Here is a 98164-nt window from a genome sequence, read left to right on the forward strand (position 1 = left end):
ATAGGAACCGTCGATATGTAGCATCTTAAATATCCAGAATCACTTGTGCCCTCCAACCCGAATCTGTTTTTTCGAGTTGAAACTGATGGAGCGTGACAGCTTTGACATCCACTCGCTGATGATGGCGATCGCGATCTAATCTTTCTCCTTGAGTCATGGTTGATAAATGATAGATAGATTCCTTTTGGGCAATCTCAACCTGTTGCGCTCGGAGTAATAACAACTCACTGTCTTTGTAATAAACAAACTCCTGTAAGAAGTTAAACAGGAGTAAATCCAGTTCATCATTTTCTAGTTGAAATGTGCGGGTTTCAGTGAGTGCGATCGCTTCGAGATTATCAATCATTGTGTTGATCACAGCATCTCCTGCGGATTTAAACACCTCCTCTAAATCGTCTCCCCAGGCATGGAAGGCAATGTCAGCCGTAGCGATATCTTCAAGGAATTCGTAGGGCATGGCACTTACTTCTGCTCACAAGATTGGAGGCGATCGCAAATTTCAGGTTTTTGTTGGGTGACGTGTTTGCCGATGAAAACAAGTTCTGTGGAGGAGGGTTCAAAGAGTTCTAAGTCCCAACGTCCAGCAACAAAATTGAACAGGTGAGTGCCTTCAGGAAATTGCACAAACCCCTTGGCTCGATAGATATTAGAACTGAGAGAATCGGCAAATTCAGTAAAACAGGTGCGATCGTAAACTGCCTGTGAGGTGTAACTGAAGGACTCAAACTCAGGTTGATGGTGATGATGGGGTGATGGCTGTAAGCGATCTCGACCAATCCCGAATAACAAATCAGGGTCGATCTGACAGCGAATCGTGGAAATGATCGAGGCAATTTCATTCAGACTCTGAAGCTTGTCTGTAATCGTTGCCAATTCCTGTTCAGAAACGAGATCCACCTTGTTGAGCAGCAAGATATCTGCGGATTCAATCTGGATGCGACTAGTATGTCCCACTTGAGGATACTTCACCAATCCATCCGCATCAATCACAGTGATAACGCCATCTAACCGGACTTGGGGCAAACTTTCTTGAATATCAAACACCAGGGCATCAGGTTCTGCCACCCCAGTTGTTTCGACGACAAGATAGTCTGGATTCACCGTTGCGATAATTTCATCCACCGCCGCTTCAAACTCACCCAGCAGCGAACAACAGACACAGCCGCCGCCCAGATCTGCCATCTCTACATTCTTGCCTTGCAGAATTTTAGTGTCGATCGCAATTTCGCCAAACTCATTCATCAGAATGGCAATCTTGCGCGGCACCACCGTCAGAATATGCCGCAGCAGTGTGGTCTTGCCGCTACCCAGCGGCCCTGTAAGAACAGTCAGTGGTGTACGTCCTGGCATACCTCACCCCTTCACATTGCCGATCGGTGTTAGCCTGACCACCCGCCGACTGATGCCTGCCAACTCTGCCGCTTCAATCACCTCATCGACATCTTTGTAAGCGCCTCCCGCTTCCTCTGCTAATCCTGCATTGGAGGTACTGCGAACATAGATGCCCTTTTGCTGCATTTCTTTCTGAAGCTGCTGCCCCTGCCAGGTTTTGCGGGCTTTTGTGCGGCTCATTGTGCGTCCGCTGCCGTGGGCGGTGCTAAAAAAGGTTTGATCGCCTGTCGCGACGCCTGTAAGCAAGTATGATCCCGTTTCCATGCTGCCGCCAATGATCACGGGCTGACCGGTTTCTTGATAACGGTAGGGCAGATCACTCATGCCGGGACCAAAGGCGCGGGTGGCACCCTTGCGATGAACAAGCAGCGATCGCTCCTTACCATCCACGATATGTTTCTCTAACTTAGCGGTGTTGTGCGACACGTCGTAAACCATGTGCATTCCCAGATCTTCGGGCGATCGCTCAAACACTTGCGAAAACACCTCACGGATGCGGTGCAAAATCACTTGTCGATTGACAAACGACATATTGATGCCACATTTCATCGCCGAAAAGTATGCTTGTCCTTCGGGGGAATTAAAGGGGGCACAGGCTAATTCACGATCGAGAATTTTGATGCCATACTTGCTGTCCATCACCTTGAGAAAGCTTTGTAGATAATCCGTTGCGACCTGATGCCCAAACCCACGGCTACCACAGTGAAACATCACCACCACCTGATCGGGACGGGTGATCCCCATCGCTTTGGCTAGATTCTTATCAAAAATATTTTCCCGTTTAGCAACCTGAATTTCTAAGTAATGATTACCCGAACCCAGCGTACCAATTTGATGAACGCCGCGATCGATCGCCTTTTCACTAATCTTTTTGGCATCGGCTCCCTTTAAACAGCCTTGCTCTTCGATTAACTCCAAATCCTCTTCCCAGCCATAGCCATTATGAATGCACCATTGAGCTCCCTGCTCTGCCACCTTACGGAACTCATTACGGGAAAGTTTCACAAATCCAGTGCTGCCAACGCCTGCCGGAACCCGCTCATACAGCTTATCCACCAATTGTTTAATGTGCGGTTTGACCTCTTTGTAATCTAGATTGGTCGTCACTAGACGCATTCCACAGTTAATGTCAAATCCAATGCCACCAGGAGAAATGACGCCGCCCTGATCTACATCCATCGCTGCTACACCGCCGATCGGGAAGCCATAGCCAAAGTGTCCGTCGGGCATACACAAGGCATATTTGGTGATGCCGGGCAAAGTTGCGACATTGGTAATTTGGTCATAAACCGCATCATCCAATTCTCGAATCAATTTTTCAGTACCATAAATCCGCGCAGGTACCCGCATTCCATCCTTGTAAGAGACTGGAACCTCCCAAATGACATCCGAAATTTTGTTTAAGACATCGATAGGAGCCATGACTTTACCTCGTGAACTGCGCGAAGGATGTCTTCGACTTATGATTCATAGGGAACTGCGTCCAGTTTCTAAAGACACGGCAAAAAGAACCTCCCTCTATGGGTTTATCCATTGAGCGATTGTCACGAGTAGAGTTCGCACGGTTTCAGTAAGGTGTGACTGGGAGAATATTGACTTCTGCCACCACGGTTTCTAACCGGGTTACTGCACAGGGTTCAGCCCCTTGACAACCGCTGACACGCACTTGCCTATACTCCAAGCTGGCTCGTTGGTTCAGAAAGCGGTCTTGCTCCGCGCAAACATCAAAGGTGGCTCCGACATTCTCATATCGATCGCCTTCATCATCCACAATAGTGAGATAACACAGCACATCGTCACTCGCTACACTTTCAACTGTACCGACGGTTGGGTGCTCCTCTGAATGAGGGGTTTGAGCAGCAGCAGGAACAACAGAAGGGCCAAGAATTAAGGCGAAGAGTAAGGAAACACCGAGATTTAGACGTTGCATGGTTACGATGACCTCATTAAGTTGAATACGGTTGAAAAGGTAGATGCGATCGCACAACATAAACGAACTTACCAGCCAAGCAGACGACTAACCAGAAGGCAGTGAAGCCCACACGGCAACTAGCAAAGCCAATACCAGCAGATAAGCGAGTGGTACGAGGCTGACTTTGAAGGCGATCGCTGTTCTCCGAATTTTAGCCATCACCAGAGTCATGACAAGAGATACAAAATAAACCAATGGGTAACTGATAGACCCAATCAGGACGCTCTTAGCAACTACCGTCAATAGTGGTTCATTGTCCGTCCAAGGAGCGGCAAGGCTAATTGATACACCGATAAATACACCTGGATATATCAATAATGGCAACCCTCCAGCAATTAGGGAAAGCGCTATTCTGAAACGAACTGCTCTGCTACTTCGTAGCCGGTAATTTGAAATTCTTTGAGACATAGATGCAACCTACTGTTCCGAGTGTATAGGTAAGGCTCCGGGTAGACCAATTGCTACTTGTGTTTGGATAAACTCACTGTATGAAATTGGCTCTGGCTTGTCGTCCACTCAGAGTTGGCACTTTTATTAAACAAGTGATCAATCGTGAATCCATCTTGCAACGGGTTCTGAATGCCAACTTTAGTTGGCATTCAGAACCCACCATAAGCACAAGTTGCAAACTGACAATACTCTTCTTCAACACTTAATGCAGTGGCATTGCACAAATTGAGAATGATGCGGAAATTCCTAATATGCAAATCGCCCACTGTAGGGGCACGGCATTGCCGTGCCCCTACGAAAATCATTCGTTAAATGGCAACCCCTAATGCAGTTGCCACCAATTATATCGATCTCGGCAGAATCCGGAGGATTAAGGTGAAGTTGATTAGTATTAATCGCTACATTGAATAACCAATGATCTAAGCTCCTACTTATCGTATAGCTACTCGTTTAAAGGAGGTTACCGGAAAAGTTTTGTTGTCCGCTAATCTTTCGGGCGCGATCGCCTCTTGAATATTAAGAAGGTGAAGTATTATTGCTTCCACACCCGCTCTAAAACGTGTCATCTATCGTAGGGATAGAAATAATCAGTATGCTGTTAAATTCATCATACTCAAGAGCCCGCCTGATTACCCTTTTTATACTTAACATGAATAAAAGCCGAATCTAGCTCTCTACTCCTATCCTAAGCACAAAAAAGAGAATGAGTATTACGATCGCTGGCTACGAGTTGCTCGAAGTTTTATATGAAGGAGCTACCACCTACGTTTATCGAGCTAGGACGGCGTCTAAAAGCGATCTGGAATCAAATTCTGTCATTATCAAAACCCTAAAAGCCGAGTATCCGACCCTTGATCAATTGACTCGGTTGAGACACGAATATCAGATTCTTCAAGACTTAGATATCGCGGGAATTGCTAAACCATTAGGCTTAGAAAACTACCGCAATGGACTAGCCTTGATTCTGTCCGATTTTGACGGAGAATTGCTGGCTAAACTGATTGATTCGCAGTTCTCCGACGGGATTGTCGCTACGCGACAGGTCAAGATAAACAATTTTTTACAAATTGCAATTCATTTAGCTTCAATTCTGGTGCAGCTTCATCAGCAGAACGTTATTCACAAAGATATCAAGCCCCAGAATATTCTCTTTAATGAAGAAACGGGCGAAGTCAGGCTGATTGATTTCGGTATTGCGACCCGTCTATCTAGAGAAAATTTAACGATTACTAACGTTAATGTTCTCGAAGGCACGCTTTCATACATGTCTCCCGAACAGACGGGGAGAATGAACCGTTCAATTGATTACCGCACTGATTTTTATTCATTAGGCGTTACTTTTTATGAGATGTTGACGGGGCAGTTGCCATTTCAGGCGACCGATGCCCTGGAAATCATTCATTGCCACATTGCTAAAACACCGGTTTCGCCTCATTTGGTCAATTCAGACATTCCAGAGGTAGTGTCTGACATTGTGATGAAGTTACTCGCCAAGACGGCAGAAGACCGTTACCAAAGTGCACTAGGACTCAAGGCTGACTTAGAGACGTGTCTAGAAATGCTGCAATCTTCTGGGGCGATCGCTCCTCTCCAAATAGGAGAGTTTGACCTATTTAGCCAATTTTCGATTCCAGAGAAGCTATATGGGCGCGATCGCGAAGTTAGTTTGTTAATGGATACCTTCGCTCGCGTCAGTGCTGGTAAAACTGAAGCCATATTGGTGAAGGGTTACTCTGGGATCGGTAAAACATCGTTAGTCAATGAGATCCGTAAACCCATTGTTGGAGCGAGAGGATACTTCATCCCTGGTAAATTTGACCAGTTTCAACGCAATATTCCTTACTCTGCAATTATCACTGCCTTTCAATCATTAGTGAAACAACTTTTAACTGAAAGTGAAACCCGACTCACGCAGTGGCGAACCAAACTTTTAGCGGCTCTGGGCAACAATGCCCAAGTCATTATTGATGTTGTTCCAGATGTAGAGTTAATTATTGGCAAGCAACCTGCTGCTCCCAACCTGGCACCGACGGAAGCACAGAACCGATTTAATCTCGTTTTTCAAAACTTCATCCGAGTCTTTTGTTCAGCAGAACATCCTTTAGTCCTGTTTTTAGACGATTTGCAGTGGGCTGATTCCGCCACGCTAAAGCTGCTGGATGTGATCTTGATGGACGTAGAAACAGGCTATTTATGCTTAATTGGAGCCTATCGAGATAATGAGGTCAATCCAAGCCATCCTTTAGTCATGGCTTTAAACGCTCTACGATCTAAAGCCGTTGTCATTCATGAAATCAATTTAGCGCCCTTAGCCCTCGTAGATATTAGTAATCTTATTGCTGACACGCTGCATAATGATGATTCTGTTCAACCATTGGCTGAACTAATCATCCGCAAAACATCAGGTAACCCATTCTTTGTCAATCAGTTTCTCAAAACGCTACATCAAGAAAACCTTTTGACTTTTGAAACTCCAGCTAGTGGAGACAAGGCTTATTGGCAATGGGATATTACACAGATTGAAGCGATCGACATTACAGACAATGTCATTGAATTGATGATTCAGAAGTTACGAAAACTACCTGAATCAACTCAGCACATCTTGCAGTTAGCGGCCTGTGTGGGCAGCGCGTTTGACTTGCAGACGCTTTCCACAATTCATGGGCGATCGCCAGTCCATACTTATCAAGATCTTTTGCCAGCGATTGAAGAAGGTTTAGTCTTACCTATCTCTGAGCTAACCCTTACACAAAATTTGACTGATACGCATCCAGTCAACCTAGAATCTAGATTTCTGCATGACCGAGTGCAACAGGCAGCATACGCCTTGATTGGCAATAGTTCTAAACAAGCGACTCACTTGCAAATTGGTCGTTTGCTTCGACAAAACATGTCACCCGAAACATTATCAGAAAAGATATTTGAGATTGTCGATCATCTCAACTTAGGAATCGAGCTCATTACAGATACAGCAGAACGAACCGAAGTCGCCCAACTTAATTTAATAGCTGGACAGAAAGCCAAAGCAGCAATGGCTTGTGCGGTGGCTACAGAATATTTACAAACAGGGATGAACTTCCTCGCAGAAGATAGCTGGACTCATCAGTACGAACTTACGTTAGCCCTGCATACCGAAGCGGCAGAGTCAGCCCATTTAAGTGGTGACTTTAAAGCAATGCAGAGATTCATCGACCCCGTACAAAATCATGGTAACAGCCTATTAGACAAATTAAAGGTTTATGAAATCCAGATTCAAACTCATGTACTGCAAAACAAGCTGCTAGATGCAGTGAATACAGCATTACAGGCCCTAAAGCTATTGGGGGTAAATTTTCCCGAACAGCCAACTCCATCTGATATTGGGCAAGCACTTTCAGAAACTGCGGCAATTTTGAACGGCAAGCGAATTGAGGATTTAGTTGATCTACCTCAAATGAGCGACCCCTATCAATTGGCAGCTATTAGACTTTTAGCGAGTATCTTTGCTCCTGCTTATATTGCGGCTCCTACCCTGTTGCCGTTGACGCTATGTAAACAGGTAGATTTATCCGTTCAATATGGCAATGCTTCCGTTTCTCCGATGGCTTATGCCAATTATGGACTTCTGCTGTGCGGAGTTGTGGGAGATATTGATTCGGGCTATCAGTTTGGACAACTCGCGTTAAATCTGCTGTTAACATTAAACGCTCAAGAAATTATCACCAAAACAACCGTCATCGTTAATATATTTATTCGTCCCTGGAAAGAGCATCTGAGACAAACCTTAGAGCCTTTGCTATCAGCCTACTCTAGCGGAATGGAGACAGGAGATTTAGAATTTGGGGCTTTTGGACTGTTAGTGTATTCCTATTTTTCTTACTACAGCGGCAAAGAACTGAATGCCCTTGAAAAAGAGATGGCAGTCAATAGAGAGGCAATTGATAAAATCAAGCAAAAAACAGCGCTTAATTATCATGAGATTTATTGGCAGTCTGCCTTAAATTTGTTAGGAAAAAGCGAAAATCCTTGCTGTCTTCAGGGTGAAGCGTTTGACGAGCAGATCAGATTGCCACTACACGAGCAAGCAAACGACAAAGCAGCGATCGCCTACATTTATTTGAACAAACTTCTACTCTGCTATTGGTTTGAAAATTACTCAGAAGCAATTGAACATGCTGCAACTGAAGAGAAGTATTTGGATGCAGTGGTCGCGACCCCTCACATTCCTCTCTTCCATTTCTATGATTCTTTAGCAAAACTAGCGGTTTACTCTGATGCTTCACAGTCAGAGCAACAAGGCATTCTGGATAGCGTCAAAGCCAATCAAGAAAAAATGCAAAGATGGGCACATTTTGCGCCAATGAACCATCTTCATAAATTTCATCTCGTTGAGGCAGAAAGGCATCGAGTTTTAGGCGAAGAAGTAGAAGCAATGGAACGGTATGACCAAGCCATTGCTCTTGCTAAAGAAAACGAATATGTGAACGAAGAAGCACTGGCTTATGAACTGGCTGCTAAATTTTATCTAAGCTGGGGAAAAGAAGCGATCGCCCAACTCTACCTGCAAAAAGCACATTACGCGTATCAGGTATGGGGCGCTCAACGCAAGGTTGAGCATTTAGAAGAGAAGTATCCCCAACTACTAGACAGAACAACCTATAGTAGAAGCAATACAGATCATCAAACAACTGTCTCTACTCACAATCATTCTGAAACTGGCACTAGCTTAGATTTAACAACCGTGATGAAAGCCGCTCAGGCATTTTCGGGTGAAATCGTTTTAAGCAAGCTGCTAAACAAGTTGATGCAAATTGTGCTTGAAAATGCAGGAGCAGAAACTGGAATATTAATTCTGGAAAAAGCTGAAAGACTTTTCATCGAAGCAACGGGACATGTTAATCAGAATGAGATTGTTATACAGCAATCTATTGCTGTAGAAATGAATCGATCCTTGCCGCAATCAATCATCAACTATGTCCGGCAAACCCAGGAAAATGTTGTTTTAAAGGATGCGACCCGTGAGGGAATTTTCACGACAGACGACTACGTTCTGAATCACCAACCCAGATCTATTCTATGTGTGCCAATTGTGCATCAAGGCAAGCTGATTGGCATTCTTTATTTGGAAAATAATTTAACAACGGGTGCTTTCACGGCAGAGCGAGTAGAAGTTTTACAGCTTCTATCGTCACAAGCTGCTATTTCAATCGAGAATGCCCGTCTCTATCAAGATTTAGCTGCCGCCAATGCTGATTTAAAGCGATCGCACGAACAGTTAGCCGATTATAGCAAAACCCTAGAAGCAAAAGTAAAAGAGCGAACCGTCCAGCTTCAGCACGAAGTGCGCGATCGCCAACGCGCCGAAGAAATTGCTCAGTCTGCCAATCGAGCCAAGAGCGAATTTCTGGCAAACATGAGCCACGAATTGCGTACCCCACTTAACGGCATTTTGGGATACACCCAGATTTGCCAAAAAGACCGAGCCTTATCGGAACAGCAAAAGAATCGCATTTCAATCATCCATCATTGTGGAGAACACCTACTCACGCTGATTAACGATGTTTTAGATCTTTCTAAAATTGAAGCCCGCAGAATGGAACTGTATCCGAGAGAGTTTCATCTCGCTGACTTCCTGCAAAGCATTGTAGAAATTTGTAGAATTAAAGCTGAACAAAAAGGAATTTCCATAACTTATCAATCGCGCTCTCCCCTGCCCAAGGTCATTCGAGCGGATGACAAACGCCTACGTCAAGTTCTGCTAAATCTGCTGGGCAATGCTGTCAAATTCACCGAAGCGGGAGCGATCGCCTTCACAGTGGGGTATCACGAGCAAAAAATTCGCTTTCAAGTCGAGGACTCCGGCATTGGCATTGCCTCCAACCATCTAAGTGAGATTTTTAAGCCGTTCCAACAGGTAGGCGAAGACAGCCGTAAAACAGAAGGCACAGGGTTAGGGTTAGCCATCAGCGGTCAACTGGTTGAGATGATGGGCGGAACGCTTCAGGTCAAGAGTACCTTGGGAGTAGGCAGTACCTTCTGGTTTGATCTAGACCTGCCGACCGCTGATGCATTGATGGAGGCTGCTCATGCTTCAAAGCGCACAATTATTGGAGTCAAAGGTGACAAGCCCAAGATTTTAATCGTAGATGACAAACCCACCAACCGCTCTGTCCTGATTAATCTCTTAGAACCCATCGGGTTTGACGTGCTAGATGCTGTGGATGGACAAGACGGACTCAACAAAGCACAGGCCTTTCAGCCCCATGTCATCCTGATTGACTTAGTCATGCCCAAGTTAGACGGTTTTGAGGCAACCCGTCGACTCAGAGCCATGCCAGCCCTGAAAGACGTTATTGTGATCGCAGTCTCAGCCAGCGTTTTTGAATTCGATCACCAACAGAGCCTCCAGGTCGGCTGCAACGACTTTCTGGCAAAACCGATTCAAGAAGATAATTTGCTTCAGAAATTGCAAGAACACCTGAAACTGGAATGGATTTACGAGAATGAGAGTGAAGTCGGGGAATCCTCGAAGAATGTAGACAACCAGGACAGCCAGGTGAGTTTCCCAACTTCTGACCTCTCAATCCCGCCCGCAGAAGAAATCGCTATTTTTCTAGACCTAGCAATGCGAGGAGATTTGCGAGCCATCGCTAAACGAGCTACGCAGCTAGAGGAGGCAAACCAGCAGTGGAGTCCTTTTGCCGCTCACCTACGACAGCTTGCCAAGGGCTTTAAAGGACGGCAGATTCTGGAATTTTTACAGCAATTTTAAGAGGTTTTCATGGCTACAGGGACTGCGGAAGAAGGTGTGATTTTGATTGTGGATGATACCCCCACGAATCTAGATGTGCTGCTCGATTTACTAGAGGCTGCTGGGTTCAAAGTGGTGGTGGCTGAAGATGGGGAACGAGCGATCGCCCTGGCAGAATACGCCCCACCCGATTTGATTTTGCTAGACATCCTCATGCCCGGTATAGACGGGTTTGAAACCTGCCGTCGGCTCAAAAGCAAGCCAGCTACTCAAGAGATTCCGATTATTTTTCTGACTGCTGTTAGCGATAACGACGACAAGGTCAAAGGCTTAAATCTTGGAGCAGTTGATTACATCACCAAACCGCTCAACCATGAAGAGGTTTTAGCGCGAGTCAACACTCACGTTCGACTGCAAAATCTAGCCAAGCGGCTAACAGAGCAGAATGAGCGGCTAGAAAAGGAAATCCAACAGCGTCAGCAGCTAGAAGCAGAACGCGAGCAAGCATTTAAAGCACTACAGCGCAGTGAAGCTCGATTTAGACATTTAATCGAATCCAACGTGATTGGGGTGATTTTTAGCATGGCTGATGGCAGGATTACAGATGCCAATGACGCCTTCCTCCAAATCATTGGATACAGTCGCGCTGACCTACAGGCTGGAAAGATCAATTGGCAGACCCTTACGCCTCCAGAATATGATTATCTCAATCAGGCAGCAATAGCAGAACTAGCCAGTTCTGGAGCGTTTAGTGCCTTTGAGAAGGAATATTTCCGCAAGGATGGACACCGCATTCCTGTGATGATTGGTGGGGCTTTGCTTGATGAATCTGAAGAGGCGATCGTCAGCTTTGTGCTTGATTTGACACAGTACAAGCAAGCAGAAGACAAGATCCGGGAACAGGCAGCTCTACTCAACATCACAACAGATGCCATTCTGGTACGAGACTTAAACAACAAAATTAAGTATTGGAATAAGGGAGCAGAGCAAGTCTACGAATGGAAGGCTGAAGAGGTCATCAACCAGGACGCAAATCGGCTCTTGTATCGGTTAGACTCGCTTGACCAACTTGAAACGGCTCAAAGAGGCTTAATGGAGTGCGGTACCTGGCAAGGCGAATTGCATCAGGTGAATAAACAGGGCAAAGAAATCATCGTCGCTAGCCGTTGGACATTAATGCGCGATGCCCAGGGGCAACCCAAATCTGTTTTGACGGTTAATACAGACATCACTGAGAAGAAACAGCTCGAGAGCCAATTCCTGCGAACGCAACGGCTCGAAAGTTTGGGTACGCTTGCAGGTGGTATTGCTCATGATCTCAACAACATTCTGACGCCCATTTTAAGTACGGCACAGCTGTTGCAGTTGAAGTTTCCCAATGCCGACGAGCAAAGTAAGCATTTGCTTAAAATCGTTGAAACCAACACCAAACGTGGGGCAGCTCTGGTCAAGCAAGTGCTTCAGTTTGCTCGCGGTGTCGAGGGCAAACGGACGATCGTGCAGGTCAAGCACCTAGTCCACGAGATTGAGCAGATTGCTGAAAAGACATTTCCTAAATCTATTGAGTTGTCGACTAATGTGGAGCCAGAGCTTTGGTTAGTGTCTGGAGACGCGACCCACCTACATCAGGTGCTGATGAATCTAGTCGTCAATGCGCGTGATGCGATGCCTCACGGCGGCACACTCACCATTTCTGCTAAAAACCTGTTTATAGATGAACACTACGCCCGCATGAATCTTGACGCATCCGTTGGTTCTTATATTGGGCTAAGCGTCAAAGATACCGGAACCGGAATGTCAACCGAAATCGTAGACAGAATTTTTGAACCGTTTTTCACCACGAAAGAGATTGGGAAAGGGACAGGGCTAGGACTTTCTACGGTAAGAGGTATTGTCAAAAGCCATGGAGGATTCATTGAGGTATTGAGCAAAGTGGGCGAAGGCACTGAATTTAAGGTGTTTTTACCAGCCGTCGAAGCTTCCGTTTCTCCCCGAGTAGAGCCCGCTGCCTCATCCAATGGGAATGCAGAATGGATTCTCGTGGTAGACGATGAAACAGCAGTTTTAGAAACAATCAAAGTTTCGCTAGAAGCCTACAACTACCATGTGCTAACAGCCAATGATGGGATTGAAGCAATTGCACTTTGCGCTCAATACAAACACAGAATTGCTGTTGCGTTGGTCGATATGATGATGCCCTCTATGGATGGCATCACAACCATTCAAACTCTCCTAAAAATTGATCCGCAGATCAAGGCGATCGCCATCAGTGGATTTGTGTCTAACGGTAAGTTGAGAGAGGCTAGCGGAATCAAAGGTTTTGTTGTGAAGCCCTACACCATTCAAGAGCTGCTGCAAACCTTGCAGGCTGTATTAGAACAGCCCGTTCAACCAGGATTTCAACCCAATATCAATATCAATTCCCTCTAAGGCTATTTCTCAACGATTTCCCAAAGGTGCGTAACCTCAGCTTTAGCGTAGATAGACATCAGTTCAAATCCTTGTTGGGTCTGGAGCGTTTCACGAAATCTGTAAGACGCATCAAACAAGAAGCGCTCTCCCGGATAAGCAGGAATTTGAGGAATCTCAGGTGGGAAAACCAGCAACATGGGAGTATCTGGCTGTAAATAGCGGCTGGTTGCAAGCAGCGCGATGGGGTCAGCATCACTAATAAGCAAAGGTCGGTTGGACCCATTGAGAATGTCGGCGACTGGCAGATAATGTCCGCTGCGATCGCGGCTTTTTGTCCACCAAACGTCTGCCTGCGCACTGAGGGAATTGCCAATCACACCCAATGTAATAAGGATTGCCAAAAATGCTTTTGCAATTCTGCGTTGGCGCACCTTCTCACCATTCAGCTGGGTTGCGATCAGATAGGAAACGGCTAGCTGAACTCCTAAACAGCATGGAGTTGCATATCGCATCAGAGTAGAGCGTCGACCTCCCAGAATGACGTCTGGTAAGAGCAAGGTGAGCGCAGTCACTCCAGTTAAGCTAATCACAAATAGCCAAACTGACCTGGGTGTTTTGCGGCAAAGAAAGTAAAGTGAATAGACTGTCAAAACCACAAACAGGATATTCAACGAACCTTGTTCATGGTCAAGAAAAATCCGGTTGAAATTGAGAAACCACTTGTCTATCAGCGACGAAAAAGTTAAGCTCCGGCGGGTACCTGCCGTGATGTCGTGAATCTTGAAAAACCCTGAAATGACAACAATTAACCAGGGCGTAAAAGACAAAATTCCAGCCCCTGAAGCGAGCAGGTAAGATTTAAATGCTTGATCGCGGAAATTTTTGCTTAGCAGAACGTAAATGCCGTGACTCACGCTCACCAACACAGCTAAGAGGTGAGCATAAAGACCCAATCCAATGGTGATTGCATATACCCCCCAGTTTACGGCTTTCCCAAGCCGAATTGCTTTGAGCAGGGCTGCACTAGATAGCAGAATTGTGACGGTCCAGAGGCTATATTCTCTCGCTTCCTGAGAATACAGCACGTGGAAGGGGGAGATGGCAATGACTGCCATTGCGATTAACCCAACCTGAGCAGAACCAAACAGTTCCAGGCAAAGCCAGTAGGCGCAGGGAAGTGCCAAAACGCCAATTACCGCAGTCAGGCTTCTCATGGCAGCAACTGAACTACCAAACCAGCTTGCCCACAGCCGCGCCATCAGATAGTAGAGGGGTGGATGCTCGGCGTTTCCAGCGAGGGCGGTTAGGGTATCGCCTAGGTCTTTTGCGGGGCTGGGCCGCTGGAATTGCTGAAGCTGCTCAGCGGTAATAATCTCACCGTCAAATGCTTTTTGAACCAGTTCTGTCTCGGTGTGACCAAAGATTCGCAAAGAGGTGAGCGTTTCGTCATGCCAGTAGACTTTGCGGTCGAGGTTAACAAAGCGAAAAAAGATGCCGAGAACCAGCACAATCGCGATGAAGGCGTGTAACCCGGTTAAATGTTTCCTCAAACGCCATATTGATTTGCTGTTCATACTCAAAGCGGTTTCTCAGCAGGTTCGATCTTTCACAGAAGCTTACAATATTTCAGGCTGATTCAGTTGCAGGGGTGGACGATGGTTCGCCCTACAATCGGATGTGATCAACCTGTACCTTCCTTATCGCTGCTATTCTAATGGCTCGTCTACATCACTTGTTTATGTCTGAAACGGCTCATAAATCTGGGTCTCAGCTAAAGTTTTGGTTTGGCTTTAGTTTAGCTTTCGCGGCAATTTATGGCATTTTGGGGCTTCAGCAGGCGTTTGGCAGTGAGTATGTGGTGCAGGATGATGCTCGTCAACATGTTTTTTGGATGCAGCGGTTCATGGATGCAGGGCTGTTTCCAGGAGACTTGATTGCTGATTATTTTCAGTCTGCTGTACCCGTTGGCTACACCAGTTTGTATCGACTGGGAGCTTTGCTGGGCATTGACCCGATGATTTTTAATAAGCTGCTGCCGATCGCCCTCAGTCTAATCACGACGGGCTTTGTGTTTGGCATCAGTCTGCAGATTTTGCCGATTCCGGTGACGGGTTTTCTAACGACGCTGCTGCTGAATCAAAACGTGTGGATGAAGGACGATCTGTCCTCTGCGACCCCTAGAGCCTTTCTGTATCCGCTATTTGCAGCCTTTCTGTATTTTCTGCTGCGGCGATCGCTCCTCCCGATGCTGGGGGCGATCGCCCTTCAGGGATTGTTTTACCCGCAATGTGTCCTAATCTCAGCCGGAATTCTCTGTCTCCAACCGCTCCAGTGGAACCAGGGGAAGCCAGGCTTTTCTAAGGTTCGGTCAGACTATGGATTTTGTCTAGCAGGTCTGGCTGTAGCGGTACTGGTGCTATTGCCATTTGCGCTGCAATCGTCAGAATTTGGCCCGACGATTACACCTGCTGAGGCGCGAGAATTGGCTGACTTTGGTGAGGATGGGCGATCGCGCTTTTTCATCAAAGATCCGTTTGAGTTTTGGCTGGTGGCAGAGCGCAGCGGTATTTTTCCGGCGCTGTGGGTGCCCCGATTGATGCTGAGCGGTTTACTATTGCCGCTCATCTGGCGCTTTCCCAATCGCTTTCCGCTGCTGCGGCAGGTGACCAGTCAGGGGAAGCTACTGCCGCAGATCATTTTGGCATCAGTGGGTTTGTTTTTCATCGCGCATCTGTTGCTGTTTAAGCTTCAGCTACCCAGCCGCTATACTCAGCACAGCTTTCGCTTTGTCATGGCAATTGCAGCGGCGATCGCTATTACGGCAATTCTGGATGCTCTATTTCAGTGGGCAAATCGACCAGGCGATCGGGTTGCCAACAAAAAACTTCTAGCCGTGGGGCTTACTGCCCTGCTGAGCGGCGGACTGATTTTTTACCCCAGCCTGGTCGAAGAATTTCCTCAGCCTAACTACAAAGTCGGTGAAATTCCAGCCCTATATGAGTTTTTTCAGCAGCAGCCCAAAGATACGCTGATTGCTTCCTTGTCTAATGAAATTAACAACATTCCCTCCTTCGCTCAGCGATCGATTTTAGTCGGTCGGGAATATGCCATTCCCTATCAGCTTGGCTACTATCGCAAGTTTCGAGAGCGTGTTGTTGATTTAATTCGAGCGCAATACAGCTCCGATTTATCCGCTGTGAAGGCGTTTATTCAGCAATATGGAATTGACTTTTGGGTGCTGGAGCAAGATTCACTCACCACCGAATATGTCGTAGACGAACGCTGGGTCAGGCAGCACGAGGAAGTTGCGGCAGAAGTAGTCACCGCGATGCAGCAAGGCAACGTCCCTGCACTGAGCCGCGCATTAGAACAGTGTTCTGCCTTCGAAGTTGAAAATTTGATCGTGTTACAAGCTGACTGCCTTTTAGGATTGTCAGACTGAACTCACAGCCGTTTCCCCTTGGATAAACCACAAATCCCTGTAGGGGGCGTTCGCGAACGCCCCCTATGCTATGGACCCATCGGAAAATGGCTGTAATATTGCTTCTATACCTAGCTATATTCCGCCAAAGGTTTTGTCTGCAAAAGTTCCTGGCTCAGTGCCTGATGAATTTGCCCATTGGTTGCCAGAATTCGTCCTGAATTAATCACAAAAGGGCTTTCATCGTAAGCAGTCACCTGACCGCCCGCCTCTTCTACCAAGATGACTCCAGCAGCCATATCCCAGGGTGATAGTCCCCGTTCCCAGTAGCCATCTAATCGCCCACAGGCAATATACGCCAAGTCAATGGAGGCAGACCCACCGCGCCGTACTCCCTGAGTTAAATGGGTCAGGCGGCAGAACTCAGCATAGTTATTGTCAGGGGTTTCGCGGCGATCGTAAGCAAAGCCTGTCACTAGCAGGCTTTTACCTAACTCTGCAGTTTTTGAGACAGAAATAGGGCGGCGGTTGCGGGTTGCTCCTAGTCCTTTTGCAGCCCGAAACAAATCCTGGTGAAATGGATCAAAAATCGCGCCAACTTGTGGAACTCCATCAATCAGCAAACCGACCGAAACGGAGCAAAAGGGATATTGGTGGGCATAGTTGGTGGTGCCATCCAGCGGGTCGATCGCCCACAGATACTCACTTGTCACTTCTCCCAGTTGCCCTGACTCTTCCGCCAAAATGGGATGGTCGGGCAGATGCCGCTGCAACACTTCCAAAACAGCTACCTCTGACGCTTTGTCTGCCTCAGTCACCAGATCTCCGGGTCGTCCTTTTTCCTGAATTTCCTCCAGTTTCCCCCAGTAAGACTGCAAGACTGCTCCTCCTGCAAGTGCCGCTTCGGTTGCAATATCGAGCAGGGTTTGGAGTTTGGCGGGGGAGTGGGGCATGGGATTGGGGGTTAGAGGTTGGAGAGGAGGAAAGATATTAACTGGGGCAGGAGATGGTTTCGTCCGGCGATCGCTGTTGTCGAAATTCACAGGGTAATTGTCGCATTGGCTGCTGCGGATTCCAAATGCCAACACCTAAGAGTCGCGCTTTTTCTTGAGCACGGGTGAGGCGATCGCCATATTTGGGGTGGGGCGGCCCGACTGCTAGCGCCAAACCGTCCTCAACTAACTGCTGGTTGACTAGTAGGTCATTCAGCCAGACATAGCCCCAAATTCGGTCATAGCTGTCTCGCGTTGCTACATCTGCCTCTAGCAAAACCGTCTGTCCCTCTACCAGTTCTGCCAATCGTTCTCTCGCCTCAGTTCCCCAAGGTTCCTGCTCTGGATGAGGCGCATCAATTCCTATCAGTCGAACTTCCTGATTGAGAACCGTTTGTCCGGTCGGGTCTAAAACCTCAATAGTTTGTCCACTAACGGCTCGCGACACCTGCACTGCTGTGCCTTGAGGCTTAATAGATGCTTGACAGCCCATGAGCAACAGACAGCAAAGAAGCAGGAGAAATTCCCTAATCTTCATCCAACGGTAAACCTGCCCGAACCCGTCCTTTGCCAAAATAGCGACCAAACTGAAGCTCATACACCTCGTCTTCATTTTGAGTCTCTACCTCCAGATCCGAGCGAGGATAGCTGACACATAACAGCGCATAGCCAGAATCCTTCAGCTTGGGAGAAAGCCCCATTGCTTCAGGCTGGTGAATTTCACCAGAGAGTACTCGCACCGCACAGGCTGTGCAAGCTCCATTGCGGCACGAAAAAGGCAATTGCACGCCCTGCTCCTCAGCAGTTTGCAAAATATAGCAATCTTCAGGAACCTGTACCGTGTGATAGGTTTCTGTCTGGCTATTGTGAATCCGGACAGTATAAGAGCGAATCATGGATCTCGATAACCAGAAAAACACACAACCTCTGTATGATAAAGCGCTCTGGGGCCAACAAAGCATCACTTTAAGAGCTACCGTTCACACACGAGGTCTAATATAAGACTGGGTTTGCTATTTTTAATAAAGCCTAAAGTCGTAAAATCAGACGTTTTGGATCAGCTATTGAACGACTCAACCGATCAACCCGCTCAAGCCAAGCGTCGCTGTGTCCTGGTTTGCCAGCACCGCTCTTGCCTGCGAAGTGGCTCGGCTGATGTGTTGGCTGCCTTTCAAGCTGCTGCAACTCCTGGCGTATTTGTCAGCGCTAGCGATTGCATGGGGCAGTGCGGTTCTGGTCCAACGGTGAAGGTTGCTCCTGACAACACGTGGTATTGCCGGGTTAAGCCCACTGATGTACCTGTGATTATTGAGCAGCACTTGCAGTCGGACAAACCTGTAGAAGCATTGCTGCATCCCCGGTTTCATCCTCGGATGGATGCTTTCTCATCCCAAGACTAAAAAAGCAGGGGCGGAATGCACCCCTGCTTCAAATTTAATAAAACTTATATTCTAAACTTCGCCGTGTGCCTCATCGTTCTTGCTGGGTGACGAGTTGTAGAGTGCATCAAGCTGCTCACGCGCATCTTCGACCGTGAAGGAGCGCATCACTAAGAATGGCTCATTCACAATGTTTCCAGCCTCATCCAACAGTTCTGGGTGGGGCACAGAACGCACTCGCCCATATCCTACTTGAGGCTGACCCGTTGAGTTGGGTGAAAATCGACCTTGCGGAGCATAAGAACGCTGAGACTCAATGCCAAGCGTCATTAAATTGCGAATCAAATTGCCAACCGCTAGAAACGCCAAAACTGTAAAGGCAAGAATGTAAATTAGATGTAACATAACCGCTCTCCTTTAGACCGACTGCTCACCGGGACAAAATACTCTTACTAAAACGCGCTCTTGGTAGTTACAGAACCTGAAGCCATGCAGACGACTAAATCGACTGCAACAAAAGTACCTATCTAACTTGTAGGGTATTCAGCTAATCTAAGCATCCATATTTTCTCAGATTTTTCGCCTCAACCATAGGCTTAGGAACTTAATCAACCGGATTTTCTAAGCGAAATTGAATGGCAACCTGCCAGCACTCCGTAACCAACTGATGCCAAGGCATTAATACCGAAGTTTCTACCCCAACCTGGTTGTCGGTTGCTCTCATCAACATTTGAGCAGTGCTAACCTGCTGCTGGGCTTGTTTGACTCGCTCTAACAGGTCTGCCTGCTTCTCGTCACCCAAAAAGTTGATGGTTTGGGATTCGAGTAAAGTGCGCGATCGCCCAAACCAATACTGAAAATCTTCCAGCAGAGGCTCCAACAAAGTCTTGAGCAGCTCAGGCTCAGGCACATTGAAATTAGAAGAGTTAAACATTGATTCAGATATAAAATTCTAGCTTAACTAAAATCTTAACTTAATTTACGTTTCGTAACAATTATTAGAAGGAATTAGGGGCTAGGGGCTGGGGCCTAGGGTTAAGAATAAGGATCAGCTTCTGCTCGCTAACTTTTCATCCTTCATCCTTCCTCGTCCCCCGTGTAAGATAGAGGCTGTAGAATACTCAACCCTATGACCCATGCGAACTAGCACAGCTTTAACCCCAAACCGAACTACGGAATTGCTGAACGACTCATTCTTTGACCGATTTTGTCCATTTGTAGTCTCTATCAACCGATCACCAGACAATGCCTAACCTAGAATCATCTCTTTCCCAACAGCCTGAACCGCTTCAACAGCAGTCAGAAAAGCAGCCAGAGAAAGTCTACCTGCCGCGCACCAGCGAATCTGAGCATTTAAGAAAAATTCGTCACACCGCTTCACATGTGATGGCGATGGCCGTACAAAAGCTATTTCCCAAGGCGCAGGTAACTATTGGACCCTGGATCGAAAACGGTTTTTATTACGACTTTGACAGTCCTGAACCGTTTACCGAGAAAGACTTAAAGGCAATTAAGAAGGAGATGACTAAGATCATCAACCGAAAGCTGCCCGTGACGCGGGAAGAAATCAGCCGGGAAGAAGCTGAACGCCGCATCAAGGAAATTAATGAGCCTTACAAATTAGAAATCCTGGAAGGGCTAGAAGCCCCGATTACGATTTACCATCTGGGTGACCAGTGGTGGGATTTGTGTGCTGGACCGCACCTGGAAAGCACGGTTGAACTGAATCCTGATGCGATCGCCTTGGAAAGCGTAGCAGGTGCCTACTGGCGCGGCGACGAAACCAAAGCGCAGCTTCAGCGTATCTACGGCACTGCTTGGGAAACGCCAGAGCAGTTAGCTGAATATAAGCGCCGCAAAGAAGAAGCCCTTAAGCGCGACCACCGCAAGCTGGGCAAAGAACTAGGGCTATTTATCTTTGCTGATCCAGTTGGGCCGGGTTTGCCGCTGTGGACTCCTAAGGGAACGGTATTGCGATCGACGCTAGAAGATTTCCTTAAGCAAGAGCAAGTCAAGCGCGGCTATCTGCCTGTCGTTACACCGCATATTGGACGGGTTGACCTGTTCAAAATTTCGGGACACTGGCAGAACTACAAAGAAGACATGTTCCCGATGATGGCGGAAGATGACGACGCCCGTCAGGCAGAGCAGGGATTTGCGCTAAAGCCAATGAACTGCCCCTTCCACATTCAGATCTATAAGAGTGAATTGCGCTCTTACCGAGAACTGCCCATGCGGCTGGCAGAGTTTGGCACGGTCTACCGCTACGAGCAATCGGGCGAACTGGGCGGACTGACCCGCGTTCGAGGCTTTACGGTAGATGACTCTCACCTCTTTGTCACGCCCGAACAGCTGGATGAGGAATTCCTCAGCGTTGTGGACTTAACCCTATCGGTGTTTAAGAATCTGCAGCTGAAAAACTTCAGAGCCAGACTTAGCTTCCGTGACCCTGCGCTAGATAAATATATTGGCTCTGATGAAGCCTGGGACAAGGCAGAATCTGCCATTCGCCGTGCAGTAGAAACGCTAGGCATGGATCACTTTGAAGGCATCGGGGAAGCAGCTTTCTACGGGCCAAAACTCGACTTTATCTTCCAGGATGCGCTCGATCGCGAGTGGCAGTTGGGTACGGCGCAGGTTGATTACAACTTACCCGAACGGTTTGACCTAGAGTATGTGGCGGAGGACAGTAGCCGCAAGCGCCCTGTGATGATTCACCGCGCTCCGTTTGGCTCTCTCGAACGGTTAGTTGGCATTCTCATTGAGGAGTATGCAGGTGACTTCCCGCTGTGGCTATCTCCGGTTCAGGTACGTCTGTTGCCCGTGGGTGAAGAGCAGTTGCCTTTCGCTAAAGAAGTTGCAGCTAAGATGCGATCGCTCAACATCCGCGTCGAAGTGGATAACAGTGGCGATCGCCTCGGCAAACAAATCCGCAATGCTGAGAAGGAAAAGATTCCGGTCATGGCCGTCATTGGCGCAAAGGAAGTGGAAGCCAATTCTCTCAGCGTCCGTATTCGTGAAGCCGGAAAGGAAACGCAGGATCTCGGCGCAATTCCAGTTGAGCAAGTGATTGAGCGGGTGAAAGGGGCGATCGCTAACTACAGCCACTTCTAACCAAACTTGATAGGGTGCGTCGTGACGCACCCTACTTCTTAGTGCCTATGGGTATTAGGTGTTCCTGAACTGTGGCGCTACGAGAATGGCAGGTTAAAGGTTAGCGTTCTTCAAGCTGGTAAATACAGTGAATCTGAGACCAGTCCGACCTTCCCTAATTCGCCTATTGTTGAAACCATTCCTCAGTTCATAGAACAGAGCAAAAGTAAGGGTACAAGCCCTGCTTTAAGGGCATTTCGGTAGTGGGTAAAGGATAAAATTTGCTAGAAAGAGGAAATCTCTCCATCTGGGGCGGTTGTCTGGGGTGAATTCTATTGGCTCAAGATCTATCTTGAAAGAGCTGATGAATTGGATTTTGTGTTTTGAGTTTGAAGATTGCCACGCCACAAGAGCAAGACCGTGAGGCGCTCAACCGCCTTCTCAACATTCAGACGATCTATTATGAACCCGCTGTTTTAGAAGTTCCGCGAGGGCAGGAGATTTTTGCTCAATATCCCGATACGCAGCGAATTGAGGTCGAGTCACACTGGCAGATTCCTGAACTACATGGCAACGAGGGAGCCGTAGAAGACTGGAACCGGATCAAGCGAAGTGTCTTAATTCTGGGTGTGAAAAAGTCACTTCAGGCACGTCCTAACTCTCGCAGTTCTGACTTTATTGCACCTTCCCATGCAAATGGCTGTGCGATGGCTTGTTCATACTGCTACGTGGCCCGGCGCAAGGGCTTTGCTAATCCTATTACTACATTTGTCAACATCGAGCAGATTCAGCGATATCTTCAGCGTCATACAGCTAAGCAGGGTAACAAGCCTGAGCCAAATCAGGTCGATCCGCAGTATTGGGTTTATGAGATTGGTGAGAATAGCGATTGCTCGGTGGATGCAGCCATTTGTGACAACGTGAAGGATATCATTCAGCTTTTTCGCACCATTCCAAATGCAAAAGCAACGTTTGCCACAAAGCGTGTTAATCGTGAGTTGCTTGACTATGGCCCACAGGGCAAGACTCGCATTCGGTTTAGCTTAATGCCTCAGTCAAAAGCGCAGATTGTGGACATTCGCACTTCTAGTATTGGCGATCGCATCTCCGCCATCAACGACTTTGTCGAAGCGGGTTATGAAGTTCACATTAACCTTGCACCGGTGATCTACACCGATACTTGGCTGACTGACTACGAGGAGCTGTTGCAGCAGATCGACGACACGCTGTCCCCTCAAGCAAAAGCCCAACTGAAAGCAGAAATCATTTTCCTGACTCATAACGATAAACTGCACGAGGTTAACATGGGCTGGCATCCGCAAGGAGAGACCTTACTCTGGCAACCTGATTTGCAGGAACAGAAGCATTCTCAGACGGGTGGCAAGAATGTCCGCTATAAGCGCGGCTTTAAAGGAACTCTCGTGGATGCCCTTACTCAGTTAATGCAGGAGCGCTTACCCTATTGCACCATTCGCTACGCGTTTTAGATGAGAGGATTAGAGTAGGTCTGTGGGCATCCAAGAAACCACCCTTAAAACCTGCTCCTTGTATCTCTCGGAGATAGTTGTTATTGGTCTAAATTGCTATCTATCGTGCTATCAATTCCCCCTGACTGCAAGAACTCACGCCAAGTCGTATCGATACTCAGATCATCAGGTTGGCTGCGCTTTAACTCAAATAGGAGAGTAAGGGCATCGTACCAAATGCCATCCTCTTGATATAGTGCAATACGCCGGGCAGGGGGAGATTGCTCAATTTGACTCAGACGGACTGGGTTTAGCTCGATACGTTGAATGCTGCCTGTAACAAACTGATCTTCGATACGATTGTCTGGGTTGCAAATGATAGCAAATGACCATGTATAGAGACTGCCAATTTCTAAAGGAGCAACCTGATCGGGAAGGGAAATGCTGATTAAAGTAGGAGTATCCGTCAGGGGGACTGTTGTTCGATAAATGCCTCGTCCGTCTCGGCTGCGAAGGCTAAACTCTGCGTTCTCGGCACTGGTGCTGGGCACGTATACCAGAAACGTAGGGTGCTCTGCCAGGCTTAAACCCGGTGTAGTCGTTGGGCTAAGAGCAGTCAATAAGGGATCGGTTGTTGCCGCGATCGCATCTTGGGGGCAGGTGGATGCACTGCGCCGTCCTCCTGCGGCTGAGCTACCTGGATTGTTAGGCGGGGGTGGGGGTAAGGTTTGCTTGAGCGTCTGCTGAACAGCCGTTGCTTGGGGGGCGATCGCCAGTTCTAAAATCAAGACAACTGCAATAGAGATGTGGCACAGCAAAGATTGGATGTAAATCATGACGTTGTTATAAACAGTTTTCTAGAAGGGCAAAACTTAAGTATCAGGGAAACAGTGGATTGGGGTTACTCCTTTCAGTGTTGCCACGTGAACAAGTGGCTGGTTGATTGGAGGAGTTCTGCACGACTGGCTCAGGAGTGATAGCCATCAGGAGAACCTCTCCAGTGGAAGTAGTTTGCCATCCCGTAGCTTCGGTGAGTGGGATATTGGGGACGTGGAGAGGGTTTGCGACAAATTCCCCACGTCCCCGTGTCTCTATGTCTCCCCGTCCTTCCCCCTCATCCCTTTGCTGAGTTACTGTTAACCTGCGTCTATCCTGCCAACCTGCGTCATCGTCTAGTTGCTGTTCGAGGTTGGGGGGCAAACCCCCTCGACCACTAATGACGAATGAATTGCCCTCGTCTGCGGGACAGCCTTGAGCAATTAACTGAGATGAGTCTACTAAGTCAGTGGGAAGTTCAACTAAACCGGGTGTGGGATCAGTTCCGGTGAGGGTGAGGGCAATCGTTCCATCTAGAGCGGCATTTGCGCCTGTAGCGGTGATGTCACTTAAAGGGGTAGGAGCAAGACGCGGCTGGATACCCAAAATACCAGATGCGTTGATGCTGATATTGCCACCCCGAAAATTCTCCGAATTGGCGCTGATATTGCTATCCTCGTTGGGCACAGCAATTAGAAATTGAGTATTGATTGCGATATTGCCGCCAGGAATGTTACTTCCAGTGGCGTTGGTTGTGATGTTGCCACCGTTGCGTAGGAGAATGAGGGGCGATCGCAAGTTGATATTACCCCCACCACCAGCCGTGTCCGCCCGAATACGTCCTTGATTATTGAGAAAGATCTGACCTGCATCTACAAACAGGGAACCTGCCCGTCCCCGACCTGAACTACTCACCGTCACTTCTGCTTGATCTTGAATGTTCAGCGTTCCGGTTTGCAGGTTTAAGTTACCGCCTGCTCCCCTGCCGCTGGTTTCGGCTGAGATGATGGAGCCATTACCTGTTAACGTGATAGACTCTGGAGCCGTAATGGTCAGCGCTCCACCTCGACCGCCACCAGAGGTGGAAGCAGAAATTTGTGCTCCTTCCTGTAACTGCACTGTTATGCTCTGCCCGTCCCCCTGGGGCTGAATCCTCAAGTTGCCTGCATTCGCATCGGTGGTTGTCTGAGCGAACAGTCCACTTGATGCACCAGAGAGCCGCAGATTAGATGAGTTTACTGTGATGTCTCCGGCATCCCCTTGTCCTGCAGTGCTGCTGACCAGACGACCGCCATTCAGCAATGAGAGAAAGCCAGTGGTAAGGGCGATCGCCCCGCCTGCACCACTAGAGTTAACTGCAGTATTGGTAAACAGTCCACTAGCCGCACTCACCGGATCGACCGTAGTTCTGCCAAACCGAGCTAGTCGAGCGTCAAAGGTAGAGTCACTGCCTGCGATGTGGAGGCGATCGCCCGCATTCACAGTGATGCTTCCCGCTTGACCGCTACTAAAAGCAGTGGTGAGTAGTTGTCCGCCCCCGGTTAAATCAATAGTTTCAGCATTCACAATAATTTCACCCCCTCTTTGGGCGCTGGAAGAGCGGGCACTCAAGACGGCTCCCTCCTCTACCCGCAAGGTATCAGTATCGATACGAATGGACCCGCCCCGCCCCGTTGACGTGTTCTCTGTATTGGTGAGCAAGCCGCTGGAAAATCCAAAGGAACTGGTGCCGGAGAGCATCACTGCATCAGTTGCCCGAACTCGAATATTGCCTGCATCCCCTCGTCCAGACGTACTGGCAGCCAATCGCCCACCCGCTTCAACGGTTAGTTCGCCCGTCGCTATCCGAATACTTCCTCCGCGCCCGATCGAGTTTGGTTCTGTATTGGCATATAGCCCACTGGCTGGACCTGCACTAATCGCATCAATCTCATCATCAGGTTGAGGAACACGACTGGTGTAGTTTGCATCTGTTCCAGAAATGGCTACCCGCTCTCTAGCGTTAATTGAGATATTTCCGGCTCGCCCCTGACCTAACGTAGTCGTCGCCAATTGTGCTCCATTGATCAATGAAACTGAGTCTGCTGTGATCTCGATTTGCCCTCCGATTCCGATGGCTCCAGCGTCTACACGAGTGTTAATCGCACTGGCGGATACGCGATTTGCTCCATCCAGAAGAACGGTATCACGAGCATCAACCGTTACATTCCCAGCATCACCGCGTCCCCTAGTGCTGGTAGACAGTTGAGCACCATTGAGCAGAGTGAGCGATCGCGCAGCAATACCAATATCACCGCCTCTACCAGTGGCATCTCGATCCAGTGTGCTGACAGCATCTCCACCATTAAAGGAAACGGTATCCCTTGCCTGAATTCGGATGTTTCCAGCCCTGCCTTGTCCCTCAGCATTGGTAATAATCCTTCCCCGATCAGAAACGGAAAGTGAGCCTGTGGTGATGATGACATCTCCTCCGTTGCCCGTTGATCCTTCCGTTGCTGAGGTGAATATTCCACTGCGGTTGGTAGTCTGAACGGGGGCTGTACCACGAATCTGTATAGCGTTACGAGCCTCGATAGTGACGCGACCTGAGTTACCCGTTCCACCAACATTTGCAGTATTGATTGCCCCTCCATTGGTCAGAAACAGTGAGCCAGTTGTGATATTTACCGCCCCTCCCTGCCCCACCGCTCCTGGCTCCACTCGTGTAAAAATAGTGCTTGCAATGGTGCCATCGGAAGACTCACCATCCAGGGAAACGCGATCGCGCGCATTGATGGTAATGTTGCTGGCATTCCCCTGTCCAGAAGTTCCAGCAACCATTTGAGCCCCATTGGTGAGAGTGAGTGCCCCCGTCGTGATATTGATACCGCCAGCATTACCGATAGCAGTTGAGCCCACCGTGTTGGATATCTGTCCACCCTCCATCAAGACGGTGTCGCGAGCATTGATATTGACACTGCCACTATCCCCTTGCCCTAGCGTAGATAACAGCATCCTAGCGTTTTCTGTAAAAGCAAGTGACTCCGTAGTAATGTTAATGTCACCACCGTTGCCAATACCCGTTGGTTCCACATAATTGAATACAGCACTGTCCTCTGAAAGAACGGTATCACGGGCATTGATATTAAGATTGCCAACGTCTCCTCTCCCTGCTGTGAATAGAATGAGTTGAGCGTTCTCGGTAAGAGCAAGAGACCCTGTGTTGATATTGATGTTGCCACCGTTGCCGGTGCCCGTTGGTTCTACGGTATTGTATACAAAACTGTTGTTGAACAAGACGCGATCGCGAGCGTTGATGAAGATATCACTTGCATCCGTTTGCTGAGAGGTATTGGAAATTAAAAGTGTACCGTCGAACAAGATTGTTCCCGCTGAGATTGTTATATTTCCCGTATTGCCACTACTGCCAGGTTCGGCTGTGCTGAGTAACCTATTTCCCAGAATCGTGATGCGATCGCCCGCTGTGAGATAGATGCTGCCGGTATTTCCCTGTCCAGCCAAGATGTTGGTTACGGGAGTGTTGGAAATTGTGATCGAGCCAGTTGCATTTAGCTCAAGATCCCCAGTTGGAGCATTGGGAGATCCTGTATCTCTTAGAACTCCAACTCGAAGTGACCCTCCAAAAACCTCAATGTTTTGGGCAAGGATTCTGATACTGCTACCACTGTCTCCTTCGACACTAACATCAGGACTACCATTTCTTAAGAAAACATCCGCTCTGGTTACTTCATCGGGTATATTTAATCGCCAATTCTCGCGCACCGTGGATAACCCAACAATTCCCACCTCACCAACACTTCCTAATTCGACATGGCTTCCTGGGCTAATCAGCCGCCCGCTATCTAGTTGAATTTCTCCTCCAACTAGCAATAGATTCTGTCTAGGAAGAACTTGTAAACCCTGCTCGTTAAAGATGGATTGGTTAACAATAGGCTGTGGAGTGGGTTGGTTGAAGAAGAGCGCATTGGGATTAATGCTGAGCAATTGATTGGGCAGGGGTTGAGCTATATCGCTGCTGAACACTTCCCCATTGGGAAAGCCGATCGCATCCGCAGTCGTAGCAACGAATGAGCCACCAATATTAAGTGCCGCATTCGGCCCAAACAGAATGCCATTGGGATTGAGCAAAAATAGGTTAGCAGTCCCATTCGCTCGAATCACGCCATCAATCTCTGAGACTGACCCACCCGTAATGCGGCTGAAAATGTTTTGGATACCGGCAGCATTATTAAAGAAGGCAGAACCGTCAGTAGGCACCGAAAACTGGCTAAAACTGTGGAATAGATTTCCCCCTCGCCTTGCTCCACCATCAATCTGAAAATTGGGGTTGCCTGTAACTTGCGATCGCTCCCCCGTAGGCAGAGTAACATCAGGAATGACCTCTGCAACACTGGGTTGCACCCAACCTAATACTGCTACAGCACTGGTCAGCAAAACCCATATATTCAGATGCCACTTACTCATCCAGTTTCGTCCCCAGAATTGAATAATTTGGTATAGACAGTCTTGTTGCATAAGTGCGATCGCGCTATCCGTGGCTAATCCTCTCCTAAACGCCATACAGTTATCCCGATTCAGCCATTATTTTCTGGCTGACTTGCCTTCAGTCAATATTTAACGGATAGGGACTCCACAGCTCCTTCTCAAATTTCCGTTTTTTATTATCGTATTTATTTTTCAACATTTCTTCATTTCTTACCACTTAAGTTCATTAAGTTGACTCTTAAGTTAAGCTGACATTGGGTTTATTGCTCAATTAAATTCGATTTAGGCTACCTATATCTTAATAAAGCGTTATAACTCTATAAGTCGGAGTATCTATATTGTGCTAATACCCCATTTGTTTGAAATGACTCTGATACCACTTAGAGCCCAATTTGAGGTAGTAGTGTAGCGATCGCTACAAAACTTCTCACCATTAGAAGAGTGGTTGAGAATGTGCTATCTATGCTGTTACGAGTGTTATGGCGCAAAAACTGTTTAAGGACAAACGATCTGTATCGTTTGGATACTCGAAACGTAATTCCAAAGAGTGCTTAAATAAACTTGGCTGAGAGACTCTACTTCCTTAAGGGCGTTGCTGAATGCGGGTATGATTCACGGGTCTCAATCTCCTCTGTAGGGCATGGCAATGCCATGCCCCTACGAAATTCATACATCAGATCAGCAAACCTCCTTGAGCAATTCCACTAACTCGTCCCTTGCGGACCATATTCATTGCTTCAATCCCACTGGAAGTTCTTCTCGCGCTATTAAACGACTTGAATCCCATCATCGCTTCACAACACGGTTAATGATTCAATGATCTTGCTCAACGAGGTTATTCAAATATTTGCTTTGCTTCAATTCGGTCTTATTTCCAATCGTCTCATCTTCCTTAAGAGTCTCGTTGCCGTTGAGTAAGCAGTATCCTCGTCCACCGTAATCACCCGTGGAGGCTAGGTGTGCTGTGCTTGGGCGATCGGCAAAAAGCCAATCGAAAAAACCAGCGTGGACAAACCAGGATTAAAACACCTTGTATGGATAACCTCCTGAATTGATAGCCTTGACTGGTTTTATAGAACTACAGCCGTTTTCACTCGTATAAACCACAGACCGCTATAGGGGCAGTTCACGAACCGCCCCTACGCTAGGCTTACCCATCCGAAAATGGCTGTAAGTTTTGGTAACTTCCATAAATTAGCTACAAAAAATTAGCTACAAAACAACAGTGAAACCTTTTTTATTTCAAGTAGTGTTCTAGATGTTCCACAAGATGTTTCTTTAAAACGATCACCATTTGCTACTCCTTGCCACGATTGGGTGAGGAGTCTCAGGAGTTGGACGTGCTTGAGGTACAAACAGCGTTTCAGGGAAAAAGGAATGACCAGAAATTTCAATACTCTGATTTCACCTTCACTATCTGAACCAGTTACCTTCAATAGTTAGTAGTGTTGCAAAATGGTAGTTCTGTCGCAAAAAAATTGACTACTCTATATCAAGGACAAAAGTTTGTTAGAATCCCGCATCGGTTTCCTAAGCATAGTGTCCCTAAAAATTCTTGCGACAGAACCGGAACAAGCACTTTAACAGTACGGCTCCAGAGGAGCCTAGCTCACCAAGCTCACCTCTCCTGTATCAAGGTCGTAGTAGGCTCCAACCACCTTAAGCTTGCCTTGTTCTACTGCGTTGGCAATGACTGAAGAGGTTTGTAGCCGTTGCACCTGAAGTCGAACATTCTCCTTGATCGCATTCGTTAGTCGATCGCCTGATTGTCCTTCAGATGCTGCAACGGCAGGTCGGATGGCATACACGAGGGACTCAATCACACCAGGAAGTTCTGTACCAGCTTCTAGAGCAGCTTGGACTGCACCACAGCGTTCATGTCCTAAGACGAGGAGTAATGGTGCTCCCAGCACACCAACGGCAAACTCTTCACTCGCAATGTCCTCTGTAATGGCAATATTGCCTGCAACCCGTACCACAAAGAGGTCGCCAATGCCCTGATCAAAAACGATTTCTGGAACAACCCGCGAATCCGCACAACCGAGAATCGCAACAAAGGGAGCCTGTCCAGTTGCCACCTGCGCAATGCGAACGCTGTCTTGATTCGGATTCAGCCGTCTATTTGTCACAAAGCGCTGGTTGCCTTCCATCAACTTGGCTATTGCTTCATCGGGAGTCAAAGTGGATGAAGCCGTATACGGAGCACTGCCCGAAGCTTGAGCCACTTGAGTTCGATCGGCTCGGTTTTGAACGGTACGAGCCAACGCTCCAGACCCTAACCAAGCAGTGAGCGAAGTTGCACCCACGAAGGCACTGCCCAATTGCAAAATGTTTCTTCTTGAAACCAAAGATTTATCTGAATTCTGCTTCATATTCTCCCCTCTCTGCGTAGATCTCCATCACAATTCGATCGCCCCGCAAAACAAGCTCAGCCGCTCAAGATGGTAGAAGCTTGCTGTACTAATGAGTGCGATCGAGGTTGATTGAGTTTCGAAACAGCTTACCATAGATTAATATCAATTCTCGCGAAATGAACCATTGAGTTTAATCGATGGTTTTCATTAGTGCAACACGGCCCGATCGCACCGTCACTGTTTTTTATTCCTGCTTAAATGAGTAGAAGAGACGCATTGTGCCATTGATAAAACCCAATCCCGCACAAAGGCTCAACCAAAGCATGACATCCAACATCGCTCGGAACAGTTTGTCGTAGCCAAAGATGCGATCGCTCACCATCCCTAACAGCCAGGGCATTATCAGCAGTACTATCGCTGGGAAAAACATTTATCCGATGCCCAAAATGAGTTGCCATTTAGGCATCGTGTGGGTCTTTCGTCTCCACTGGGAAAGGTGAAGCAAGCTGCGAATCGCAAACGCCATACCGATGACCGTGACAATTGCAACACTGATACCCCAAGAATTAATGCTGAAACCACCTGAAGGAAACGTTCCATCAGTGAGCAATTGAATCAATCCCGTTTTGATTTGCGGCAGGGCGAAGGCGATCAGTGACAAAGCACTGATGTTATAGAGCAGAGCGATACCATATTTTTCGTTCGGCAACACAACAGCATCAGTATAGAAAGTAGACAGAATGCCATTATGCTGAAGAACTTGCCTGCCATTTTCTGTTGTGGCAAACCATCCCATTGCATAAGAACTGTCAAGCTGTTGTGGCTCTTCCCAACTTTTGGTGAAAATGGATGCGATCGCAAACTTGAGTGATGTGGATTTTAGATTTAAGGCTACCTCAAGAACCTCGATCACCAAAAATTGGGAAGAGCCGCTGTTGTGGAGGCGTATGCATAAGGGACATGCTGCTTGGAGTTAGCAGTTGTGTGTTCTGAAACTGCCCCTCGTGACTTTGCAGAATGAGATACTTTGCCATGTCCTCAGCAGTAGAAATAATGCCCGCATTGCCACCTAAGTAGGCTGATAGCTCTGGATATGCAAACAGGACAGCAAACGTCATCAGATGTCCCGATGCCAAACGTTTGGCTTGTTGCTGTGCTTCAGCCATTGTCGTTGCATGGAAGGTCTGTAACATTTGAAGCGGCGCAAAGATGTGCGATCGCAAATAGTCTGAGAAGGGTTGACCGCTGACCACTTCCACCACTCTCGCCAAAACATCATAGTTAGGATTGAAATAGTGAAACTCAGTTCCGGGAGCTGCAACTGGATGGGCTTTGTGCAAACTGTTTACTCGTTCTGCATTGGTTGTGGGTTGAGGTTGCAGTGACTCCGGAAAGCCACGATCAGACAATCCACTGGTCTGATTTAGCAACTAGGGAAGTGAGTTTTAAGGTGAGTGAAGGTCGGAGAGAAGATAACACTACCATCACTTGCTCTCACGGTAATGCTGCGTAGCTTCGTGTGGGGCAATTCCAGGAGACGATCTGCTAAACCCATCTCCTCCATAATTTCCATTGCGGAGGGTTGGAGGGTATCTCCTCGAAAGTCGCGATCGAAATCCCGATGGGCTTCCAAAAGCGTTACGGCAATGCCTTGACGAGCTAGAAGTAATGATAGAACTGCGCCTGCTGGGTCACCTCCGATAATGCAGCAGTCTACTTCCTGTACATCTGCTATTTCATGAGTCTGGGAAACTGGCTCAGTTTGAGGTGAACTGGAATGGATTGACATCGCGAACCTCCTCGGGATGTTTTGCTCCCTCTTCTACAAAGCTCAATTAACAGAGCCTTGGCGAAGGAAATAAATGCTCCCACGATTCTCTTGTAAGCTGCCACTCAATCTGATTCCATCCTCGCACATTCATCCAATCAGGACTGGGTTGTATACCAATCTCAACGAATCCGTAACGTTTTGCTAGTCGGGATACCCTCAGGTTAGCGCTCACAGAAATACCGATGATTTCTTTTAGCCCCAAATCGCGAAACCCAAAGTCAATTAACGCCTTACCGATCTCAATCGCGTAGGCATAACGTCCCCAAAATTGAGGTGCCAGTTCAATTCCCAGTTCTGCTTGTTCGGAGCCATAGCCATTCTGTCGCAAACCGCCGCAGCCAACTAACTCTAGAGTCCGGTGATCGACGATCGCTAACTGGTAATTGCGTCGAGGAATTTCGGTTGCCCACTGTCTGAACCGTTGAAACAGTTCTTGAATAAACTCTGGTGTCGATTCTTCTGCTGAACAAAATTCGGCATATCGAGGCTCAGCATGATAGGCAAGAAATGCAGGCTCATCCTCTTGAACAAAATCACGCAGAATAAATCTCTTGGTAATAATCTCCATGAGCAGTACTCTGCCCTCTTATTGCTCAGTGTAGTTACTCGGTGTAGTAACTTATGTTTACGTTTCTCCATCAGGGCTAGAAAGAAAGCCCGTCTCATTCAGCAACTGTTGTAGTTTTTTGTGAGGTAACTCTGTGTCTTTTTTAGGATTGCTCCACATTGTAGAAAAGAAGTTTTGCATCAACACGACAATGCTGTGATATTTAACAACGCTATCCACATAAAACTGATCTAGATTCAGATCCTCATCCACATGAATCTGTTTGATGTTGTTGAGTAGTATGGCTCCCACTTGGTAAGGTTGTAGACCCTCGTTTATGCCATATTTCTCCATTATCTTGCGTTTGCTATTGTCTGAGCATGAATCAAATGCCCAGCGAATTGGATGTCCTAAATTTCGCAGGACTTCCCCGTAATCATAAAAAGTGTTTTGCTCAAAGAAATTTTCTTCCTCTTCCGTCAGTGCAAAACTCTTGTCCAAAGCTAGACCAAAATCGGTTAAATAAGTTTGTTCGCCATCAGTGAGAACATTGCGAAAATGTGCGTCGAAATGGATGATGCCCTTCGTTCTCAAGAAAGCGATCGCCCTCCACAAGTCATTGAGAGATTGCCGAAGCTTGCTAGGGTTTTCTTGCAACCATGTTTCTAGCACATGAGGAACGTACTCTAGAAATAGAACCAATTCATGCTGAGCATTTGACCTATCTAACACATATTTCTTGACGTTGATATGATTGCCCCAGTGCTCTACATCAATCTCTAAATCTGCACGCTCTCCAGTGGAAGAAACAATTCGATAATGGTACATTAACGGAAATGTTGCGTGAGCGTCACTGCTGGAGGCGATCGCACCTTCTAATACCCAATGAGTTGTTTTGAGATGAGTCACAAGTTCACGGAAAACCCCTAACCCAGTAGAACCAAAGCCATAGTTATAAGTGGGCGGAAGATCATAAAGATTTTTAGTAGAAAAAAGGTTGTTATATTCAAGATCTGTAACTGGAACCCGTTTCACGAAGACTTTAGATTGTTCAAAGATAATGATGTGATTCATCCCCCAACCTGTGCTTGATTCATTTGATGCACTTTGGTCAAGCAAAGAACGTAGTTCTCTATCACCTAACTGGGTAAGTTTTGAACTAATCTCGAAATATTTCTGTCTTCTAAGTTCTAAAGAGTTTCTAGGCACGTCCTAAACGCCTCATGTAGGTCGAGCAATAGTTCTATCCGTAGTGTAGCGACCAATCGGGTTCAAAGACCTTTCCATCATTGCTCAAACTGTGCCATTCTTGCATTCAAACACAGCATCTTTGAAGAGGTTCATTCAACATCTGTGTAAAGTGCGATCGTCTCCTTAGCTGCTTGCACAATGCGATCGCGCAATTCTAAAGGTTCAATAACTTCCATCTGTGCACCAAACCCCAATACATAAGCACAAGCCGCTTTCTCAATGTCAAATCGTAATGAGACAGGAATCCAACCATCGGCATCAGGTGCATCAATCATTTCGATGCGAGCAAAGTATCCGGCGTAGCGCAACCAGGACATTGCTTCTGGCGCGACCCGCACCGTCACGCCATAGTACGGTAGATTCGCTTTGAACTCTACCATTGATCGCTGCCAATAGTCAGCTAAGTCGAACCCAATTGGACGAACACAGTGAGCATCCATCAGTACAGCATTCTGCACTCGTGAAATACGGTAAGAACGCACGTCTCCCTCTACGCCTGCCACTAAGTACCAAACACTGCCTTTGGCAACCAGTCCCAAAGGGTTAACCAATCGTTCAACCCGCTTACCATTGCTACGCTCATAGCTCAAAAAGACTTGCTGCTCTTGCCAAATTGCGGCTTGCAGAACCGGAAATGCTGACATCTCTTCGTTCCAATGATGCCATCCGGTTGGGTCAACATGAATGCGCTGACTCACCACTTCTGCCTGCTGACGATTAGCAGCAGGCAATGCTGCCAGAAGTTTGAGTAGTGCGGCTTCAAACGCCTGGTTCCAACCTAAATCTGCTAGCACATGAGTCGGTTTTGGCAAAAATAGTGCTTGAATTTCTGCCAGGTTGAGTCCGGTCAGGGTGGTTTGATAGTCCTCCAGTAAGCCCCATCCGCCGCCCTTACCGCGTTCTGCCACCACCGGAACCCCTGAACTGCTGAGGGCATCCATATCGCGGTGAATAGTGCGCTCAGATACTTCCAGCCGCTCTGCCAACTCTCGTGTGGTTAACCGAGAATAAACCTGCAACAACATCAGAATGGAGAGGAGTCGATCGGCACGCATAACGATTTTTAGAACCCTCGCAACTTCCTCTACACTACTGCTGAAATATGACAAAGGGTGTCAGGAAGTCGCCTTTATGCTGTTAGCTAGAACGCTTTTGAGAGGTCATGATGCAGCCATTAAAAGATAAGATTGCGATCGTTGCAGGAGGTACGCGCGGTGCAGGACGGGGCATTGCGACAGAACTGGGTGCAGCCGGAGCAACGGTTTATGTGACTGGACGCACAACTCGTACACAACAGTCAGACTACAACCGCCCAGAAACCATTGAAGAAACCGCAGAGCTAGTGACTCAGGCGGGTGGACAAGGGATTGCAGTTCAAGTGGATCATCTAGATCTAGAGCAGGTGCGATCGCTCGTAACTCGTGTTGAACGAGAGCAAGGACAGTTAGACATTCTGATCAACGATATCGGAGCAGAACATTTCGCAGAATTTGATAAGCCCGTCTGGGAGGTTGATTTGGAGCGGGGCCTACGTTTGTTACGATTGGCGATCGATACTCATCTGATTACCAGTCACTTTGCCCTGCCGCTACTGATTCAAAAGCCCGGAGGATTAGTGGTTGAACTCACTGATGGAACGGCAGATTACAATAATCAGCACTATCGGCAAGCACTAATGTATGATCTTGCCAAGAATTCAATCATTCGGATGGCGTGGGGACTAGCACAGGAGCTTAAACCCCATCACTGCACGGCAGTGTGCCTGACTCCAGGCTGGTTACGATCAGAGATGATGCTAGATCATTTTGGCGTGAGTGAAGCCAATTGGCAGGATGCTACAGCAAAGGAACCACATTTCATCATTGCCGAAACCCCCCGCTATGTGGGACGTGCCGTTGCCCATCTTGCTGGTGATCCAGAGGTGGCTCGTTGGAATGGTAAGTCTCTTTCCAGTGGGCAACTCGCAAAAGTTTATGGTTTTACGGATCTGGATGGTTCTCAACCGGATGCTTGGCGTTATATCCAGGAGGTGACAGAGATGGGTAAACCTGCTGATGCGACTGGATACAGGTAAGGTTAACCATTTAATTTGGAGCAATTAAAGAGACTTTAACCAGACTTGAAATGCAGTTCGTGCCCTACATACAACTTCCCTTGATCACCTCTGCAAAACACAGTTATTTCACTATATACTTCCGTTTAAATTGCTCATGCAAGTTTTGGGTTGCGGTCTCACCAAATGACGCTTTGGCAAGCGCAAAACTAGAAAAGTCTTTTGCTCGCCACTCATTTTGTGGAACCTCTTCAATGTAGTAAAAATAATCCCAGAGGATGGCTTCCCAGCTTGTGCAGCGAAGCAATTTGCCGCCAAGACTTCCCGTAGGCCCTAACGTGCGGTGTGTCGTTGTATCGCCTCAATCATGATGAACCAATCATCACGATGCAGCTCATGTCCTGTCGCAGGCAACGTGAGTAATTCAGCGTTAGGAATCTCTGCTTTTAATGCCAAAGCATGAGCATAGGGCAGCACAGGATCTTCTGTACCGTGAATAATCAGTGTTGGAGCAGCGATCGCGGCGAGACGGTTCAGCCATTTCTCTCCTCCCTGAAGCAGAGCATGGTTAAAAGCGGTTGTTGGATTGGGTGTGCGATCAAAATCAGCACTCACCAATTCACGTATAGCTGATTCATCAAAGGGATGGGCTGAGCCGGAGAGCAACCGCCATGCCTCAACCTGGTATTCAATCACTGCCTCACGGTTCGTCCAATCGAGTTCACTGGCTTTTGCATGATAGCTGAGGACAGACGGATCATTTCCAGGCATGGTGGAGTCTGCCTCAGCCAACCGTTCTGAGGCAATTAAGGTTAAACTTTTGATGCGTTGAGGATGCTTAAGCGCCATGAGTTGACTGAGATAGCCTCCCAGTGACATCCCAACTAAATGAGCACTCTGAAGACCATAGCCATCGAGTACCCCAAACGCATCATCTGCCAGATCTTCAACGGAATAGTTGATCTGTCCTGGCTCGTAGCTGGTTGAGCATCCAGTATCTCGGTGATCATAACGAATCACATATCGTCCCACAGCAGCCAACTGACGGCAGAATGCTTCCGGCCACCAGATCGCTGAAGCCGTTGCTCCCATGATTAACAAAATTGGAGTATCGTCCGGAGAACCAAACGATTCTGAAAAAAGGTGAACTCCGTTGATGCTAATTTGTTTGCTTTTCATACGTTGCCTTATTCAGTTCGGTTTTGTAACTCCAGTTCATTGAACGGGTGCTGCATATTTAGTTCGCTGTGACTGGCGATCGCTTCTAAATTCGCAATCGTTCTTCAAGGAATTACATGATGAACACTGCAAAGTTCAAGCTATGTCTCCATCGGAACTCCAGTTAATGTCTATTGTCATGGTTCCAATGGTTCAAAGGGCTTGGCATCTGAGAAATCATAGATTTCGACCGCTTCTTCACGCCGAATCATCCGTTTTCCCAAGCGAGGAAACTCAGCAATCTCAACATCCAGGTTCTCTCCTCCTGCCAGATACACGAGGTCTTGAGTCCCTGTATTCCTGAGATGGTGAGCCACTGAAGGGGTAGGAAATCCCATAAAATCTCCAGCACTCACCTCAAATTCTGACCCATCAATTTCTGCGACACCATCACCCGATAGGACATAAATCCATTCTTCTTCCCGATGATGGGAATGATAGATAAATGATTCTTTGCCGGGAGGTACTTTAATGAAGTTCACTCCTGTGCGCTGTAGCCCAACCGTTTTGCCTAACTGCATTCCTGCCAGCTCGGAGTTTGGGTTCCAGGGATGTGAGAAGTTTTGCAAATTTTCAACAATTTGTTTGGATTGGAGAAGCAAAGGGTGTTGATCTGTCATGCTAACTTTTCTCCGAAAACTGATTAGTACAGCTCACTCATAAGTTGGTATGCCCTACCGTACTCCAACGTTGGTTTGTGTGCTGACGAGATGAATGCGATCGCACTCAGTCGCAGGATGAAGCCGCAACTCCCCTAGCTTGCCATTTCAGTGAGCGAATCCCTGGAGCGGGAAAGCGAGTTAAGGAAATACGATATCCGTTGGCACGTTGCTCTAGCAGTTTTGCCCCAATATGACTAAGCTCAACAGGCAGTATCAACTCAGGTGGAGACGCATAGGGCTGTGGATAAAACACATCTGTCTCGCCAACTCCTAGTACAGCTGATAAATCACCTGATTGCATGAGTAATGCATCATCACCTTCTGCACAAATGATACCCACCTGGCGACTTTGCAAAGTTGCCATTTCAATTTTCAATCTTGCTACTTCAGCCTCTGACTCAGCGAGTCTAGCCTCCAGGGACTTCAGTTCTGCATCACTTGTAGAAGCATTGCACGAGGCTAGACTGGCGAAACAAGCAGTAGCAAGAAATACCTGGTGCCAAGAAAGGTTAAACATTGTTTCACACTCTCAATTGAGCAGATTGAGGCGATCGCTTTTCAGGTCGTGGATTTGCTTTAATTTATCTAAATAAAATGATTCACGTAAGGAAATTTGCTCAACATCATTTTTTCCATACTACGCCCATTCTTACAACTTTTCTAGAGTAGAGAAATTGTCTAAATCTGGCTATCTGCTTCCTGCCATACTATCAAAATCTTGCGACCAGCTTTCAAAAGCCAGAGTGAGCCGCGCAAAAGTGACTACAATCGAAACAAGACTTTTCATGTACACAACCAGATTTATAGAATGAGACATCAACAATCATCTAGTAGCTTTGTATGAACCGTGCTGTATCTTTATTAATGGCTGTGTGTATTAGTTTCATTGCAGGGTTACTCATTTGCATAGGAACCTATTGGTTTGTCCGAGCTTACTTATTTCCACCAGCGACTCTCGAAGTTCGTGGAGTTTTGAGGTTTCAATCACAACCCAGTGCTCCAAGTGCCACTGGTAATCCTCCCAATGGCTATTTTGTTGAATCGACTGCAATTGATCGATTTTATCTAGAGGGCGATCTGATTAAGACTTATGTTGGTTCTCTGGTTTTGGTTAAAGGAACGATTTCGACCGTGTGTGGTCCTGATACTTATCCTTGCTACCCAAATCTCCTAGTAAAATCTGTAATTCAAGTTTCAGGGTCAGGCTAATGATCGAGAGGATCAAGACTCATCAGGTCTAAAACATCTTTTAACACTCCACTAATAAAAAGGCGATCGCACTAACTCAAGTTTGACAATCAAGTGAACTTAAGTTCACCTTGTTCCAATACTTTAGATTGCCTGATTAGCAATCGTTCTGTTACTTAAAGTGCAAACTCTAAGTTGACGACGGATTTGGACTTGTTTCCTATAGTGAATACTACAAACTGCTATCCAAGATTGAAGAGAAGCGATTTCACAGTGCCTCTAGTACAGGAATTTATTTTTCTTCAGAGGTTTAGAATGAGCCACGATATTTTTACTGAAACAATTAGCGATCGCAACCAATTAAGTGTACCTCCCTCAGAACAAGATCATCTTCAGGGATCGCTCAAGGCCAAAGTTGTACTTGTTGAATACGGAGATTATCAGTGTCCTCAATGTGGAAAACTTCATGCTTTAATTCAGACCATCCAAAACCATCTCAATGCAGCCTGTTCTCAACAAAATAATCTCTGCTATATATTCAGGCATTTTCCTCAGCCCCAAATTCATCCATACGCTCAAAAGGCAGCGGCAGCAGCAGAAGCAGCGGCAGCACAAGAGCAATTCTGGCAGATGCACAAAGTTTTACTGCAGCATCAGCTAGCTTTGAGCGATGGTCATCTAGCGGAGTATGCTCACAATTTAGGGCTTGATGTGACTCAGTTTGTTCGTGACATTGTTAGAAAAGTGTATGCTGATTCCATCAGTCGAGATGTCACGAGTGGAAAGCACAGTGGCGTGCTCAGCACTCCGGCTCTGTTTATTAATGGTGTTCGTTATAGAAACGCTCTAGAACTTGAACCGCTATTGGCTGCGATCGCCAAATCTAACAATTCTCCATGACAAGCTATTCGCGTTTTAATTGTTGATGACCACTCCATTGTTCGGTGAGAAATTATGACCCAACATCAAGATAAATTCAATCAGAAGCATCCCAGTCAGAATATTGAAGGAAAAGAAGAATCTCGTTATGAAGACGAAGCATCCATCGGTGGAGTCATGGATGAGGCACAACTTAGCAACGAAGAGCTTGCCGGTATTTCTGGTGGCTTAAAAAATTCGAGCGACTTACTTCAGCAAGAAATTTCACACGATGTCCTTGGCGAGGAAACCAAGTCATTTGAACCTGAGCCAACTTTTCCAAAGCCATCTCATCTAGAAGACTTGTCATAAGCATCGTCGATTCCAGACTTAAGGAGTAATTCATGACGACCTATCGCACGGTTGCGATCGATGGTTTAGATATTTTTTACCGCGAAGCAGGTTCTCGTGATAATCCAACAATTCTGCTGTTGCACGGATTTCCGGCTTCATCACATATGTTTCGCAATCTGATCCCTACGCTTGCTGATCAGTTTCATTTAGTTGCCCCCGATTATCCGGGCTTCGGCAACAGTTCGATGCCAACTGTAGATGAGTTTGATTACACATTTGATCATCTGGCTGAGATCATCGATAAATTTCTCGATGCGATCGCCGTCCAGAAATATAGTCTTTATGTGATGGATTATGGTGCTCCCGTTGGCTACCGCATTGCAGTTAAACATCCAGAGCAGGTAGAAGCATTAATTGTTCAGAACGGGAATGCCTACGAGGAAGGATTTGGCAAGTTCACGGACCCGATTAAGGAATACTGGCGAAACCCTTCTCCTGAAAATACTGACAAGATGAAACAATCTTTCACCTTGGAAACAACAAAGTGGCAGTATACCAACGGTGTTAGTAATCCAGAAGCAATCAGTCCTGACACCTGGACGATGGATCAATTCTTTCTCGATCGTCCAGGAAATGAAGAGATTCAGCTAGCACTGTTTTATGACTACAGAACGAATCCACCGCTCTATCCACAATGGCAGGAGTATTTCCGCAATCATCAACCTCCTACCTTGATTGTTTGGGGTCAGAACGACGACATCTTTCCTGCCGAAGGCGCTTATCCCTACCAGCGTGACCTGAAAGACGTTGAGTTTCATCTGCTTAATACCGGACACTTTGCGTTGGAAGAGGAAGGAGAGGCAATCGCCAATTACATACGTCAATTTCTCACATCACGACTGCAATCCATTCCTGCCTAACAAAATCGCACAAATAGCTATCCCGACCACTACATCATCTGCGGTTGATGTAGTGGCAGTGATTCAGCGTGAACAATCGCTCGTGCAATCCTTGGGATAGTTTTTATGCAGAAGGACGACAGGTCATGACTCCTTCCCTCTGAGTATCAGCATTAGGGTTACTGCCCATTGCCCGAACTGTAATCGTAGGTTCATAGCCAGGGTAACAACGGATCAAAACAGTATCTGCAGATTGGGTCACGTACAGCACATAAACAGGTCTACCTCCTAGTACAGCAGGAACTAGGTCGGGGGGTGCCGGAGCGGTTGCAACAAGTGTTGATTGATTCAGAGCATCTATATCCGGCGTTTCAGATAAAACAGACCGTGCTTGAACAGACTGCAAACTGATCAGGACTAATGCCACGAGAGTAGCTAGTGCAGCAAAGAATTTAGCGGATAGTTTGAACATGACTTTAAAGTATGGGTGTAGCGTTATATGACTTTAATTTAAGGAACAAATTTTAATCTGTCGTCAACTCAAAGTCCTGATTTGAAGCAACAGAATGATTACCTACTGGGCAAACTGAGGTACTGCCGTTGCATCAAACTTAAGTTCACGTAACATTTCTATAGGCTAAGCGATATTCACTGTCCTGCTAACGTTTGAGCCTGCTCTAGCAATTGTTCAGCGTTCTCTGCCCATTCTGGCTGTTCCTGAGTGGTAAACAGATCTTTGGCATATTGCAAAACTCGCTCGGCACTAGCGTATTGCCGCTGCTGAATAAATACCAGTCCGGCTCCGTAATATGCATTGGGGTAATTAGAGTTGGCTTCGGCGGCTCGACGAAATGATTCTAGTGCGTCGTCCAGATTACCTTGAGCAAACTGAATCGAGCCTAGGTTGTAGTGTGCTTCTGGATAGCTGGGACTGATCCGAATTGCCTGACTAAAGGCAGTAGCAGCTTGTTCAAACTGTTCTTGTTGAAGGTGAACCAAGCCTAAGTGATAGTGTGGCTCTGGTGCAGAGGGGCTGAGTTCGGTAGCACGTTGAAAGGCAGCGATCGCCCTACCCCAATCTTGTTGTTGTTCTCGCACCAGTCCCAAATTGTAATGGGCTAAACCTAAGTTTGGATCAAGGGCGATCGCCCGCTCCAAATAATCGTCTGCCTGGTCAAAGTTGTTTCCTTCTAGCAGTGCTGCTCCTAAATTGGCAAAAGCCAGGGCAAATCTTGGTTCTGCCTGAGTTGCTTGATAAAAGGCATTGGCCGCATCCTGAAGCTGTCCTTGCTGGCGCAAAGCTAATCCCAGGTTGTAGTGGGCGGGTGCAAGTCCAGGATTCAGTTCAGTGGCTTGACGGAAGGCGGCGATCGCCTCATTCATTTGCCCTTGCTGCACAAACTGCAAGCCTTGATTCAGCCGATCTTCTGCCGTTTGTGAAACTGTCTGTGCCTGAGCAACGGAAATCGCACTTAAACCAATCGGAGCAAACAGCACTGGAATCAAAGACAAACTAACGAGTAAAGATCTTGCAACCATGCCAACCACACTCCTGGGCGATCGCCGCTATTGTACTGCGTTCATCGTTCTAATCGAACTGTCATCGAACTGTTGAAGTCTGACCTGACAAAACCAATCCCTTATTATTGAGTCAGTGAACTGTTGCGATCGCCCATACCATGTCTGCCCCAGCCACCGAAACAATTGAAACCGTCCTGGAGGAAGCGGTAGACGGCATCGTCCTTCCCCCCAGTGACCTCTACAGCGACGAACCCCCTTTGGAAACACATCTCCACTTGCAGCAAATGCTGCTGCTGCTTAAGTGCCTGGATTGGCTATGGCGCGATCGCAACGATTACTTCGCCACGGGCAACCTCACAATTTATTACAGCTCTCGTCGGCTCAAGTCAGAAGATTTTCGTGGTCCAGACTTTTTTGTAGTGCTGGGTACGGAATGCAAGCCGCGCAAAAGCTGGATGGTGTGGGAAGAGGAAGGAAAATATCCAAACGTAATCGTTGAATTGCTCTCAAATTCCACCGCCAAAACCGACCGAGGGTTAAAAAAACAAATTTACCAAGACACCTTTCGCACGCCCGATTACTTCTGGTTTGACCCCGATTCGCTGGAGTTCAAGGGTTTTCATTTGGTGGATGGCACCTATCATGACCTTCAGCCAAATGAGCAAGGGCAGTTGTGGAGCCAGCAGCTAAATCTTTACTTGGGCCTTCACAACCATCAACTGCGGTTCTTTACTCCAGAAGGACAACTGATTCCCACTCCAGAAGAGTCTGCCCAAGCGGCTGAGGCAATGGCGACAGCGGAACGACAGCGGGCAGAGGCAGAACGGCAGCGGGCAGAAGTAGAACGGCAGCGGAATGAAAAACTAGCAGCAAAGCTACGAGAGCTAGGCATTGATCCCGATACAGAGGTCTAGAACTCCTTTGAGGATGACTCCGATCCCGCAAAAAATTCTAGGTTTTGTTTAATTCTCAATCTTAAGCAAAGTACACTAGAAGGAATTTAGTGGCGGTGAAGTGGGACGTACAGAATGTCTTTAAAGATTGAGCAGGGACTATTTAACTCAGACTTCATTGACTACCATGCGATTTTGGGAGTTCCCGTTGACGCAAATCCGAAAGAAATCCGGAAGCGCTACCTCAAAATTGCTCGACGGCTCCATCCAGATAGTTTCGCGACAGAAGATCAGACAGAGCGCGATCGCGCCAGTGAATTGCTTTCAAAGCTGGTCAACCCCGCCTACGAAAAAATCTCTCAGGAGAAAAGCTACAGCGAATACTGTGTTGTGCTGCGGCTCAAAGGACAGCAGGCGCTCAAGCAGCAAGATACAGTCGTGTTGATGAACGAAGCCTCTCGCACTCTAGCTTCAACCAACGACCTGGAAAACTACTACAAATCGACTCTAAAAGAGTTGGCAGAGCAGCAGTATAAATTGCTCAACCAAACTCTAGAACTAACAGGGCGGATCAGCGAACTCAACCTGGTCTACCTGATGCGTAAAGAAGCGCGCGGAGAACCTGCAAACCATCAGCCCGTTCAGTCTGATTCTAAAAAAGGCTCGACGCAAAAAGCCCCATCCGCTCCAACAACGCCTAAACCCCCACCTACCAAAGAGGCGATCGTAACAGCCTATTTGCGTCGAGCTAAGGAATTTGAGGCAAAGCAAGATTTTCCCAGGACAATCCTTGAACTGCGTGAAGCGATTCAAATTGACCCTCGCAATAGCAGCTGCCATAGCCGCTTGGGAGCAGTCTACCTGAAGACGAATCAAGCGACGATGGCAAAAATTTACTTTAATCAAGCATTAAGCCTCAACCCCCAAGACCCAATTGCGCTGGAGGGTAAACGTCAACTTGAGGAGGCAGGCGGTCAGTCTGCCAAATCTCAGCAGACGAGTGCGAAGAGCAGCAAAGCCAGTAAGCCGAGTGGCGGGCTGTTTGGATTGTTTGGCGGAAAGAAGAAGTAACAAAGAAGTAGCAATGTATCAACCTCCCTCTGGAGCCAGAGATCTGTTTCCTCTGGATGTAGCTCAAAAACGCTGGATCGAAAACCGTTTGCAGCAGGTTTTTCAACGCTGGGGCTACCACCGCATCATCACCTCTACCCTGGAACGGGTAGATACGCTGATGGCAGGTGGGGCTGTTCAGCAGTCTACAGTCATTCAATTGCAAGAACTTGAGGATGAAACGCTAGGGCTGCGTCCAGAGTTGACCGCTTCGATCGCCCGTGCAGCAGTGACTCGTATGGCGGGCGTGAGCCATCCCCAACGGCTCTATTACAATGCCAATGTGTTTCGGCGGGCACAGCGGGGCAGCCACAACCGCCAGCAGGAATTTTACCAGGCAGGGGTGGAGTTGTTGGGCAGTGGCGGCATAGTGGCCGATGCTGAAGTGGTGCTGCTGTTGATGGATTGCCTTAGCACGTTGGGACTAAAAGATTGGCATTTGGTTTTGGGAGAGGCTGGGCTAACGCGATCGCTCCTTTCCCCTTTCCCCGAAGACCTGCGTGACCGGGTAAGACGGGCGATCGCCCACCTCGATCGAATCACCCTAGAAACTTTGCCCCTATCTACCGAGTTGCGCGATCGAGCGCTGCTGCTGCTAGACCTGCGCGGTCGTCCGGCAGATGTGCTGCAACGAGTTTCCAGTCTGGACTTGGATGAAACCCAGCGGGCTACTGTGAATGCCCTAAAGTCGCTGATGGAAGTGTTGCAAGCCAGCTTTGAGGCTGAAGGGGAGGCAATTGCCCCCTCCCTAATTCTGGATTTAAGCTTAATTCAAACCTTTGACTACTACACGGGCATCGTCTTCGAAGTCGTAGGAGATGCCAATACAGGGCGGCGAGTGCTAGGACAGGGCGGTCGCTATGACCAGCTTTTGGGCATCTATCACCCACAAGCAGAAACCTATCCCGGTGTCGGATTTGTCTTTAACCTGGAAGAGTTGCACCAAACGTTGCTGCCTACAGGTCAACTGCCCCATAACACTCCAGCGACCAACTGGTTAGTTGTTCCATCTAGCCCACAGGACTGTGCAGTTGCCTTTGCTTATGCCCAGAAAATTCGCGAATCAGCCAACCTGGTCAGGGTAGAAGTTGACCTGGATCAGCGGGACAGCCAGGATGCGGTGCGCGACTATGCCCGTCATCGCGGCATTAGTCAGATTGCCTGGATCAATGCTGACGGTGTGCCTGAGATTGAAACCCTGTCTTCTGTAGGATAAATCTCACCCATAAATCACCTCTTGAGACGTGAATGGTAGCGCGGTTCCATCGTGCTACCATTCACGCAAAAAATCTAATGAGCCTTTGCCTGTAAAAGTAGATATGGTTGCAGTCGTGTCTACACCTGTTAGGCTAGAAAAAGCTGAATCAGGCTCATCCTGCTGATTCTTCAAGAGAGAACACTGAGAGAGAACACTGTGCCGCATACGATTCTGACCAATACCTGTGAGGGCATTGCTGATTGTGTTGATGCCTGCCCGGTTGCTTGCATCCATGAAGGGCCAGGCAAAAACGAAAAAGGGACAGACTGGTACTGGATCGACTTTGCTACCTGCATCGACTGCGGCATTTGCCTGCAAGTCTGCCCGGTAGAGGGGGCGATCGTGCCGGAAGAAAGACCCGATCTGCAAAACACGCCTGAGTAAGGTAAAAGATCTAACCGATCTGACCATTAAAGCGGGATTGCAGCTAGCTGCAATCCCGCTTTAATGGCTTATACCAGTTCTCCAAAGTAAGGGGATAGATGGTGTAAAGCTTGTAGAGGGTTCAACGGTAGGATATGGCAGTGGAAATACAAGCTAGAGATTAAAGAGAGCTCAAGCAACTGCTACGAGGGGGAAAAATGGCATCTGGTAAAGAACAAATTCAACTGTTGTACTTGCTGAAGATTAAGCAAGCCACATCATCCTGTTATTTTAATCCCCTCATTGTCTTGAGAACTGCTCTGCACTGGCTGAAAACTTGACTCAACCGTGATACCAAGCTGTTGAGCTTTGCTGCAAATCGCGTCAATGAGTCTAATAACAGCTTAAATTACTGCTTCCTCCACAGAAGTTTATTGCTTTCATCCTCTGCAACACAACCAAACTGAGTCCGTGGAGGAGTCATAGTGAAAGGGTTAGGCGATCGCTAAATCTGGCTCCTTGCGGATAAAAACAGCTGGTTGTTGTAAGTCATCAGACATATAAGCAACTGCCATATCCTGGGAGTTATACGCCCAGCCGATCTGCCCGTCTCGGTCGAGCAAAATGCAGCCTGCTTCTCCCGGAACCCGCTGTTTTAGTACCTCAATTGCTTTCTCCGCCGCTTCTTGGGGATGGCAGGCGACGATTCCGTCCATACTTGCAGCATTACCTGACAGAAAATCAACCGCCGTCTTCGCTAATACGACTGGAATGATCGACTCACCGTCGCCTGTCGTGGAGCAAGCACCCCGACCATCGGCATATAAGCCACAACCAACCAACGCTGTATCCCCAACGCGACCCTGATTTTGATCCGTCACTCCGCCTGTCGAAGTGCCAGCGACCAGTCTGCCATTAACATCTAGCGCTACACAGCCAACAGTGTTAGGACGATCTACAACTTCTGCCTCTTCTTCCCACTCCTGTTTTTGCTCCTCACTGACTAAATCCTCTTTAGCACACAGTTCCAATCCATGCTCCAGAGCAAAGCGTTCCCCGCTACGGGCTACTAGCAGTCGAGGCTTATCTTCCATGACTTTGCGGGCCACGGAGATTGGATGACGGACTCCTTGCACTGCGGCTACAGATCCCCATCCGAAATTCGTACTCTCCATGATTGCAGCATCAACCTCTACCTCTCCTTCACTGTTAAGGGTCGAGCCAAACCCTGCATTAAAGGTCTGGTCAGATTCGAGCACTCGAATGGCCGCCTCAACTGCATCTATGGCATCCCCGCCTCGTTGCAGAATTTCCCAGCCTGCCTGGACAGCTGCCAAACAACCGTCTTTATTGGGTTGTTCTTTACCTTTGGAGATAGTTTTTGCTCCACCATGCACAATAATTGCTACAGTCATGTTCTTTTACCAATCGGGTGTTCGGTTAATCAAAAAATTCTCAGTCCAGTTCAGACCGTGTTACCGTCACAAGCACAGTGACTAGCTTGCACGCAGATAGAATAAATCTCATTTAGCCTCTACCGCTGAAGGTGGGTGTCGCTAAAAGTGTTAGTGCAGCTACTCCTAACGCAGCGATCGCTTCTTGCTGCCACAATCGGTTTTGCGCCTCTTTGAGCAAACTGGAGCGCTGTTTCTCGTCCGATGCCGTTGGAGGCAAAGATGACAACCACCTGCTGGTCTATAGGCTTCAGATTCATATTGCTATTCCAAAAGTTCTTGCGGCGATTAGCCTGGAAGCGATGTCGTATTTTATGAATAACAGCGTAATGGCTGCCTTTTCGGTCAGACTCTACCGCAGGGACAAGTCCAGCTTCTCTGTGGATAGAATTGTGAGTTAAGTAAAGTGGTGTTTCGTAAACGAAGGCACTAATCCTAAACTTAGGTTTCAGCTTTCACAGGCAAATTGCCTGAGCAAATCCATCCTAATGAGTTCTCCGTTCGTGCAGCCCGTAGTGCCCCGCTGCCAACATTGAACTAGTTTTGAAGATGGCGATCGCCCTTTGTATACTCCAGCACAAGTAAAAGTAACATTAGCTGTCGTGTAGTTACTATTCTTAAAGTAGTATAAACCACTTTTTTAAGGACGAATGCAATAGCCATTACACAATATATTTACAATAAATCTTCCTAGAGCAGTTGCCAGAGTAGGAACATAAAGCGAAGCTTCAGATTATCCATGAAACTTTAAAGATAAACTTCTTGTGTCACAACCTGAACAGACCATTTTAGTGACTGGAGGGGCAGGATACATTGGCTCCCATGCGGTACGAGCGCTACAAAGAGCAGGCTATCGAGTGATTGTGTTAGACAACCTCTCTGCGGGTCATCGAGAGCTAATAGAGCCATTGCAAGTTGAGTTGATTGTGGGAGATGTGAGCGATCGCCCCTTCCTTGACGACCTGTTTGCAACCCACTCGATTGCAGCAGTGATGCACTTTGCTGCCTACATCGCAGTGGGTGAGTCAGTAACAGACCCAGCGAAGTATTATCACAACAACGTCGTTGGCACGCTGACCTTACTAGAAGCAATGGTGGCGGCATCGGTCAAAACTTTTGTGTTTTCCTCCACCTGTGCCCTGTACGGTGTACCAAAATTTGTTCCCATTACAGAAGAACACCCGCAAGATCCAATTAGCCCCTATGCCACGACGAAGTGGATGGTAGAGCGAATTCTGGCAGATTTTGACGCAGCATATGGTTTAAAGTCAGTGCGATTTCGCTATTTCAACGCGGCAGGAGCTGACCCCGAAGGGTTACTTGGGGAAGACCATTCTCCTGAAACTCATCTAATTCCGCTGGTGCTGTTAGCCGCTCTGGGAAAACTTCCCGCCATTAAGATTTTTGGTACGGATTACCCAACTGAAGACGGTACCTGTATCCGAGATTACATTCATGTTGCTGATTTGGCACAGGCGCACGTTTTAGGACTGAAGTATTTGCTGGACGGCGGGGATAGCGATGTGTTTAACCTGGGCAACGGCAGCGGGTTTTCAGTCAGGCAAGTGATCGAGGCAGCCCAACAGGTTACTGGGAAGGAAATTAAGACCGTGGAGAGCGATCGCCGCCCTGGAGACCCGTCCATTCTAGTAGGCAGCAGTGAAAAAGCTAGAAATATTTTGGGCTGGCAGCCGCAATATGCAAACCTAAACAAGATTTTGGCCCATGCGTGGCAGTGGCACACCCATCGGCACGGGCAATCTTGAATGGAAAACCCATTTTCCCAACCTGGCATTACTTTTGGGAATGCCAAGACAGATGGTGTTGAGCGCCGGGGCTGGTTTGTAGGGCACTTTGTCAACGCTGCTAACCTACGCTCAACCGAAATTCTGGAAGTAAAGTGGGGCATTCACGCAGCAGGAGACAGTCGATCGGAGTGGAGCGTTAACCAGGTCGCAACGACGCTATCCATCCTGATCAAAGGACGCTTTCGCCTGCAATTTCCTGAGCAGGAGTGTCTATTGGCTGAGGAGGGCGATTACGTCATCTGGTCAGCAGGAGTGCCTCATACCTGGATTGCCGAACTGGCTTCTACGGTTGTTACAGTTCGCTACCCCTCGCTAGAAGGAGATAGCATAGAGAAAGCAGAGTAGAAGCAAGTTTGCCAAGATGACCAGGCCTTGTCAAGATGATGTATGGCCTTTATCTACTGACTCAAGCGAGGGAGCTGTTCCTTTGACATCTCCAGCTAAGTCTGCTAACAAAGGTTAAATCATAAATCAATAAGGGCACCCTTTCTTGAGCAGCTAGGGTTGAACTTTAATGAAAACATTCGGTAAGTGCCTCGAAGACCGCTATCCTTGCCCCATTGGGACTGACGACGTTCTACAAACGCCTCTACAGGGGTATCCGCGCCCACAGCTGCAGCGATTGCACTGGCTTTCTCTCAACGGGCAGTGGAAGTTTATGTTTGATGATGAAGGGCAGTACACCAAGCCCGACCAGATATCCAGTTGGAGTCATACTATCGAGGTTCCCTTTGCACCGGAATCTACCCAAAGTGGGATTGATGATCATGGCTTCCACCCCAACTGCTGGTACGAGCGAGAATTTCTCTTGCCAGCTAAAGAAGGACGAGTACTGTTGCATTTCGGTGCAGTAGACTACCAAACACGGGTTTGGGTCAACGGTCAGTTCATGGCAGAACACGTAGGCGGACACACCCCGTTTAGCATGGACATCACGCCTGTCCTGAATGCTGATGGAGTGCAACGGGTTACCGTTTGGGCACAGGACGACCCTCACGATTTAGCAAAACCGCGCGGCAAGCAAGATTGGCAGCTTCAACCCCATAGCATCTGGTATCCACGCACTAGCGGCATTTGGCAAACCGTCTGGGTGGAACAGGTGCCAGAAACCTATATCGACCGTCTGCGCTGGACTCCCCATTTTGAGCGCTGGGAAATTGGCTTTGAAGCCTTTGTCACTGGGGAAGAGCAGGGCGACCTTCAGGTTAAAGTGCGGCTAACCGTAGGGCAACAGCTTCTTGTCAATGACACCTATGCTGTACTCAATGGAGAAATTCATCGCCGCATCGCCCTGTCTGACCCCGGTATTGACGATTACCGGAATGAATTGCTCTGGAGCCCTGAGAAGCCAACCCTCATCCATGCTGAGATTCAGCTTTGGCAGGACGGGCAGCTTTTAGATCAGGTGCAGTCCTACACCGCTATGCGAACTGTGGGAATTCAGCGCGATCGCTTCATGCTCAACGGACATCCCTACTACCTGCGTTTGGTGCTAGACCAGGGTTACTGGGAAGAAACACTCATGACCCCTCCCTCCGACGAAGCCCTGCGGAGAGATGTAGAGCTAGTGAAGCAAATGGGCTTCAATGGTGTCAGAAAGCACCAGAAAATCGAAGATCCTCGCTTTTTGTATTGGGCAGATGTGCTGGGGCTACTCGTCTGGGAGGAAATGCCCAGTGCTTATCGCTTTACCCCTAAAGCCGTTGAGCGCATGACCCGAGAATGGGCAGAAGTGATCGAGCGAGATGCCAGTCACCCCTGCATTGTCGTTTGGGTGCCGTTTAATGAGTCGTGGGGTGTGCCTGACCTGACTGCGACTCCCGCCCACCGCAACTACGTTCAAGCGCTTTACCACCTGACCAAGACGCTTGACCCGACTCGCCCTGTGATCGGTAACGATGGTTGGGAAAGTACAGCCACCGATATTTTGGCAATCCACGATTACGACAGTCATCCGCAACGGTTAGCAAATCGTTATGGTCCTGAAGTTAAGCTGTCTGACCTGTTCGATCGCCAGCGTCCGGGCGGGCGTATTCTCACCTTAGATGGCTACCCTCACCAGGGACAGCCGATTATGCTCACTGAGTTTGGTGGTATTGCCTACACACCCCCGGATGAGGCTCACAAAACCTGGGGCTATGCCCGATCTGACAATGCTTCTGAGTTTTATCAGCAGTACGCAGACTTGTTGAGAGTAATAAATCAGGTTGAGATCTTTAGCGGTTTCTGCTATACCCAGCTGACCGATACTTTCCAGGAAGCAAACGGGCTGCTCTACGCTGATCGCACTCCTAAGTTCGCATTAGAGGCGATCGCCGCTGCCACTCATGGTAGAGGCTTCAGCCCTGATGTCGTATCAGGGCAGTGGACACCCCCCTCCGAACAGCCTCAACTCGTGGCCCACTGCGGACCTAACGGTTGTTGAAGTTCGGGAGGAACAAGAAACAAAAACAACTGCGCCCACTCCAGTTCCTCTCCTGCGGGAGAAGGACTGGGATGGGCGGAATTAGGACACCCTACTGGCTAGACCTACTGGCTAGACTAAGGATTTATCAGACCGTAATAAATCGCTGCGATAAAGAGAAGCGATGCCAGAAAAAGTCCTACAACAACCCTAAAACCTAGTGAATAAGCAGAAGCTTTGTTAACGTTTCCCCGATCCACTTGGACCTGTTCTAATGGTATGGTTGATGTTCCTAAAACGTGTATTTGAGCGGAATAATCACGGTCGAGAGCTTCGCTCGTAGATTTTTTTGTTCTCTCTTTTGAATAACTCATTGTTCGCTTGCCACTTTAACCCGTGGTGGGATATGAAGAGTTCGCTTGAAAAGAAACAAGCGCCCAATCCAAAAGATCTCCGGGTTGGGCACTTATCAATGGTTAACGATGAGGAGTTAGCGACTTAAGCAAATCTACTGGCGGTTGAGGCTATCAGGAAGGCTGCATAAGTGAGAATGTAGCCAACCGTAAAGTGAATTAGACCGATCAACCATCCCTGAACAATGGACAGAGCAACAGGCTTATCCTTCCAGCGAACCAAGTTCGCCAAAGGCGTGCGTTCATGGGCCCAAACAAGAGTTTCAATTAACTCTTGCCAGTAACCTCTCCAGGTAATCAGGAACATGAAACCCGTCGCCCAAACTAAGTGTCCAAATAGGAACATCCAATCCCATACCGCAATGTTGTTCATGCCGTAGGAGTTGTAGCCATTGATGATTGGCGCAGAATAGAGCCACAGATAATCCCGTAGCCAGCCCATCAAGTAGGTCGAACTTTCATTGAACTGAGCAACGTTGCCCGACCAAATGCCCAGGTGTTTCCAGTGGAAGTAAAAAGTAACCCAGCCCAACGTATTCAGCATCCAGAACATCGCCAGGTAGAAAGATTGCTGCCACGCAGAAGACTGACAGGTGCCGCCCCGTCCAGGACCATCGCAGGGGAAGGAGAAGCCAAAGTCCTTTTTGTCAGGAAATAGCTTGGTTCCACGTGCATCCAGGGCACCCTTCACACAGATCAAGGTGGTGGTGTGCAGACCGAGGGCGATCGCGTGGTGAACCAGAAAATCGCCAGGTCCAATGGTTAGGAAAAGAGAATTGGTACCACTGTTGATACCTCCTAGCCAACCAGGTAGCCAGACGTTGCCGTGATTTGGCCAAGCTGTAAAAGCGAGGCTGTCGGGGTTAGACAGAAGTGTGTCAAAGCCATACAGTGCTTTACCATGAGCAGCTTGAATGAACTGAGCAAACACAGGCTCAATCAAGATTTGCTTCTCAGGCGTACCAAAGGCAACCACCACGTCATTGTGAACATACAATGCCAGCGTATGGAAGCCCAGGAACAGCGATACCCAACTTAGGTGAGAAATGATTGCCTCTTTATGCTCCAGGACGCGAGCTAGCACGTTGCCTTGGTTCTGAACGGGGTCATAGTCCCGCACCCAGAAGATCGCACCATGAGCAAACGCACCAATCATTAGGAAGCCCGCAATGTACTGATGATGAGTATAAAGCGCTGCCTGAGTGGTGAAATCCCTGCCCATGAAAGCATAGGGTGGCATGGAGTACATGTGCTGAGCCACCAGAGAGGTGACAACGCCCAAAGCTGCTAGGTGAATGCCTAGCTGGAAGTGCAGGGAGTTGTTGTAGGTATCGTACAAACCCTGGTGAGGCAAGTTAAACTGCCCTTCAGTTTTGATGCCGAAGAAGTTCTTGGCGTTCAACATCTCCTTGATGTTGTGACCAATCCCAAAGTTGGTGCGGTACATATGTCCCGCAATGATGAAGATCACGGCGATCGCTAAGTGGTGATGCGCCATGTCCGTCAACCACAGAGACTGAGTCTGAGGATGGAAACCACCCAAGAAGGTCAGAATTGCATCTCCAGCACCTTGAGAGGTGCTGAAAAGGTGATCAGGGGTGTCAGGATTCTGAGCATACACGCCCCAATTGCCCGTAAAGAATGGTTTTAGACCAGCGGGGTGAGGTGGGGTCGTCAGGAAGTTATTCCAGCCTACATGCTGTCCGCGAGACTCGGGGATGGCAACGTGGATCAAGTGACCTGCCCAAGCCAAGGAGCTAACCCCAAACAAACCAGCCAAGTGGTGGTTGAGTCGGGACTCAGCATTCTTAAACCAGGACAAGCTAGGACGGAACTTGGGCTGAAGGTGAAGCCAGCCAGCAAACAGAAAAACTGCTGCCAGTAACAACAGAAAAACTGCACCCATGTACAGTTCTCCATCGGTTCTCATGCCGATGGTGTACCACCAGTGGTAAACGCCCGAGTAGGCAATGTTAACCGGGCCAGAAGCACCACCTTGTGTGAAAGCATCAACGGCGGGTTGACCAAAGTGAGGGTCCCAGATCGCATGGGCGATCGGTTTAGTGTTCAGCGGATCTTTAATCCACTGCTCAAAGTTGCCTTGCCAGGCGACGTGGAAGAGGCTGCCAGATGTCCAGAGGAAGATGATTGCCACGTGACCGAAGTGCGAGGCAAAAATCTTTTGGTAAAGATTTTCCTCGGTCATTCCGTCATGGCTTTCAAAGTCATGGGCAGTGGCAATCCCGTACCAGATCCGCCGTGTAGTCGGATCTTGGGCCAAGTCCTGGCTAAATTTTGGGAATTTAGTTGCCATATATGTTGCCTATTTCATCCTTTAAGCTATGGCGCATTATTTCTTGAGTTGAACCACCGTATCTTGTGGCTAAACGTCCACTGAAGTGAGTTATTAAGTTATCTCTCAGACAAGCTCCAAACGCTGCTGCTAAGGGAACTAAACGGCTAGCGTTCTGCAACTATGTTTCGATTAGCCGATCTCAACGGTTATACCTTTCCTTCTATAACCACAGAAGGAGAGCTATTTAGCTAATTACTCTACCGACTACCGCTTTATCTCAGGTCTGACTTAGGAAGGAGTATTGCATTACATGATTTTGTGATAGCAAACACTATCTATGTTTTTCTAAGAAACGTAAATTTTGTTGAATTCCTGTTTCTTAAACAAACAAATTGTGGGTCCCGTCCAAGCGGTGTGCAATGCTTGCCCTGGCAATATTTAATGACGTTTCTTTAAAAGAGGTTACAGATGGAAGGGCACCCCGCGGCGCGGGGTGCCCTTCCATCTGTAACCCTAGTTTTTGGAATTGGTATAGTGCCAAGTTGGAGATCCAGTATGAAGTTGAAACAGGCTGTTGTTTACTGCGTTGGTTAATAGCGTTAGCACCACAATTCCTTAGCTATTTCTATTACCCATGCTTATCATCTGCGGTGTCCAGGTAGGTCCGTTGCAACACGGACCTTCTGGTGTCCAGACCAGTTTATCCAGGCACAGTCGACGGGCAGTTCGGTTTGTATCCCAAGCGTGGTAGACGATGTATTCAGTCTGGCGATCGGGAGCTAGCACAATGGAGTTGTGTCCTGGACCTAAAACTCGGTGAGCAACGGTTCGTAACACTCGCGGACCTGCCTCATTGCCTGCGTCAGAGTAAGGCCCCATCACTTGGTCGGCAACACCATAATCCACTCCATAGTTTTCTGTTTCCCAGCGTCCACCACTATAGAAGCAGTAATAGCGCCCCTCATGCCTGCGAACCGATGCACCTTCTAGGGTATGCCAATCATAGGTGCCGCCGTACATCGGGCGATTTTCCAGAAACCGCTGCCAATCCTGGTGAGCGCGTAGGACGACTTTTGCCTCTCCTGCTAGCTTGGTCATGCTTTCTAGGCGGTCTACCATTAGTGCAGTTCCGGCTCGTGCATCTCCTTCCGTATCTAGGAAATCACAGGCATAAAATAGATACCATTGCCCGTCGTCATCTTGAAACGGATGGGGGTCGATCGCAAAGGGATAAGGCTCTGCTTCCAGGAGTGGCTTGCCGATATCTTTGTAGGGACCAAGGGGGCGATCGCTAGTTGCTACCCGCAACTGGTGATTTTTGTCCTCATGCCCGACAGAGTAGTAAAGATAAAAGGTGCCATCCCAGTAGGCAACCTCGGGTGCCCAAAAGTTATTGCCAAGGGAAGCATCGGGTCGCAGCATAGCTCGTCCGGCGGACTGCCAGTCCACCAAATTGTGAGAGCGTAGAAGTGGAAAGACGCGCTGTTCGCCAGCTTCATCTACTTCTCCTTCGGCTTCGGCTTCCCCCGTGCCGATCGCGTAATAAACCCCTTGATACTCCCAAACAAACGGGTCAGCAAAGTAGCTGGGATAAACTGGATTGGTGTAAGCGAGTGTAGTAGACTCTATTGGCGTGGATTGTGACATTGTTACTTTCCTTGAAGCTACCGAGTGCAGGAGTACTAAAACTGTAAGTAAAATGCGGCAATAATTTCGCTAAACAGAATTGCACTGATATCAACCAGTGCGCTTATTCCTTATCATAGAAGGCGCAATTTACCGCTCGGTACACTTTGTAACATCAAGGTTGGTGCTAACACTTCGAAAAGTGAATGCGAAACAGAGTAAAGCAAACGTGGGGGTGGGCAATGCCCACCCCCACGCTTGCTTTACTCTAGTCGGTTCTTAATACTTAAAATTGATGTAACTTTCAGCTTTTTCTGGCAATTGATCTACCACTTCACAGCGGAGTAATTGCTGGGTTTGCTCTGGTAAGCTCTCGTAATAGTCTTGCGTTACGGTCAAATCAACCTTGGGAGTATGTAACCAGTGCATCACGTAACCCATCACAACCATTGGACGAGGTTGTTCCGTTTGGTTAGGTGAGCCTCGGTGTAGTGCCAAGGGCGATCGAATCATCACGTCTCCTGGCTTTAAGTAGAAAGACTCCAACGGAATTTCGCCAGCCGTGACTTTGACTAACCCTTCTTCACGGGGAAGAACATGAGTACCACGGGCCATTTGAAAAGGACCATTGTCTGCAGTTACTTCAACGAGCGGAAAATTTACCGCCACTGCATATAAAGGTGTAACAACTTGATCAGAGAAAAGCGGGCGAAAATCCCGATGAATTTCTTGATAATCTGAGCCTTTTGTTGGAATATCAACCCCCAACTGAACCAGGCGATATTCCTGATGAAAAACTCGATTTAGCACAGCCAAAATTACCGGATTGGCAAACACCTCCGTATTTGCAAAGGGGGCAACCCAGGGCAGGGTTAAATAGTAGCGAGCTTGCTCACGCGGGGCTAATCCGCCTGGTTGGTTTTGGCGCTGCTCAAAGAGTTGGTTGAAGGCTTCTGCCCACTCTTTAATCAGTTGCGGATCGAAAAGTTGACGAATAATGCAGATTCCATCTCGATTCAGGTCTTCGGCAAGCTGATTGAAATCTGCTGTTGTGAATTTAGTAACACCTGTAGCTTGAATCATTTCACTATTTGCTGAACTCGGGCATTAAATCTAGATGCTGCCCTTGGGGGCAGACTGAATAGAGAAGTAGCGCTCTATACACTTTCAATTATTCCCCTGGATAGAAGCAATGGGGCGATCGCCAACCAAATTGTAAAAAAAGTTTGAAATACCTCTCCCAATGGGGTGAACCGTTAGGAAATTTAGACAAGAAATTGTTGGATTAAATCATAAAAAGTGTGTTTATTATCACGAGTCCTTGTTACAAAGAACCCGTCTTTAAGGGAATGTGTGAAACAGCTTGAAACGTAAAGCTTGATATATCCTCTATTTGTGTCTAGAGATGCATTCTCAGGAGTTGTCCAAGCCGGATGGTCGAACGTTGACTTTGTACAGTCGTACTCCGATTGCGACAGACATTCAGGCTCCCAGTCCAAGTAATGAACCTGTGCAGGCAAACCCCCATTTGCGTTGGCATCCGCTGCGGGGTGAGTGGGTTGCCTATGCCAGTCATCGACAGGGGCGCACGTTTATGCCGCCCCCGGAGTACAATCCGCTGGCTCCAACTCACAATCCTCAATTTCCGACTGAGCTTCCCCAAGGCAAATATGATGTGGCGGTGTTTGAAAACCGTTTTCCATCAATGACTCCAGCGGCTCACGATGCACCTCCTGAAATTGTCGAAACCTTGCCTTCTAACGGAGCCTGTGAAGTGGTGGTCTTTACTCAAGACCCCCAAGCTTATCTCGGTTCTCTAGAGCTGGATCATTTGGAACTGCTATTGGAGGTGTGGGGCGATCGCACCCGTCACTTAGGAAACATCTCTCAAATTCAGTACGTGCTGCCCTTCGAGAATAAAGGGGTAGAAGTCGGCGTGACGCTACACCATCCGCACGGACAAATTTATGCATATCCGTTTGTGCCACCTGTTCCTGCGCGGATGCAGTCCTGCCAGCAAACCTATTACGACCAGCACCAGCAGGGACTGTTACAAGACCTGATTCAACAGGAAATTAAGGACAATCAGCGAATTTTATATCGAGATGAGTGGGCGATCGCCTTTGTGCCGGTGTGTGCTCGCTACCCCTATGAGGTTTGGATTGCTCCCATTCAACCCGTGCCAGGTTTTTTAGAACTCACTTCAGAGCAGCGTGGGGGATTGGCTAGAGCCATAAAAACGGTCACCTTGAAATATGACGGACTGTGGAATCGTCCTTTCCCCTATTTGATGGCGTGGTTTCAGGCTCCTACCGATGGTCAACCCCATCCAGAATGGCATCTCCACGCTGAGTTTTACCCTCCTTACCGCACCTCAGAACGGCTGAAATATCTAGCAGGAACGGAGCTAGCAGCCGGAATGTTTGCCAACGATGCGCTACCCGAGGAGAAAGCAAAGGAATTACAGGCTGTAAATGTCAATTTGGAGGAATTACACACTGTATAAGAGGGCGTTTGGAAAGTAGCAAATTCCGTAGGTTGGGTGAAGCGAATGCGGAACCCAACAGAGGCAAAATGCGAGCAGGCGTAGGTTGGGTAAAGCGAAGGTAGAGCTACGAGACTAGGCACATGTTGGGTTCCGCTTTGCTTCACCCAACCTACATCAGAGAGTTTGTTAGTCAAACAACTTTTATCATTTTTATTCATTTACATTCACGTTAAACCAATGATTTCTGCCTCAGTTCAAAACTCGTCATTTAACACTCACTATGCCGCCGAAATTGCTCGCAAACTAGAGCTGATGCGGGCGGCTCTAAGCGATGGAGTGACAGGGCTACGACTGCGCGGCACAGATTGGTTTTCTTGGGCAACTGCCGGAGCAACACACACTGTTTTGCTTGCAGCGGAAACTGGAGCCGCAGAAATTTTAGTAACGTCTGAGGATGCCTGGTTATTGACCGATGAAATTGAAGCCCAGCGGTTTATAGATGAGGAACTTTCAGGACGAGATGAGTCTGCTGGAGGCTATAAACTCTTTGCTCACCCCTGGGCTGATTCAACCGCACGAGACACTTTTGTGCAAGAGGTGGCTGGTGGCGGAAAGATTCTGAGTGATAAACCCTCTGCGTCATCAGATTTCACTGAGCTTCCGATTCCGGAATCACTAGTCACCCACAAGCGAGTCATGATGCCTAGCGAACTGGAGCGATATCGACTAGTTGGGCGGTTAGCCAGTGAAGCGATGACAGAAGTATTACTTGAAGCGCAACCAGACTGGACAGAATATCAGCTTGCCGGAGCCGGAGCAAGAGCAATGTGGGCAAGGGGACTACATCCCGCGCTAACCCTAGCAGCAGGGGAGAAACGATTACCTCTCTATCGCCATCCTGTCCCTAAGCATGAGGCACTTGGGCAAGTCGCCATGCTGGTCTTTTGTGCGCGGGGCTATGGCTTGGTTGCTAGTCTGACCCGCTTTGTTTACTTTGGTGGATTGTCATCGGAGCAGGCAAAGTTACATCAGCAGGTGCGAGAAGTAGAAGCAGCGACACTGGATGCGTCTAAACCAGATGTGTCTTTGCGGGAAGTGTATGAGGCGATCGCCCAGTCCTATACCCAGCAAGGCTATCCTCACGCCATTCAGGAACATCATCAGGGCGGCACCGCAGGCTATCTGGCACGAGAAGTGATTGCAACGCCTACCAGCACCGATTCCTTAGCCGAAAACATGGTTCTAGCGTGGAATCCTAGCCTGCCTGGAGCAAAAGTTGAAGATACCTTTGTGCTTTCCAATGGCGGTTTGGAAAATCTCACCCTTGACCCTAACTGGCAAAGCATTGATGTGAATGGACGTGCTAGACCCTTACCTCTGGAAAGGTGAGAAATTCACGAGGACGGGCGGTCTGCCTACCTCACACTCAAAACAGGCAGGTTGTGACTTATGGACTTTCAACAGATCTTTAATGCAGCACCCACAGTCCAGTCCAGCGCTCCGGGACGAGTAAACCTGCTGGGCGAACACACTGATTACAATGATGGCTTTGTTTTACCGACGGCGATTCCTCAGGAAACAACCGTTTATTTAGGGCTTAGCCCAAACAATCAACACCACCTTTATTCTGCGGAACTGGAAGAATGGGTTGACATTACCGATTCAAACCTGGACTCCTCCCTAAAGCCGCAAGGATTTGCCAGTTACGTAGTTGGCTGCATTCGCATGTTGGAACAAGTAGGACACTCGATTCCACCTGTGAACATATTCATCACTTCGGCTGTGCCCATTGGTTCTGGGCTGTCGAGCAGCGCCGCACTAGAAGTTGCGACCTTACGAGGATTGCGATCGCTCCTCCACCTCGACTTAGACGATGTAAAAATCGCTCAACTAGGACAGCAGGCAGAAATTCAGTATGCCGGGGTTAACTGCGGCATTATGGATCAAATGGCATCCAGTTTGGCAGATCCTCAACACCTGCTGTTTTTGGATACTCGAACGCTCGAACGCCAAAAGATTCCGCTTCCTCAAGATACAGAAGTTGTTGTAATCGATAGCGGCATTCCTCGGAAACTAGCAACTAGCGGGTACAACCAACGTCGAGCAGAATGTGAAGAAGCAGCCCGGCTATTGCAGGTCAAAGCACTCAGAGATGTAACTGACCCAAAAGTCGTAGAGATATTACCCGAACCTTTGCGACGACGGGCACGTCATGTGGTAACCGAAGACAATCGGGTGTTGGAAGCGCGTCAAGGCGTTTCAGCAGAACGGTTTGGTGAATTGATGAATGATTCTCACGCTAGCCTCCGAGATGATTACGAAGTATCCGTAACCGGACTCGATCAGCTTGTAGAACTTCTACAAAAAACACCTGATGTACTGGGGGCACGCTTAACTGGAGCCGGATTTGGTGGTGCATGTGTGGCTCTGGTAACTGCTGGGAAAGGAGAGGCGATCGCCGACGAAGTCCTCGAAAATTACAACAATTTAGGCTATTCAGGACATATTCTGGTTCCAGAACTGAATAACACTCAACAAGAAACAGTAACTTAAGTTGAACCATACAAGATCTTATGCTCATAGGGCTTCACTGCTTGAGCGTAGTAATTCTCGTGAAACCCTATTACATCCTACCTTTGCAAGTTTTGTTTCTTACTAAGCTCAGCGATATGCCTCTCCAATCACAGACATTGCTTCTGTATGAATGGGGAAAAGAGTGCTTTCAATGTCGTCCGCTGTTGCATTCACATCATCTCGTATGATCGAAGACTCTGCTAATGATTGGTATCGATTATCCCGTTCTTGCTCAGTTTCGATGTAATATGGATCTAACTCTATTAACACATTCGCATTAAACTGCTGTTGGTAAGCCTCATTAACTGCTGCTCTGGTTTGTCTCGCTTGTCCTAGCACTGTTAAGTAAGACATATTCATACAACTGCCGTCGGGTAGGATCACATAGCTATTCCCACAAACCTCTTGAGCAATTGCATTACTGGGGATCATTAAACTGGTAAGACCAATAGCTAGTAACAGCCGTTTCATACAAAAACTCCACTGAATGTACATTCGTAGAGTTCCCTTGTTATTTGTTATTGCAACATTGAGTTATTCCAGATTGCAAGTTTGTTAGGGAAGAGAGAAAAGTTGATACGTTTAATCTATGCCCACTCCCGAAAGAAGCTAAAGTTCTTCCAGTCAGCGGCTGTGCGTTGCTCGATTGCAGTCATTTCTTCACTTGTTAAGGGTTGAAATGTTTGAGCTACAGTAACGTTGTGTTCTAGCTGCTGCACGGTTTCTGCGGCAATGATGCAGCAGTGTACTCCTGATTGAGACAGAGCATATCCCATTGCCTGGCGCATTCCATCTACAGCTTCCGTTTCGATTAGGCGACCATAGGCAGGAACCTTCATTGCAATCAACCCTGTGTTGTGTTGCTGAGCAGTAGGCAAGACTTCTGTGATAAACGAGCTAGCAGTATGTTTATCAGCAGCATTAACCGGAATCAAGGCCGTATCAAACGGATAACGACGTAACCCCTCAGCAATGATGGCTGGGTTGTAGTGCCCTGTGATGCCAATGAAACGAATGATTCCTTGCTGGCGTGCCTCCTCTGCGGCTTTGATTGCACCTTGCTGCTGATCTAGCAGAGTGTTCAAATCCCAATCGTATGTCAGAGCATGAAACTGCCAAAGGTCAAGATAGTCCGTTTGTAAACGCTGGAGGGACTGCTCTAAGTCTTGCCATGCACCATCCCGATCTCGGTGGCCTGTTTTGCTGGCTAAAAATAAGTTTGCTCGATGAGAAGGTAAAACTTTTCCCAACCTTTCTTCACTGGGTCCGTAGTTAGAAGCAGTATCAAAGTAACGAATTCCCAAGTCTAAGGCTCGTTCGATGATGGCGATCGCCTCTTGCTCTTCTCCAGCACGAGATAGCGGAGTACGACCCGCTCCTCCCAAGCCCAAAATTGGTATATTAACCTCGGTACGTCCGAGCACTTGTTGAGGAATTTCTACTGGAGCAGAAGGTGTAGATGACGAAGTAGCAGGCTCAGAAAGTATAGAGGATGAGTCGTTTTGTACTTGGGCTGTTGTAGTCGTCTGAGATTGTTGGCAAGCCCCATTACTCACTGCTCCACCTGCCGCAATCACGCTGGTAATCAAGAAATTCCGCCGCGTTGTTTTAGAGCTTGCCATAGTTCACCTTTAATGAATGGTAAATATTACTCAATCATCGTTCTTATACCTTTTCGATCGAAAACGGTTATAGATGAAAAGGCACCCCCGCTAAGTGAGGTGCCTTTTTATCTGTAGCCTTAGTTCTTGGAATTGGTATTACGGTTCTGCTCAGCCGTCAGCTTTGCAGCATCTGGCGTAGTGATATCTGGCTTGGATATACCTGCTTCATGAATATCTTCAGTATTAGGGTCTTGCTTTTCCCCTTTACCAGGGACAGCATCTAGCTCAGTTTGAGGAAGTTGCTCTAAGCCAAGGGATTCATCCTGTTGTTCATCAGACATCTTAACTTCTCCTTTAATGTGGCTTCGCCACTTGTCTTTACTCCTTACCCATTACACTGACTGTCGCTCGCGCAAATAACGGACGATCGCCTGATCCAGCTCAGGCAACAAGGTGCCCCGCTCGCTACCCAGAGCACTGTAAACCGGGCGAGGTGCGACCCAGCCAAGTGAGTGGGATGGGCGGGCTTCGATGCGGCTAACATCCATGCCTGCTAGCTTCGCAGTGAGTTGGGCTAGCTCTGCCCAGGCGATCGCTCCCGGATTCGCTAGATGCCACAGACCACACTCACCATCAATTAACAGATCAAGAGTGGTGTTAACCAAATCAGGAACGTAAGTGGGAGAAACAACCGCATCATTCGCAGCAACAAATAGATTTCCAGCCGCAAGCGTCTGCAACAGGATCGTGAGGAAGTTATGACGATCCCAGGGTCCAAAAAAGGCACTAGTGCGAATCACCAGCGAACAAGGATGGGTCTGCAACACCCACTTCTCGGCAACAGCTTTACTGTGTCCATATACATTGAGCGGTGAAACTTGGTGGCTTTCTAGATAAGGCTTCGTATGAGTCCCATCAAACACCAGATCCGAGGAGAAAGTCACCAACCCAACACTTCGCTCAACACAAGCCTGTGCCAGGATCGCGGCTCCATCAGCGTTAATTTTCTGACAGAGATGAGGTTCACGTTCGGCATCATCAACTCGCACATATCCTGCTGTGTTGATCACAGCCCAGGGTTTTAATTCGTCTAGCGATCGCTCCACTGATTGAACATCTGTAATGTTCATTTCCTGTCGAGTTAACAGTCGATAGGAAATGCCTCGGATATCACAGATTCGAGCAAATGCCTGTCCTAGTGTTCCGGTTGCACCCGTGATTACGAGCGGAGAGAGAGTGGCATGACGAGCTGGGGAAATAGTGGATGATGAGGAGAAATTACAGTTAACAGCGGGGTAGAACAAGCGTTCCGGGCGTTGCCACCATCCTGGTGTCTCGAGGATAGGGTGTTCGTAGGTTTTGCCTTGGGAGAAATGGCTCACCATTGTAGCCAAGGCAGTGGCACGAGGGGTAGGCGATCGCAGGTCAAACACACCCGGTTCGTAGAAGTTATTGGCACGAGTGACTAAACTGTTCCAGTCATAGGCTCCTAATAACGACCAAGCCGTGATCGCCCGGATGTCTGCTCCTTCGCCGCGCAACTGTTGCGCTGCCTCCCAGGCTTGCTTGAGCCAGCGCAACTGCTCCTCACGAGTACAACATAAGTGAACTTCTGTCACCGCAACTGGGAGTTGATATCGTTCCCAAGTTTCTCGTAACAGGCGATAATGTCCAGCGACTCCCTCTCCACAAACCCGCACAGCTTCTACATCAGCGTATTCGTGCTGACCGTTGCCACCGTGAAAGTGAGTTGGATATTTTTCCAACTGCTCATCGAGTAGGCGATCGCTCGTCAGGTAATAGTTGATGCCAACAATATCTGGCGGGCAGGGATGCTCTAGGAACCATTCCAATTCAGCCGCCTCAATGTCAGCCTGACAAAAGTAATGCCAGAGTGGATGATCTGGATTAATCCGACCGCAGAGCAAATCCAGGCTCAACCAGCGGCGTTGATTTTCCAAGTCTGCCTGGTATGCCAGCAGGGGTGTGCTAAACGTTTTGCCCATGTCCTCAGTTTGCACCAGTTGCGCGTCAGGATTGACCTGACGGACGGCTTGCATGGAAAGAGCAACGCTGCGGCACTGAACCAGCAAAGCACGCAGAAAAGTGCGATCGTCGCGACCGTGCGGATACCAGTGCCCGTACAGTCCGCTAAATCGAGCAGTTGTGAGCGGTTCATTCACGGGTGTGTAGTGAGTCACCCAAGGATAGCGATCGCTCACCGCATGGGCAAACTCCGCCAGCCGCTCTGGAAATGCTGGATCAATCAAACTGGTATCCCGTGGGCCACTGCCATGATGCACCAATCCTACAATTGGACAAATCCCCAACTCCCGCAGCCGTTCCAACCGTTCATCGGTCCAAGTCCAATCTGCCTTTTCCAATCCGTTTGGAGCAACCCGTTCCCACAGCACTGGATAGCGAATGGCACGAATGCCTAATGCAGCAAAGCGATCGAGGTCATTTAGCCTCGTCGCGTGACCATTGCGCTCCAACTGATCAAAATACTCATTACCCACACGATTAACCGTACACTCCACTCCAGCCCACATCTCCAAAGGTGGAAGTGAGAGAGGTTCCAAGTTCATCAACGATTCTCCTAGTTAAATTTGATCTAGCAGATTCCTGGTTCCTAACTCTTGCTTAGGAACCAGGAATCTCACGCTTTACCTACGCTCTACCTATTTGCTTCTAAGCGTTGTTTGCTAGCAATTTGCTTGTACACGTTGAGTGCTTGAGCTACGCACTGATCCATGTTGTAGTACTTGTAGGTTGCCAGCCGTCCAACAAAGTACACCCCAGGAGTAGTATCTGCTAGCGCTTTGTAGTTCTTATACACTTCAGCGTTTTCGGGGCGCGGCACAGGATAGTAGGGATCACCCTCAGCACGGGGAAACTCGTAAACGATACTGGTCTTAGAGTGTTCCTGTCCGGTCAAATACTTAAACTCCGTAACGCGAGTATAGAGATGCTCGTTAGGATAATTCACCACAGGAGCAGGTTGATGGACAGGTGTATTGTGAGTTTCGTGTTTAAATTCCAGTGAGCGGTAGGGCAGCTTGCCATAACGATATTCAAAAAACTCATCAACTGGTCCTGTGTACACCATCTCACGACAGGGAATTGCTTTCTCAATCTCGCGGTAATCGGTATTTAACATTACCTTGATATTCGGATGGTTTAACATGTTTTCAAACATGCGAGTGAAACCATGTAGCGGCATCGCCTGGTAGGTATCAGTGAAATAGCGATCGTCCCGATTGGTGCGTGTGGGAATGCGAGCAATTACAGATTTATCCAGTTCTGACGGGTCAAGTCCCCACTGTTTCCGAGTGTAGCCCCGGAAAAACTTCTCATAGAGAACCCGTCCAACCTTGCTTACTACCACGTCTTCAGAAGAACGGATCTGCTCTTTGGGTTCCGCCAATGATTGCAGGAACTCTTCAACCTGGAATGAGTTGAGGTTTAACCCGTAGAGTTTGTTGATGGTATTCAAGTTGATTGGAATAGGAACTAGCTGACCATCAACACTGGCAAGCACGCGGTGTTCATAAGAACGCCATTCTGTGAATTGAGAGAGGTACTCAAATACCTCACGAGAGTTGGTATGAAAGATGTGAGGACCGTACTTGTGAACTAGAACGCCCGCATTGTCGTAGTGGTCATAAGCATTGCCAGCAATATGGTTGCGACGATCGACTATCAGCACTTTTTTGCCAGATTTTGCCAGTCGCTCTGCAATGACGCTACCAGAGAAACCTGCTCCCACGATCAGATAGTCAAATACAAAGTCTCTGGTTACAACCGCTGGGGTTTGTCCATATCCTGTTGCATGAGTAGTTGTGAGATGGGTAGATGAATGAGTATCAGCGATCGCCTCTCCAATCAATTTTTGCATTGAAGACAGCGTCCGATCCCAGGAGATCTTTTCCAGGAAAGCATCTACTTGACTAAGCCAACCCGATGTTGGAGTATCTTCTCGCATCGCAGTTTCAGCCGCCGCAACAAAATCTGCAACGTTGTCAGCAATTCTCACCATACCCTGCTGTCCGTAAGGACGCACTACATCTCGGATGGAGGTAGATACAACGGGTTTCCCAGCGGCCAGATATTCGGGAGTCTTGGTGGGGCTAATGAATCGAGTCGATTCATTACGTGCAAAGGGCAGCATTGCAAGATCCCACCCTGCCAGATAGGAGGGCAACTCTTTATAATCTTTGCTGCCCAGGTAGTGAATGTTTTCAGCCTGCGGCAAGTTGGCGGGATCAACCTTAGCAACGGGTCCAATCAGAACTAAATGCCAATCAGGACGGGCTGCAGCAATGCCTGCGATTAGCTCGATATCCATCCGCTCATCAATTACCCCATAAAAGCCGAGTCGAGGATGGGGAATGTTTGCTTGATCTGCCGGATCTTCGGTGAGTTTTCTAGATTGGGCGAAGTGAGGCACATCCACACTGCTGGGGAAAGCATACACATTTGGATGATGATCCCGCTTTGATTCGTATAAGCTTTGCCCACCCGTAAATACCAGATCGGCACGACCAAACAGCTCAGCTTCCCGCTGTTTCATGATAGGAGAAGCACCCTTAAAAGCTGATAGTTCATCCATGCAGTCATAAACTACTGCCAGTGGCTCAAGGTGACGAGTGAAGGCGATCGCCATTGGCGTGTAATACCAACAAATGTACTTTTGAATATTTCGCTCTGCCAACAAGTCATCAATCAAACTCCGTTGAACCGTGTTGATCGCCTCTTCACTCATCCCTTCAGGCAACTGTGGCACAACTACCCAAACACCAGCTTCAGGCTGGCTTACCTCTAGCTGTGCCTGAATAGAAGGGTGAAAAATAGGTTCTTCGATAAAAAAGATCCGCTGCGTTTGAGCACAACGGCTCAGCAATTGCTGCGGCCGCTGGTAAACAAAATTCCACCGTAAATGGGATAAGCAAACCAAATCAGGCGCTTGAACAGACGCAGTTACAGAAATACTTTTCTCAATTGTGGATTGAGAGTGAGATGAATATAGGCTAGACGAAGGTGTACTCATTGCTAAAGATTTTTTAGAACTTTGAGATTGACCGTTGCGTTCATCAAACGTCTGTTTTTTTTGTGGCATAGGGCTACCAATATTGCTGTTTTTAAGGTGAGGTTTGCTTTGGGACTAGCGACAGAAGAATCACGAGTCCCAAAATTGGCAACTGTTTATTTGAATCAGGGTGATACGAGCGGCAAACATCAGCCAGTAAGGTGAAAAGAACCTAATTACTACTCGGCGATCTCTACCAAAAACTATGAGTCAGATAAAACCAGTTTCAATCGTCGAGTAAAGAATTCAGGCAATAGGCTGAGCTGATTCTTTAGCCATTAACTAAGAACAATATCTGCTGTCATCTGCTTTATCCTCTATCTCAGGAACAGCGTGATTTGCGTCTGAGGAGTTATGCCATGTTACGGAAGATGATGCTAACGGCTACAGTTTCTTGTTACATACTACAATTTAGGACTGATTTTCTTTAGAGCTTTGTATTTTGCAGCTTGTATAGAGTACGCTACAAAATATGAACTATTGTGTGGAATCGGTATAATTTAGTTTTCAATAATAAATAAAACTCCTCAAGAAATTGTGATCTCGAGGAGTTAGTTTGAGCACGAAAAATCCTCAACAGGCAACTGTTTCCCATCAGTCATCCTACGAGAAGTTTCATTTGCTAGCTGCTAAGTTATAAATTTACTTTTGCCTTCCTATCCAATCTTCCACCCGGAGGAGGGGGATTAAATGAAGCAAGTTTGTGATTCTGAAAACATTTGAGCTTGAGAATTATTTACAGGTTCACTCCAGGTAATATCCTTTCGGTTTGCTCTCGTGCAATTAATTTTGAGGAGGAACTTTACAATCTGTCCAAGCTTAGTGCAGGGCTAAGGGAAGAACCATCGGGCAGAATTGTTCGACTCAGAATTGCATCGTCTAAGTCTGCACCTTCTAGGTTTGCGCCTGCTAGGGATGCCCACTTCAGGTTAGCACCCACCATCCTTGCTTGGGACAAGTTTGTTCTAAGTAGCAGCGCAGCAGACAAATCTGCACCTCTTAAATCTGCACCTTCTAAATTAGCGTCTGTTAAATCTGCATTTGCTAGACATGCATTGCTTAAGTTTGCCTGCTGTAGATTAGCTCCGATGAGTCTAGCTCCTCTTAAATCTGCTTGAGACAAGTTGATGTTGGTTAATTCTGCTCGATTTAACTTTGCATTGGCTAGTTTTAGGCCGACAAAATCTCTTTCTCCTGCCCAATAACGCTGCAAGACATTGGTGTCCATTATGTTTAAAGCCGTTTCAGTTATACGGGTATGGTTGCGTGATCGATGAGTTGTAGTAGTCGCTGTCGGAGAGTGTCTAAGCCCAAACCTTTAGTGGCTGAAATAAACACTGATTGTGGATATTGTTGCTGGGCGATCGCCAACGTCTCACTATCCACCTGATCTAGTTTGTTAAACACTAGCAAGGTAGACATTGGCAAATTTGGGTCAGGAAGAGTTGATAAATCTGCCAATACTGCTTCTACCGAATGGATATGACTTTCCCAGGCGGGATGAGACAAGTCAATCACATGCAAAAGTGCATCTGCCTCAGTTACTTCTTCAAGTGTGGCGCGAAATGCATCAATCAGTGCAGGTGGCAGTTCGTGGATAAAACCAACCGTATCGGTGAGCAGCAATGGACGCTGTTCTTGAGATAACGGCTCAGAAATTGTGAGTCGGCGAGTTGTGGGATCAAGGGTTGCAAATAGCTGATCGGCAACATAAACCTCAGCCTGGGTCAAAACATTAAGCAGGGTCGATTTGCCTGCATTAGTGTAGCCAACCAATGCAACGGTAGGAATATCCTGTTGCTGGCGCTGTTGACGTTGGCGAGAACGATGTGCCTGGAGTTGGTTGACCTCATGCTGGAGGTGACTAATTCGTTGTTGAATGGTGCGTCGCTCTACTTCTAAGCGGGTTTCTCCTGGTCCTCGCGTGCCGATGCCAGCACCCAAACGAGACATTTCTCGTCCGCGCCCTCGTAGGCGAGGCAGCAGATATTCCATTTGCGCTAATTCGACCTGCAATTTGCCTGCTTGAGATTGGGCCCGTTGAGCAAAGATGTCCAGAATGACTTGAGTTCGATCTACAACTCGAATGCCAATCTGTTCCTCCAAGTTGCGGCTTTGAGAAGCAGAAATGTCTCGGTCAAATGCAATCAAGTTAGCGTTTAAGGTTTGAGCCTGAAGCGTAATTTCTTCGACCTTGCCTTGACCTACCACAGTCTGGGGATGAGGGCGCGATCGCTTTTGCTGCACTGTCCCCACGACTTCGCCTCCAGCCGTTTCTACGAGTCGAGTCAGTTCTGCTAAACCATCGTGAAACCGTTGTTCTGTTAGATCATCGGTCATCAGTCCGACCAGAAGGACGCGATCGTCATCAGACTCAATTTGCTGAAACTGCAATGCTGCAAAGCCAGATTCCTGAAACTCCGTTTCCCACTCATCAACCCAATCAATTGAGTCCTGTTCCACCAAATCTTCTAGTTTAAAGGGGGGTGAAACAGCCCAAGGTGTTTTCAGGTCAGATACCAAATGGGCGAGATAGGCTTCTTTGATTGAGGCTGGATTATGGTTTCCCGGTCGCTTCCCATCTGTTTCATTTGGAATCAGGATGACTAGTGCATCTAAGCGTTGTCGTACCATTGCAAGTAGGCTTGCAGCATCAGGAGGGGTAGGCTGAACAGCCACACAGTGAATGCCACTCAAGCGTTCAGCACTTTGGCGAGGTAGCTCAGAAGCAGCAAGCTGAGTTTGGGCAGGAGTTCCTATCGCGATGCGGACGATTTGCCCACGACGATTGATGTAGCTGCATAAGGGATGGTGAGTTTCAAGGCTGAGAGCCGTCAACTGTTGGGCAAATTCAGAGGTTACAAAGCGATCGCCCGGCTGTCGCTGCTCATACAATTGCTGAAGCTGTTTGAGATGACTCGATCTAATGCCTTGTGTATTCCCGTAAACTTTTTCCATCGTTTTAATCTGTTTACTCACACAGGTTCTTTAAAGTGATATTAAGTCAGTGAAGTAGATGCAACCAAGCATGCCCTAAAAACTGGAACCCTTTGAGGAGCGCGCCTCCAGTTTTTACAGTTGTCCACTTCATTCTTTAATCACAGCAATTAGATTTGAGGGCACGGCAATTGCTGTTTTTATCTACCTGAACGGTTTAAAGTGGCTGTTAAGCCAACCAAATCCTCTGCTAATGCAGACAGGGCAAACATTGCCGTAGATGCTTCCTTGGTCATCACAAACCATAATCTGTGCGGCTTGCATTTCAAAGGAACAATTACAAATCTGGCAAACCTGCTGTTTTCCAACTGTGTTGCTACACTCGACTTGAAGTTGCATAAGTTTCTCTTAATATCTTTAATAATTAATGTCTTTGTTAGAAGCGGGTTAGTGATAGTGAAGAGACGGGGCTAAACTTCATCTCTAGAGTGTAGAGGGCGATCGCTCTAGCTAACGTCTGCCTCAAGCGCTAGGACTACTCTGTCTTCAGAGTTGAACTAAAGGTGAAGCCGAGGTGTGTTCAGAAATACAGTTCGTAGACATATGAGTGGAGGCGATCGCTCAAAGAAAGAATCAATATTCTAGATTGAACTTTGGCGAAAGGATAGCTTATTGAGTGACAAAAGCTTAGCTTAAATCAACACTGTGCTTTGGAGAAAACTCCTGCCGTAGCGATAAGCATCTTCTTTAAACACAGAGCAGCAAATATATGCTCTATTATCAATCAGCGTGAGTGCTCCTTTCTTATACCTTGTTCGAGTAACTGCCACGTTGCTCCAGCTTCTATTAGTGACAAAAAGATATGCACGAACTCGATCGTCCACTATAGCCATTGCCACATCTATTCTGCTCCAGCTTGCCCTAGATTCATTAAGAAAGCTTATTAGCGCTTAAGATTTTAGGTTAATCTGGTCTAATTTCTTCGGAATCCTCGCTGTATCAATATCAAGCTCTACTAGTGATATCAGTGAATGGTTGTTTGAGTATTAGAAAATTGAATCGATAGCGAAGGTCTATAACTATTGGCTGAAATAGCTTCTAGAAAGTCTCAGCCTTGAGAAGATGAATTACTAGATCCCAATTGATATGCTCTAAATAGAAATAAGAGAAATTTATCTTTCAAGAGGATTTACTTTATGACGAGTGCAAGCAATAACCAATATCCATCTGGAAATCCTGATAAAAACATTGTAAGTCAGGATACCAATTTTCCTTCTACCCAATCCGAGCAGACAGAGAAGGACAAAAAAAATCAAAGCGGTGGACATACTGTAGCTAAAGCGGTTGGCGCAACCGGAGGTAGTGTTGCAGGCGCGGTAGTTGGTAGAATGGTCGGTGGTAAAATGGGTGCAGCCGTTGGTGCTGTAGGTGGCGCGATCGCAGGTGCAGCTATTGGTGATCAAGCTGCTACAAACATGGACCAGCAAGTGGAAAATGCGGTGGGATCAATTAAGGACGCAGCTGAAAGCGTCACCCATCGGGTTGAAGATGCCCTTGATAGTGTCAAAGAAAAGATTGACGAAACAGATGTCAAAGGGCTAGCTGAGTCTGCAAAGCAGAAGATCGAGGAAGCGGATGTTCGCGGTGTCAGTCAATCTATTCAAGGCAAAATTGACGAAGCAGATGTTCGCGGCGTAACCCAGTCTGTCCAAAGCAAAATTAATGAAGCAGATGTTCGTGGTGTAAGCCAGTCTGTCCAAAGCAAAATTAATGAAGCAGACGTCCGCGGCGTAACCCAGTCTGTACAGGGCAAAATCAATGAAGCAGATGTTCGCGGTGTCAGCCAATCTATTCAAGGCAAAATTGACGAAGCAGATGTTCGCGGTGTAACCCAGTCTGTACAAGGCAAAATCAATGAAGCAGACGTTCGCGGAGTCACCGATTCTGCTAAAAAAACAATCAATGATGATGTAAGGCCCGCGATCCAAAACACCATTAACCAAACCTCTCAAAAAGCTAAAGATGTTGCCGATAGTGCAACTTCGGCAGCGAAGAAGACCCTAGAGGAACCCTCCTCTGGAAATAGTGCGGAACCAACGGGTTGGCAAGATCCTCTAATTGAGCAAAAGCTCCACGACAGGCGAGGAAAGGCTTAATTGTTCTGATTCTTAGTGCATAAAAGTTGGGGAGCACCTCTTCAGGTGCTCCCCAACTTTTATGTTTGTGTACGCCTAGCTTTCCTGACCACTTCCAATCACAATGATATCTGCTGTTTCCATGACTACCTCTGTTGATAGCTAGTCATTTTGCCAAGTGAATACATTGGTCTCGAACTAACGCAGTGACCTGAATGCTGCGCGGATTTCCTCGGAAAAGAGCTGCGGCTCCTCCCATGCCGCGAAGTGACCGCCCCTGTCAGCCTCATGGAAGTAGATCAGGTTGCGATAGGCACGCCGAGCCCACGTCTCTGGAGCTTGATAGATCTCCCCTGGAAACACCGTGATGGACACTGGCAGCGAGATTTCGTTGGTCTTCTGGGCGATCGCGTTCAAGAGGCTGGCTTTGTTCTCCCAGTACAGCCGAGCTGATGAAACCGCGCTATTCGTTAGCCAGTACAGCGTGATGTCGTCCAGCACTTCGTCTTTCGTCGGGGACTTTTCGGAATCGTCGCTACTGGAGGTCCACTGCGCGAAGCCTGGATGCCCGAGCAGCCACGCCGCAAGTCCGGTTGGCGAGTCGGACAGACCATACCCGACCGTCTGTGGACGCGTGCCCATCATCACAGCGTAGGCTCGGTCCTTCTTATTAAACGTGTCGAGTGAGTCAAACGCTGCACGTTCCTGCTCGGAGAGGTCGGCTGGTGCGGGGCTGCCGCTAGCAAGCACTGTGGCTATCTCGGGCGGTATCGTCGCTGGCAGATTGAGGTGGACTCCGAGTAATCCTGCTGGTGCCTGGCGCGCCATCGCGCTAGTGATAGGAGACCCCCAGTCGCCGCCTTGGGCAACGTAGCGGGTGTAGCCGAGGCGTTGCATCAGTTCTGCCCAGGCTTGTGCAATGCGATCGGGGTTCCAACCGATGCCTGTCGGCTTGCCGGAGAAGCCATAGCCAGGAATCGACGGAATCACCAGGTCGAAGGCATCCTCTGGTTGTCCTCCGTAGGCAGTGGGATCGGTTAGTGGACCGATGACCTTTAGCTGTTCAATGACCGAGCCGGGCCAGCCATGCGTGATGAGTAACGGCAACGCATTAGGATTTTGGGAGCGGACATGGATAAAGTGAATATCCAATCCGTCGATGTTTGTTATAAATTGCGGTAAGGCATTCAGCTTCGCCTCGGCTTTCCGCCAGTCGTACTCCACGCCCCAGTAGCGGACGAGCTCCTGCATGGTTGCCAGTTGCACACCCTGTGACTGGTCGGTAACAGTCTCCTGGTCAGGCCAGCGAGTCGCCGCAATGCGTTGGCGAAGGTCGTCGATCGCCTCTTGTGGAACGTGGACTTGAAAGGGGCGAATTGCAGTTGTGTCGGTGGACTGCGCGGTTTCGAGTTGAGTTGTGGCAGTTTCATTGCCCAAGGGGCGGAGTGTGTTGTCTTGGGTTGCGATCGCCTCGGTTACAACCTGAGCTTGTGCGCCACTCTGTGTAGGCTGCTGCGCCAGCACGCGGCTGAGTGGTGCTAGAAACACCGTTGCCACAAAAAGCGCAACAAGGAATCGTGAGAGGAAGACGAAGGCACCTATCGTGCGGGTTTTGGTTGGGTAACGTACTTTTTTTAGTTGGGTCATGGTGTTTTCTCCGTGCTGTAAATTGTCTGTTCACGACTCAGGTAAAACACCATCAATAACCGTCAACTTCGACGATCGCATTTGCAAACTCCTGTGGCGCTTCTTGAGGTGGGTTGTGTCCAATGCCGCCACTGATAACCCGGTGTGAGTATCTGCCCGAGAATTTCCTGGCATAGGAACTGGCGTCTGGGTGAGGCGCACCGTTGGCATCCCCTTCAAGCGTGATGGTGGGCACGATGATTACTGGAGCTTCGGCAAGTCGCTTCTCAAGCTCGTCGTACTGCGGCTCACCTTCAGCCAGACTGAGCCGCCAGCGGTAGTTGTGGATGACGATGCTGACATGATCGGGATTGTTGAAAGACTCGGCACTGCGATCAAATGTCGCGTCATCGAATTGCCATTGCGGCGAAGCAAGCTTCCAGATGAGCTTGTTAAAGTCATGCCGATATTGTTCGTAGCCCGCGCGGCCCCGCTCCGTTGCGAAATAAAATTGATACCACCATTGAAGTTCAGCTTGCGGCGGCAGTGGCATCTGGTTGACTTCAAGGTTGCCGATCAAATAACCGCTCACCGAGACAAGCGCCTTGGTGCGTTCGGGCCAGAGTGCTGCGATGATGTTGGCAGTTCGCGCTCCCCAATCAAACCCGCCGATGATCGCCTTCTCGATGTTGAGTGCATCCATTAACGCGATGATATCGACTGCAAGTGCCGACTGCTGCCCATTCCGGGGTGTCTCGCTCGAAAGAAAACGCGTCGTCCCATAGCCGCGTAGATAAGGGACAATCACTCGGTACCCCTCCGCCGCTAACAACGGAGCAACATCAACATAGCTGTGAATGTCGTAGGGCCAGCCGTGCAGGAGGATTACTGGATCACCATTCGCAGGACCAACCTCCGCGTATCCGACATTCAAGATACCGGCATCAATCTGCCTCAGTGAACCGAACGACGTGTTTGTGCCCGACTTCATTCTGGACAGAACGGCTGGTTTTGTTTGGCTTGATTGGGCGATTACCCCGGAAGGGGAATTGCTTCGCATCGCAGAACCGAATCGATCTAGCTGTGTAGTCGCAATGGTTGTGGCCGCAATGCCCAAAAAGCGGCGGCGTTGACGGTTGATTTTTTCAGACATATTCTCTGCCTCTTTTGAGGGGCAATGATGGCTTCCAGTGTGAGATTGACTGGTGCGCCTCCTTGCATGTGATAACTCCGCGCCTAGTCCTGTTCACCGATCGTCTGAGCGTAGGTTTTACCATACGGGTAGAAGAGTTCCTTGCGGCCTTCCTGCCATGCTGCTTTCAGTTCAGGTGTTGTGATTTCCCAATCTGGTCGGCATTTCTTGAGAACGGCGCGCAGATCCTGACGCAGCTCTTCCAGAGTCGGTCGCCCAAAAAACCAGTAGCCCATGTAGATCTTGTAAATGACTAGACCCGGTTCGAGGACAAACGTGTAGGGGATCATGGGATTGTGGAGCGGGTCGGTGTATTCGGCAATGTCGAGGTCTTTTTGAACTTTGCGGCCGGCATCGGAGAGAAATGGCCAGTGGGCCCCAACGCCGCTGCGATATTCATTCGTCTCGGTGAGGTTGTCAGTGCTGATCGTGACCAAACGGCAATAGCCGACCTCGATCTCACGATGGAGTTGGACTAGTCCCTCAGCTTGTCGGCGATCCTTGGGGCAGTACCCGCCACGACTGAGGACGAGGACCATCGGATGTTGTCCTTGCAGCTCGGAGAGCTTCCGGCGCTTGGTAGTGTGGTCGGGCAGTTCGTAGTCGGGAAAGACCGCTCCTGGAACAATGTCAGATCGCATATGAAATCCTCCTAATTTTTTTCATGCATGTTGCTAGGCATTCTAGAGATCGATGACCATGTCTTTCTGCGGGCGTGAGCAGCAAATCAATAGGTTCCCAACCGCCGGAATGTCGAGCGGCTCAGGGTCATATTGCACCGACCCGGAAATTAGCCCAGACTCGCACATGTGGCAAACTCCACTCCGGCAGGACCAACGCACCAGGACATCACAGGCTTCAGCAAGTTCTAACAGGTTCTGAAACTTGGAGTCCCAGGAAACGGTGAGCCCGGTGCGGGCAAATGAAATGCTTGGACCTTCGCCAGCAGGACCATCCGGCGCGTGTGGTGGACGGTGTGCTGCGTTCGCTACGCCCGGGGTGATGGACTTGCCTGAACCGAAGACTTCGGTGTGGATGCGATCGCGCACTACTCCTAGATTGGCAAGTCCGGCGGTGAAGTCTGCTAGAAACGCGGGTGGTCCGCACAGATAAAAATCGGATTCGAGGGGAAGCTCCAACGCTTTGAGGACAGTGGCAGTCAGGCGACCGGCTGCATCAAAATCAAACCCCAATCGGTCAGTGGAATCAGGCTGGCTGTACTGGACGTAGCTCCTGGCGTTGGGAAGCTTTGCTAATAGATCGCGTACTTCCTGGGCAAAGGGATGCTCCCTGCTGTTCCGTGCGCCAAAAATCCACCAAACCGGGCGCACCGATGCCTGGGACACCAGTGCATGGAGCATAGCCAGCACCGGAGTTACGCCTACGCCCGCGCTCAATAGCACCACAGGACGATCGCCTGGTTGCAGGGTGAAGGCACCCCGTGGCTCGCTGACCTCCAGCACATCGCCAATCCGGAGCTGTGTGTTTACGTAGGTGCTGGCGAGGCCGTGCGGCTCCTGCTTAACACTGATGCGATAACGATGGGCATCCGGCAGACCCGAAAGTGAGTAGCTGCGCAAAACTGGAGGTCCATCCGGTTGAGGACGAAGTCGCAATGCTACGAACTGCCCAGTCAGAGGGACGGTGAGCGGACGATCGTCTGTTGGCTCCAGTATCAGTGAGACGACGCTACTGCTCTCGCGATCGATCCGAGCTACTTTGAGAGACCGAAATCCAGGAGTGGCTGTAGCCATCTGTTCTGGTGAAGCGAGACCCGCATTGCCGGTGCGTGACCCCGATTGTGCCATCTGCTGGAGCATCGCCTCAAAAGAAGACTGCCAGCCAGGGCTCAGAGCTGAGATCCGCAGAGCCCGCTCAACGTCTTCTTTGGCAGGTTTGGGAAGATAGAGCAGCGCATCGACTGCGGCAACCGTCAGTTGCTCCGGACCCTCAGCAACTTTAATGATTTCGTCACCAGCCCCAACCTCGCCTTCTTCAAGCACGCGAAAGTAGAACCCCGGGCGGCGATGCGCCACGAGCAAAGCCGGTATTCTGGGATCATCCATGCGGATGCCAACGCGATAGCAGGTTACACGCGGCTGGGTGACTTCAAACAACGCTTCGCCAATCCGGTAGCGATCGCCGATGCAGACCTCACTATCAGCCAGTCCCTCCACCGTAAAGTTTTCGCCGAATTGCCCGAATGTGAAATCACTCCGATTCAGTTCACGTTCCCAATAGCGATAAGACTCGATCTGGTAGACAAACACCGCGCGCTGTTCGCCACCGTGACCGGCCAGGTCACCTTGTGCATCACCATCGATGTTGAGTCGCCGCACCATGCAACGTCCTTCGACCGGCTCCTTCCATACTGCTGTATATACGGTCTGCCCGCGCCATGAAATCTCGCGAGGAAGACCAACGTTGACTGATAACAACCTTGCCATGGGGGCTATCTCCTATCCAGCATTTGCGCTTTAAAGCTGAGTCCGCCCGCCATCAACGGCAAGTTCGACTCCTGTAATGTAGGAGGCGTCGTCCGATACCAGAAAAGCCACCGCCTTCGCAACTTCCTCTACCGTGCCAAATCGCTGCATCGGCATCTGTTGTAGGAGACTTTTTCCGATTTCTTGGACCGTCTCTTCCGGCAAGCCAAGCTTCCCGAACAGCGGCGTCTCAATCACGCCAGGACTAACCGCATTGACTCGGATGTTGCGTGGCAGTAGCTCTGTTGCCAGGGTGCGTGTGAGCGATCGCAGAGCCGCTTTGGTCGCAGACACCGCTGATGTTCCGGCAATGCCGACCTCCACAAACCAGGATGTGGTGAACACGATCGCCCCACCATCTTTCAATAGCGGCAGCGCTTTTTGAGCCGTGAAGTAATTGCCTCGAAAATTGGTATTGAACAGTTCGTCCACCACTTCTTCAGTGGTACTCTCCACCGGACCCAACTTTGCTATGCCAGCATTGGCGAAGACTACATCAAGGTGTCCATGCTTCTCGCGCACGTGCTTGAACAGTTCATCCAGTTCATCAGACTTGCTCACATCCGCTGAGACTACGGTCGCATTTGGTCCTAGCACCTCCGCCGCTTGGGCAAGCCTGTCGGGAGTCCTGCTCGTTACCACGACCTTCGCCCCTTCGCGGATAAATTCTTGAGCGGTTGCTAGACCAATGCCGCTGGTACCGCCAGTGATTAAGGCTGTTTTACCTTCCAGTTTCATGACAATCTCCTTTAGAAATATGGTGTGAATGTTGCAGGTTAGGTGATAGTCAAAGCCGTTTGGGCCTTCGGTTTTAAGCGCTGACTGGTGAGCTGATATCCACGCCGACGCGCCGATGGGCTGCTTAATCGCGTAGGTAATGGCAGGTGTATCCGCCGGGATGCTTGCGCAGGTAGTCCTGGTGGTACTCCTCAGCGCTGTACCAGGTTGCAGCGGGTTCAATGCTTGTGGTAACCGGTCGCTTCCAGTGCCCTGACACGGCGACACGCGCGATGACACGTTCCGCGATCGCCTGCTGCTCGTCCGTCTGCGGAAAGATTGCCGAGCGGTACTGCGTCCCGATGTCGTTGCCCTGACGGTTGAGCGTCGTGGGGTCGTGCAGGCGGAAAAACCAGCGATCGAGCAGATCCTCGAAGCTAAGCACCGATGGATCGAAAGTGACGCGAACCGCTTCGGCGTGTCCAGACTGGCTGTCGTGCGTGTCCTCGTATGTCGGGTTCTCAAGCCAGCCGCCCGTGTAACCGACCTCGGTGTCGATCACGCCAGGCACCTCACGCAGGATGTCCTCGATGCCCCAAAAGCAACCGCCAGCAAGCACGGCTACCTCCACCTGCTGCACATTAGTCGTCACCGGGAGAGCCGCTCCATTCTCCTCGTTGATGTCGCTTGATCGGGGGTCGGCGATCGCATAGCCTCTGTCCCACCAGTTTGTGACGAACGCCGCGTACTCGTCGGCAGCATCCTCCCATGTGAAGTGCCCCGCTTCGAGGACGGCAAGTGTGCTCGCGGGCAGCCGTTCGAGAAGAAACTCCGCGTTGACCAGGGGTACGACGTGATCCCGCCGTCCGGCAATGATCAACACTGGCGTTTGGATGGTTGGCAGCAGACCAGCGAGGTCGGGAAGCTGCGTTGGATACGCACGCACGTAGCGCATCGACTCGACGAACCTTTCACCCTCATAGGACGAGAGATAATCCTCGCGTGCAGCATCGGTCGGCGTGTATCGCTCGAACTTCGCGATCGCTGCACTGACAACCTGTCGCCCGTCGAGGCTGCGGTACGGTTCAAGTCCGGGGGCTTCGACCCACTCCTTTAGCAGTCCGCCTAGCTGTAGTGGAACTGCCGCGCCCCCGCTCCCGACGACAAGGCTGCGTAGCCGTCCTGGATGGAGGGCTGCGGCGAAGAGCGCAGCACTGGTGCCAACGTCAGGTCCGACAACGTGCGGCTGCTCCAGCCCAAATGCATCGGCGACGCGCACGATAAACTCGCCCATGGCGCGTGAGGACATGAGGTCGTCGCGTCGCTCAGAGTGTCCGAAGCCTGGAAGGTCGATCGCCACAAGATGTGCGTACTCAGCGAGTCGCGACCAGGTTGGCTCAAACGCATACAGGCTCTCCGGCCAAGGACTGAGAAGGAGAGCATGCACACCTCGCCCTGGGTCCTCGCTCTCGGCATAACGGATGGATAGCCCATCAATGGTGCGAAATTGCGGCTGGATGGGCGTGTGCAACGAGACGGTTATGGGTTTATTCCTTCCGATCGCATTCCCATCAAGTGCCTGCCCGCTGTTTCGTTGTGTAACTTCTGATTGAGTCATGATGTTCTCCTTTTGAATAGGTTGAATAGGTTTCGATCTTTTTGGTTTGTACGTGGTGAGCTAACTAGCGTCGCGATCGAAACGCAGCACGGATCTCCCTAGAGAAGAACTGCGGCTGTTTCCGTGCCGCGAAGTTTCCGCCGTCTACTCGGTGACATCTGGGCGACCTGCCCTTTAAGCCGCGACTTGACTTCGCGTGAATTCAGCGGCGTGCAATTTCACGAAGTCGTACAGGCTCGTCGGTGTCTTGCCCGTGAGCTTGAACAGGTCATCCGTCAGGCGGTCATACCGCCCCTGGGCATGAAGTTCGGCCATCACCGCGAGGTGGTTGACGAGGTGCGCTGGCACCCCAAACTCACGAAGCGTGTCAACCCACCCAGAAAGCGGCACGTTGCGATAGCGGATCGTTCGACCCAGTGCCTCGGAAAAGACCTGCGCGTAGTGGTTCAAATCAGCGGACTCAAATCCGGTCAGATTGTAAACCTGACCGATGTGAGGGGCAGGGTCGTCGAGGATCTCGGCAACGGCGCGTGCTACATCGACTGCCGAAACAGGGGAAGTCCTGCCGTTCCCCAGCGGCAGCGCCAGTTCGTCGTTATCCCGAACGCCAGCAGCGGCGAGACGCAGGAAGAAGCCGTCGAGGAAGACCGTCGGCCGCACCGCGACGACCGGCAGCCCCGACCACGCCAATGCCTGTTCTGCAAGCCAGTGCAGCTTGTGCTGCGGGCTGTCAGTGGTGTCCGTGATGCTCATCTGCGTCACCGTCATCTGCGACATGTTCACGAAGGCTTCGACGCCGTGGTGTTTTGCCACCACAGCAGTGTTGACCGTAGCTTCGAGATAAGCTGCCGAGACTGACATGCCGAAATAGACGCGCTTAACCCCTTCGATCGCCCGATGCATCGAGGCAAGATCGGTCAGATCGCCTTGCACAACCTCGGCACCAAGCTGACGCAGCGCTTCAGCGCGTTCATCCTCCCGCCGGACCAGGGCGCGCACCTGGTGCCCTTTGTCGAGCAGCATTGCAGTGAGGTTGCGACCGATCGCACCGATATCGCCAGCCGCTCCAGTCACGAGGATTGGGCTGTCATGTGTGGAGTTCATCGTCATATCATTTACCTCCCTGTCACCCGTTGCGAGGACATATCTGTTTGCGTAATCAACCAAACGTGAATGCAAACGCCTCTACCCCAGCATCTAGAAACTCGATCTCGAATTGGCGATCGCGGATAGGCTCCGATTGCCGAACCAGTTGGTACAACCGCTGTTCGGTCACGGTGCCTTCGCCTCGTTCATCAACGTCAAGTCCACGAGCCTCAACTGCTGGCTGCCCATCTATGAGTACGCGGAACCGCACGAACGTTCCTGGTGCGGACGGACCCATGACGAGATGAAGGTCACGGGCGTGGAAGCGGTACACAATTTGCCCACCGGGCTGGTTCAGGACAATGGCTTGTCTGCCGATTGTCCAATCGCCCGAAAGTGCCCATTGATTACGTTGCAATTGCGCGGGGGCGGTATACGAATGAGGCTTGTTTAACACCGCGCCGGAAGACGCAAAATTGTCCGTTCTTGCGTAGCCGAGGTAGTTTTCAGGCGATCGCAGACTGTCCCAATCGGCAGCAGCCTCAAAACCGCGAGCCTCGACTGCGACCATTTCCTGACTGACACGACCCGCTCCAGCTTCTGATAGAAGCTGTTGAATGACCCTTTCCGATCGCTCATACTCGCCCTCGCCAAAGTGGTGATGACGGATGCGTCTTTGCGGGTCTATAAAATAAAGGGCCGGCCAATAACGGTTCCCGAACGCACGCCACACTGCATAATCGTTATCCACGGCGATCGGGTAATCAATTCTCATGTCCGTCAAAGCTCGGCGGACATTATCGAGATTCTTCTCGAATCCGAACTCCGGTGTATGTACACCAATTACTACTAGTCCCTGATCCTGATACTTTTCGGTCCACGCGCGAACATAAGGAAGTTGGCGCAACCAATTAATGCAGGTATAAGTCCAGAAGTTGATGAGCACAACTTTTCCGCGCAGTTCGTCAACCGTTAATGGCTGCGAATTGAGCCATGTGGTTGCGCCGATTAGAGAAGGCAGTTCGCCTTCAATCGGTAACTCAGCCGTTGCCGATGTAGCATGCTGTTTTGTGAGACCAAGCCTACCAAGCTGGGTAGCAGCAATGGTTTGAACCGTGGTTGTTAAAAAGGAGCGGCGATTAGGATTGATTTCTTCGGACATATGCTGACCTCCCTGTCGTTGGTTCAGGTACGGTGGAATTAGAGAACTTCGACTGGCCTCTCCTCCGCGACAGCCATCAGCAAGCCATCAGCATTGGGGTATGCGGTGCGCTCATGGACGTAGGATGCGGATGTCCGGTCGATCAGCAAGCTGAGCAGTTCGGGGCGGCTGTAGTGACCACGCGCATCCATAACTCTTTTGCGGGTGTCAATTTGCGCAAAGTCAAGATCGGCAATTATTTCGCCTTCACCAGCCTGGATCGGCCCATCAATAATCGATCCGTCTGGGCTCACGATCGCAGTGAAGTTACCACCCGAAATCGGTCCGATCGGACAACCCGTGTCCTGCATGATCTGGGACTGCTGATCGGCATCCAGCCATGCGGTCGCACTGACGACAAAGCAGCCAGATTCAAGGGCGTGCTGGCGGACGTTAATTTCTGCCTGCTCCGCGAACAGCGGTCCTGCGAAAGATCCGGGATACATTGCCGAGTGAATCTGCTCACCATCAGCGATCAGCGCATACCGTGCCAAAGGATTGTTATGCTCAAAGCAGGCAAGTTGTCCGATGCGCCCAACGGCACTATCGACGGCGCGCAGACCCGAGCCGTCACCCTGACCCCAAAGTATCCGCTCGTTATAAGTCGGCGTGATCTTGCGGCGGCGCTGAATCAACGTACCATCTGAGTCGAAGAGAAGCTGCGTATTGTAGATCGAACCGCCGTCGCGCTCATTGACGCCGATTGAAACGACCATGTTTGCTTCTCTCGCGGCTTCGGCGATCGCTCGGGTTTCAGCAGACGGCACCGTGACTGACTCTTCAAGCAACCGCAGATGTTCCTTAGCCAGCGCGAACGGGGCTAGCACATAGGTGAAGTAGGGATAATAGGGAATGATGGTCTCGGGGAAAGTGGCGAACTGGACGCCTTGTTGGCCCAGCTCACGAATCTTCTTCACGACCTTTTCAATGGTCCCTTGCCGACTGTACAACACAGGACTGATCTGCACGGCGGCGGCTTTAACGATCTGATTGGTAACCATGTTTTTAGCCTTTTTCACTGTTTTGTAATTTGCTGTTCATGTCAGGTGATAAAACCAGTTCCGGTAAGAGCTGGTTTTCCAAAGACGCAATAGAATTCAGCGCAGCGACTTAAACGCCGCCCTAAGTTCCTGAGTAAAAATCGTTGGCTGCTCCCACGCCGCAAAGTGTCCACCTTTGTCGAGCTGGTTGTAATAAATGAGATTGGGATACGCCCGCTCGGTCCAGCTTCGCGGAGCCTGATATGCCTCGCCGGGAAAGACGCTCACCGCCACCGGAATAGAGACGCCCTTAGCGTCCCAAAAACCACCCTTATACTCCCAATAGAGCCGAGACGCAGAGACGCCCGTGTTTGTCAGCCAATACAGCGTGATGTTGTCAAGGATCTCGTCACGCGTCAGTTCGCCGGTGGTGCTCGTGGGCCGGTTCAGAGCCTCGACGACCGCAGCCGCTGGCTGACCACCATCATCATCGTGGTCGAGCAGCCAGGCGGCTAGTCCGACGGGTGAATCTGCAATGCCGTACAAAGTTTGCGGACGCGACGCCATGTACTTGGCGTAGGCAACTTTTTGCTTCAACGTTCTGTCCAGCTGCTCATAGGCGCGTCGTTCCTCAGCCGAGAGAGCGGGTGGCACCGGGTCGCCAGCCAGGAGCGCCTCATAGACGTCGGCTGGAACTGTCCCAGGATAGTTAGTGTGGATGGCGAGCAATCCCGTCGGTGCCTGCACACCCATCAGGTCAACCACAAACGCACCCCAGTCACCACCCTGAGCGACGTAGCGGGTGTAGCCCAGCCGCTTCATTAACACGTCCCAGGCACGTGCCATGCGCTCCACGCCCCAGCCCGTAGTAGTCGGCTTGCCGGAGAAGCCGTAACCCGGCATCGACGGAATCACGACATCGAAAGCATCCGATGCGCTCGCGCCGTATGCCGTGGGATTGGTCAGTGGATCGATAATCTTTAGCTGCTCGATGATTGAGCCGGGCCAACCGTGCGTGACGATGAGCGGCAATGCGTTTTCGTGTTGCGATCGCACGTGAATGAAATGAATGTCTAGCCCATCGATCTCGGTGATGAAGTGCGGCAAGGCTTTCAGGCTTGCCTCAACCTTGCGCCAGTCGTAGTCTGTCGCCCAGTAGTGCGCGAGTTCTTGCATCGTTGCGAGCTGCAAGCCCTGCGACTGGTCGGGGACAGTCTCCTTTTCGGGCCAGCGGGTCGCCACGATGCGTTGGCGGAGATCGTCGAGGTCTGCTTGCGGGATGTTGATTTGGAAGGGGCGGATTGCGGTTGGATCGGTGTGTACGGTTCCAGATTGAGCCGTGGTAATTTCCTTGGGGTGTGGTTGGCTTAATTGAGCGTTCGCAGAACCGAATCGACCTAGCTGTGTAGTTGCGATCGTCCCGGCTGCAATGCCCAAAAAGCGGCGGCGTTGATGGTTGATTTTCTCAGACATTGATCTTTCTCCAATTGATTTAACTCAGCCTGCTCTAATCAATTTCGTGATACCTGTCGTGCTTTTCGACCCAGAACAGAGACCAGTTTCGTCGGTGCTGATACCTCTGGTGGGCGATCGCGATCTACGCTGGCAGCAAAGGTCTTTCTCCCATTAGTGCTTGGGTCCAATTGCCTGCTGTGCGAAACTTGAAGCGGGTTTACGTACTCTTTTACTCCGGCGAAGCGGGCCGGGTATAGAGGCTCCATTAGTGCGCGTGCGCGCTCTGGTATTCAGGGATGGTGAACATCTGCGTCACCACCTGTCCGGGGAAAACGTTGTGGTTAGGGTCAACTAACTCGATCTTTACCTTGTGCGGTCCGGGTGGCAGTCCGGCTATGTCGATTGTGTTGGTATCACTCGCATCCGCCCACCACCAGGGCAGATCGTCGACGGTGATGTGCAAATGCCCGACCCGCGGAGAGGTCTGGATTGCACCTGCTCCAAAAACGGGTACGATACGCAAATTCTCTACTCGGTACTGGGCCCAGAAGATGCCCAAAGCCAGTCCTTGAGGAAGTGGGGGATCTACGATCAGCTTGGGTTCGGGCTCGTTCTCGAGCGGGAGATACGGTGAAGCGCCGCGAATGTCCCTCGCGCTTGGGGTGGAGGGGCGGATTGCGTTTGGGTCGGTGGACTGCGCGGTTCCGGGTTGAGGTGTGGCGGCTTCCTTTGGCTGTGTTTGGCTCGATTGTGCGTTCGCCAAACCGAATCGACCTAACTGTGTAGCAGCAATACTCAGGGCTGCAACGCCCAAAAAACGGCGGCGTAGTGGGTTGATTTTTTCAGACATTGGTCTTGCTCCAATTGGGTTTAACTGAGGTTATGTATTGGTCATCCATATGACTCAGTTGTGATGGCGGGGCGAGCTGTGGGTTTGAGTTCCGTCGCTCGCCCCATCGCTCAATGCAACGAGGAAAAGGCGATCGGTTATTTGGAAAGAACAGGCAAAATCGTCTCCATGTAACGCTCAGCGGCTGCGGCTGCCTCTTCTGGGTTGCTACCACTCTGACGTGCACTTAAGTAGGGCGCATACCAGTCCCACCAGTTATGCTCGCCGTGAGTCTTCTCGTAATGGTCGTGACGCTCTGCCGTCTCGTGGAGAAGGGTTGCAAGGGTGGCAACGTCTGCTTGTAGAGAGTCCCACAGGCGACCAGGAAACCGCGTTGTGATTTCCTGGAGCAACCAGAGGTTTCCATCTGGGTCTTCAAAAGAGGCAAATGAGAAGTAGGAACGACCTTCCGGGTCGCGCCCGCTGACGCGCGGGTTCTCCACCGCGTTATTGAAGGGACCGCCAGCGTAGTGGAAGATCTCACTGACGTTGACACCACGATCGAGCAAGTCTTTGCGGGCGGCATCGAGGTCGTCTACAGCGAGAACCAGGTTTTGCACCGAGCCAGAATTAGCTGGAGTGACTCCCTTGCCGAAAATGATCGAGGCGTCTGACTGAGGTGGCGTCACATGCACGTTGCGGTAGCCGCCCGCTGCGATATCGATATCGAGCCGCCAGCCGAGCTTCTCGTAGAATGCCTTCGTGCGATCGACGTCGGAAACGGTGAACACCACGACTTCGAGTTTCATGTTTGGACGGTTTACGTGATTGCTACTCATCTTTTTTCTCCTTTGAATTGTGAGTTTGCTGCTCACCTCGATTAACTTCATTCTTCTGCGATTGCCCCATTCACACCACTCAAGTTATTTGAGTTAACACGCGACTTAAATGTGCGTTCACTAATGAGAAGTGCAATGAAAAGTGTGGTGATTTTATGGTGCGACTGAGACTGTTTTTACAGGGGTTTGCAGCTGATATTCGACCTGTAGAATTTCCGCAGCCCGCTCCCCAACGATCACGCAGGGAGCCATCGTGTTGCCCGTCGTTACTCGCGGCAGAATTGAGCCATCCGCGATCCGGAGATTGTCGATTCCATACACTCTCAGGTTGCTATCCACCACCGACATGGAATCTCGACCCATCTTTGCGGTGCAGGTTTCATGCCAAAAACTTGTCGCAGCATCTCGAACAAAGCGTTCGAGTTCGGCTCCTTTCAAATTCCCTGGCATGACTTCGCGCTTGATAAACGGACGAAGCGGGGCGGAGTTACCGACTTCGCGGCAAAGTTCTACGCAGGCGATCGCGGTTTTGAGATCGTCTGGGTCAGACAGCGTATTCGCATCAATCAGAATCGGGTCGGATGGATCGGCTCCCGTCAGGCGCAGACGACCCCGGCTTTTGGGGTGCACGATCGCCCCAAATAACGTCCAGCCTGCATCAGGTAGCCCAAACCGGGCGGCATTCTCAGCAGTGGTTTTTGGCACCTCAGCCTGGCAAACAAATACGTCTGGACTGTCAAGCCCGGACTGGCTCGTCGAGAAAAAGATTGCCTCGGACAAGTTGTTTCTGGGTTCGAGAGCGGTTTCATATTCCCAGACACAGTCAAATGCAACGTGGTCTTGAAAATTTTGCCCCACACCGGGAAGGTGCTGCACGACAGGAATTCCAAATCGTCGCAACTCGGACTCATCACCGATACCGGATTGCATCAGCACTTTCGGCGTATGAATTGCACCCAGTGACAGCACGACTTCGACTGCTGCACCAATGCGATAGATCGCGTCACGATAAGCGATCTCCACGCCAGTGACCCGCTTGCCCTGGAACGTCAGCCGTGTGACTAGTGCATGACTGAGAACCGTCAGGTTTGGACGATCTAGATAAGGGAAGACGTAGGAACGGAATATCGATTCGCGCTTGCCATTGCGGACTCGCACATCGGTGATAGAAGCACCCTTCGCCGCTTCCATCATTTGTCCGTTCGCATTTTCAAACGTAGGAATACCGACTGATCGCGCTGCTTCGACCGTTGCGGGTGCGATCGGGTTTGGATCTGGTGCAGGCTGGACAAATACTGGTCCTCCCGTTCCGCGATACATCGGGTCCGGTACACCATGCCAATCTTCCAGGCGGCGATAAATCTTCAAGACAGATTCATAACTCCAGGCTGGATCGTTGGCTTCGGAGGCGAAGAAATCCCAATCCTGTTTGTGTCCGCGTGCCCAAACCATGACGTTGATGCTCGATCCACCGCCGAGTACCTTGCCCATCGAGAACGGAATCGAACGACCATTCACATGTCGATTTGGCTGTCCCTGAAAGCTCCAGTCGCGATCGCTTCCAAGGTTCATCGGCCATTGATTGGCTTCCAGGACGATTGGCAGATCATCGCTGCCTCCAGCTTCAATCAGCAGAACGCTGACATCAGGATTTTCAGCCAGTCTACGGGCGACCAGTGAGCCAGACGATCCAGATCCGCAAACAATAAAATCATACTGGTGTCTTAGCTCAGAGGTAAGCTGGCGCTGGTTGTTGCGAACCTGTTCGGTGAAAACATCGTGGCTATCAGTTTCACGTTGATAGGTTTCACGCTCATCCTCAAAGGATTCGTTCTCAAAATTCGTCTTCATCGCGACTACCTCGCTTTCAAAATCGAATTAACTGAGTCCGGCGATCGCCCTACCGTTCACTTCACCGAGGAAAAGGAGGTTGGTGTCAGCAACTCGCTGTTAATGTTTTGCACAAGTTGACCATCCTTCTCGCTTTCAGCCTTGATCGCAATCCATTCGGGGTCGGTGAGGAATGCACTCCAACGCTCCTGGCGCTCAGCCATGCTGTCCCAGGCAAGCAGGTAGGTGAGCCGGTTACTCTCACTCTCACCGATTAGCGTTGTCCAAAATCCTGCCTGGCGGATGCCATGCTTTTCCCAAATCTGTATCGTATGGTTCTGGAAGCGCGACAGCAGCGCGGGTAGTTGTCCGGGCATGGCGTAATAAATGCGCAATTCGTAGATCATGCTTTTTCGAGTTGGGTCACAAGGTGCGTTCCTGAGTCAGCAGGTTGGACGATCGAGCAATCTTATTTGGGAGCGTCAATGACGCTCCCTGGGTGTAAGACGGTATCAGTGCCCCGCACTCTGTCCACCATCAACGTGGAGGATTTCGCCTGTTACAAAGTTGGCTGATTCGAGGTAGAGGATGGCATCGACGACATCGGACATCTCACCCAACTGACCAACCGGGTGCAGGGCAGCGAGTTGAGCATGGGTCTCAGGGGGATGCATCGGCGTTTTGATAGTTCCCAGCGCGATCGCATTTACCCGGATACCACGCTTGGCATACTCGATCGCCAGTGATTTGGTTGCGGCATTCAGTCCACCCTTTGTCAGTGATGCGAGCACAGAGGGTACACCAGCGATCGGGTTGTCAACCAGGCTTGTTGAGATCTGCACAACATGACCGCCGCCCTGCTTCTCCATCTCGGCGATCGCCAGTTGCGTCATGTGAAAGAAGCCAGCAATATTTGTGCCCAGGTACACGTCGTAGTCTGCCTGGGTGTACTCGGTGAACGGTTTGGCGATGAAGATGCCAGCGTTATTGATGAGTGTGTCGATGCGTCCGAAGTGTGCAACACCTTTGGAAATCACAAGCTCAGCGGTTTTTCGATCGGCGATGTCGCCCGGCACTGTGATAATTGCGTCATCGTTTGATGGCTCGATCGAGCGCGAGGTTGCAACTACCCGATAGTTGCGATCGCGGTATGCCTTGACTAGAGCTGCGCCGATGCCTTGCGATGCGCCGGTGATAATAGCAACTTTCTGTTCAGTGCTCATTAGAAAAACTCCTTGATATGTTTGAGAGATGAGTGGAATGAGGGTCAAAAGTCAGATATGTTGAATGGCACAGTGCAATTACACTTCATTCTTCAGCAATCGCTCTTATTTAGACCATTCAAGTTAGTTGAGTTAACTGCCAGTTAAGCTTGCTCAATTCAAAACTGGCAGGTTCGATGGCATCGAGGGTTAGGGTTAGAGTTAGGGGCAAGATGGTCTAAGCCGCGATCCGCTTGTCATGGTCGGTACTGGTCGCGACTGGCAGCCATGCTTGAACGTCCTGTGCTATTTTCGCAGCGCTGCTTCGGTATAGGGCGATCGTGTCGTTGCCGACGGGTAAATGCAGCGGTGGACGGTCTGTATTAGCGAGTTGAAGCATTACTTGAGCAAACTTTTTCGGATCACCGGGCTGATTTCTGTGTAGCGCATCGGCTCCGCTCCGCATCGGTCCTACCGTTTCCTGGTAATCGTCGATGATGGTTTTAGCCGCGACATAGGAGTCAGTGCTCAAGAAGTCAGTGCTAAAAAGACCAGGAGCGACTACCGTGACATGAATGCCGAGCGGTGCTAATTCGACTGCTAGCCCTTTTGAAAGACCTTCGACTGCAAACTTAGTAGATCCATACAAGCCCCAGCCTGGAATTGCATCGTAGCCGAACAGTGATGAGATATTGATGATGTGCCCAGACTTTTGCTGGCGCAGGTACGGCAACACGGCACGAGTTACGTTAAGTAAACCAAACACGTTGGTTTCATATTGTTTGCGAACTTCAGCATCCGTGATTTCTTCGATCGCACCAACCATGCCAAACCCGGCATTGTTGACTAAAACATCAACCCGACCGAAACGAGTAATACCTTCCTTAACAGCTTCACGTACCTGGTCTTCCTGAGTGACATCCATCTGCACCACGTACAGATCCGGGTGGTTGTGCAGGGTATTGGTGAGTTGTGCAGGATTACTGCGAACCGTTGCTACGACCTGATCGCCTGCTGCCAGAGCGGCTTGGGCAATTTCTAACCCAAATCCTCTGGAAGCTCCGGTAATGAACCATACTTTCTGAGTTTTCATCTTCTTTCCTCGCTTAAGTGTTGTTTTGTGTGTTGGCTTTAGCTTGGTAAGCTTGCTGCTCACCTCGATTAACTTCATTCTTCAGCGATCGACCAATACACACCACTCAAGTTCTTTGAGTTAAAACGCGACTTAATTATTCAGACTGAAGGAAAGCAGCAGAAAGTGAAGTCATTAGACCTGATACGCTTCAGATGAGCTGCGTGATGAAGTGATTCTGAATTGTCGATACATTAAAATTTTTGTGTGCAATTTTGCGCCTCACTCTTCGTCGTTTATCACCAGATTCTGTTCATCGGTATCGACGATAAGCACTGCTAGCAAGCGTGCGGGTTCAGTATCACTGGCATTTGCGCTGACACGATGATGATCGCCAGGTAGTTCAGTGAAATTCTCACCCGCGTGATACACCTGCTCTGGATTGTCATTGATTTTGCTACGAACCGCACCTTCCAAGACTGTTGCATAAATGAAAGCTGACGCTGCATGGGTGTGAGGGATCGATGAGACACCTGGTTCATATTCGACCGTCTGGACTTTAATGCTCTTACCAGGCACATTGGGAAGGGCACCATCGAAGACCAACGTTACCTTTTCACCCAACACACCACCGGCTGAAGCTGCGAATACGGGGGAAGTGGCAAATATAGAGAGCGCCATGACTAGGGAGAGAGTCAGGAATGCAACTCTACAGAAAAATCTAGTGAACATTTAGGTTCTCCTTGCGTGAATACAAACGTGAATACAAACAGTCCGTCCTCTAGGCGATCGCGCGGTTAAGCCATTCCTCAAAGTGTGTCGAACCGATGAGCGAGTTACCCTGCGGAACGAGCTGATCGTTCAACGCTGCACCAAAATAACGGGCGTGGCTGTCTACAACCACCTGACGTGAGTCGTGAGTTGCGCTCAGGAATTGGTGGATGATTTCCTCAAAACGGAACCGATCTGGACCTGCTAGATCGATAATGCTGTTGGCTGGTGCTCCCAGTGTGATATCCACCAGCGCGTCAGCAACGTCCTCTGATAGGATAGGTTGGATAAAGGCAGGAGGCAGGTGGACTGTTTGCCCATCCGTGGGAAATTGAGCAATGATCGTCTCGATGAACTCAAAGAACTGCGTAGCGCGGACGATTGTATAGGGGATTCCTGCGGACTGGATCAACTTTTCCTGAGCGACTTTCGCACGCATATAGCCGCTATCGGGAATGCGATCGGCACCCACGATCGACACCACAACGTGATGAGCTACACCTGCGGCTGCCTCTGCTGCCAGCAGGTTCCGGGTTGACTTCTCGAAGAACTCTAATACCGCTGCATCCTCAAAGGAGGGCGAATTCGTCACATCAACAACAACTTGAGCACCCGCCAACGCCTCAGCCAGTCCCTCACCTGTAACCGCGTTGATACCTAAAGAAGGGGATGCTGCGATCGCCTCATGCCCAAGTTTCTGTAGCTTGCTCACAAGCTTCTTGCCAATCAGCCCACTGCCACCAATAACAACAATTTTCATGACAATACCTCTGATAACTTAATGCGATGAAACCATGCTGCTTACGCAAGTTGAAATGCTCTACTTTGTTTAGAGAGAATTGAGTTTGGCAGTCACCGTTGCGAGTTTGCGACCAAGTTGCAGGATGCTTGTCTGTTGGGCTTCATCCTTCAAATTGCCATTCTCATCAAACGCTTGATACGCGCTGCTAATTGCCTGCTGATCTGGCAACACTAAAACCCCAATGTTGCCAAGAATGGAACGGACATGAACTAATCCTCGTAAGCCTCCCAATGCTCCCGGGGAAGCACTCATTAACACCGCAACCTTTTCTGCGAAACACGCCAATGGAGGTTCGCCCGGTTCAGAACGTGAAGCCCAATCGATCGCATTTTTTAGCAGCGGAGTGATCGAACTGTTGTATTCTGGGCTGGCAATCAGGAATCCCTGATGCGCTTTCATTAGAGCCTTGAGTTTGAGGACATTCTCCGGCAGTCCCTCAGCCTCTTCCAAATCGCCATCATAGAGTGGTATGGGCAGATCGCGGAAATCCAGGTAGGTCACTTCTGCACCCGCAGCTTTAGCGCCTTCAACGGCGATTTTAACCAGTTTTTTATTAATAGAATCTTGGCGAGCACTTCCGGCAAAAGCAAGAATTTTGGCAGCGGTCATGAATTCCTCCTTCTAATTTTTTGTGATGAGTCTATGGTTGTTGAGTTTTGAGCCATCTGGTTTAAACCATTGAGAGGAAGTTATATTGCCTTCTCTGGTGGCTGAATTGTTCTCAACGCCAATACACCAATCCAACAACCCAATCCATCAACGATTAACATCAGGTAAGCGGTAGCCTGGAAAAGCAAGCCCCATCCTTCAAAGGAAACTTGAGAAACATGATCGGGGCTAATGACCAAGTGATGATTATAAATTGCAGAAAGGAGTGAGCCTGCCAATGAACCCAGCAAAAGCCCGCTACCAATACGATAGAACGACGTCCAGAGTAAACCGGCTGCAATAATGGGAGACAATATCACCACAACGCCCACAAACAAACCTTGAAACAGAGAAAGGGAAATTGGGATTTCATTATGCGCTAAGCCATGCAGGACATGAAGGAGCACGTGCATGACTACGATCGCTGTTCCATATTGGGCAATCTTCATCTTCTTCTCCTTTAACAGGTCAACTAGCATGAGTTACAGCAGTCTCAACCACCCATTCCAACGGCCGCGGTTGAAAATTCAATTCACGTTTTGCCTTGGCATTCGAGGCACCTCGCATTTGAGTCTGGTAGTAAACAATATCCGTACCACCCTCCAATTTGAGAGCATCTTCAACCGATACTCGTGGCGGGGGTGGAGCATTCAGCGATCGAGCAAATGCAGGCAGCCAGTCGCGCACTGCTAAAGGCTGATCATCCACAATCAGATAAACCCCAGGATTGCCTTGCTCTGCGGCTGCAACAGTGGCGATCGCTGCATCCTCAATGTGTAACCAAGACCAGACGCCATCCCCATTGCCCACAATTGGAAACTGTTGCTGCCGCACCTGTTGCGCTACATCACCATCCGGGTTGAACCAGGTGCCGGGTCCGTAGAAGAAACCATAACGTAAAGCGATTCCTTCTAGATCAGGCGTTTGGAGCAAACGACGTTCAGTGTCAAGGACGAGACGAGCATCGGCGGCAACGGCAGGGGAGGCATCAACCGATAACGGGGTTTCCTCATCTGCCAATCCAGCACCGGGAATTCCCCAGAAGGACATCGACTGTTTCAGGAAACGGCGCACCCCTGCTGCCTTTGCTGCTGCCAGCACATTGGCACTGCCTTCCGAGCGAATGCGCGTATTTAGAGCCGCTGTCGCATTCATGGATTCGCGAGTGTAAGTTCTGGGTAGAGCGGTGAGTTGTTCAATCACTACGTCTGGTTTAGCTTGGGCGATCGCTGCTTTGACTGAATCTGGATCGAATACATCGGCGATCGCCGGTTCGATTCCCTGTGCCGCTAAGGACTGTGCTCTTTCTGGGGTGCGGGTCAGCGCGACAACATTGTGTCCTCTGGCAAGTAATTGGTCGAGCGTTGGGCGACCGATCGCTCCTGTTCCCCCGGCAACAAAAACCTTCATCTGTAAATCCTCCAAAACGGGTTGGCTAGTACAGCACTACATCGCGTTGATAGCGGAAGGGGTAGAAGGGTAAGGGGGTAGAAGGGATGATAAGTAGCTCCACCACCACTCCTCTACTTCTCCACCCACTTTCTTGTCATCATCTCTGTCGTGAACTTCGCTTCTGTCTTTAAGCGATTAATATTCTAATTAGCGTCCGGGAAGCCGCACTCTGACCTCTTGGAGTATCCAACCATTGCCGTCTGGGTCACTGAACGAGGCATAGGAAGCATAGTCACCACGTTTTGGATCGGGACCTGGTACGCGTCCCTCAGTTCCAGCGTGGTGGAAGACTCCACCAATGTCGTGGAACACCTCACTCACCTCAACACCTTGCTCGACGAGTTTGGCGCGGGCTGCTTCGATGTCGTAGACGATGAGGTATAAGCCTTGAACTGAGCCTGGCTCGGCTAACGATACCCCTTTCCCGAAGATGATCGAGGCTTGTGATTCAGGTGGGGTAAATTGCACGACTCGGAAACCATTCTCGCCAGGGAAGTCGGCATCAAGTCGCCATCCCAACGTTTTGTAGAAGTCTTTGGAGCGATCGACATCGGCAACAGGTATCACCACAACTTCGAGTTTCATGGCTTGGCTGGTTACAGGATTGTTACTCATCTTGTTCTCCTTTAGATTGGTGGATTTGTTGTTCAGATTCGTTACTTTTCATTCTTCAGCGATCGCCCCATCCAAACCACTCAAGTTCTTTGAGTTAAGATGCAACTTAATTATTTGAATTGGAGGAAAGCAGCGGAAAATGAGCCAGCAGCATAGACCTGACAGGCTTCAGAGAAGATTGCATTATTCACTGATTGAGCAGCACACTGATAATCTGTCTGATGTCTAACTCATTGCGCTCTCATCGTTTCCCTCGACTTATTGCGTTGATAATCACTGTAATTAACTGCTCTACATTCCAGCGATCGCTATACCGAATTCCATTAATAAACAAAGCAGGTGCAGCCTTTACTCCACTTTGATGCCCACCTTCGCTATCTGCGTTGATACGAGCGATATGCACTTTTCTAGATAAATCCTGCAAAAATCGAGAACCGTTAAGTCCTAGATGATTTGCATACTCCACGAGGTATCCGTCCTCTAGCGCTTGTTGATGGATAAAGAGTACCTCATGCATCTGCCAAAACTGACCTTGAACTGCTGCTGCTTCCGCTGCTTCTGCTGCCCGTTGAGCGTGAGGATGAATCAGTATCTGAGGAAAATGACGAAAGATAAAACACACATCATTCTCCTGGCAAGAACAACTTAATTGTTGTTGAGCCGCTTTAATCAACCGGTAGACGTTTGCACTTTGAAAACATTCATAGTCTCCATACATGACGAGTACAGCACTGGCATTTGGCACACCTCGAATGTGATCCTGCATCAAAGGCGGGACAAACAAGGAATGTTGCTCACGGGCATTAGCCATTTTTCAAACCTGCCAAGCAAACTTAAACCCTGCAACTAAATTGCTGTTACCGTTTGCATGGATTCAATATAAATAAATAGTTTTTGTGTGTCGTCCACTCAGAGTCCACAGTTTTGCACAACCCGGGGATGCACGAGGTACCTATTAAAAGTAGACCATCGACTCCGACTAAAGTCGGAATCTAATTTTCTTAAAGTACAATCTATAAACTGACAAGCCCGCGTTTGACACCCACAATGACGGCTTGAATGCGATCGCTCACTCCCAGCTTGTTTAAAATACGAGTCACATGAGATTTGACAGTGCTTTCACCAATATTTAAAGCAGCTCCGATGTCATGATTACTCAATCCCTGCGCCATCAAACGGAACACTTCTAGCTCTCGATCGCTGAGTACTGGGTTGTTCATCCGCTCTACCAGCTTGCTTGCCACAGTCGAAGAGACGTACTGCCGACCACTATGAACCATCCGGATTGCATTCAAAAGTTCATTGGGTTTTACATCTTTAAGCAGATAGCCCTGAGCACCTGCCTGCAATCCTCGATAAATATCTTCATCACCATCATACGTGGTTAGCACAATAATTTGAGCTGACTTAAACTCAGCTCGAATCGCAGTAATGGCTTCAACCCCTCCCATTCCTGGCATTCGTAAATCCATTAGTGTGATATCAGGCTGGTGTTCACGATACAGGGCGATCGCCTGCTGCCCGTTCTCTGCTTGAGCAACCACTACCATTTCTGGATCATAGTTAATGATGTTTGCCAATCCTTCTGTAACGAGGGAGTGGTCGTCGACAATCAGAACCCGAATTGGTGGGGTGGGGTGTGGGGTGTGGGGTGTGGGGTGTGAAGAAGTCATCGGAGCATAGGGTGTGTGGCGTGGAGAAGTCAGTTGTCTATCCAAAGTTTCTAGTTCTTTGAGGCTTTCATTGGCGATACCGAAGAACTGAAGATACTCCTTACGATGATCCCGTCTATACTCCACACCAATTCTACGCTCAATCAATGGAAGTAATTCAATAGACTTCTTGCACGAATCAGCAAGCGAGAGCCAACTCAAAGTTGAGGATGCCTGCGAGCAAATGCACTCTGCGCGTGAAGTGCCGTCGCCGATTGCGATAGCGCCCCGATAA

The 98164-nt window shown here is 49.2% G+C and carries 82 protein-coding genes and 5 pseudogenes (1 of these 87 cut by a window edge); 21 read left to right on the forward strand and 66 right to left on the reverse strand.

The features are described 5' to 3' along the window. The 6 genes from rtcA to H6G00_RS14670 form a co-directional block, all read right to left on the reverse strand. Positions 1 to 24: the 5' portion of an RNA 3'-terminal phosphate cyclase gene (gene rtcA / locus H6G00_RS14645; protein ID WP_190797301.1), read on the reverse strand. Its footprint begins 1038 nt before the window's first position; the window shows 24 of its 1062 coding nt (coding positions 1-24); it begins with the start codon at positions 22 to 24; its stop codon lies beyond the left edge, outside the window. A 1-nt stretch (position 25) separates the two neighbouring features. After that, positions 26 to 457, reverse strand: coding sequence for an archease (locus tag H6G00_RS14650; RefSeq protein WP_190797302.1), 432 nt, complete (start codon positions 455 to 457; stop codon positions 26 to 28). 5 nt (positions 458 to 462) lie between these two features. After that, complete coding sequence (locus H6G00_RS14655; protein ID WP_190797303.1) at positions 463 to 1350, reverse strand: GTP-binding protein; 888 nt, start codon at positions 1348 to 1350, stop codon at positions 463 to 465. A 3-nt stretch (positions 1351 to 1353) separates the two neighbouring features. After that, on the reverse strand, positions 1354 to 2814 hold the full coding sequence (locus H6G00_RS14660; RefSeq protein ID WP_190797304.1) for an RtcB family protein: 1461 nt from the start codon (positions 2812 to 2814) through the stop codon (positions 1354 to 1356). A 145-nt stretch (positions 2815 to 2959) separates the two neighbouring features. Next, the gene (locus tag H6G00_RS14665) at positions 2960 to 3322 is read right to left on the reverse strand and encodes a hypothetical protein (RefSeq protein WP_190797305.1); all 363 of its coding nucleotides are present in this window, start codon (positions 3320 to 3322) and stop codon (positions 2960 to 2962) included. An 87-nt stretch (positions 3323 to 3409) separates the two neighbouring features. Further along, a complete protein-coding gene (locus H6G00_RS14670) occupies positions 3410 to 3688 on the reverse strand; it encodes a hypothetical protein (RefSeq protein ID WP_190646028.1) in 279 nt (92 codons plus the stop codon). A gap of 829 nt (positions 3689 to 4517) precedes the next feature. Here H6G00_RS14670 and H6G00_RS14675 point away from each other — a divergent pair. After that, complete coding sequence (locus H6G00_RS14675) at positions 4518 to 10565, forward strand: hybrid sensor histidine kinase/response regulator (RefSeq protein ID WP_190797306.1); 6048 nt, start codon at positions 4518 to 4520, stop codon at positions 10563 to 10565. Between the two features lie 9 nt (positions 10566 to 10574). Then, positions 10575 to 12974, forward strand: coding sequence for a response regulator (locus H6G00_RS14680; RefSeq protein WP_190797307.1), 2400 nt, complete (start codon positions 10575 to 10577; stop codon positions 12972 to 12974). 2 nt (positions 12975 to 12976) lie between these two features. Here H6G00_RS14680 and H6G00_RS14685 read toward each other — a convergent pair whose 3' ends face one another. Beyond that, positions 12977 to 14530 carry a glycosyltransferase family 39 protein gene (locus tag H6G00_RS14685; RefSeq protein ID WP_190797308.1) on the reverse strand — a complete coding sequence of 518 codons (1554 nt, stop codon included), beginning with the start codon at positions 14528 to 14530 and terminating at the stop codon, positions 12977 to 12979. 140 nt (positions 14531 to 14670) lie between these two features. Here H6G00_RS14685 and H6G00_RS14690 point away from each other — a divergent pair, with 140 nt between their 5' ends. Then, positions 14671 to 16398 carry a hypothetical protein gene (locus H6G00_RS14690; protein ID WP_190797309.1) on the forward strand — a complete coding sequence of 576 codons (1728 nt, stop codon included), beginning with the start codon at positions 14671 to 14673 and terminating at the stop codon, positions 16396 to 16398. A 110-nt stretch (positions 16399 to 16508) separates the two neighbouring features. On the opposite strand, the gene H6G00_RS14695 is transcribed toward H6G00_RS14690, so the two are convergent. Genes H6G00_RS14695 through H6G00_RS14705 form a run of 3 tightly spaced genes read right to left on the reverse strand, consistent with a single transcriptional unit; the run spans position 16509 to position 18265 of the window. Beyond that, a complete protein-coding gene (locus H6G00_RS14695; RefSeq protein WP_190797377.1) occupies positions 16509 to 17330 on the reverse strand; it encodes an inositol monophosphatase family protein in 822 nt (273 codons plus the stop codon). A 37-nt stretch (positions 17331 to 17367) separates the two neighbouring features. Further along, positions 17368 to 17862, reverse strand: a complete 495-nt coding sequence (locus tag H6G00_RS14700) for a thermonuclease family protein (RefSeq protein WP_242042277.1) — start codon at positions 17860 to 17862, stop codon at positions 17368 to 17370. A 34-nt stretch (positions 17863 to 17896) separates the two neighbouring features. Next, positions 17897 to 18265, reverse strand: a complete 369-nt coding sequence (locus tag H6G00_RS14705; protein ID WP_190797310.1) for a 2Fe-2S iron-sulfur cluster-binding protein — start codon at positions 18263 to 18265, stop codon at positions 17897 to 17899. Positions 18266 to 18433: 168 nt separating this feature from the next. On the opposite strand from H6G00_RS14705, the gene H6G00_RS14710 reads away from it, so the two are divergent. Beyond that, positions 18434 to 18769: a (2Fe-2S) ferredoxin domain-containing protein gene (locus H6G00_RS14710; RefSeq protein WP_190797311.1), complete on the forward strand. Its 336-nt coding sequence runs from the start codon at positions 18434 to 18436 to the stop codon at positions 18767 to 18769. 51 nt (positions 18770 to 18820) lie between these two features. Here H6G00_RS14710 and H6G00_RS14715 read toward each other — a convergent pair whose 3' ends face one another. After that, the gene (locus H6G00_RS14715) at positions 18821 to 19153 is read right to left on the reverse strand and encodes a DUF2973 domain-containing protein (RefSeq protein WP_190646021.1); all 333 of its coding nucleotides are present in this window, start codon (positions 19151 to 19153) and stop codon (positions 18821 to 18823) included. A 199-nt stretch (positions 19154 to 19352) separates the two neighbouring features. Continuing rightward, positions 19353 to 19682, reverse strand: a complete 330-nt coding sequence (locus H6G00_RS14720) for a DUF2605 domain-containing protein (protein WP_190797312.1) — start codon at positions 19680 to 19682, stop codon at positions 19353 to 19355. A gap of 311 nt (positions 19683 to 19993) precedes the next feature. Here H6G00_RS14720 and thrS point away from each other — a divergent pair, with 311 nt between their 5' ends. Further along, positions 19994 to 21862 (forward strand): threonine--tRNA ligase, encoded by a 1869-nt coding sequence (gene thrS, locus H6G00_RS14725; protein ID WP_190797313.1) that lies wholly within the window; start codon positions 19994 to 19996, stop codon positions 21860 to 21862. Between the two features lie 362 nt (positions 21863 to 22224). Continuing rightward, on the forward strand, positions 22225 to 23328 hold the full coding sequence (locus H6G00_RS14730) for a spore photoproduct lyase family protein (protein ID WP_199318491.1): 1104 nt from the start codon (positions 22225 to 22227) through the stop codon (positions 23326 to 23328). Positions 23329 to 23408: 80 nt separating this feature from the next. On the opposite strand, the gene H6G00_RS14735 is transcribed toward H6G00_RS14730, so the two are convergent. The 11 genes and pseudogenes from H6G00_RS14735 to H6G00_RS14780 all read right to left on the reverse strand — a co-directional run bounded on the left by H6G00_RS14735 (position 23409) and on the right by H6G00_RS14780 (position 35646). Beyond that, a complete protein-coding gene (locus H6G00_RS14735; protein WP_190797314.1) occupies positions 23409 to 24143 on the reverse strand; it encodes a DUF928 domain-containing protein in 735 nt (244 codons plus the stop codon). A gap of 43 nt (positions 24144 to 24186) precedes the next feature. Next, positions 24187 to 28683: a filamentous hemagglutinin N-terminal domain-containing protein gene (locus H6G00_RS14740; protein ID WP_190797315.1), complete on the reverse strand. Its 4497-nt coding sequence runs from the start codon at positions 28681 to 28683 to the stop codon at positions 24187 to 24189. Between the two features lie 598 nt (positions 28684 to 29281). Further along, positions 29282 to 29472: pseudogene (locus H6G00_RS35390) on the reverse strand (DDE-type integrase/transposase/recombinase); the annotation flags it as partial. Positions 29473 to 30212: 740 nt separating this feature from the next. After that, a complete protein-coding gene (locus tag H6G00_RS14745; RefSeq protein ID WP_190797316.1) occupies positions 30213 to 30980 on the reverse strand; it encodes a carbonic anhydrase in 768 nt (255 codons plus the stop codon). Between the two features lie 226 nt (positions 30981 to 31206). Next, complete coding sequence (locus tag H6G00_RS14750; protein ID WP_190797317.1) at positions 31207 to 31362, reverse strand: hypothetical protein; 156 nt, start codon at positions 31360 to 31362, stop codon at positions 31207 to 31209. A 30-nt stretch (positions 31363 to 31392) separates the two neighbouring features. Continuing rightward, entirely contained in the window at positions 31393 to 31878 is a 486-nt protein-coding gene (locus H6G00_RS14755; RefSeq protein WP_190797318.1) for a hypothetical protein, read from the reverse strand. Further along, positions 31859 to 32371, reverse strand: a complete 513-nt coding sequence (locus H6G00_RS14760; protein WP_190797319.1) for a serine hydrolase domain-containing protein — start codon at positions 32369 to 32371, stop codon at positions 31859 to 31861. The genes H6G00_RS14755 and H6G00_RS14760 overlap by 20 nt, the downstream gene beginning before the upstream one ends. A gap of 23 nt (positions 32372 to 32394) precedes the next feature. Beyond that, a pseudogene (locus H6G00_RS14765) lies at positions 32395 to 32751 on the reverse strand (FAD-dependent monooxygenase); the annotation flags it as partial. Positions 32752 to 32797: 46 nt separating this feature from the next. Then, on the reverse strand, positions 32798 to 33361 hold the full coding sequence (locus tag H6G00_RS14770) for a GNAT family N-acetyltransferase (protein WP_190646013.1): 564 nt from the start codon (positions 33359 to 33361) through the stop codon (positions 32798 to 32800). A gap of 57 nt (positions 33362 to 33418) precedes the next feature. After that, positions 33419 to 34414, reverse strand: coding sequence for a hypothetical protein (locus H6G00_RS14775; protein ID WP_199318492.1), 996 nt, complete (start codon positions 34412 to 34414; stop codon positions 33419 to 33421). 266 nt (positions 34415 to 34680) lie between these two features. Further along, complete coding sequence (locus tag H6G00_RS14780) at positions 34681 to 35646, reverse strand: YafY family protein (protein WP_190797322.1); 966 nt, start codon at positions 35644 to 35646, stop codon at positions 34681 to 34683. 110 nt (positions 35647 to 35756) lie between these two features. On the opposite strand from H6G00_RS14780, the gene H6G00_RS14785 reads away from it, so the two are divergent. Then, entirely contained in the window at positions 35757 to 36665 is a 909-nt protein-coding gene (locus tag H6G00_RS14785) for an SDR family oxidoreductase (protein ID WP_190797323.1), read from the forward strand. 103 nt (positions 36666 to 36768) lie between these two features. Here the strand turns inward: H6G00_RS14785 and H6G00_RS36665 are convergent. The 4 genes and pseudogenes from H6G00_RS36665 to H6G00_RS14805 all read right to left on the reverse strand — a co-directional run. Next, positions 36769 to 36966, reverse strand: a pseudogene (locus H6G00_RS36665) (aminoglycoside nucleotidyltransferase); the annotation flags it as partial. Positions 36967 to 36977: 11 nt separating this feature from the next. Next, positions 36978 to 37823, reverse strand: coding sequence for an alpha/beta fold hydrolase (locus tag H6G00_RS14795; protein ID WP_190797324.1), 846 nt, complete (start codon positions 37821 to 37823; stop codon positions 36978 to 36980). Positions 37824 to 37999: 176 nt separating this feature from the next. After that, positions 38000 to 38482: a cupin domain-containing protein gene (locus H6G00_RS14800; protein WP_190797325.1), complete on the reverse strand. Its 483-nt coding sequence runs from the start codon at positions 38480 to 38482 to the stop codon at positions 38000 to 38002. A gap of 106 nt (positions 38483 to 38588) precedes the next feature. Continuing rightward, a complete protein-coding gene (locus tag H6G00_RS14805; protein WP_190797326.1) occupies positions 38589 to 39041 on the reverse strand; it encodes a hypothetical protein in 453 nt (150 codons plus the stop codon). Positions 39042 to 40027: 986 nt separating this feature from the next. Between H6G00_RS14805 and H6G00_RS14810 the strand changes: the two genes are divergently transcribed. Genes H6G00_RS14810 through H6G00_RS14820 form a run of 3 tightly spaced genes read left to right on the forward strand, consistent with a single transcriptional unit; the run spans position 40028 to position 41844 of the window. Then, on the forward strand, positions 40028 to 40612 hold the full coding sequence (locus H6G00_RS14810) for a DsbA family protein (protein WP_190797327.1): 585 nt from the start codon (positions 40028 to 40030) through the stop codon (positions 40610 to 40612). 54 nt (positions 40613 to 40666) lie between these two features. Next, on the forward strand, positions 40667 to 40942 hold the full coding sequence (locus tag H6G00_RS14815) for a hypothetical protein (RefSeq protein ID WP_190797328.1): 276 nt from the start codon (positions 40667 to 40669) through the stop codon (positions 40940 to 40942). Positions 40943 to 40974: 32 nt separating this feature from the next. After that, positions 40975 to 41844, forward strand: a complete 870-nt coding sequence (locus H6G00_RS14820; RefSeq protein ID WP_190797329.1) for an alpha/beta hydrolase — start codon at positions 40975 to 40977, stop codon at positions 41842 to 41844. 103 nt (positions 41845 to 41947) lie between these two features. Here the strand turns inward: H6G00_RS14820 and H6G00_RS14825 are convergent, their stop codons facing one another. Both H6G00_RS14825 and H6G00_RS14830 read right to left on the reverse strand, forming a co-directional pair. After that, entirely contained in the window at positions 41948 to 42295 is a 348-nt protein-coding gene (locus tag H6G00_RS14825) for a hypothetical protein (protein ID WP_190797330.1), read from the reverse strand. 176 nt (positions 42296 to 42471) lie between these two features. After that, a complete protein-coding gene (locus H6G00_RS14830) occupies positions 42472 to 43362 on the reverse strand; it encodes a tetratricopeptide repeat protein (protein ID WP_190797331.1) in 891 nt (296 codons plus the stop codon). A gap of 140 nt (positions 43363 to 43502) precedes the next feature. Between H6G00_RS14830 and H6G00_RS14835 the strand changes: the two genes are divergently transcribed. The 4 genes from H6G00_RS14835 (at position 43503) to H6G00_RS14850 (ending at position 46989) form a co-directional block, all read left to right on the forward strand. Continuing rightward, the gene (locus tag H6G00_RS14835) at positions 43503 to 44258 is read left to right on the forward strand and encodes a Uma2 family endonuclease (RefSeq protein WP_190797332.1); all 756 of its coding nucleotides are present in this window, start codon (positions 43503 to 43505) and stop codon (positions 44256 to 44258) included. A gap of 114 nt (positions 44259 to 44372) precedes the next feature. Then, positions 44373 to 45308, forward strand: coding sequence for a J domain-containing protein (locus tag H6G00_RS14840; protein WP_190797333.1), 936 nt, complete (start codon positions 44373 to 44375; stop codon positions 45306 to 45308). A gap of 13 nt (positions 45309 to 45321) precedes the next feature. Continuing rightward, positions 45322 to 46563, forward strand: coding sequence for an ATP phosphoribosyltransferase regulatory subunit (locus H6G00_RS14845; protein WP_190797334.1), 1242 nt, complete (start codon positions 45322 to 45324; stop codon positions 46561 to 46563). A gap of 198 nt (positions 46564 to 46761) precedes the next feature. After that, positions 46762 to 46989, forward strand: coding sequence for a 4Fe-4S dicluster domain-containing protein (locus H6G00_RS14850; RefSeq protein WP_190646000.1), 228 nt, complete (start codon positions 46762 to 46764; stop codon positions 46987 to 46989). Positions 46990 to 47462: 473 nt separating this feature from the next. On the opposite strand, the gene H6G00_RS14855 is transcribed toward H6G00_RS14850, so the two are convergent. After that, positions 47463 to 48383, reverse strand: a complete 921-nt coding sequence (locus tag H6G00_RS14855) for an isoaspartyl peptidase/L-asparaginase family protein (protein WP_190797335.1) — start codon at positions 48381 to 48383, stop codon at positions 47463 to 47465. A gap of 176 nt (positions 48384 to 48559) precedes the next feature. Continuing rightward, positions 48560 to 48682 (reverse strand): annotated as a pseudogene (locus H6G00_RS14860) (short-chain dehydrogenase); the annotation flags it as partial. 504 nt (positions 48683 to 49186) lie between these two features. Between H6G00_RS14860 and galE the strand changes: the two are divergent. From galE to H6G00_RS14875, 3 genes are all read left to right on the forward strand, one after another. Continuing rightward, the gene (gene galE / locus H6G00_RS14865) at positions 49187 to 50188 is read left to right on the forward strand and encodes a UDP-glucose 4-epimerase GalE (protein WP_190797336.1); all 1002 of its coding nucleotides are present in this window, start codon (positions 49187 to 49189) and stop codon (positions 50186 to 50188) included. Continuing rightward, entirely contained in the window at positions 50189 to 50575 is a 387-nt protein-coding gene (locus tag H6G00_RS14870; protein WP_190797337.1) for a signal peptidase I, read from the forward strand. A gap of 169 nt (positions 50576 to 50744) precedes the next feature. Continuing rightward, entirely contained in the window at positions 50745 to 52655 is a 1911-nt protein-coding gene (locus H6G00_RS14875) for a glycoside hydrolase family 2 TIM barrel-domain containing protein (protein ID WP_190797338.1), read from the forward strand. A gap of 116 nt (positions 52656 to 52771) precedes the next feature. Here H6G00_RS14875 and H6G00_RS14880 read toward each other — a convergent pair whose 3' ends face one another. The 4 genes from H6G00_RS14880 to H6G00_RS14895 all read right to left on the reverse strand — a co-directional run bounded on the left by H6G00_RS14880 (position 52772) and on the right by H6G00_RS14895 (position 58052). Next, positions 52772 to 53008, reverse strand: coding sequence for a hypothetical protein (locus H6G00_RS14880; protein ID WP_190797339.1), 237 nt, complete (start codon positions 53006 to 53008; stop codon positions 52772 to 52774). 124 nt (positions 53009 to 53132) lie between these two features. After that, the gene (psaB, locus tag H6G00_RS14885) at positions 53133 to 55361 is read right to left on the reverse strand and encodes a photosystem I core protein PsaB (protein WP_190797340.1); all 2229 of its coding nucleotides are present in this window, start codon (positions 55359 to 55361) and stop codon (positions 53133 to 53135) included. Between the two features lie 597 nt (positions 55362 to 55958). Next, positions 55959 to 56990, reverse strand: coding sequence for a glycoside hydrolase family 43 protein (locus H6G00_RS14890; protein WP_190797341.1), 1032 nt, complete (start codon positions 56988 to 56990; stop codon positions 55959 to 55961). Positions 56991 to 57248: 258 nt separating this feature from the next. Next, positions 57249 to 58052: a phytanoyl-CoA dioxygenase family protein gene (locus H6G00_RS14895; protein WP_190797342.1), complete on the reverse strand. Its 804-nt coding sequence runs from the start codon at positions 58050 to 58052 to the stop codon at positions 57249 to 57251. A 322-nt stretch (positions 58053 to 58374) separates the two neighbouring features. On the opposite strand from H6G00_RS14895, the gene galT reads away from it, so the two are divergent. From galT to galK, 3 genes are all read left to right on the forward strand, one after another. Next, positions 58375 to 59475, forward strand: coding sequence for a galactose-1-phosphate uridylyltransferase (gene galT / locus H6G00_RS14900; RefSeq protein ID WP_190680948.1), 1101 nt, complete (start codon positions 58375 to 58377; stop codon positions 59473 to 59475). Positions 59476 to 59694: 219 nt separating this feature from the next. Beyond that, positions 59695 to 60846, forward strand: coding sequence for a M24 family metallopeptidase (locus H6G00_RS14905; RefSeq protein ID WP_190797343.1), 1152 nt, complete (start codon positions 59695 to 59697; stop codon positions 60844 to 60846). A gap of 60 nt (positions 60847 to 60906) precedes the next feature. Beyond that, entirely contained in the window at positions 60907 to 62010 is a 1104-nt protein-coding gene (gene galK, locus H6G00_RS14910; protein ID WP_190797344.1) for a galactokinase, read from the forward strand. 108 nt (positions 62011 to 62118) lie between these two features. Here the strand turns inward: galK and H6G00_RS14915 are convergent, their stop codons facing one another. The 7 genes from H6G00_RS14915 to hflX form a co-directional block, all read right to left on the reverse strand. Further along, a complete protein-coding gene (locus H6G00_RS14915) occupies positions 62119 to 62502 on the reverse strand; it encodes a hypothetical protein (RefSeq protein ID WP_190797345.1) in 384 nt (127 codons plus the stop codon). Between the two features lie 116 nt (positions 62503 to 62618). Further along, positions 62619 to 63653 carry an aldo/keto reductase gene (locus tag H6G00_RS14920; RefSeq protein ID WP_190797346.1) on the reverse strand — a complete coding sequence of 345 codons (1035 nt, stop codon included), beginning with the start codon at positions 63651 to 63653 and terminating at the stop codon, positions 62619 to 62621. Between the two features lie 119 nt (positions 63654 to 63772). After that, positions 63773 to 63976 (reverse strand): hypothetical protein, encoded by a 204-nt coding sequence (locus H6G00_RS14925; protein WP_190797347.1) that lies wholly within the window; start codon positions 63974 to 63976, stop codon positions 63773 to 63775. 51 nt (positions 63977 to 64027) lie between these two features. Then, positions 64028 to 66223, reverse strand: a complete 2196-nt coding sequence (locus H6G00_RS14930) for a family 1 glycosylhydrolase (RefSeq protein ID WP_190797348.1) — start codon at positions 66221 to 66223, stop codon at positions 64028 to 64030. Between the two features lie 89 nt (positions 66224 to 66312). Further along, on the reverse strand, positions 66313 to 68754 hold the full coding sequence (glf, locus tag H6G00_RS35395; RefSeq protein WP_190797349.1) for a UDP-galactopyranose mutase: 2442 nt from the start codon (positions 68752 to 68754) through the stop codon (positions 66313 to 66315). A 772-nt stretch (positions 68755 to 69526) separates the two neighbouring features. Continuing rightward, a complete protein-coding gene (locus H6G00_RS14940; protein ID WP_190797350.1) occupies positions 69527 to 69952 on the reverse strand; it encodes a pentapeptide repeat-containing protein in 426 nt (141 codons plus the stop codon). 20 nt (positions 69953 to 69972) lie between these two features. Beyond that, entirely contained in the window at positions 69973 to 71682 is a 1710-nt protein-coding gene (gene hflX, locus H6G00_RS14945; protein WP_190797351.1) for a GTPase HflX, read from the reverse strand. A gap of 1175 nt (positions 71683 to 72857) precedes the next feature. Between hflX and H6G00_RS14950 the strand changes: the two genes are divergently transcribed. Further along, positions 72858 to 73817, forward strand: coding sequence for a glycine zipper domain-containing protein (locus tag H6G00_RS14950; RefSeq protein WP_190645982.1), 960 nt, complete (start codon positions 72858 to 72860; stop codon positions 73815 to 73817). A 177-nt stretch (positions 73818 to 73994) separates the two neighbouring features. Here H6G00_RS14950 and H6G00_RS14955 read toward each other — a convergent pair whose 3' ends face one another. The 24 genes and pseudogenes from H6G00_RS14955 to H6G00_RS15070 all read right to left on the reverse strand — a co-directional run bounded on the left by H6G00_RS14955 (position 73995) and on the right by H6G00_RS15070 (position 97890). Further along, on the reverse strand, positions 73995 to 75443 hold the full coding sequence (locus H6G00_RS14955) for an epoxide hydrolase family protein (protein WP_190797352.1): 1449 nt from the start codon (positions 75441 to 75443) through the stop codon (positions 73995 to 73997). A gap of 52 nt (positions 75444 to 75495) precedes the next feature. Further along, positions 75496 to 76575 carry an alpha/beta hydrolase gene (locus tag H6G00_RS14960; RefSeq protein WP_190797353.1) on the reverse strand — a complete coding sequence of 360 codons (1080 nt, stop codon included), beginning with the start codon at positions 76573 to 76575 and terminating at the stop codon, positions 75496 to 75498. Positions 76576 to 76658: 83 nt separating this feature from the next. Further along, on the reverse strand, positions 76659 to 77255 hold the full coding sequence (locus tag H6G00_RS14965) for a redoxin domain-containing protein (protein ID WP_190797354.1): 597 nt from the start codon (positions 77253 to 77255) through the stop codon (positions 76659 to 76661). Between the two features lie 42 nt (positions 77256 to 77297). Further along, positions 77298 to 79061: an MOSC domain-containing protein gene (locus H6G00_RS14970; RefSeq protein ID WP_190797355.1), complete on the reverse strand. Its 1764-nt coding sequence runs from the start codon at positions 79059 to 79061 to the stop codon at positions 77298 to 77300. 30 nt (positions 79062 to 79091) lie between these two features. After that, positions 79092 to 79838, reverse strand: a complete 747-nt coding sequence (locus H6G00_RS14975) for a glucose 1-dehydrogenase (protein WP_190797356.1) — start codon at positions 79836 to 79838, stop codon at positions 79092 to 79094. A 124-nt stretch (positions 79839 to 79962) separates the two neighbouring features. Beyond that, positions 79963 to 81435, reverse strand: a complete 1473-nt coding sequence (gene msrA, locus H6G00_RS35400) for a peptide-methionine (S)-S-oxide reductase MsrA (protein WP_242042279.1) — start codon at positions 81433 to 81435, stop codon at positions 79963 to 79965. Positions 81436 to 81609: 174 nt separating this feature from the next. Then, positions 81610 to 82539, reverse strand: coding sequence for an NmrA family NAD(P)-binding protein (locus H6G00_RS14985; protein ID WP_190797381.1), 930 nt, complete (start codon positions 82537 to 82539; stop codon positions 81610 to 81612). A gap of 55 nt (positions 82540 to 82594) precedes the next feature. After that, a pseudogene (locus H6G00_RS14990) lies at positions 82595 to 83575 on the reverse strand (thioredoxin family protein); the annotation flags it as partial. A gap of 146 nt (positions 83576 to 83721) precedes the next feature. Beyond that, the gene (locus H6G00_RS14995) at positions 83722 to 84723 is read right to left on the reverse strand and encodes a carbon-nitrogen hydrolase family protein (protein ID WP_190797358.1); all 1002 of its coding nucleotides are present in this window, start codon (positions 84721 to 84723) and stop codon (positions 83722 to 83724) included. A 96-nt stretch (positions 84724 to 84819) separates the two neighbouring features. Continuing rightward, on the reverse strand, positions 84820 to 86175 hold the full coding sequence (locus H6G00_RS15000; protein WP_190797359.1) for an epoxide hydrolase family protein: 1356 nt from the start codon (positions 86173 to 86175) through the stop codon (positions 84820 to 84822). Between the two features lie 247 nt (positions 86176 to 86422). Next, on the reverse strand, positions 86423 to 87007 hold the full coding sequence (locus tag H6G00_RS15005) for a DUF6130 family protein (protein WP_199318497.1): 585 nt from the start codon (positions 87005 to 87007) through the stop codon (positions 86423 to 86425). Between the two features lie 137 nt (positions 87008 to 87144). Further along, positions 87145 to 87825 (reverse strand): VOC family protein, encoded by a 681-nt coding sequence (locus H6G00_RS15010; protein ID WP_190797382.1) that lies wholly within the window; start codon positions 87823 to 87825, stop codon positions 87145 to 87147. Positions 87826 to 87978: 153 nt separating this feature from the next. Further along, complete coding sequence (locus H6G00_RS15015; protein ID WP_190797360.1) at positions 87979 to 89676, reverse strand: GMC family oxidoreductase; 1698 nt, start codon at positions 89674 to 89676, stop codon at positions 87979 to 87981. A 56-nt stretch (positions 89677 to 89732) separates the two neighbouring features. After that, on the reverse strand, positions 89733 to 90062 hold the full coding sequence (locus H6G00_RS15020) for an NIPSNAP family protein (protein ID WP_190645971.1): 330 nt from the start codon (positions 90060 to 90062) through the stop codon (positions 89733 to 89735). 105 nt (positions 90063 to 90167) lie between these two features. After that, positions 90168 to 90878, reverse strand: coding sequence for an SDR family oxidoreductase (locus H6G00_RS15025; protein WP_190797361.1), 711 nt, complete (start codon positions 90876 to 90878; stop codon positions 90168 to 90170). A gap of 217 nt (positions 90879 to 91095) precedes the next feature. After that, positions 91096 to 91950 carry an oxidoreductase gene (locus tag H6G00_RS15030; RefSeq protein ID WP_190797362.1) on the reverse strand — a complete coding sequence of 285 codons (855 nt, stop codon included), beginning with the start codon at positions 91948 to 91950 and terminating at the stop codon, positions 91096 to 91098. 261 nt (positions 91951 to 92211) lie between these two features. Next, positions 92212 to 92610 carry a cupin domain-containing protein gene (locus H6G00_RS15035; RefSeq protein WP_347278187.1) on the reverse strand — a complete coding sequence of 133 codons (399 nt, stop codon included), beginning with the start codon at positions 92608 to 92610 and terminating at the stop codon, positions 92212 to 92214. A 100-nt stretch (positions 92611 to 92710) separates the two neighbouring features. Then, the gene (locus H6G00_RS15040; protein ID WP_190797364.1) at positions 92711 to 93460 is read right to left on the reverse strand and encodes an SDR family oxidoreductase; all 750 of its coding nucleotides are present in this window, start codon (positions 93458 to 93460) and stop codon (positions 92711 to 92713) included. A 69-nt stretch (positions 93461 to 93529) separates the two neighbouring features. After that, positions 93530 to 94111: an NAD(P)H-dependent oxidoreductase gene (locus H6G00_RS15045; protein ID WP_190797365.1), complete on the reverse strand. Its 582-nt coding sequence runs from the start codon at positions 94109 to 94111 to the stop codon at positions 93530 to 93532. 80 nt (positions 94112 to 94191) lie between these two features. Beyond that, positions 94192 to 94599 carry a hypothetical protein gene (locus tag H6G00_RS15050; RefSeq protein WP_190645965.1) on the reverse strand — a complete coding sequence of 136 codons (408 nt, stop codon included), beginning with the start codon at positions 94597 to 94599 and terminating at the stop codon, positions 94192 to 94194. 19 nt (positions 94600 to 94618) lie between these two features. Beyond that, entirely contained in the window at positions 94619 to 95560 is a 942-nt protein-coding gene (locus H6G00_RS15055; protein ID WP_190797366.1) for an NAD(P)-dependent oxidoreductase, read from the reverse strand. A gap of 189 nt (positions 95561 to 95749) precedes the next feature. Continuing rightward, positions 95750 to 96217, reverse strand: coding sequence for a VOC family protein (locus H6G00_RS15060; protein ID WP_190797367.1), 468 nt, complete (start codon positions 96215 to 96217; stop codon positions 95750 to 95752). A gap of 241 nt (positions 96218 to 96458) precedes the next feature. Beyond that, entirely contained in the window at positions 96459 to 97028 is a 570-nt protein-coding gene (locus H6G00_RS15065; protein WP_190797368.1) for a thioredoxin domain-containing protein, read from the reverse strand. 202 nt (positions 97029 to 97230) lie between these two features. Beyond that, positions 97231 to 97890 carry a response regulator transcription factor gene (locus H6G00_RS15070; protein WP_190680955.1) on the reverse strand — a complete coding sequence of 220 codons (660 nt, stop codon included), beginning with the start codon at positions 97888 to 97890 and terminating at the stop codon, positions 97231 to 97233. Between the last annotated feature and the right edge of the window lie 274 nt (positions 97891 to 98164).

The sequence above is a fragment of the Leptolyngbya sp. FACHB-541 genome (assembly GCF_014695875.1).
Taxonomy (GTDB): Bacteria; Cyanobacteriota; Cyanobacteriia; order Elainellales; family Elainellaceae; genus JAAUTN01.

Bases quoted from the DNA above. Each gene is read 5' to 3' on its own strand.
- H6G00_RS14650 (WP_190797302.1), bottom strand. From the start codon at position 457: ATGCCCTACGAATTCCTTGAAGATATCGCTACGGCTGACATTGCCTTC.
- H6G00_RS14655 (WP_190797303.1), bottom strand. From the start codon at position 1,350: ATGCCAGGACGTACACCACTGACTGTTCTTACAGGGCCGCTGGGTAGC.
- H6G00_RS14660 (WP_190797304.1), bottom strand. From the start codon at position 2,814: ATGGCTCCTATCGATGTCTTAAACAAAATTTCGGATGTCATTTGGGAG.
- H6G00_RS14665 (WP_190797305.1), bottom strand. From the start codon at position 3,322: ATGCAACGTCTAAATCTCGGTGTTTCCTTACTCTTCGCCTTAATTCTT.
- H6G00_RS14675 (WP_190797306.1), top strand. From the start codon at position 4,518: ATGAGTATTACGATCGCTGGCTACGAGTTGCTCGAAGTTTTATATGAA.
- H6G00_RS14680 (WP_190797307.1), top strand. From the start codon at position 10,575: ATGGCTACAGGGACTGCGGAAGAAGGTGTGATTTTGATTGTGGATGAT.
- H6G00_RS14685 (WP_190797308.1), bottom strand. From the start codon at position 14,530: ATGAACAGCAAATCAATATGGCGTTTGAGGAAACATTTAACCGGGTTA.
- H6G00_RS14690 (WP_190797309.1), top strand. From the start codon at position 14,671: ATGGCTCGTCTACATCACTTGTTTATGTCTGAAACGGCTCATAAATCT.
- H6G00_RS14695 (WP_190797377.1), bottom strand. From the start codon at position 17,330: ATGCCCCACTCCCCCGCCAAACTCCAAACCCTGCTCGATATTGCAACC.
- H6G00_RS14700 (WP_242042277.1), bottom strand. From the start codon at position 17,862: ATGGGCTGTCAAGCATCTATTAAGCCTCAAGGCACAGCAGTGCAGGTG.
- H6G00_RS14705 (WP_190797310.1), bottom strand. From the start codon at position 18,265: ATGATTCGCTCTTATACTGTCCGGATTCACAATAGCCAGACAGAAACC.
- H6G00_RS14715 (WP_190646021.1), bottom strand. From the start codon at position 19,153: ATGTTACATCTAATTTACATTCTTGCCTTTACAGTTTTGGCGTTTCTA.
- H6G00_RS14720 (WP_190797312.1), bottom strand. From the start codon at position 19,682: ATGTTTAACTCTTCTAATTTCAATGTGCCTGAGCCTGAGCTGCTCAAG.
- thrS (WP_190797313.1), top strand. From the start codon at position 19,994: ATGCCTAACCTAGAATCATCTCTTTCCCAACAGCCTGAACCGCTTCAA.
- H6G00_RS14735 (WP_190797314.1), bottom strand. From the start codon at position 24,143: ATGATTTACATCCAATCTTTGCTGTGCCACATCTCTATTGCAGTTGTC.
- H6G00_RS14740 (WP_190797315.1), bottom strand. From the start codon at position 28,683: ATGGCGTTTAGGAGAGGATTAGCCACGGATAGCGCGATCGCACTTATG.
- H6G00_RS14745 (WP_190797316.1), bottom strand. From the start codon at position 30,980: ATGAAGCAGAATTCAGATAAATCTTTGGTTTCAAGAAGAAACATTTTG.
- H6G00_RS14750 (WP_190797317.1), bottom strand. From the start codon at position 31,362: ATGCCCTGGCTGTTAGGGATGGTGAGCGATCGCATCTTTGGCTACGAC.
- H6G00_RS14770 (WP_190646013.1), bottom strand. From the start codon at position 33,361: ATGGAGATTATTACCAAGAGATTTATTCTGCGTGATTTTGTTCAAGAG.
- H6G00_RS14775 (WP_199318492.1), bottom strand. From the start codon at position 34,414: ATGAATCACATCATTATCTTTGAACAATCTAAAGTCTTCGTGAAACGG.
- H6G00_RS14780 (WP_190797322.1), bottom strand. From the start codon at position 35,646: ATGCGTGCCGATCGACTCCTCTCCATTCTGATGTTGTTGCAGGTTTAT.
- H6G00_RS14785 (WP_190797323.1), top strand. From the start codon at position 35,757: ATGCAGCCATTAAAAGATAAGATTGCGATCGTTGCAGGAGGTACGCGC.
- H6G00_RS14795 (WP_190797324.1), bottom strand. From the start codon at position 37,823: ATGAAAAGCAAACAAATTAGCATCAACGGAGTTCACCTTTTTTCAGAA.
- H6G00_RS14800 (WP_190797325.1), bottom strand. From the start codon at position 38,482: ATGACAGATCAACACCCTTTGCTTCTCCAATCCAAACAAATTGTTGAA.
- H6G00_RS14805 (WP_190797326.1), bottom strand. From the start codon at position 39,041: ATGTTTAACCTTTCTTGGCACCAGGTATTTCTTGCTACTGCTTGTTTC.
- H6G00_RS14810 (WP_190797327.1), top strand. From the start codon at position 40,028: ATGAGCCACGATATTTTTACTGAAACAATTAGCGATCGCAACCAATTA.
- H6G00_RS14815 (WP_190797328.1), top strand. From the start codon at position 40,667: ATGACCCAACATCAAGATAAATTCAATCAGAAGCATCCCAGTCAGAAT.
- H6G00_RS14820 (WP_190797329.1), top strand. From the start codon at position 40,975: ATGACGACCTATCGCACGGTTGCGATCGATGGTTTAGATATTTTTTAC.
- H6G00_RS14825 (WP_190797330.1), bottom strand. From the start codon at position 42,295: ATGTTCAAACTATCCGCTAAATTCTTTGCTGCACTAGCTACTCTCGTG.
- H6G00_RS14830 (WP_190797331.1), bottom strand. From the start codon at position 43,362: ATGGTTGCAAGATCTTTACTCGTTAGTTTGTCTTTGATTCCAGTGCTG.
- H6G00_RS14835 (WP_190797332.1), top strand. From the start codon at position 43,503: ATGTCTGCCCCAGCCACCGAAACAATTGAAACCGTCCTGGAGGAAGCG.
- H6G00_RS14840 (WP_190797333.1), top strand. From the start codon at position 44,373: ATGTCTTTAAAGATTGAGCAGGGACTATTTAACTCAGACTTCATTGAC.
- H6G00_RS14845 (WP_190797334.1), top strand. From the start codon at position 45,322: ATGTATCAACCTCCCTCTGGAGCCAGAGATCTGTTTCCTCTGGATGTA.
- H6G00_RS14855 (WP_190797335.1), bottom strand. From the start codon at position 48,383: ATGACTGTAGCAATTATTGTGCATGGTGGAGCAAAAACTATCTCCAAA.
- H6G00_RS14870 (WP_190797337.1), top strand. From the start codon at position 50,189: ATGGAAAACCCATTTTCCCAACCTGGCATTACTTTTGGGAATGCCAAG.
- H6G00_RS14875 (WP_190797338.1), top strand. From the start codon at position 50,745: ATGAAAACATTCGGTAAGTGCCTCGAAGACCGCTATCCTTGCCCCATT.
- H6G00_RS14880 (WP_190797339.1), bottom strand. From the start codon at position 53,008: ATGAGTTATTCAAAAGAGAGAACAAAAAAATCTACGAGCGAAGCTCTC.
- psaB (WP_190797340.1), bottom strand. From the start codon at position 55,361: ATGGCAACTAAATTCCCAAAATTTAGCCAGGACTTGGCCCAAGATCCG.
- H6G00_RS14890 (WP_190797341.1), bottom strand. From the start codon at position 56,990: ATGTCACAATCCACGCCAATAGAGTCTACTACACTCGCTTACACCAAT.
- H6G00_RS14895 (WP_190797342.1), bottom strand. From the start codon at position 58,052: ATGATTCAAGCTACAGGTGTTACTAAATTCACAACAGCAGATTTCAAT.
- galT (WP_190680948.1), top strand. From the start codon at position 58,375: ATGCATTCTCAGGAGTTGTCCAAGCCGGATGGTCGAACGTTGACTTTG.
- H6G00_RS14905 (WP_190797343.1), top strand. From the start codon at position 59,695: ATGATTTCTGCCTCAGTTCAAAACTCGTCATTTAACACTCACTATGCC.
- galK (WP_190797344.1), top strand. From the start codon at position 60,907: ATGGACTTTCAACAGATCTTTAATGCAGCACCCACAGTCCAGTCCAGC.
- H6G00_RS14915 (WP_190797345.1), bottom strand. From the start codon at position 62,502: ATGAAACGGCTGTTACTAGCTATTGGTCTTACCAGTTTAATGATCCCC.
- H6G00_RS14920 (WP_190797346.1), bottom strand. From the start codon at position 63,653: ATGGCAAGCTCTAAAACAACGCGGCGGAATTTCTTGATTACCAGCGTG.
- H6G00_RS14925 (WP_190797347.1), bottom strand. From the start codon at position 63,976: ATGTCTGATGAACAACAGGATGAATCCCTTGGCTTAGAGCAACTTCCT.
- H6G00_RS14930 (WP_190797348.1), bottom strand. From the start codon at position 66,223: ATGAACTTGGAACCTCTCTCACTTCCACCTTTGGAGATGTGGGCTGGA.
- glf (WP_190797349.1), bottom strand. From the start codon at position 68,754: ATGCCACAAAAAAAACAGACGTTTGATGAACGCAACGGTCAATCTCAA.
- H6G00_RS14940 (WP_190797350.1), bottom strand. From the start codon at position 69,952: ATGGACACCAATGTCTTGCAGCGTTATTGGGCAGGAGAAAGAGATTTT.
- hflX (WP_190797351.1), bottom strand. From the start codon at position 71,682: ATGGAAAAAGTTTACGGGAATACACAAGGCATTAGATCGAGTCATCTC.
- H6G00_RS14950 (WP_190645982.1), top strand. From the start codon at position 72,858: ATGACGAGTGCAAGCAATAACCAATATCCATCTGGAAATCCTGATAAA.
- H6G00_RS14955 (WP_190797352.1), bottom strand. From the start codon at position 75,443: ATGACCCAACTAAAAAAAGTACGTTACCCAACCAAAACCCGCACGATA.
- H6G00_RS14960 (WP_190797353.1), bottom strand. From the start codon at position 76,575: ATGTCTGAAAAAATCAACCGTCAACGCCGCCGCTTTTTGGGCATTGCG.
- H6G00_RS14965 (WP_190797354.1), bottom strand. From the start codon at position 77,255: ATGCGATCTGACATTGTTCCAGGAGCGGTCTTTCCCGACTACGAACTG.
- H6G00_RS14970 (WP_190797355.1), bottom strand. From the start codon at position 79,061: ATGGCAAGGTTGTTATCAGTCAACGTTGGTCTTCCTCGCGAGATTTCA.
- H6G00_RS14975 (WP_190797356.1), bottom strand. From the start codon at position 79,838: ATGAAACTGGAAGGTAAAACAGCCTTAATCACTGGCGGTACCAGCGGC.
- msrA (WP_242042279.1), bottom strand. From the start codon at position 81,435: ATGACTCAATCAGAAGTTACACAACGAAACAGCGGGCAGGCACTTGAT.
- H6G00_RS14985 (WP_190797381.1), bottom strand. From the start codon at position 82,539: ATGAACTCCACACATGACAGCCCAATCCTCGTGACTGGAGCGGCTGGC.
- H6G00_RS14995 (WP_190797358.1), bottom strand. From the start codon at position 84,723: ATGGTTACCAATCAGATCGTTAAAGCCGCCGCCGTGCAGATCAGTCCT.
- H6G00_RS15000 (WP_190797359.1), bottom strand. From the start codon at position 86,175: ATGTCTGAGAAAATCAACCATCAACGCCGCCGCTTTTTGGGCATTGCA.
- H6G00_RS15005 (WP_199318497.1), bottom strand. From the start codon at position 87,007: ATGTCTGAAAAAATCAACCCACTACGCCGCCGTTTTTTGGGCGTTGCA.
- H6G00_RS15010 (WP_190797382.1), bottom strand. From the start codon at position 87,825: ATGAGTAGCAATCACGTAAACCGTCCAAACATGAAACTCGAAGTCGTG.
- H6G00_RS15015 (WP_190797360.1), bottom strand. From the start codon at position 89,676: ATGAAGACGAATTTTGAGAACGAATCCTTTGAGGATGAGCGTGAAACC.
- H6G00_RS15020 (WP_190645971.1), bottom strand. From the start codon at position 90,062: ATGATCTACGAATTGCGCATTTATTACGCCATGCCCGGACAACTACCC.
- H6G00_RS15025 (WP_190797361.1), bottom strand. From the start codon at position 90,878: ATGAGCACTGAACAGAAAGTTGCTATTATCACCGGCGCATCGCAAGGC.
- H6G00_RS15030 (WP_190797362.1), bottom strand. From the start codon at position 91,950: ATGAAAACTCAGAAAGTATGGTTCATTACCGGAGCTTCCAGAGGATTT.
- H6G00_RS15035 (WP_347278187.1), bottom strand. From the start codon at position 92,610: ATGGCGCTCTCTATATTTGCCACTTCCCCCGTATTCGCAGCTTCAGCC.
- H6G00_RS15040 (WP_190797364.1), bottom strand. From the start codon at position 93,460: ATGAAAATTGTTGTTATTGGTGGCAGTGGGCTGATTGGCAAGAAGCTT.
- H6G00_RS15045 (WP_190797365.1), bottom strand. From the start codon at position 94,111: ATGACCGCTGCCAAAATTCTTGCTTTTGCCGGAAGTGCTCGCCAAGAT.
- H6G00_RS15050 (WP_190645965.1), bottom strand. From the start codon at position 94,599: ATGAAGATTGCCCAATATGGAACAGCGATCGTAGTCATGCACGTGCTC.
- H6G00_RS15055 (WP_190797366.1), bottom strand. From the start codon at position 95,560: ATGAAGGTTTTTGTTGCCGGGGGAACAGGAGCGATCGGTCGCCCAACG.
- H6G00_RS15060 (WP_190797367.1), bottom strand. From the start codon at position 96,217: ATGAGTAACAATCCTGTAACCAGCCAAGCCATGAAACTCGAAGTTGTG.
- H6G00_RS15065 (WP_190797368.1), bottom strand. From the start codon at position 97,028: ATGGCTAATGCCCGTGAGCAACATTCCTTGTTTGTCCCGCCTTTGATG.
- H6G00_RS15070 (WP_190680955.1), bottom strand. From the start codon at position 97,890: ATGACTTCTTCACACCCCACACCCCACACCCCACACCCCACCCCACCA.